Origin of the sequence: Streptomyces sp. NPDC007084, from assembly GCF_040703595.1 — a bacterium.
GTDB lineage: Bacteria > Actinomycetota > Actinomycetes > Streptomycetales > Streptomycetaceae > Streptomyces.
The window spans coordinates 56,998-162,033 of record NZ_JBEYFY010000012.1; the positions used below are offsets into that span (position 1 = coordinate 56,998).

At 72.3% G+C, this 105,036-nt stretch carries 80 protein-coding genes, 2 tRNA genes and 2 pseudogenes; 38 read left to right on the top strand and 46 right to left on the bottom strand.

Going from position 1 to position 105,036, the window contains the following annotated elements:
• The first annotated feature begins 523 nt into the window (after nt 1–523).
• Entirely contained in the window at nt 524–3,745 is a 3,222-nt protein-coding gene (locus AB0912_RS13380; protein ID WP_366699087.1) for a S41 family peptidase, read from the top strand.
• 153 nt (nt 3,746–3,898) lie between these two features.
• Here the strand turns inward: AB0912_RS13380 and AB0912_RS13385 are convergent, their stop codons facing one another.
• The 4 genes from AB0912_RS13385 to AB0912_RS13400 form a co-directional block, all read right to left on the bottom strand.
• Nucleotides 3,899–4,093 carry a hypothetical protein gene (locus AB0912_RS13385; protein ID WP_366698933.1) on the bottom strand — a complete coding sequence of 65 codons (195 nt, stop codon included), beginning with the start codon at nt 4,091–4,093 and terminating at the stop codon, nt 3,899–3,901.
• Between the two features lie 139 nt (nt 4,094–4,232).
• On the bottom strand, nt 4,233–5,117 hold the full coding sequence (locus AB0912_RS13390; protein WP_366698935.1) for an SDR family oxidoreductase: 885 nt from the start codon (nt 5,115–5,117) through the stop codon (nt 4,233–4,235).
• Nucleotides 5,114–6,040, bottom strand: a complete 927-nt coding sequence (locus AB0912_RS13395) for an alpha/beta hydrolase (RefSeq protein ID WP_366698937.1) — start codon at nt 6,038–6,040, stop codon at nt 5,114–5,116. The genes AB0912_RS13390 and AB0912_RS13395 overlap by 4 nt, the downstream gene beginning before the upstream one ends.
• A gap of 89 nt (nt 6,041–6,129) precedes the next feature.
• Nucleotides 6,130–7,665 (bottom strand): NAD(P)/FAD-dependent oxidoreductase, encoded by a 1,536-nt coding sequence (locus AB0912_RS13400; protein WP_366698939.1) that lies wholly within the window; start codon nt 7,663–7,665, stop codon nt 6,130–6,132.
• A 334-nt stretch (nt 7,666–7,999) separates the two neighbouring features.
• On the opposite strand from AB0912_RS13400, the gene AB0912_RS13405 reads away from it, so the two are divergent.
• On the top strand, nt 8,000–8,623 hold the full coding sequence (locus tag AB0912_RS13405; protein WP_366698941.1) for a MerR family transcriptional regulator: 624 nt from the start codon (nt 8,000–8,002) through the stop codon (nt 8,621–8,623).
• Between the two features lie 84 nt (nt 8,624–8,707).
• Here AB0912_RS13405 and AB0912_RS13410 read toward each other — a convergent pair whose 3' ends face one another.
• On the bottom strand, nt 8,708–9,511 hold the full coding sequence (locus AB0912_RS13410) for an exodeoxyribonuclease III (RefSeq protein WP_366698944.1): 804 nt from the start codon (nt 9,509–9,511) through the stop codon (nt 8,708–8,710).
• Between the two features lie 164 nt (nt 9,512–9,675).
• Here AB0912_RS13410 and AB0912_RS13415 point away from each other — a divergent pair, with 164 nt between their 5' ends.
• A complete protein-coding gene (locus AB0912_RS13415; RefSeq protein WP_366698946.1) occupies nt 9,676–10,152 on the top strand; it encodes a GNAT family N-acetyltransferase in 477 nt (158 codons plus the stop codon).
• A 124-nt stretch (nt 10,153–10,276) separates the two neighbouring features.
• On the opposite strand, the gene AB0912_RS13420 is transcribed toward AB0912_RS13415, so the two are convergent.
• From AB0912_RS13420 to galU, 7 genes are all read right to left on the bottom strand, one after another.
• A tRNA-Ala gene (locus AB0912_RS13420) sits at nt 10,277–10,350 on the bottom strand.
• Nucleotides 10,351–10,447: 97 nt separating this feature from the next.
• Entirely contained in the window at nt 10,448–11,725 is a 1,278-nt protein-coding gene (gene glpR, locus AB0912_RS13425) for a gephyrin-like molybdotransferase receptor GlpR (protein ID WP_366698948.1), read from the bottom strand.
• Nucleotides 11,726–11,898: 173 nt separating this feature from the next.
• Complete coding sequence (locus AB0912_RS13430; RefSeq protein ID WP_366699089.1) at nt 11,899–12,588, bottom strand: GNAT family protein; 690 nt, start codon at nt 12,586–12,588, stop codon at nt 11,899–11,901.
• Nucleotides 12,585–13,118 carry a MogA/MoaB family molybdenum cofactor biosynthesis protein gene (locus AB0912_RS13435; RefSeq protein ID WP_366698950.1) on the bottom strand — a complete coding sequence of 178 codons (534 nt, stop codon included), beginning with the start codon at nt 13,116–13,118 and terminating at the stop codon, nt 12,585–12,587. The genes AB0912_RS13430 and AB0912_RS13435 overlap by 4 nt, the downstream gene beginning before the upstream one ends.
• A complete protein-coding gene (moaC, locus tag AB0912_RS13440) occupies nt 13,115–13,627 on the bottom strand; it encodes a cyclic pyranopterin monophosphate synthase MoaC (protein ID WP_366698953.1) in 513 nt (170 codons plus the stop codon). Before moaC ends, AB0912_RS13435 begins: the two co-directional genes overlap by 4 nt.
• 295 nt (nt 13,628–13,922) lie before the next feature.
• Complete coding sequence (glp, locus tag AB0912_RS13445) at nt 13,923–15,245, bottom strand: gephyrin-like molybdotransferase Glp (RefSeq protein ID WP_366698955.1); 1,323 nt, start codon at nt 15,243–15,245, stop codon at nt 13,923–13,925.
• A gap of 5 nt (nt 15,246–15,250) precedes the next feature.
• Nucleotides 15,251–16,153, bottom strand: a complete 903-nt coding sequence (gene galU, locus AB0912_RS13450; protein WP_366698957.1) for a UTP--glucose-1-phosphate uridylyltransferase GalU — start codon at nt 16,151–16,153, stop codon at nt 15,251–15,253.
• Nucleotides 16,154–16,247: 94 nt separating this feature from the next.
• Between galU and AB0912_RS13455 the strand changes: the two genes are divergently transcribed.
• The gene (locus tag AB0912_RS13455; protein ID WP_366698959.1) at nt 16,248–16,862 is read left to right on the top strand and encodes a 5-formyltetrahydrofolate cyclo-ligase; all 615 of its coding nucleotides are present in this window, start codon (nt 16,248–16,250) and stop codon (nt 16,860–16,862) included.
• Nucleotides 16,863–16,961: 99 nt separating this feature from the next.
• Here AB0912_RS13455 and AB0912_RS13460 read toward each other — a convergent pair whose 3' ends face one another.
• A complete protein-coding gene (locus AB0912_RS13460) occupies nt 16,962–19,727 on the bottom strand; it encodes a penicillin acylase family protein (protein WP_366698961.1) in 2,766 nt (921 codons plus the stop codon).
• A 258-nt stretch (nt 19,728–19,985) separates the two neighbouring features.
• Here AB0912_RS13460 and AB0912_RS13465 point away from each other — a divergent pair, with 258 nt between their 5' ends.
• The 6 genes from AB0912_RS13465 to mscL all read left to right on the top strand — a co-directional run bounded on the left by AB0912_RS13465 (nt 19,986) and on the right by mscL (nt 26,078).
• Entirely contained in the window at nt 19,986–21,524 is a 1,539-nt protein-coding gene (locus AB0912_RS13465) for a potassium/proton antiporter (RefSeq protein ID WP_366699091.1), read from the top strand.
• A gap of 260 nt (nt 21,525–21,784) precedes the next feature.
• The gene (locus AB0912_RS13470; protein ID WP_366698963.1) at nt 21,785–23,047 is read left to right on the top strand and encodes an MFS transporter; all 1,263 of its coding nucleotides are present in this window, start codon (nt 21,785–21,787) and stop codon (nt 23,045–23,047) included.
• Nucleotides 23,048–23,115: 68 nt separating this feature from the next.
• On the top strand, nt 23,116–23,442 hold the full coding sequence (locus tag AB0912_RS13475) for an FmdB family zinc ribbon protein (protein ID WP_366698965.1): 327 nt from the start codon (nt 23,116–23,118) through the stop codon (nt 23,440–23,442).
• 120 nt (nt 23,443–23,562) lie between these two features.
• Entirely contained in the window at nt 23,563–24,441 is an 879-nt protein-coding gene (locus AB0912_RS13480) for an S-methyl-5'-thioadenosine phosphorylase (protein WP_366698967.1), read from the top strand.
• A 503-nt stretch (nt 24,442–24,944) separates the two neighbouring features.
• The gene (locus AB0912_RS13485) at nt 24,945–25,493 is read left to right on the top strand and encodes a hypothetical protein (RefSeq protein ID WP_366699093.1); all 549 of its coding nucleotides are present in this window, start codon (nt 24,945–24,947) and stop codon (nt 25,491–25,493) included.
• Nucleotides 25,494–25,607: 114 nt separating this feature from the next.
• The gene (gene mscL, locus AB0912_RS13490) at nt 25,608–26,078 is read left to right on the top strand and encodes a large conductance mechanosensitive channel protein MscL (protein WP_366698969.1); all 471 of its coding nucleotides are present in this window, start codon (nt 25,608–25,610) and stop codon (nt 26,076–26,078) included.
• Nucleotides 26,079–26,217: 139 nt separating this feature from the next.
• On the opposite strand, the gene AB0912_RS13495 is transcribed toward mscL, so the two are convergent.
• Nucleotides 26,218–26,400: a hypothetical protein gene (locus AB0912_RS13495; protein WP_366698971.1), complete on the bottom strand. Its 183-nt coding sequence runs from the start codon at nt 26,398–26,400 to the stop codon at nt 26,218–26,220.
• Nucleotides 26,401–26,656: 256 nt separating this feature from the next.
• Between AB0912_RS13495 and AB0912_RS13500 the strand changes: the two genes are divergently transcribed.
• The 4 genes and pseudogenes from AB0912_RS13500 (at nt 26,657) to AB0912_RS13515 (ending at nt 30,310) form a co-directional block, all read left to right on the top strand.
• Nucleotides 26,657–27,880: a low temperature requirement protein A gene (locus tag AB0912_RS13500; RefSeq protein ID WP_366698973.1), complete on the top strand. Its 1,224-nt coding sequence runs from the start codon at nt 26,657–26,659 to the stop codon at nt 27,878–27,880.
• Between the two features lie 65 nt (nt 27,881–27,945).
• Nucleotides 27,946–28,974, top strand: a complete 1,029-nt coding sequence (locus AB0912_RS13505; RefSeq protein ID WP_366698975.1) for a P1 family peptidase — start codon at nt 27,946–27,948, stop codon at nt 28,972–28,974.
• Nucleotides 28,975–29,114: 140 nt separating this feature from the next.
• Nucleotides 29,115–29,403 (top strand): annotated as a pseudogene (locus tag AB0912_RS13510) (L,D-transpeptidase); the annotation flags it as partial.
• A 157-nt stretch (nt 29,404–29,560) separates the two neighbouring features.
• Nucleotides 29,561–30,310, top strand: a complete 750-nt coding sequence (locus AB0912_RS13515) for a DUF6227 family protein (protein ID WP_366698977.1) — start codon at nt 29,561–29,563, stop codon at nt 30,308–30,310.
• A 246-nt stretch (nt 30,311–30,556) separates the two neighbouring features.
• On the opposite strand, the gene AB0912_RS13520 is transcribed toward AB0912_RS13515, so the two are convergent.
• The 5 genes from AB0912_RS13520 to AB0912_RS13540 all read right to left on the bottom strand — a co-directional run bounded on the left by AB0912_RS13520 (nt 30,557) and on the right by AB0912_RS13540 (nt 37,085).
• Nucleotides 30,557–30,814 (bottom strand): hypothetical protein, encoded by a 258-nt coding sequence (locus AB0912_RS13520; RefSeq protein ID WP_366698979.1) that lies wholly within the window; start codon nt 30,812–30,814, stop codon nt 30,557–30,559.
• A gap of 109 nt (nt 30,815–30,923) precedes the next feature.
• Nucleotides 30,924–33,194: a fructose-specific PTS transporter subunit EIIC gene (locus AB0912_RS13525; protein WP_366698981.1), complete on the bottom strand. Its 2,271-nt coding sequence runs from the start codon at nt 33,192–33,194 to the stop codon at nt 30,924–30,926.
• A gap of 142 nt (nt 33,195–33,336) precedes the next feature.
• Nucleotides 33,337–34,290, bottom strand: a complete 954-nt coding sequence (gene pfkB, locus AB0912_RS13530) for a 1-phosphofructokinase (protein WP_366698983.1) — start codon at nt 34,288–34,290, stop codon at nt 33,337–33,339.
• 193 nt (nt 34,291–34,483) lie between these two features.
• Nucleotides 34,484–35,245, bottom strand: coding sequence for a DeoR/GlpR family DNA-binding transcription regulator (locus tag AB0912_RS13535; protein ID WP_366698985.1), 762 nt, complete (start codon nt 35,243–35,245; stop codon nt 34,484–34,486).
• 385 nt (nt 35,246–35,630) lie between these two features.
• A complete protein-coding gene (locus AB0912_RS13540) occupies nt 35,631–37,085 on the bottom strand; it encodes an MFS transporter (RefSeq protein WP_366699095.1) in 1,455 nt (484 codons plus the stop codon).
• A gap of 185 nt (nt 37,086–37,270) precedes the next feature.
• Here AB0912_RS13540 and AB0912_RS13545 point away from each other — a divergent pair, with 185 nt between their 5' ends.
• Nucleotides 37,271–38,245 (top strand): YafY family protein, encoded by a 975-nt coding sequence (locus AB0912_RS13545; protein ID WP_366699097.1) that lies wholly within the window; start codon nt 37,271–37,273, stop codon nt 38,243–38,245.
• Between the two features lie 247 nt (nt 38,246–38,492).
• Here the strand turns inward: AB0912_RS13545 and AB0912_RS13550 are convergent, their stop codons facing one another.
• Entirely contained in the window at nt 38,493–39,305 is an 813-nt protein-coding gene (locus AB0912_RS13550) for a TetR family transcriptional regulator (RefSeq protein ID WP_366699099.1), read from the bottom strand.
• Nucleotides 39,306–39,817: 512 nt separating this feature from the next.
• Here AB0912_RS13550 and AB0912_RS13555 point away from each other — a divergent pair.
• Nucleotides 39,818–39,973: a hypothetical protein gene (locus AB0912_RS13555; protein WP_366698987.1), complete on the top strand. Its 156-nt coding sequence runs from the start codon at nt 39,818–39,820 to the stop codon at nt 39,971–39,973.
• 163 nt (nt 39,974–40,136) lie between these two features.
• Here AB0912_RS13555 and AB0912_RS13560 read toward each other — a convergent pair whose 3' ends face one another.
• Nucleotides 40,137–41,135: a sigma-70 family RNA polymerase sigma factor gene (locus AB0912_RS13560; protein WP_366698989.1), complete on the bottom strand. Its 999-nt coding sequence runs from the start codon at nt 41,133–41,135 to the stop codon at nt 40,137–40,139.
• A 167-nt stretch (nt 41,136–41,302) separates the two neighbouring features.
• Between AB0912_RS13560 and AB0912_RS13565 the strand changes: the two genes are divergently transcribed.
• Nucleotides 41,303–41,821 carry an N-acetyltransferase family protein gene (locus AB0912_RS13565; protein WP_366698991.1) on the top strand — a complete coding sequence of 173 codons (519 nt, stop codon included), beginning with the start codon at nt 41,303–41,305 and terminating at the stop codon, nt 41,819–41,821.
• An 84-nt stretch (nt 41,822–41,905) separates the two neighbouring features.
• Here the strand turns inward: AB0912_RS13565 and AB0912_RS13570 are convergent, their stop codons facing one another.
• The gene (locus AB0912_RS13570) at nt 41,906–42,712 is read right to left on the bottom strand and encodes a class III extradiol ring-cleavage dioxygenase (RefSeq protein ID WP_366698993.1); all 807 of its coding nucleotides are present in this window, start codon (nt 42,710–42,712) and stop codon (nt 41,906–41,908) included.
• A 142-nt stretch (nt 42,713–42,854) separates the two neighbouring features.
• Here AB0912_RS13570 and AB0912_RS13575 point away from each other — a divergent pair, with 142 nt between their 5' ends.
• Nucleotides 42,855–43,364: a MarR family transcriptional regulator gene (locus tag AB0912_RS13575; RefSeq protein ID WP_366698995.1), complete on the top strand. Its 510-nt coding sequence runs from the start codon at nt 42,855–42,857 to the stop codon at nt 43,362–43,364.
• A 312-nt stretch (nt 43,365–43,676) separates the two neighbouring features.
• On the opposite strand, the gene AB0912_RS13580 is transcribed toward AB0912_RS13575, so the two are convergent.
• Together AB0912_RS13580 and AB0912_RS13585 are read right to left on the bottom strand one after the other, a co-directional pair.
• Nucleotides 43,677–45,221 (bottom strand): MFS transporter, encoded by a 1,545-nt coding sequence (locus AB0912_RS13580; RefSeq protein WP_366698997.1) that lies wholly within the window; start codon nt 45,219–45,221, stop codon nt 43,677–43,679.
• 442 nt (nt 45,222–45,663) lie between these two features.
• Nucleotides 45,664–46,311 carry a TetR/AcrR family transcriptional regulator gene (locus AB0912_RS13585; RefSeq protein WP_366698999.1) on the bottom strand — a complete coding sequence of 216 codons (648 nt, stop codon included), beginning with the start codon at nt 46,309–46,311 and terminating at the stop codon, nt 45,664–45,666.
• Nucleotides 46,312–46,687: 376 nt separating this feature from the next.
• Between AB0912_RS13585 and AB0912_RS13590 the strand changes: the two genes are divergently transcribed.
• The 5 genes from AB0912_RS13590 (at nt 46,688) to AB0912_RS13610 (ending at nt 56,764) form a co-directional block, all read left to right on the top strand.
• Nucleotides 46,688–47,962, top strand: coding sequence for a M6 family metalloprotease domain-containing protein (locus tag AB0912_RS13590; RefSeq protein WP_366699001.1), 1,275 nt, complete (start codon nt 46,688–46,690; stop codon nt 47,960–47,962).
• Nucleotides 47,963–48,294: 332 nt separating this feature from the next.
• Nucleotides 48,295–48,367 (top strand) — tRNA-Arg (locus AB0912_RS13595).
• A gap of 831 nt (nt 48,368–49,198) precedes the next feature.
• Entirely contained in the window at nt 49,199–52,504 is a 3,306-nt protein-coding gene (locus AB0912_RS13600) for a type ISP restriction/modification enzyme (RefSeq protein ID WP_366699003.1), read from the top strand.
• 342 nt (nt 52,505–52,846) lie between these two features.
• Nucleotides 52,847–53,824 carry a type ISP restriction/modification enzyme gene (locus AB0912_RS13605; RefSeq protein ID WP_366699005.1) on the top strand — a complete coding sequence of 326 codons (978 nt, stop codon included), beginning with the start codon at nt 52,847–52,849 and terminating at the stop codon, nt 53,822–53,824.
• An 873-nt stretch (nt 53,825–54,697) separates the two neighbouring features.
• Nucleotides 54,698–56,764 (top strand): cell wall-binding repeat-containing protein, encoded by a 2,067-nt coding sequence (locus AB0912_RS13610; protein WP_366699007.1) that lies wholly within the window; start codon nt 54,698–54,700, stop codon nt 56,762–56,764.
• Between the two features lie 618 nt (nt 56,765–57,382).
• Here the strand turns inward: AB0912_RS13610 and AB0912_RS13615 are convergent.
• From AB0912_RS13615 to AB0912_RS13625, 3 genes are all read right to left on the bottom strand, one after another.
• On the bottom strand, nt 57,383–57,685 hold the full coding sequence (locus AB0912_RS13615) for a hypothetical protein (protein WP_366699009.1): 303 nt from the start codon (nt 57,683–57,685) through the stop codon (nt 57,383–57,385).
• Between the two features lie 132 nt (nt 57,686–57,817).
• The gene (locus AB0912_RS13620; RefSeq protein ID WP_366699011.1) at nt 57,818–58,711 is read right to left on the bottom strand and encodes a calcium-binding protein; all 894 of its coding nucleotides are present in this window, start codon (nt 58,709–58,711) and stop codon (nt 57,818–57,820) included.
• 116 nt (nt 58,712–58,827) lie between these two features.
• Entirely contained in the window at nt 58,828–60,168 is a 1,341-nt protein-coding gene (locus tag AB0912_RS13625) for an MFS transporter (RefSeq protein WP_366699013.1), read from the bottom strand.
• 164 nt (nt 60,169–60,332) lie between these two features.
• Between AB0912_RS13625 and AB0912_RS13630 the strand changes: the two genes are divergently transcribed.
• The 4 genes from AB0912_RS13630 (at nt 60,333) to AB0912_RS13645 (ending at nt 64,013) form a co-directional block, all read left to right on the top strand.
• Nucleotides 60,333–61,352: a winged helix-turn-helix domain-containing protein gene (locus AB0912_RS13630; RefSeq protein WP_366699015.1), complete on the top strand. Its 1,020-nt coding sequence runs from the start codon at nt 60,333–60,335 to the stop codon at nt 61,350–61,352.
• On the top strand, nt 61,349–61,852 hold the full coding sequence (locus tag AB0912_RS13635) for a glutathione peroxidase (protein WP_366699017.1): 504 nt from the start codon (nt 61,349–61,351) through the stop codon (nt 61,850–61,852). Before AB0912_RS13630 ends, AB0912_RS13635 begins: the two co-directional genes overlap by 4 nt.
• Nucleotides 61,853–61,970: 118 nt before the next feature.
• Nucleotides 61,971–62,837, top strand: coding sequence for a MerR family transcriptional regulator (locus tag AB0912_RS13640; protein WP_366699019.1), 867 nt, complete (start codon nt 61,971–61,973; stop codon nt 62,835–62,837).
• 240 nt (nt 62,838–63,077) lie between these two features.
• A complete protein-coding gene (locus AB0912_RS13645; protein WP_366699021.1) occupies nt 63,078–64,013 on the top strand; it encodes an alpha/beta fold hydrolase in 936 nt (311 codons plus the stop codon).
• Nucleotides 64,014–64,087: 74 nt separating this feature from the next.
• Here the strand turns inward: AB0912_RS13645 and AB0912_RS13650 are convergent, their stop codons facing one another.
• Both AB0912_RS13650 and AB0912_RS13655 read right to left on the bottom strand, forming a co-directional pair.
• Nucleotides 64,088–66,136, bottom strand: coding sequence for an MFS transporter (locus AB0912_RS13650; RefSeq protein ID WP_366699023.1), 2,049 nt, complete (start codon nt 66,134–66,136; stop codon nt 64,088–64,090).
• 203 nt (nt 66,137–66,339) lie between these two features.
• Entirely contained in the window at nt 66,340–69,018 is a 2,679-nt protein-coding gene (locus AB0912_RS13655) for a D-alanyl-D-alanine carboxypeptidase (RefSeq protein WP_366699025.1), read from the bottom strand.
• Between the two features lie 407 nt (nt 69,019–69,425).
• Here AB0912_RS13655 and AB0912_RS13660 point away from each other — a divergent pair, with 407 nt between their 5' ends.
• The 3 genes from AB0912_RS13660 to AB0912_RS13670 all read left to right on the top strand — a co-directional run bounded on the left by AB0912_RS13660 (nt 69,426) and on the right by AB0912_RS13670 (nt 71,983).
• Entirely contained in the window at nt 69,426–70,181 is a 756-nt protein-coding gene (locus AB0912_RS13660) for a GPP34 family phosphoprotein (protein WP_366699027.1), read from the top strand.
• Between the two features lie 483 nt (nt 70,182–70,664).
• Nucleotides 70,665–71,522: a helix-turn-helix transcriptional regulator gene (locus AB0912_RS13665; protein WP_366699029.1), complete on the top strand. Its 858-nt coding sequence runs from the start codon at nt 70,665–70,667 to the stop codon at nt 71,520–71,522.
• 251 nt (nt 71,523–71,773) lie between these two features.
• The gene (locus AB0912_RS13670; RefSeq protein WP_366699031.1) at nt 71,774–71,983 is read left to right on the top strand and encodes a DUF397 domain-containing protein; all 210 of its coding nucleotides are present in this window, start codon (nt 71,774–71,776) and stop codon (nt 71,981–71,983) included.
• A 172-nt stretch (nt 71,984–72,155) separates the two neighbouring features.
• Here AB0912_RS13670 and AB0912_RS13675 read toward each other — a convergent pair whose 3' ends face one another.
• Nucleotides 72,156–73,007: a hypothetical protein gene (locus AB0912_RS13675; RefSeq protein WP_366699033.1), complete on the bottom strand. Its 852-nt coding sequence runs from the start codon at nt 73,005–73,007 to the stop codon at nt 72,156–72,158.
• A 130-nt stretch (nt 73,008–73,137) separates the two neighbouring features.
• Here AB0912_RS13675 and AB0912_RS13680 point away from each other — a divergent pair.
• A pseudogene (locus tag AB0912_RS13680) lies at nt 73,138–73,924 on the top strand (SDR family oxidoreductase).
• Between the two features lie 184 nt (nt 73,925–74,108).
• Here AB0912_RS13680 and AB0912_RS13685 read toward each other — a convergent pair.
• The 3 genes from AB0912_RS13685 to AB0912_RS13695 form a co-directional block, all read right to left on the bottom strand.
• Complete coding sequence (locus tag AB0912_RS13685; RefSeq protein ID WP_366699036.1) at nt 74,109–75,230, bottom strand: ADP-ribosylglycohydrolase family protein; 1,122 nt, start codon at nt 75,228–75,230, stop codon at nt 74,109–74,111.
• Between the two features lie 317 nt (nt 75,231–75,547).
• Complete coding sequence (locus AB0912_RS13690) at nt 75,548–77,935, bottom strand: tetratricopeptide repeat protein (protein ID WP_366699038.1); 2,388 nt, start codon at nt 77,933–77,935, stop codon at nt 75,548–75,550.
• 124 nt (nt 77,936–78,059) lie between these two features.
• Nucleotides 78,060–80,654, bottom strand: a complete 2,595-nt coding sequence (locus AB0912_RS13695) for a bifunctional FO biosynthesis protein CofGH (protein WP_366699040.1) — start codon at nt 80,652–80,654, stop codon at nt 78,060–78,062.
• A 222-nt stretch (nt 80,655–80,876) separates the two neighbouring features.
• Here AB0912_RS13695 and AB0912_RS13700 point away from each other — a divergent pair, with 222 nt between their 5' ends.
• A complete protein-coding gene (locus tag AB0912_RS13700; RefSeq protein ID WP_366699042.1) occupies nt 80,877–82,430 on the top strand; it encodes a CehA/McbA family metallohydrolase in 1,554 nt (517 codons plus the stop codon).
• 10 nt (nt 82,431–82,440) lie between these two features.
• Here AB0912_RS13700 and AB0912_RS13705 read toward each other — a convergent pair whose 3' ends face one another.
• The 9 genes from AB0912_RS13705 to AB0912_RS13745 all read right to left on the bottom strand — a co-directional run bounded on the left by AB0912_RS13705 (nt 82,441) and on the right by AB0912_RS13745 (nt 92,986).
• The gene (locus AB0912_RS13705) at nt 82,441–83,169 is read right to left on the bottom strand and encodes a TetR/AcrR family transcriptional regulator (protein ID WP_366699044.1); all 729 of its coding nucleotides are present in this window, start codon (nt 83,167–83,169) and stop codon (nt 82,441–82,443) included.
• Between the two features lie 92 nt (nt 83,170–83,261).
• The gene (locus tag AB0912_RS13710) at nt 83,262–84,380 is read right to left on the bottom strand and encodes an SDR family NAD(P)-dependent oxidoreductase (RefSeq protein ID WP_366699046.1); all 1,119 of its coding nucleotides are present in this window, start codon (nt 84,378–84,380) and stop codon (nt 83,262–83,264) included.
• Between the two features lie 108 nt (nt 84,381–84,488).
• Nucleotides 84,489–85,238 carry an SDR family oxidoreductase gene (locus tag AB0912_RS13715; protein ID WP_366699048.1) on the bottom strand — a complete coding sequence of 250 codons (750 nt, stop codon included), beginning with the start codon at nt 85,236–85,238 and terminating at the stop codon, nt 84,489–84,491.
• Between the two features lie 171 nt (nt 85,239–85,409).
• Nucleotides 85,410–86,879 (bottom strand): aldehyde dehydrogenase family protein, encoded by a 1,470-nt coding sequence (locus AB0912_RS13720; RefSeq protein ID WP_366699050.1) that lies wholly within the window; start codon nt 86,877–86,879, stop codon nt 85,410–85,412.
• The gene (locus AB0912_RS13725; protein WP_366699052.1) at nt 86,876–88,606 is read right to left on the bottom strand and encodes a D-aminoacylase; all 1,731 of its coding nucleotides are present in this window, start codon (nt 88,604–88,606) and stop codon (nt 86,876–86,878) included. Before AB0912_RS13725 ends, AB0912_RS13720 begins: the two co-directional genes overlap by 4 nt.
• Nucleotides 88,607–88,620: 14 nt before the next feature.
• Nucleotides 88,621–89,739: an LLM class flavin-dependent oxidoreductase gene (locus AB0912_RS13730; RefSeq protein WP_366699054.1), complete on the bottom strand. Its 1,119-nt coding sequence runs from the start codon at nt 89,737–89,739 to the stop codon at nt 88,621–88,623.
• 143 nt (nt 89,740–89,882) lie between these two features.
• Nucleotides 89,883–90,659, bottom strand: coding sequence for a glucose 1-dehydrogenase (locus AB0912_RS13735; protein ID WP_366699056.1), 777 nt, complete (start codon nt 90,657–90,659; stop codon nt 89,883–89,885).
• A gap of 10 nt (nt 90,660–90,669) precedes the next feature.
• A complete protein-coding gene (locus AB0912_RS13740) occupies nt 90,670–91,611 on the bottom strand; it encodes an LLM class F420-dependent oxidoreductase (RefSeq protein WP_366699058.1) in 942 nt (313 codons plus the stop codon).
• Between the two features lie 115 nt (nt 91,612–91,726).
• Nucleotides 91,727–92,986 (bottom strand): amidohydrolase family protein, encoded by a 1,260-nt coding sequence (locus tag AB0912_RS13745; protein WP_366699060.1) that lies wholly within the window; start codon nt 92,984–92,986, stop codon nt 91,727–91,729.
• A gap of 279 nt (nt 92,987–93,265) precedes the next feature.
• Between AB0912_RS13745 and AB0912_RS13750 the strand changes: the two genes are divergently transcribed.
• Nucleotides 93,266–96,223 (top strand): BTAD domain-containing putative transcriptional regulator, encoded by a 2,958-nt coding sequence (locus AB0912_RS13750; protein WP_366699062.1) that lies wholly within the window; start codon nt 93,266–93,268, stop codon nt 96,221–96,223.
• A gap of 242 nt (nt 96,224–96,465) precedes the next feature.
• Complete coding sequence (locus tag AB0912_RS13755) at nt 96,466–96,645, top strand: hypothetical protein (protein ID WP_366699064.1); 180 nt, start codon at nt 96,466–96,468, stop codon at nt 96,643–96,645.
• A gap of 143 nt (nt 96,646–96,788) precedes the next feature.
• On the opposite strand, the gene AB0912_RS13760 is transcribed toward AB0912_RS13755, so the two are convergent.
• Nucleotides 96,789–97,745, bottom strand: coding sequence for an NADP-dependent oxidoreductase (locus AB0912_RS13760; protein ID WP_366699066.1), 957 nt, complete (start codon nt 97,743–97,745; stop codon nt 96,789–96,791).
• 145 nt (nt 97,746–97,890) lie between these two features.
• On the opposite strand from AB0912_RS13760, the gene AB0912_RS13765 reads away from it, so the two are divergent.
• Nucleotides 97,891–98,490 (top strand): helix-turn-helix domain-containing protein, encoded by a 600-nt coding sequence (locus AB0912_RS13765; protein WP_366699068.1) that lies wholly within the window; start codon nt 97,891–97,893, stop codon nt 98,488–98,490.
• Nucleotides 98,491–98,583: 93 nt separating this feature from the next.
• Here AB0912_RS13765 and AB0912_RS13770 read toward each other — a convergent pair whose 3' ends face one another.
• The gene (locus AB0912_RS13770) at nt 98,584–100,425 is read right to left on the bottom strand and encodes a fatty acid--CoA ligase family protein (RefSeq protein ID WP_366699070.1); all 1,842 of its coding nucleotides are present in this window, start codon (nt 100,423–100,425) and stop codon (nt 98,584–98,586) included.
• A 99-nt stretch (nt 100,426–100,524) separates the two neighbouring features.
• Here AB0912_RS13770 and AB0912_RS13775 point away from each other — a divergent pair, with 99 nt between their 5' ends.
• From AB0912_RS13775 to AB0912_RS13785, 3 genes are all read left to right on the top strand, one after another.
• Nucleotides 100,525–101,673, top strand: a complete 1,149-nt coding sequence (locus tag AB0912_RS13775) for a lipid-transfer protein (protein ID WP_366699072.1) — start codon at nt 100,525–100,527, stop codon at nt 101,671–101,673.
• Between the two features lie 97 nt (nt 101,674–101,770).
• On the top strand, nt 101,771–102,196 hold the full coding sequence (locus AB0912_RS13780; RefSeq protein ID WP_366699101.1) for an OB-fold domain-containing protein: 426 nt from the start codon (nt 101,771–101,773) through the stop codon (nt 102,194–102,196).
• Nucleotides 102,193–103,011, top strand: a complete 819-nt coding sequence (locus tag AB0912_RS13785; RefSeq protein ID WP_366699074.1) for an enoyl-CoA hydratase/isomerase family protein — start codon at nt 102,193–102,195, stop codon at nt 103,009–103,011. The genes AB0912_RS13780 and AB0912_RS13785 overlap by 4 nt, the downstream gene beginning before the upstream one ends.
• A 12-nt stretch (nt 103,012–103,023) precedes the next feature.
• On the opposite strand, the gene AB0912_RS13790 is transcribed toward AB0912_RS13785, so the two are convergent.
• Together AB0912_RS13790 and AB0912_RS13795 are read right to left on the bottom strand one after the other, a co-directional pair.
• Nucleotides 103,024–103,674: a hypothetical protein gene (locus AB0912_RS13790; protein ID WP_366699076.1), complete on the bottom strand. Its 651-nt coding sequence runs from the start codon at nt 103,672–103,674 to the stop codon at nt 103,024–103,026.
• A gap of 107 nt (nt 103,675–103,781) precedes the next feature.
• A partial coding sequence (locus tag AB0912_RS13795) for a PQQ-binding-like beta-propeller repeat protein (RefSeq protein WP_366699078.1) occupies nt 103,782–105,036 on the bottom strand: 1,255 nt, incomplete at its 5' end.

Here is a 105,036-nt window from a genome sequence, read left to right on the forward strand (position 1 = left end):
CGGGCGGCCGGGGTACGAAGCCCGGCCGGGCGGCGTACGGAGCCCGGCCGGGCGGCGTACGGAGCCCGGCCGGGCGGGGTGCCGGCGCAGGGGGCCCGGGGTGGGCCGAGCCGGCCGAGCGCGGTACCCGCCCAGGCAACCCGGGGAGGGCGGAGCCGGCCGGGAGGGGCGGCGCCCACGCGGCCCGGGGTGCGCCGAGCCGGATGGCGCGGGGTGCCGCGCCGGACGGAGGGCGGGGTGCCGAGCCGGACGGGACGGGGTGCCGCGCGGACGGAGGCCGGGTACCGCGCGGACGGAGCCGGGGTGCCGCGCCGGACGGAGGCGGGGTGCCGCGCCGGACGGACGGGGCGGCGGGCCCGTGCCGGATTGCCCCGGTCCACGAGTTGCCGGGGCCCCTCCGGCGGAAAAGCATGGGGAGGTGAGCGACGAGCACGAGAACGCGGCCACCGGCGACGAGCGGGAGAACGCGCCCCCGGGCGGCAGGCACGAGAACGCGACCACGGACGAGCACTCCCCCGGCTATCTGCGCTTCCCGCACCTCAGCGGCGACCGCCTGTGCTTCGTCACCGAGGACGACCTGTGGGTCGCCCCGCTCGACGGCCGCGGCCGGGCCTGGCGGCTCACCGTCGACCGCACCAAGGTCGGCCACCCGCGCTTCTCGCCGGACGGCCGGACCATCGCGTACACGAGCTGGCGCAGCCTGGTCCCGGAGATCCATCTCGCGCCGGTCGACGGCGGCCCCGGCCGGCGGCTCACCTACTGGGGCAGCGCGGACACCCAGGTGTGCGGCTGGACCCCCGACGGCGACATCCTCGCCGTCGCCTCGCACGGCCAGCCCTTCTCCTACTTCACCTGGGCGCACAGCGTGCCCACCGACGGCGACCCCGGCGGCAGGCTGCCCTGGGGGCCCGTCTCGGACATCGCCGTCGCCGACCTCGACGGCGAGCGCAGGACGCTGCTGCTCACCGGCACGCCCCCGCACGAGCCGGCCGCCTGGAAGCGCTACCGGGGCGGCGCCACGGGCCGTATCTGGCTGCACGGGCAACAGCTCGTCGCCGACATCGAGGGCCACCTCGCCTGCCCCATGTTCGTCGGCGACCGGATCGCCTTCCTCTCCGACCACGAGGGCGTCGGCAACCTCTACTCCTGCGCCCACGACGGCTCCGGCCTGCGCCGGCACACCGACCACGACGCCTTCTACGCCCGGCACGCCTCCTCCGACGGCACCCGGGTCGTCTACCAGTGCGCGGGCGACCTGTGGATCGTCGACGACCTCTCCCCCACGTCGGTCCCGCGCCGCCTCGACGTCCGGCTCGGCGGCCCGCGCGCCGGGCGGCGCCCCTACCAGGTGCCGGCCTCCCAGCACGTGGACGGCATCTCCGTGGACGAGACGGGCCGGGCGAGCGCCGTCGTCGTCCGCGGCAGCCTGTACTGGCTGACCCACCGCGACGGCCCCGCCCGCACCATCGCGGACACCCCCGGCGTCCGGGTCCGGCTCCCGGAGATGCTCGGCTCGGGCGGCCAGGTCGCCTACGTCACCGACGCGGAGGGCGAGGACGCCGTCGAGATCGCCTATCTGCCGCGCGCCAGCGGCGACCGCGCCCCGCGCCGCCTGGCCTCCGGCGACCTCGGCCGCGTCCTGGAACTGGTGTCGGACCCGCGCGGCGAGCGCCTCGCCGTCGCCTCGAACGACGGGCGGCTGCTCCTGCTCGACGCGACGGAGGAGTCCGCCGGCGAGGCGACCGAGCTGATCCGGTCCATCAACGGGCCGGTCACCGACCTCGCGTTCTCCCCGGACGGCGCCTGGCTGACCTGGTCGCACCCCGGCATCGGCCGCTCGCTGCGCCAGATCAAGATGGCCCGCATCAAGGACCGGCTGGTCGTGGACGTCACCAACGGCCGCTTCGAGGACGAGAACCCGGTGTTCACCCGGGACGGCCGCTACCTCGCCTTCCTGTCCTGGCGCGGCTTCGACCCCGTCTACGACGTGCACACCGGGGACCTGTCGTTCCCGCTCGGCTGCCGCCCCTATCTCGTCCCGCTGTCCTCCGCCACGCCCTCCCCGTTCGCCCTGAACCCGGACGGTCGGCCGGTCGCCGGGGGCCTCGACCCGGTCGAGGAGGAGTCGGAGGACGGCACGGCGGCCACCGTCGAACTCGAAGGCTTGGAGAGCCGGGTGACGCCCTTCCCGGTCACCGCCTCCAAGTACTCGGCGCTGTACCCGGTCGCGGGCGGCGGGCTGGTCTGGCTGCGCTGGCCGATCTCCGGAGCGCTCGGCGAGACCTTCGCCAACCCGGACGACACCACCGGCCGCCCCACCCTGGAGTTCTTCAACATCACCAAGGCGAAGAAGTCCGAACTCGTGGACCACCTCGACTGGTTCGCGGTCAGCGGAGACGGGTCACGGCTGGTCGTCGTGGACGAGGACGACCTGCGCGCGGTCCCCTCCACCGAGTCCGGCGACAGCGACTCCACCGTCTGGATCGACCTGCGCCGCGTCCTGCACGAGGTCGACCCGCCCGCCGAGTGGCGCCAGGCCTACGAGGAGGCGGGCCGGATCATCCGCGCCTACTTCTGGGACCCGGACATGTGCGGCATCGACTGGGACGCGGTCCTCGCCCAGTACCGTCCGCTGGTCGAACGGGTCTCCTCCCCCGACGAGTTCGCCGACCTGCTGCGCGAGGTGCTCGGCGAACTGGGCACCTCGCACGCCTACGTCAGCGCCGCCCGCCGCAACGAGGGCCCCGCCCACTACCAGCGCCGGCAAGGCCTGCTCGGCGCCAACTTCGTACGCCGCGAAGGGGGTTGGATGCTCAAGCGGATCCTGCCCGGCGACTCCTCCGACTCCAAGGCGCGCTCTCCGCTGGCGGGCACCGGCATCCGCGAGGGCGCCGTCCTCACCCATGTCGACGGGCGCCCGGTGGACCCGGTCACCGGCCCCTACCCGCTGCTCGCGGGCGCGGGCGGCACCACGGTGGAGCTGACCTTCCGCCCGGCCGGCGGCGAGGGCCCCTCCCGCCGGGTCGCGGTGGTCCCGCTGATCGACGAGCGCCCGCTGCGCTACCAGGACTGGGTGGCCAAACGCCGCCAGGTGGTACGGGAGTTGAGCGGCGGCCACTGCGGCTATCTGCACATCCCGGACCTGGGCGGCTCGGGCTGGGCGCAGTTCAACCGAGACCTGCGCATGGAGGTCTCCCGCCCGGCCCTGATCATCGACGTACGGGGCAACGCGGGCGGCCACATCAGCGAACTGGTCGTGGAGAAACTGACCCGCACCATCCTGGGCTGGGACCTCACCCGCAACGCCCAGCCCGTCTCGTACGCATCCAACGCCCCGCGCGGCCCGATCGTGGCCCTCGCCGACGAGGCGACCTCCTCGGACGGGGACATGATCACGGCCGCGTTCAAGCTGCTCAAGCTGGGCCCCGTGGTCGGGCAGCGCACCTGGGGCGGGGTCGTCGGGATGACCGGCCGGCACCGGCTCGGCGACGGCACGGTCATCACCGTGCCGATGAACGCCGCCTGGTTCGACGCGTACGGCTGGTCCGTCGAGAACCACGGTGTCGCCCCCGACCTGGAGATCCTGCGCACCCCGCTCGACTGGGCGGAGGGCCGGCACGCCCAGTTGGACGACGCCATCCAGCTCTCCCTGGACCTGCTGCGCACCCAGCCCGCGGCGTCCCCGCCGGACTACTCCGACGTCCCGGACCGCACCCGCCCGAAGCTTCCCCCGCGCCCGGAGTGACGGCCGGGAGCGGCGCACCCCTTACCGCTGTGGGCAATCGTCCCCGAGGGGCGGGAGGGGCAGCGCGGCGCCGGCTCACCATGCGCGCGGCAACGCGGAGTTGGGGTGCCCTGGTAGGAACGGGCACCCCAACTCCGCGGAACGCAAGGACGATCAGGCGTCGTAGTCCTGGTCGAAGCGGTCCTGCGCCTCCTGCCGGGCGCGGTCCGCGGCCGGCATGGCGTCGTCCCGCTCCTGGCGCTCCCGCGAGGTCCGCTCGTCGGCCTCGTCGCGCGCGTTGCCCATCGAGCCCTTGGCCTTCTGCTGAAGCCGCTCGGCCTTGTCCTTGAACTGGTCCTGAATGCCCATCGAATTCACTCCCGTGGTGGGTGAGGGGGGTCGGCCCGATCCCGTTGTGAGGGACGGGTGTTCGGGCCTCGATCAGACTGACACGCGGGGACGAACCCCGCATGTCGATCGGTCACGCTCCGTGAGACCCCCCGGTGAATCAGGGCGCCGACGCCTCCCGCTCCTGCTCGTCGGCCGCCCCGCCGGCCCCGACGAGCCCGGTCCGCACGGTGCCGAGCCGCGGTTCGAACCGCCGCATCTCCCGCTGCCCGACCGCCCCGATGACGCCGGGCAGATAACCGCGGACGCCCTGCATCCCGCGCAGCCACCACTGCGCGTACACATGGCTGGAGCGGCGCTCGATGCCCGCCACGATCCGGTCGACGGCCGGGCCCAGCGGGTACGTCTTGTTCGACGGCCACGGCAGCCGCCGGCGCAGGTCCCGCATCACCTCGTCCTGGTCGGCCCCGCGCACCATGTCCGTGTCGGTCCACGACAGGTAGCCGACGCCGACCCGGACGCCCTTGTAGCCGACCTCGGCGCGCAGGCTGTGCGCGTACGCCTCCACGCCCGACTTGGACGCGCAGTACGCCGTCATCATCGGAGCCGGCGTGATGGCCGCCAGCGAGGCGATCTGGAGCAGATAGCCGCGGCTCTCCATCAGCACCGGCAGGAACGCCCGCGCCGTCACCGCCGACCCGATCAGGTTCACCTCGATGACCCGCCGCCAGGCGACCGGGTCGGAGTCCAGGAACGGACCCCCGCTCGCCACACCGGCGTTGGCGACGACGATGTCGACCTTGCCGAACCGCTCCTTGACCTCCCGGGCGACCCGCGCCATCGCCTCGTGGTCGGTGACGTCGGCGTACCAGTGGTCGCTCTCGCTGTGCAGCCGCTCCGAGACCTGTTTCAGCGCGTCCGCCTCCAGGCCGACCAGGGCGATCTTGGCCCCGCGCGCGGACAGCTTGCGCGCGAGCAGCTCACCGACCCCGCGCGCCGCCCCCGTGACGACCGCGACCTGTCCTTCGAGACTCACCCTGCTCATGCGCCCTCCTTGATCTCTTCGGCCTCTTCGGTCTCTTCGGTCGTACCGGCGGCCGGCGTGTACGCGGTGACGAGTTCCCGTATCCGGGCGGTCACCAGCTCCGGTGCCTCGATCGGGGTCATGTGGCCGACGCCGGCGAGTTCGGTGCTGCCGACGCAGTTCGGCAGGGCCGCGACCAGGGCCCGCGCGTGCACGACCGGTGTCATCCGGTCCGCCGTCCCCGCGATCACGGCCGTCGGCACCCGCAACTCCCGTACGCCGTGGTCGAGATCGAGCGACTCCAGGACGGCCGACCAGGCGTGCCGCACGGTGCGCGGACAGGCGTGCACGATCCGCGCGCAGGCCTCCACCATCGCCGGCGACGAACCGGCGCCCATCGTCGCGTACTTGAGGATCCCGCGGGCGACCGGCGTGACGGGCCCGAGCGGGGCGCGCGAGCCGAGGACCGCGCCGGTGACCCGTGTGCGCAGCCGGCCGGCCCGCAGCGGGAGGACCCGCGACTCGGCGACCAGCCGGGTGCTGCCGGTGCTGCACAGCAGGGCCGCCGCCGCGTGCTCGGTGAAGCGGGGCCGGGTGGACGCGGCCATCAGCGTCATCCCGCCCATCGAATGGCCCACCAGCACGGCCTTCTCGCCCGGCGCCAGCGTGGCCGCGAGCACCGCCTCCAGGTCGTCGGCGAGCGCGTCCGTGCTGCACAACTCACTCGCCGGGCTGCGCCCGTGGCCGCGCTGGTCGTAGGCGATGACCCGGTGGTCGGCGGCCAGGTCCCGGATCTGCGCCGCCCAGAAGGCGGTCGAGCAGGTCCAGCCGTGGGCGAGGACCACCGAGGGCGCGCCCTCGGGGCCGTGCACCTCGACGTGCAGCCGGGCGCCGTCCGCCGACGTCACGGCCAGTTCCCGTACCGGCGCGGGCGGCGCGTACACCTCGTGCCCGCCACGCCCGCCACGCCCGCCCCGCGCGCCACGTCCGTCCCGTCCGCCCCGCGCGCCACGTCCGTCATGCGTCGGCCGGCTCACGCCTCCGCCACCGCCTTCTTCCCGCCGACGCCGCGCACGGCCGCCGGTACGGGCGCGGGCTCCGCCGCCCGGACCACCTCGTACTCCGCGAGGTCGACCCGGCGGGTGGCGCCCCGGAACTCGGTGGTCGTGCCGGGCCAGACGGTGGTGTTGACGCCGTTGGCGTCCAGGTACCAGCTCGTGCAGCCGCCGGTGTTCCACACCGTGCGCTTCATGCGCTCCTGCACCCGGTCGTTCCAGGCGTCCACGGCGGCGGCCCGCGCGTCCAGCGCCACCCGCCCGCCGAGCACGTCCAACTGCCGTACGAAGTCGGCCAGATAGTTGAGCTGGGACTCGATCATCAGGATCATCGAGGAGTTCCCGAGCCCGGTGTTGGGCCCGATGATCGTCATCCAGTTGGGGAAGCCGGCCGCGGTCGCGCCGCGCAGCGACTTCATGCCGTCCTTCCACGCCTCGGCCAGCGTCCGCCCGTGCGCGCCGACGACCCGCTCGGCGATCGGCATGTCGGTGACGTGGAAGCCGGTGCCGAAGACGATGGCGTCGGCCTCGGACCTGCTGCCGTCGGCGGCGACCAGCGTGGAGCCCTCGATCCGGGCGAGCCCGGAGGCGACGACGTCCACGTTCGGCTGGGTGAGCGCCGGATAGTAGGTGTTCGACAGCAGGATGCGCTTGCAGCCGATCCGGTAGTCGGGCGTCAGCTTGGCGCGCAGCGCCGGGTCCTTCACGGCACGGGAGATGTTCCGCTTGGCCAGCCGCTCCACCAGGCCGAGTTCGTCGGGCCGCTTGGTGAACGCCTGCACCTGGAGTTCGCGGATGCCCCACAGCAGTCCGCGCCGGGCCTGTGTGGTGAACGGCAGCTGCCGGTGCAGCCAGCGCTCGGCGCCGGTGATCGCCCGGTCGACGCGCGGCATCACCCACGGCGGGGTGCGCTGGAAGAGGGTCAGGCGGGAGACCTCGGGCTGGATGGCCGGCACGATCTGGATGGCGGAGGCGCCGGTGCCCACCATGGCGACGCGCTTGCCGCGCAGCTCGTAGTCGTGGTCCCAGCGGGCGGAGTGGAAGACCTTGCCGGGGAAGGTGTCGATGCCGGGGATCGCCGGGATCTTCGGGTCGGACAGCGGCCCGGTCGCGGAGACCACGAGGTCGGCGGTCAGATAGCCGCTGCTCGTCTCGATGCCCCAGCGCAGCTTCTGCGCGTCCCAGGTCATCATCCGAACCTCGGAGTTGAAGCGCAGGTGCGGGCGCAGCCGGAAGGTGTCCGCCACGTGCTCCAGGTAGGCGCGGATGTGCTCCTGGCCCGAGAAGGTGCGCGGCCACTCGGGGTTGGGCGCGAACGAGAACGAGTACAGGTGCGACGGCACGTCACAGGCGCACCCGGGGTAGCTGTTGTCCCGCCAGGTGCCGCCCACGCTGTCGGCCCGCTCCAGGACGACGAAGTCGGTGACGCCCTCGCGGCGCAGCCGCACCGCGGCGCCCAGCCCGCCGAACCCGGACCCGATCACCGCCACCCGTACATGCTCGTGCTCGGTCATCCCGACGCCTCCCTGGTCCGCACGACTCTGCCAGTGAACACTGGCGCAATCGGAGCGTAGAACAGCTTCGTACTGATGGGTAGGGGTCGCGAGCGGGAAAGTTACCCGGGGTACGACGTAGGGTGCGCAGGTGGCCGAGGGATCAGGGAAGCGGGGCGCCGGGGCGCGGGCGCGGAGTGGGCGGACGCCGGGAAGCGGTGCGCACGGGCCGCGGGCGCGGGCGCGCGGAGCCGTCGAACCCCCGCCCGGCCGGCCCGCCGAGACCGGCCCCCCGAACCCCTCCGGGGGCTCCTCCGGCAACCCTTCCGGCAGCTCTTCCGGCCGCGAGTACCGCATGGAGGAACTGGCCGAGAAGGCCGGCATCACCGTGCGCACCCTGCGCTTCTACCGGGAACGCAAGCTCATACCGCCGCCCCGCCGCGAGGGCCGCATCGCCTGGTACGACGACACCCACCTGGCCCGCCTGCGCACCATCTCGGCGCTCCTGGAACGCGGCCACACCCTCAACGGCATCGCGGAACTGGCCGAGGCCTTCGACCACGGGCGGGACGTGGGCGAGCTGCTGGGCCTCGGCGAGCCGACCGAGGAGACCCCGGTCCGCCTCTCCCCCGAGGAACTGGCCGACGTCTTCGCCGGCCAGGCCACCCCGGAGAACCTCGCCGCCGCGCTCGACCTCGGCTATCTGGGCACGGACGGCGGCGAGATCGTGCACATCAGCCGCCGTCTGCTGGACGTCTCGGCCGCGCTGGTCCGCGAGGGCATCCCGCTGGCCGACGTCCTGCGGGCCGCCCGCCGCGTACGCGACCACACCGAGGCCCTGGCCGAACTCTTCACCACCCTGGTCCTCACCGAGAACCGCACCCCGTCGGACCTGCAACGCCTGCGCCCGCTGGCGAAGAGCGTGGTGGAGGCGGAACTGTCGATGGCCTTGGACCGCAGGCTGCGGGAGAAGGAGTAACCCCTCCTGCGAGGGAAGGGAGCAGCCCTTCCCCTGCGGGGAAGGCGAGCAGGAGCCCCCGGGGCCGGCAGCCCCGGCTCGGGCTCAGAGGTCGTAGACGACCGTCACGGGCGCGTGGTCGGACCAGCGCTCCTCATGGGTCGCGGCCCGCTCGACGAAGCCCTTGACCGCCTTGCCGGCCAGGCCGGGCGTGCAGACGTGGAGGTCGATCCGCCACCCCGAATCGTTGTCGAAGGCCTGCCCCCGGTACGACCACCACGAGTACGGGCCCTCGGTGTCCGGGTGCAGGGCGCGGACGATGTCCACGTAGCCGCCGTCGGCCGGGTCGAGGACCTGGCCCAGCCAGGCGCGCTCCTCGGGGAGGAAGCCGGAGTTCTTGCGGTTGGCGCGCCAGTTCTTGAGGTCGGCCTCCTGGTGGGCGATGTTCCAGTCGCCGCAGACGACGACCTCGCGCCCGTCGGCGGCGGCCCGCTCCCGGAGCCCCTTGAGGTATCCGAGGAACTCCGCCATGAACCGGATCTTCTCGTCCTGCCGCGCGGTGCCGACCTCGCCCGAGGGCAGATAGAGGCTGGCCACGGTCACGCCGGGCAGGTCCACCTCGACGTAGCGGCCGGAGGCGTCGAACTCCGCGGAGCCGAAGCCGACGCGGACGGCGTCCGGCTCACGGCGTGTGTAAAGGGACACACCGGCGCGGCCCTTGGCGGCGGCCGGGGCGTGCACGACGTGCCAGCCCTCGGGGGCGCGTACCTCCTCGGGGAGCTGCCCGGGCTCGGCCCGCACCTCCTGGAGGCACAGCACGTCCGCGGAGGTCTCGGCGAGCCACTCCACGAAGCCCTTCTTCGCGGCGGCCCGGAGCCCGTTCACATTCACAGAGGTCACAGTCAGCACCCGGGCACGATACTGAACCGGTGCACCCGATCCGAACTCGATCACCGGCCTGGCAGGGCGCGCCGCACCGCGCCGCCCCGCGGGCCGGCGACCCCGCCCGGACCGGCCCGCACACCCCGTCACGACCCCATCACCCGCCACCGCATAGATGTACGGTATTCCGCATGAACATCCGCCAGGTCCCCTTCGACCACCCCGACGCCGTCAAGCTCAACGACCAGGTGCAGGCCGAGTACGCCGAGCGCTACGGAGACGACGGCGACGCCACCCACCTGGACCCGGCGATGTTCGCCCCGCCGGCGGGGCGCTATCTGATCGCGTACGACGAGCGGGACCGCCCGGTGGCGACGGGCGGCTGGCGCACCCAGGACGCGAACGACGAGGGCTACTCGGACGGCGACGCCGAACTCAAGCGCATGTACGTGGTCCCGGAGGCCCGGGGCCTCGGCCTGGCCCGGCGCATCCTGGCCGCCCTGGAGGAGGACGCCCGCGCGGCGGGCCGCACCCGCATGGTCCTGGAGACCGGCACCAAGCAGCCCGAGGCGGTGGCCCTCTACACGTCGAGCGGCTACACCCCCTGCGCCAAGTTCGGCTACTACCGCTTCCACGAACTGAGCCTCTGCTACGCGAAGGCCCTGTAGTCCCCGCCGGCACACCCCCGGAGCGGGCCCCATGGGCCCGCTCCCCGGCGGGAGTTGGCACCTCACCGCCCGGACATGGCAAGAGCCCCAGCCGGATCTCTCCGACTGGGGCTCTGAGCTGCGGTGGACCTGTGGGGATTTGAACCCCAGACCCCCTCGATGCGAACGAGGTGCGCTACCAGACTGCGCCACAGGCCCTTGCAACGAGTGAAACTCTAGCATCCCGATCGTGGTGCTTGGAAATCCGTTCCGGGCTGGTCAGCCAGGTCCTTCCGAGCACCGGCCGGCGGGCCCGTCACTCGTTGGCCGCGCGCGGCCGTTCGCCGTCCTCGTACTGGTCGAAGAGCGGGGTGCGGCCGCGCTCGCGGGCGCGGCGCGCGGACGCCGCCCGGCGGGCGTCGCTGCGGCCGTCGTCCGCGCTCTCCGCCGTGTGGGCGTCCTCCCCGGCGTTCTCCTCGGCCGGGTCGGCGGCGGGCGTGCTCGGCTCGACCGCGCTGGAGCGGGCGGAACTCCACGCGTCCGGCGCGCCCAGGTCGACATCGGAGGTGGCGCGCGGCGCGACGGGGGCGGTGACGTAGGTCGGCAGGGGCACCGGCACCGGGTCCCAGCTCTCGCCCTGGCGGGGGCCGTGCCGGCGCTCGCGCTGCTGGTCGACCCACTCGGCGTGGTCCGTCTGCTCGACCAGGGCGCGGCGGTCGGCGGCGAGCGCGGAGAGCCCGGTGTCGGTGTCGGTCGCCGGGCCTTCCTCCGGTTCGTCCACCGTGGGGTCGGCGGCGGGCCGGCGGCGCGGCTGGCGCTCCCGGAGCCGCTGCGCCGCGACCTCGGCGCGCCGGCGGTCCATGGTGTAGGTGAAGCGCCGCCGCTCCTGCGCCCGCAGGTACACGATGTACGCGCTGAGGGTCACGGCCGGCACGCCCGGCGCCCACAGGAACGCGAGGCCTCCGACGGCCGCGACGATCGCGCCGAGGGTGAAGGCGAGGAAGAGCATGACCGTCGTACGCCGGCGGCGCGCGAGGACCTTGACGCGCCTGGCCCGCGCTTCGGCTTCCGCCGAGGGCCCCCGGCGCGCGCCGGGCGCGCGGCCCGTCGTGGACGAGGTGGCCTGGTGGGGCGCGGACTTGGCGGGGTGTCTGGGCGCGGACGACTGCTGCGGTACGGTCCGGGCCGCGCCCGGGGTCTCGTACGCGCCGCTGTCCCTGCCGCTCGCCCGGTCGCCCGGGGTCTGTTCCGCCGGGGCCGGTTCCTGGGCGCGCACGTGCTCCTGGACCTGGGGCCGGTGCTGGACTGCCGTCTGGGGCCGGGTCGGGGGCATGGCGAAGGCCCGGACGTCCACCGAGTCGGTGACGTCGCCCGGGTCGGCGTCGGGCTCCCCCTCGTCGGCGGAGCGCGCCCGCAGGTCCTTGGCGTACCGACGCTCCATGCCCGCCCGTCCGGACAGCAGCCGGATGGCGGTGCTGAAGCGTTCCGTCGGACGGGCTTCGTTCAGCTCGTCCTGCCTACGGAGCCACATCGGCACCAAGTAGGCGGCCCAGGCCCCGACGATGACTGCGTAGATGAGGCCGCTGCTGCTCACGCCTCACACGGTAGAGGGGTTTGTGTGAGGCCATCTGCCAATTGCGCCGGTGTGTCGCACGATCTGGCTGATATTTCGAGCTTTTTTTGTGACCGATGCGATCAGCAGGCCGCCGGGAGCGCGAAATTAATGCCCTGAGCCGATCGCCCGGCGATCAATTTCGAACATCTATTTCATTTTCCGGCGTTGCCGGGCGTGCTCGGGTTCTGCGATCCCGGCTGATCCGGTCCCACCTGTTCCGGCCTGGTCTGGACCGACCGGCTGCGGCGCCAGCGGGCGAGCAGCCCCTCGGGCACTTCCTCCGCGGTGAGCGCGAAGACGAGATGGTCCCGCCACGCGCCGTCGATGTGGAGATAGCGCGGGCGAAGCCCTTCCTCGCGGAATCCGAGTTTCTCCACGACCCGGCGGCTGGGCCGGTTCTCGGGGCGAATACAGACTTCGACGCGGTGCAGTCCGACCGTGCGGAAGCAGTGGTCGGTGACCAGCGCGACGGCCGTCGGCATCACTCCGCGGCCGGCGACCGACTGGTCCACCCAGTAGCCGACGTGGCCCGAGCACATCGAGCCCCAGGTGATCCCGGCGACGGTCAACTGGCCCACCAGCCGTCCCTGGTACTCGATCACGAAGGGCAGCATCCGGCCCGCGTTGGCCTCGGCCCGCAGGTGCCGGACCATCTGACGGTAGGTCGGCCGGTGCGCGATCGGGCCGCTCGGCGTGGGCGGCGGGATGGTCGCCTCCCAGGGGCGCAGCCAGTCGCGGTTGCGCCGGTTGACCTCACGCCAGGTCCGCTGGTCGCGCAGCCTTATCGGCCGGAGGACGACATCGCCGTCCGCCAGCTCGACGGGCCAGGACGGGCTGTTCAGCTCGCACCCCCACTGCCGCTGGGTCTGAGGTGGTCGCCGCCGCGGAGCTGGTCGACGGCGTGCACCAGAAGAGGCTCCAGGACGGCCAGGCCGTCCTTCACCCCGCCGGTGGAACCCGGCAGGTTCACGATCAGTGTCCCCCGGGCGACTCCGGCGAGCCCGCGGGAGAGCGCCGCCGTGGGCACCTTCTCCCTGCCGAACGCTCTGATGGCCTCGGCGATGCCCGGGATCTGGTGGTCCAGCACCCGGAGGGTGGCCTCGGGGGTGCGGTCGGTGGGTGAGACCCCGGTGCCTCCGGTGGTGACGATGACGTCGTAGCCCGCGTCGACACCGGCCCGCAGGGCCGCCTCGACGGGGTCCCCGTCCGGGACGACCTGGGGTCCCTCGACCGCGAACCCGAATCGCGCGAGTCCGTCGGCGATCAGGGGGCCGCCCTTGTCCTCGTAGATCCCGGCGGAGGCTCGGTTGGAGGCCGTGACCACCAGGGCCCGGTAGGACCGCCCGTCCGCCGGCCCGGCCGCGCCGGTCATGACCGGCTCCAGCCGCCGGACTTTCCGCCCGTCTTCTCTTCCACCCGTACGTCCGTGATGACGGCGCCCTTGTCGACGGCCTTGACCATGTCGATCACGGTGAGCGCGGCGACGCTGACCGCGGTGAGTGCCTCCATCTCGACGCCCGTTCGGTCGGTGGTCTTCACGGTGGCGAGGATCTCGACGGCGTCATCCGCCACGGACAGGTCGACCTTGACGCCGGACACCGAGAGCGGGTGGCACAGCGGGATCAGGTCCGGGGTGCGCTTGGCTCCCATGATCCCCGCGATCCGGGCGGTGGCCAGGGCGTCTCCCTTGGGGACTCCCTCGCCGCGCAGCAGCTCGACGACGGCCGGGGAGACCAGGACGCGGCCGCTGGCCCGCGCGGTGCGCGCGGTCACGTCCTTCCCGGACACGTCGACCATGCGGGCGGCGCCCGCCTCGTCGATGTGCGTCAGTCGGTCCTGCACGGGGGGTCCGGAGGTCTCCCCCCGGGACGGAACAGTCATGTGCGCGGCGCTCCCGGTCAGGGCCCCTCGCGGTGCGGCGCGTGGGCCTGGTGTGCGCGACACGTTACCGCCCGGCCGTCCGCCACCACGCCCCCTGTGGACGAGCGCGCACGGCCCCTGTGGATAAGTGGCCCCGGCTCCCCCGCGACCCGGCACTCCCGCGACCCGGCTCCCCCGCGACCCGGCAGTCGCGCCCGGCTTCCCCGCCACTCGCCACTCGGCACCAGCCACTCGCCACTCGCCACTCGCGGTCCAACGCCCCGGCGGTCCCGGGGCAGGCCCCGCGCCCCGCCGCTCAGCCGAGCAGGACGACGTCGACCTCGGTGCCGGGCTCGACGGAGGTGTCGTCCTCGGGGACGACGATCAGCGCGTCGGCGTGCGCGAGGGCCGCGACCAGATGGGACCCGGCGCCGCCGACGGGGGTCACCGTGCCGTCCGCGTAGCTGCCGCGCAGGAACTGGCGGCGGCCTGCGGGCGAGGTGAGCGCCTTGTCGGCGGCGAGGGTGGCTCTGGTGGTGGGCCGGTGGACGTCCTTCAGACCGGCCAGGGTGCGGATCGCGGGGCGCACGAAGAGTTCGAAGGAGACGTACGACGACACCGGGTTGCCCGGGAGGGCGAGCAGCGGGGTGTGGTCGGGGCCGATGGAGCCGAAGCCCTGGGGTTTGCCGGGCTGCATGGCGAGCGTGCGGAAGTCGATGCCGCCGCCGGCCTCGTCCTCGTCGCCCACCGAGGACAGCGCCTCCTTGACGACGTCGTAGGCGCCGACGCTGACGCCGCCGGTGGTGACCACGAGGTCGGCGCGGATGAGCTGGTCCTCGATGGTGGCGCGCAGGGTGTCGGCGTCGTCGGCGACCGCGCCCACCCGGTAGGCGATGGCCCCGGCGTCGCGGGCGGCCGCGTACAGGGCGAAGCTGTTGGAGTCGTAGATCCGGCCGGTGCCCAGTTCCTCGCCGGGCTGGGCGAGTTCACTGCCGGTGGAGACGACGACCACGCGCGGGCGGGGGCGGACGCGCACGGTGGCGCGGCCGATCGCGGCGAGCAGGCCGATCTGCGGCGGGCCGAGGATGGTGCCCGCTTCGAGGGCGCGGTCGCCGGCCTTCACGTCGCTGCCGGCGGCGCGCACGTGCGCGCGGGCCTCGGCGGCGCGGTGGACCTGCACCTGTCCGAAGGAGCCCTCGGGGGAGGCGCTGTGCGCGCGCATCCCGGTGACCGGGCCCTCGCCCAGGCCGCCGTCGGTCCACTCGACGGGGACGACGGCCTCGGCTCCGGGCGGCAGCGGGGCTCCGGTCATGATGCGGGCGGCCTGGCCGGGGCCCACATAGGGCGACTCGGCCTGGCCGGCGGCGACATCGCCGACGACCGTGAGGACCGCCGGGTACTCCTCGCTCGCGCCCGCGACGTCCGCGACCCGGACCGCGTACCCGTCCATCGAGCTGTTGTCGAACGGCGGCAGGGAGACCGGCACCGTCACGTCCTCGACCAGGACGCAGCCCTGGGCGTCGAGGAGTTGCAGCTCGATGGGTTCGAGGGGGCGGACGGTGCCGAGGATGTCCTCCAGGTGGTCCTCCACCGACCAGAGGTGGTCCTGGCCGGTGGTACGGGTCGCGGCGCTGCTCAAAGTCCCTACATCTCCTCGGCTACGTAACGTCGAAGCCAGGTCCGGAAGTCCGGGCCCAGGTCTTCACGTTCGCACGCGAGTCTGACAATGGCACGCAGGTAGTCGCCACGGTCACCGGTGTCATAGCGGCGGCCCTTGAAGACGACGCCGTGCACGGGGCCGCCGACCTTCTCGTCGGTGGCGAGCTGCTGGAGGGCGTCGGTGAGCTGGATCTCGCCGCCGCGGCCGGGCTCGGTCTTGCGGAGTATGTCGAAGATGTGCGGGTCGAGGACATAGCGGCCGATGATCGCGTAGTTGCTGGGGGCGTCGGCGGCGTCGGGCTTCTCGACCAGGCCGGTCACCTTCACGAGGTCGCCCTCGGCGGTGGGTTCGACGGCGGCGCAGCCGTAGAGGTGGATCTGCTCGGGCGCGACCTCCATGAGGGCGATGACGCTGCCGCCGTGCCGCTCCTGGACCTCGACCATGCGGGCCAGCAGGGGGTCGCGGGGGTCGATCAGGTCGTCGCCGAGGAGGACGGCGAAGGGTTCGTGGCCGACGTGCGGGGCCGCGCACAGGACGGCGTGACCGAGTCCCTTGGGGTCGCCCTGGCGCACGTAGTGCATGGTCGCGAGGTCGCTGGACTCCTGGACCTTGGCGAGCCGGCCGGCGTCGCCCTTCTTCTGGAGGGCGGACTCCAGCTCGTAGTTGCGGTCGAAGTGGTCTTCCAGGGGGCGCTTGTTGCGGCCCGTGATCATCAGGACGTCGTCCAGACCCGCCGACACGGCCTCTTCGACCACGTACTGGATCGCGGGCTTGTCGACGACCGGCAGCATCTCCTTGGGAGTGGCCTTGGTGGCCGGCAGGAACCGGGTGCCGAGGCCTGCCGCGGGAATGACAGCCTTGCTGATCCTGGGGTGCGACTCAGTCATGCCGGCAACCATATCCGGTGGCTATGTGCTGAATCTGTGGCTCCGGTTAATTCGCTCTCATATGAGCACATTGAGAAGACGAGGGGAGCGCTCTGTGAGCCACCTGGGACCCGAACCGGACCCTACGAAGCGAATGTTGCGCCGAGGGTTCCTCGCGGTGAGAAGCGGGTTGACGGACGATGACGTGCGCGAGTTCGCCGCGGCGCTCGCCGTCCGCGCCCTGGAGCTGCCCGAACTGGCGCACGCGCGCACGGTGGCGGCGTACGTCTCGGTGGGGAGTGAACCGGGCACGCTCGCACTCCTGGACGCGCTCCGCGCGCGCGGGGTGCGGGTGCTGCTGCCGGTCCTGCTGCCGGACAACGACCTCGACTGGGGTGTGTACGACGGCGCCGGCTCCCTCGCCCCGGTCCGGCACGGCGCGCGGATGGCCCTTCTGGAGCCCGTGGGCGAGCGGTTGGGCCCCGAGGCCGTCGCGGGCGCTGACGTGGTCCTGCTGCCCGGTCTCGCGGTCGACGGGCGCGGGATGCGGCTGGGCCGCGGCGGCGGCTCCTACGACCGCGTCCTGGCCCGGCTGGAGCGGACGGGCGCCGGTCCCGCGCTGGTGGTGCTCCTGTACGAGGGCGAAGTCGTCGAGCGGGTGCCGGCGGAGGCCCACGACCGGCCCGTCCACGCCGTGGTGACGCCCTCGGGGACGCGGCGCTTTCGCTGACCTGTGCCCGGAACGCGAAGTGGCCCTCCACGCGCGCGTGGAGGGCCACTTCGGCCGGACGGTGCCCAGGGCGTCACGCCCTGGCCGCCGCCGGGACGGTCACGGCTTGAGGACCAGGCTGTCGCTCGTCTTCTTGTCGACGGCCTTGTCCGAGAAGGCCCACGGCAGGAGTTCTCCCTTGGCCCACAGATCCGTCTGGTCCGTGTAGTGCGCGCTGTAGGCGTGCCCGCTGGCACCCGACAGGTTGATCCACTTCGACTTGTCGAGGTCGCCGAGGTTCACGACCATCCGCATCGAGGGGACCCACACCACTCCGTAGCCGCCCGCGGCGTTCCAGCCGGTCGCGTTGACCGTCGCCTCGCCGCCGCCGAGCTTCCAGGGGCCGCGGTTGAGCATGTACTGGAGGAAACGGGGGCCTTCGGTACCGAGGGTCTGGTTCTTCAGGAACAGGCGGTGCAGCCGGCCCCAGCTCCAGGTGTCGATGTCCTTGCCGAGCTTGGCGGTCAGCTCCCAGCGGGCGTCCCGCAGGGCGCGCGCGAACAGCTCGTCCCGGGTCCCGGTGGCCTTCTGGGTGCGCGTCTTGGGCGCCTTCCACCAGTCGTTGTCCTCATCGTTGACGATCTTGCGGACGACCTCGAACCAGCGGTCGCCGCCGTCCGGCTGCGCCTGGTCCGCGTCACGCTCGCCGCACTCGCGCACCTTCTGGTCCTCGTCCGCGGGACCGGTGGTGTCGACCCGGTCGACGTACAGGCACTGCCCCTTGACCCGCAGCTCCTTGGGCAGTTTGTTGCCGAAGGCGAGCTTGAGGATGTTGCGCCAGGTGGCGTTGAAGTAGGCGGCCGCCGCGGAGTCGGAGTCCTGGGTGTAGTCCCAGCCTTCCAGGAGCTTCTGCGCCTCGCGGACGTCCTTGTCGGCCACGTCGATCTTCAGCAGCTTCGGCACGAGCAGCTTGGCGATCTCACTGCTGGTGTCGAGCTGCATCTGCCGCATGTCGTCGGTCGAGATCTTGCCGCCGCCGTTGATCTTCGACTGGATGAGGTCGTTGATCCGCTGGCTGCGGGTGCCGTAGCCCCAGTCCGTGGTGAGCGTGTAGGGGTACTTGTCCTTGTCGACGACCGCCTGGTTCGCGGTCACGATGTAGCCGCGCTCGGGGTTGTACTCGTAGGGCAGCGCGGACTGCTTGATGTAGCCGGTCCAGCGGTACTTGGAGTCCCAGCCGGGCGACGGGAGCGAGCCGTCGTCACCCTGCGCGCGGGTGGGGATCTTGCCCGGGAGCTGGTAGCCGATGTTGCCCTTGGTGTCGGCGTAGACGAGGTTCTGGGAGGGCACGTCGAAGGACGCGGACGCCTTGCGGAACCCGGTCCAGTCGGAGGCCTTGTCCATCTGGAAAACGGCGTCCATGGAGGTGCCGGCGTCCAGCGCGGTCCAGCGCAGGGCGATGGCGTAGCCGTCCCCGCGGTCGGGCGCCTCGGAGTCGACGGTGGCCTTCTTGCCGACCTTGACCAGTTCGTCGTCACGGTCGGAGAGCAGCGGCATGCCGTCCTGGGTCGAGCGGACCACGATCGTCTTGCTCGAACCGCCGGCGACCTTGATGGTCTCCTTGCGGGTGGTGAAGGGCAGCACCTTGCCGTCGTACTCGTAGCCCGCGCCGGTGATCTTCTCCAGGTAGAGGTCGGTGACGTCGACCCCCGAGTTGGTCATGCCCCAGGCGATGTCCTGGTTGTGGCCGATGACCACGCCGGGCATGCCCGCGAAGGTGTAGCCGGCGACGTCGTACTGGCAGGTGGCGGAGAGCGAGCGGCAGTGCAGGCCCATCTGGTACCAGACCGAGGGCAGCGAGGCCGACAGGTGCGGGTCGTTGGCGAGCAGCGGCTTGCCGGTGATGGTGTGGCTGCCGGAGACGACCCAGGAGTTGGAGCCGATGCCGTTGCCGTTGACGCCGACAGCGGTGGGCACGTTGTCGAGCACCTTGTAGAGGCCCGAGAGCTGGCTCTGGAAGCCCGTGGGGGCCTCGGTGTCGCCCGCCAGCCCGGTACCCGCCGCGCCCGTCGTGGCGCCCGGGTTGGCGGCGCCGCCGGTCCGCGAGTACGCGCCGGTGACGCTGTCGTAGGCGCCCTCCTGGACGATCGCCTTGTTCCGGCTGTACGGGTACTCCGGGTACAGGTCGGCGATCTGCTTGGGGCCGAGCCGGCTCGTCATCAGGGAGCGGTCGATCTCGTCCTGCATGTTGCCGCGCAGGTCCCAGGCCATCGCCTTGAGCCAGGCCACGGAGTCGACCGGGGTCCACTGCTGGGGCGTGTAGTCGTTGCTGAACCCGAGGGCGGCGTACTCCAGGGAGATGTCCTTGCCGTCCTTGCCCTTCAGGTAGGCGTTGACGCCCTTGGAGTAGGCCTGGAGGTACTTCTTCGTGGAGGCCGACAGCTTGGTGTCGTACTCCTTCTGTGCCACCCGGTTCCAGCCCAGGGTGCGCAGGAACTCGTCGTTCTTGACCTGGCCCTTGCCGAACATCTCGGACAGCCGGCCCGAGGTCATGTGGCGGCGCACGTCCATCTCGTAGAACCGGTCCTGCGCCTGGACGAAGCCCTGGGCCATGAACAGGTCTTGGTCGGAGGAGGCGTAGATCTGCGGGATGCCGTTGGCGTCGCGCTTGACGTCCACCGGGCCCGACAGGCCCTCCAGCTCTATGGAGCCCTTGGTCTGCGGGAAGGAGGCGCGCACGGTGCTGACGCTCCAGTACGCGCCGAAGGCGAGGCCTCCGATGAGGGCGAGAACCAGGACAATCAAGAACAGTCGGGCTTTGCGCCCCTTCTTCCTGCCGGACTTGCCGGGCTGTTGGCCGGAAGAGGCGGTGGTGTTGGGGGGCATCGCTGTCCTTGCTGTCCTAACGCGAGCGGCAGGCGGTCCTGGAGTGCTGGAGCAACCATAGGCGCAGGGCCGACCGCGCCTGGACGCGGAGTGGGGAACCGGAAGGCGCGGGCACCCGATCCCGCCTCCCGGACCGTCAAGGAAGCGTCAAGAGTTAGGTAAGGTAACGAAGTACTTGCACTGAAAGTAGCCGGCTTCCGGTGCTCGGATCCGCGTCCTCGTCCCGGCGGGAGCGGATCGGCGAGAAAGGAACAGCCCCTGACTGTCCACCACCTCAACCAGCTCCTGCTCGTGTGCGCGCTCGTCCTGCTCATCGCCGTGGCGGCGGTCCGGATCTCCTCACGCAGCGGGCTCCCCACCCTGCTCGTGTACCTGGGACTCGGCGTCGCCATCGGACAGGACGGCGTCGGCGACGTCCCCTTCAACAACGCCGAACTGACCCAGGTCATCGGATACGCGGCCCTGGTCGTGATCCTTGCCGAGGGCGGACTCGGCACGAAGTGGAAGGAGATCAAGCCGGCCCTCCCGGCGGCCTCCTCGCTGGCCCTGGTGGGTGTCGCGGTGAGCGTCGGCGTCACGGCGACGGCGGCGCACTACTTCATCGACCTGGAGTGGCGGCAGGCCTTCATCATCGGGGCGGTGGTGTCCTCGACCGACGCCGCGGCGGTGTTCTCCGTGCTGCGGAAAATCCCCCTTCCCGCGCGCGTGACGGGCATCCTGGAGGCCGAGTCCGGCTTCAACGACGCCCCGGTGGTCATCCTCGTCGTCGCGTTCTCCACCGCCGGGCCGGTGGAGCACTGGTACGCGCTGATCGGTGAGATAGCCCTCGAACTGGCGATCGGCGCCGCCATCGGGATCGCGGTCGGCTGGCTCGGCTCCTTCGGGCTGCGGCACGTGGCACTGCCCGCCTCCGGCCTCTACCCCATCGCCGTCATGGCCATCGCCGTCGTCGCGTACGCCACCGGAGCGCTCGCGCACGGCAGTGGATTCCTCGCCGTCTACCTCGCCTCCATGCTGCTCGGCAACGCGAAACTGCCGCACTGGCCCGCCACCCGCGGCTTCGCCGAGGGGCTCGGCTGGATCGCCCAGATCGGCATGTTCGTGCTGCTCGGCCTGCTCGTCACCCCACACGAGGTGGGCAACGACGTCGTGCCCGCGCTGCTGGTCGGCCTGATACTGACGATGGTCGCGCGCCCCCTGAGCGTCATCGTCAGCCTGCTGCCCTTCCGCATCCCCTGGCAGGAACAGACCCTGCTCTCCTGGGCGGGCCTGCGCGGCGCGGTGCCCATCATCCTGGCGACCATCCCCATGGTGAACGGCGTCCCGGAGAGCCGGCGGATCTTCAACATCGTCTTCGTACTGGTCGTCGTCTACACCCTCATCCAGGGCCCGACCCTGCCCTGGCTGGCCCGCAAGCTCCGGCTCGGGGCATCCCCCGGCGCCGCCGACCTGGGCATCGAGTCGGCACCCCTGGAGCGGCTGCGCGGCCACCTGCTGTCGGTCACCATCCCCGAGGGCTCGCGGATGCACGGCGTCGAGGTGGGCGAGCTGCGGATGCCCCCCGGGGCCGCGGTCACCCTCGTCGTCCGCGACGGGAAGTCCTTCGTGCCGGCGCCGACGACCGTGCTGCGGCTCGGCGACGAACTGCTCGTGGTGGCCACCGACCCGGTCCGCGACGCCGCCGAGAAGCGGCTGCGCGCGGTGGGCCAGGGCGGCAAGCTGGCCGGCTGGCTGGGCACCGGCGAGGTCGCCACCGAGGACCAGCGGGGCCACACGGCCCACCGGAAGAGCCTCTGAGAGGACCGACAGGGCTACGGGCATTCCCAGGCGGGCACCGCGACGGTGCTCGTTTTCACAGGCGAGGGGGTGCCCGCCCCTGTACGATGAAGGCACACCTTGATCGGACCAACTCTGCCTGACGCAGAGCTGGCGCGACCGTATGGCGGCCGTGACGCCCTCCCGCAGAGGACGCCGGTATCTACCGCAGATCCGCGCAAGAGGACAGCTCTCGGCGCCCCCGCACGGGCGCGCTACCAGGCGGCAGAAAGGCACGGGCCGTGGCATCCACGGTCACCTCCCGTCCTGGATACGGCCAGTTGCTGCGCACCCGCGGCGCCTGGACGTTCCTGCTCCCCGGCTTCGCCGCACGGCAGCCCTTCGCCATGCTGACGATCTCCATCGTGCTGCTGGTGCAGCACACCACCGGCTCCTACGGAGCCGCCGGAGCCGTCGCCGCCGTCACCGGCGTCTCCATGGCCCTGTTCGCGCCCTTCACCGGTCGGCTGGCCGACCGCCACGGACAGCGGGCCGTCCTGCTCCCCGGCGTCCTCGTACACGCCCTGGCGGGCCTCTCGCTGACCGCGCTCGCGCTCGCGGACGCCCCCCTGTGGGCGCTGTTCGCCGCCGCCGTGCCCACCGGCGCCTCGGTGCCGCAGGTCGGCCCCATGGTGCGGGCCCGCTGGGGCGTGAAACTCCAGGGCTCGCCCTTGATGACGACCGCGGCGGCCTTCGAGTCCGTCACCGACGAACTGACCTTCGTCTTCGGCCCGCTGCTCGCCACCGCGCTGTGCACGGCCGTCAACCCGGCCGCCGGCCTGCTCACGGAGGCCGCGCTGACCCTCGTCGGCGGCCTGCTGTTCGCCGCCCAGAAGAGCACCCAGCCCACCGTCCTCGCCGACCGGCACGCGCGCGTGGAGCACGGTTCCGCGCTGCGCGTCCCCGGGGTGCGCGTCCTCATCGTCACGTTCCTGGGCATCGGCTCCGTCTTCGGCGGCATGCAGGTCTCCCTGGCCGCGTTCACCGAGTCGATCGGCGAGCCCGGACTGAACGGCGTCCTCTACGGCGTCTTCGCCGCGGGAAACATGATCTCCGGCATCGTCTGCGGCGCCATCGCCTGGAAGGTGGCCCCACAGCGACGGCTCGTCCTCGGCTACGCCGCCCTCGCGCTGGCCGCCTCCGGGCTGTGGGCCGCGCACTCGGTGATCGTGCTCGCGGGAATCGGCCTCCTGGTCGGCATGTGCATCGCCCCGGCCCTGATCACCGGCTACACCCTGGTCGAGGGCCTGGTCCCGCAGGGCGCCCGCACGGAGGCCTTCACCTGGCTCACCGGCGCGGTCGCGCTCGGCCAGGCGGCGGCCGTCACCGTCGCCGGCCAGTTGGAGGACCGGATGGGGGACGGTGCCGGATTCCTGGTGCCGATGGCCGGTACGGTCCTTGCGCTGGCGACGCTCCTGACCCTGCGGTCACGCCTCGCCACGAGCCCGCCGAGCCGGACGGTCGCACGTGGCGTCGGTCACCGAGTGCCGGTGACAGTGGACTGATCCCGCGGAATACGTCACTATGGACCGTCGTTAGCACTCATTGAGTGAGAGTGCCAGGAGGAAGACAAGTGCCGACCTATCAGTACCAGTGCACCGAGTGCGGCGAGGGCCTCGAGGCGGTGCAGAAGTTCACCGACGATGCCCTGACCGAGTGCCCCCATTGCGGTGGCCGCCTGAAGAAGGTGTTCTCGGCCGTCGGCATTGTCTTCAAGGGCTCCGGCTTCTACCGCAATGACAGCCGCGGCTCCTCGTCGAGCAGCTCCCCCGCGTCCAAGCCGTCGACGTCCACCACGGCGTCCTCGTCCGACGCGAAGTCGACGTCCGGCTCGTCCACCTCGTCGTCCTCGGACGCGAAGTCGTCGGGTTCCGGCTCGGCCGGCAGCTCCGCCGCCTAGGACCTCCCCGGCGGTCCAGGGCCTTCGCCCCGGCCCCACCAGGCTCGTACCACGCCCGACCCCGTCGCCTTACGACGACGGGGTCATCGGCGTTTCCCGGGCCCGGTTAGGGTGCCGTTCATGGCGAACACGGACACCCCACAGGCCCCGGCCGGCGAGCGGACGACGGCCCTTGCCGAGATCGGGGTCATCGGCGGCTCGGGCTTCTACTCCTTCCTCGACGACGTGACCGAACTCCAGGTCGACACCCCCTACGGGCCGCCCAGCGACTCCCTGTTCCTCGGCGAGATCGCCGGCCGGCGAGTCGCCTTCCTCCCCCGCCACGGCCGCGGCCACCATCTGCCGCCGCACCGCATCAACTACCGGGCCAACCTGTGGGCACTGCGCTCCGTGGGCGCGCGCCAGGTCCTCGGGCCCTGCGCCGTGGGCGGTCTGCGCCCGGAGTACGGGCCCGGCACGCTGCTCGTGCCGGACCAGTTCGTGGACCGGACGAAGACGCGGGCCCAGTCCTACTTCGACGGACTGCCGCTGCCGGACGGCTCGGTACCGAACGTGGTGCACGTGTCCCTCGCCGACCCGTACTGCCCCGTCGGGCGCGCGGTCGCCCTGAAGGCGGCGCGCGGCCGGGACTGGGAGCCGGTGGACGGCGGCACCCTCGTCGTCGTGGAGGGCCCCCGGTTCTCCACCCGCGCCGAATCCCTCTGGCACCAGGCGCAGGGCTGGTCGGTGGTCGGCATGACCGGGCACCCGGAGGCGGCGCTCGCCCGCGAACTGGAGCTGTGCTACACGTCGTTGACGCTGGTCACCGATCTGGACGCGGGCGCCGAGAGCGGCGAGGGCGTCTCCCACGACGACGTGCTGAAGGTGTTCGCGGCGAACGTGGACCGGCTGCGGGGCGTGCTCTTCGACGCGGTCGCCGCGCTTCCGGAGAACGCCGGCCGCGACTGCCTGTGCACGAGGGCGCTGGGCGGGATGGACCCGGGGTTCGAGCTGCCGTAGGCGGCGGGGTGGAGGCGGGGCCGGGGTGGAGAGGGGGGCGGAAAGTGGGGCCCGGGGGCGGAGACTGGGGGCCGCTCCGTCGGGCAGGTCCGGACGCGGGCGGGGCTGGGCGGGGCTGGGCGGGAGCGGGAGCGGGCGGAACCTCCCGTTCGGGTGAGGGAGTTGTCCACAATTCGGCGGCCGTCCACCGGCGCCGGCGGGCTTCGCCGCGAGGCCTCATCGTGGGAGCGCAAGCCGGTCCCTCGTCACAGGTGGTGGTCTCCATGGCTCAGTACGGCACGCCCGTTCAGCCCGCCCGTCCCGTTCAGCCCGCCCGTCCCGTTCAGCCCGCCCGTCCCGTTCTCTACGCCCGTCCCGCCCAGCAGACCCGGCCCGCCCAGCGGGCCTCAGGGGCCGTGAGGCCCCAACTCCCGTCGTGGGCCCGGCAGTCGGCACACCCCCCGCTCCCGTCGCGGGCCCAGCTCGCGGAACCGGGCAGGCCACCCGCTGAACCGGGCCGGCCGCTGCCTGACCGGGGCCTGCCACTCGGCGGGGACGCACCTCCGACGTCTGCCGTGCCCCACTTCGCGCCTGTTCACGTACGGGGCGGGCGGTACGGGCTGCGGCGGCTCGTGCGGCACCGGAGGCAGGTGATCGCGGCCGGCCTGGCGATGACGGCCGCCGCGCTCGTGGCGGGCGGCCCGCAGGACGCCGAGGGGGCACGCGGCCATCCGGCGACCGCCCCGCCCGGTGGGTCCGTGACGGCCTCCGCCGGCACCCCCGGTCCGGGCGGCGCACGCGAGCGGCACCCCGTCGAGACGGTGACGGCCCCTGTCCGGATCGCCGACGGAGCGACGGTGGGGCTGCTGCGCCCTGGTGACCGGGTGGACGTGGTGGCGGCGGACAGCGGCGGTGCGGTGCGGGTGGTGGCGAGCGGCGCGCGAGTCACCGATGTGCCGGACATCGGCGCCGGCGAGACCGGGGCGCTTGTGGTCCTGGCGGTTCCGCGCGCGACGGCCGTACGGCTGGCCGGCGCGGGCGCGACCTCCCGGCTGGCGGTGACGCTGCGATGACTGGAGAAACCGTGTCAAGTCCCTCGTTGGAGCGACCCAATTGGACACGCCCGGCGGGCCCTGCCGTAGGTTTCGGAGCTGTTTGTTCAACGACTTGTGCAGAGGGGCCTCCTGGTGAGCGAGAAGCAGCAGCCCGGCGTCTGGGAGGGCTTCAAGGCCTTCCTGATGCGCGGCAACGTCATCGACCTGGCCGTCGCGGTGGTCATCGGCGCGGCCTTCACCAACATCGTCAACTCGGTGGTGAAGGGGATCATCAACCCGGTGGTCGGTGCGATCGGGACGCAGAACCTCGACAACTACAGCTCGTGCCTGAAGAAGCCGTGCACCGGCACCGGCGACCACGCCAAGGGCATCCGCATCATGTGGGGTTCGGTGCTGGGCTCGACGCTCAGCTTCCTGATCACCGCTGCCGTCGTGTACTTCCTGATGGTGCTGCCGATGTCCAAGTTCCTGGCCCGGCAGGCCGCCCGCCAGAAGGCGAAGGAGAACACCCAGGAGGTCATGGACGTGACCGAGCTGGAGGTGCTGAAGGAGATCCGCGACGCGCTGATCGCCCAGCGGGGGAACGACCGGCGCGAAGGCTGACGGCGGGGGCCGGCGCTGGGGCTTGGGCCCGGGCGGGGACGGGACGGCTCCGGGCTCGGCGGCGGCCGGCCCGGGCTGGGACCCGGCGGGCCCGGGCTCAGATCCGGCGGGCCCGGGTTCAGATGTGGTGGGCCCGGGTTCAGATGTGGTGGGGCGGCTTCTCGTCGAGGAAGCGCTTCAGGTCGGCGGCACTGTCACCGGTGCTGTCGGCCTGCTCGCCCCATCCACGGTCCGTGTCGTCCGAGGACTGCTGGCTCAGCGGGTCGTCGAAGACCAGCGCCGGCTTCGGAGCGCGCGGTTCGGGGGCAGGGGTGTCACTCATGCCTCCAGGGTACGTCGCGGACGGCGAGGGCCCGCGCGGACGCCGGGCAGCGGACCGGTTGGCCGGCCGGGTGGCGGACTTCGGCGGGGGTGAGGGCGGCCGGTCCTACGGCGGCCGGTTCTGCCGTCGGGCGACGACCTGCGGCAGGGGTGGCGGTGCCTCGACCCGGCACCGGGTGGTGGCGGGTCGAGGCGCCACGGTCGCCGGTGACCGACTTCACCCGCGTTCACGGCGTCCATCTGCTCTGCTTGGCCGTATGACCTCGCCTTCCACTCCCGAGCCCGACGCCGCGGCACGACCCGCGGCGCGTCGGCCCCTGCGCAGAATGACCGCCCGCGGACGCGACGAGGCGCACCGGGCGGCATCCCCGCTGGAGCTGTTCTTCGACCTGTGTTTCGTGGTGGCCGTCGCCCAGGCCGGCGCCGAGCTGGTACACGCGGTGGCGGAGGGGCACGCGGGTGAGGGCATCCTCAACTACGCGATGATCTTCTTCGCCATCTGGTGGGCGTGGATGAACTTCACGTGGTTCGCGTCGGCGTACGACAACGACGACGTGCTCTACCGGGTCGTCACGCTGGTGCAGATCGCGGGTGTGCTGGTGCTCGCGGCCGGGGTGTCGAAGGCGTTCGAGAGCCATGACTTCCTGGTCGTCTGGCTCGGCTACGCGATCATGCGGTTCGCGTTGATCGCGCAGTGGCTGCGGGTGGCGCGGTCCACGCGGGGCGCCGAGAGAGCGACGGCGCTGCGGTACGCGGGCGGTGTGCTGCTCTGCCAGGTCGGCTGGCTCGGCCTGCTGTTCGCGCCCGAGGCGGCCCGGCCGTGGGTGTTCCTGGTCGTGGCGGTCGCCGAGCTGTGCGTGCCGGTGTTCGCGGAGAAGGCCGCCACGACGTCCTGGCATCCGCGTCACATCTCCGAGCGGTACGGGCTGTTCACGATCATCGTGCTGGGCGAGACGATCGCCGCGGCCACGGTCGCGGTGAAGTCGGCGGTGGACGAGCACGACGCCCTGGGCGAGTTGCTGCCGATCGCCGCGGGCGGGCTGCTGATCGTGTTCTCGGCGTGGTGGATCTACTTCGTGGTGCCGATCCACGGGCACCTGCGGAGCAACAGCCAGGCGTTCCTGTGGGGATACGGGCACTATCTGATCTTCGCGTCGGCCGCCGCGATCGGGGCCGGGCTGGAGGTCGCCGTGGAGCAGGCGGCCGGGGCGGCGCACATCTCGACGCTGGCCGCGTCCGCCGCGGTGACGCTGCCGACCGCCCTGTACTTCCTCGCCGTGTGGGCGCTGCACTCGCGCTACTTCAAGGTGGGCATCGGTCAGCAGCTCGTCCTGCCGAGCACCGCCCTGCTGGTCATCCTGTGCACGTTCCTCGGGGACCGGGCGGTGCCGGCGGCGGGCATCGTGGCGGCGCTGTCGGTGGCGATCGGAGTGGTGCTGTCGGCGCGCGGGGTGGAGAGGGAGGGGCCGGTGGGACGGTAGGCGCGCGGTGGCCGTGCCCGGTCGGTTACGGCTGGCGGAGGGCGGGGCGGGGAAACACTGGGGGTATGACAGTTGACGCTCTGACGGATGTGGCCGGGCTGCGGGTGGGGCACGCGACGCGTATCGGCGACGGGTGGCTCACGGGGACGACGGTCGTGCTCACCCCCGAGGGCGGTGCGGTCGCCGCCGTGGACGTGCGCGGTGGCGGGCCCGGCACCAAGGAGACCGACGCGCTCGATCCGCGGAACCTGGTGCAGAAGGTCGAGGCGGTGGTGCTGACCGGCGGCAGCGCCTACGGGCTGGACGCGGCGTCCGGCGTGATGGCCTGGCTGGAGGAGCGCGGGCGCGGGGTGCGGGTGGGGCCCGGCCCCCTGCACGTGGTGCCGGTGGTGCCGGCGGCCTGTGTGTTCGACCTGGGCCGGGGCGGGGGTTTCCGGTGCCGTCCGGACGCCGCGACCGGGCGGGCCGCGGTCGAGGCGGCCGACGCGAGCGAGCCGGGCGCCGAGGTGCCCGAGGGAGGGGTGGGAGCGGGGACGGGGGCGGTGGTCGGGGAGATCAAGGGCGGGGTCGGGACGGCGAGCGCCGTGCTGGAGTCCGGCATCACGGTCGGCGCGCTGGTGGTGGCCAACGCGGCGGGCTCGGCGGTGGAACCGGAGACGGGCGCGTTGTACGGGGAGTTGACGCGGGGGCGTGTGGTGTATCCGCCGGGAGCGGTGCACGAGGCGGCTCGGCGGCGGCTCGCGGAGAGCGCCGCGAGGAACGCGCCGCCGCCGCTGAACACCACGCTGGCCGTGGTCGCGACGGACGCCGAACTGACGCGGGCGCAGGCGCAGAAGCTCGCGGGCACGGCGCACGACGGGATCGCGCGCGCGGTGCGGCCGGTGCATCTGCTGAACGACGGGGACACGGTGTTCGCGCTGGCCACGGGCGGCCGGCCGCTCGACGCCGGGAACCCGCTCGCGTTGAACGAGATCCTCGCGGCGGGCGCGGACCTGGTCACGCGCGCGATCGTCCGAGCGGTGCGGGCCGCCGGCCCGGTGGACGGACCGGGCGGGGCGTGGCCGTCGTACGAGGAGTTGTACGGGAGGAGTTGAGGTCTGGGCCGGCAGGGACGGCGAGGGCAAGGGCGGCGGGAACTCGGCCACGTTCGTCCGAGGCGCGGATCGTCATCTCGGCGAAGGACGGCTCGACGAGCGCGTCCATCAACGCGACCGGCGTGAAGGTGAGCCACGGCAGGATGACGGTCGCCGGGCACGTTCGTCCACGGCAACTACTGGACAAGCGCGGGAACGCGCCCTTCGGCCGGGAGGGGACCAGCCACGGCTGTGTCGGTCTCGCCGACGAGCAGGGCAGGCACGCAGAGCGCCACGCCCGCCACGTGGTTCTTCGACAACTCGCTCGTCGGGGACGTCGTGACCGTCAGGAACTCCCCCGACAAGACCGTCTCCCCGGACAACGGGCGCAACGGGCCCAACGGCTGGAACATGTCGTGGAGTTCCTGGGCCGCCGGAAGTGCCGTCTGACGAGGGCCTTTTGAGGGCCGGGCGGCCCGCGTGGGAACTCCCCGCGCGGGCCGCCCGTTTTCCGTCCGTACGTTTTCTCGGTTCGCGGACATGATGTCCGACCGAGGGGCTACGGTATGCACCCACAAGGTGACATGCAGCAACGCCGGGAGAAACCTTGAGCGTTCCGTACGAGACAGCAGCGTACGAACCACCCGAGTCGCCCGAGTCTCCGGAGGAGCATCTCGAACGGCTTCTGGGCCGCGCCCTGAACTCGTTCGAACTGCCCGACGAGACGATACGGCTGCTCGACTGCGCGCTGGCGCACGACAGCTCGCTGCACTCCGCGCACCACAGTGCCGGACTGCACCGGGAGACCTACCGGCACACATGGCTGCTGGCCGACGGCTCCGCCGTCACGCTGTGGGAGCTGGTGCACAACACCGCCGTCGGCCGCGACGCCCAGCACGAGGTGTACGTGGACGAGGAAGAGGTCCGCGCGGCCACGGCCCGGCTCGCCCTCCCGCCGGAGGCACCGGACTTCGAGCTGCCCGCGTTCGTCCAGTTGTCCTCGATCCCGGAGCCCCGGCACACCTATGTGCGCGACGCCTCCGCCGATCACGCGCGCCGGCTCCTGCGCCGCGCGGAGAACACGGACGGGCCGGACGCCGACCTCGCGGCGCTGCTGCTGCGGGAGGCGTTCGCGCACCAGATCACCCAGGCCTTCGGCCGGCCGGGACGCACGGGCCAGGCGGGGTTGTCGTTCTCGCTGTACGAGCACGCGTTCCTGCTGCGGGACGGGCGGGAGATCTCCCTGTGGGAGGTCGAGCACACGGCCACCCCGGACCGCCGGCACATGTGCGAGGTGTACGTGACGGAGGACGCGGCCCGCGACGCCATGGAACGCCGCGCGGCCCGACTCGGTTAAGCAGCCCGACTCCGGTGAGCGACCCGGCTCCGGTAAGCGGCAGGCCCGGTAACTCGGATGCCAGGCCGCCCGGTGACCTCGCGACGGTCAAACGGTCACGCCAACACGGCGTCGCACCCTCGCGGGGGCACGGCGTCACACCATCAGGCGGTCACCGCGTCACGCGGTCAGGCAGTCATGGCGTCACGCGGTCACGCGGCCACGGCCTCACGCGGTCACGACCTCAGGCGGTCACGGCCTCACCCCCTACGGGCGGCTGTCGCTGAACTGCCGTACCAGGCGGGCGAAGGCGTCGTGTTCCTCGGGGGTCAGTTCCACGGATTCCGTGTCGGGGCCGTGGCGGCGCTGACCGGGCAGGGCCCGCAGCGCCTCGCCGGGGTGCGGGGCCAAGGCGACGGAGGGGCCGCCGCGCAGCAGTCGCCGCAGGCCCACGACCCAGACGACGGTCGCCAGCGCGAGGAAGGCGACGCCGGTGAGCTGGAGGATCGACACGTGCTCGGGCATGCGCCCCAGTAGACACCACGGTCCGGGACTTTGACCCCGGACCGTGACGCATCTCGCAGAAGCGGTGAACCCCTCACAGCGGCCCCAAAAGGGCACCGCGGCGGGCGGTTCAGGCCGTGACGGGCTCCTTCGGACCGGCTGAACCATCCGAACCGGCCGAACCGTCCGAGCCGGCTGAACCGTCCGAGCCGGCCGGATCGGCGGAATCGGCCACGGGGCCGGTGCCCTCGGCCCCCGCGCCCCCAGCCCCCGAACCCGTGCCTGTGTCAGTGCCCGTACCCGTGCCCGTGCCCGTGCCCGCCGGACCCTGCTTGCGCAGGCCCTTCAGGATGACGACGAGAGCGGTGCTCACGCCGACGCCGGCGGCGATGGCGACCAGGTAGAGGAACGGGTTGCCGATCAGCGGGACCACGAAGATGCCGCCGTGCGGGGCGCGCAGGGTGGCGCCGAAGGTCATCGACAGGGCGCCGGTGACGGCGCCGCCCGCCATGGCGGAGGGGATGACCCGCAGCGGGTCGGCGGCGGCGAAGGGGATCGCGCCCTCGGTGATGAAGGAGGCGCCCAGCACCCAGGCGGCCTTGCCGTTCTCCCGCTCGGTCGGGGTGAAGAGGCGGCCCCGCACGGTCGTCGCCAGGGCCATCGCCAGCGGCGGGACCATGCCCGCCGCCATCACGGCCGCCATGATCTTCATCGCCGAGTCGCCGGGGCTCGCGACGGCGATCCCGGCGGTGGCGAAGGTGTAGGCCACCTTGTTGACCGGGCCGCCGAGGTCGAAGCACATCATCAGACCGAGCAGGGCGCCGAGCAGGACGGCGTTGGTGCCGGTGAGGCCGTTCAGCCAGTCGGTCATGCCCTTCTGGGCGGACGCGATGGGCTTGCCGATCACCACGAACATCAGGAACCCGACGACCGCCGAGGAGATCAACGGGATCACCACCACCGGCATGATGCCGCGCACCGCCGCCGGGATACGGACCCTCTGGATCGCCATCACCACGGCACCGGCGATCAGACCGGCCGCGAGACCGCCGAGAAAGCCCGCGTTGATGGTGAGGGCGATCGAGCCGCCGACGAAGCCGGGGACGAGACCGGGGCGGTCCGCCATGCCGTAGGCGATGTAGCCGGCCAGCACCGGGATGAGGAAGTTGAAGGCGACGCCACCGATCTGGAACAGCAGCGCGCCCCAGCTGTCCGACTGGGTCCACATGAAGTGGTCCATCACGGAGGGCGCCTTGTTGACCTGCCAGCCGCCGATCGCGAACCCGAGGGCGATGAGCAGTCCGCCCGCGGCGACGAACGGGACCATGTAGCTCACGCCGGACATCAGCCAGGTGCGCAGCCGGGTGCCGTAGCCGTCCCCGGAACCGCCGGTGCGCTCGACCGGCGTCCCTGACCCGCCTGATCCGCCTGATCCGCCGGGTCCGCCCGACCCATCGGGTGCGCCGGACGCCGAACCGGCGGTGACCTCGCCGCGTGCCGCCTTCTCCCTTACCTCGGCGACGAGTTCGCCGGGCCGGTTGATGCCCGCCTTCACACCGACGTCGACGGTCGGCTTACCGGCGAAGCGTTCCTTCTCCCGTACGGGCACGTCGTGCGCGAGGATCACCGCGTCCGCCGCCGCGATCACCGCCGGGTCGAGCCGGGTGAAACCGGCCGATCCCTGCGTCTCCACGACGAGTTCGACCCCGGCCTCGCGGCCCGCGTTCTCCAGCGACTCGGCGGCCATGTAGGTGTGCGCGATGCCGGTGGGGCAGGAGGTGACGGCGACGATACGGAACGGTCGGCCGCCGGGACCGGCGGCACCGCCCGACGCCTGAGCGGCGTCAGGGTCAGGGCCAGACTCGACGGCCGCACCCGACGCCTCGGCGGACCCCGCTTCGGCATCCGCGCCCGGCACCCCGGCGGACCCCGACCCGGGCGCGTGGACCGTGTCCGGGGACCGGTCGCCGGCGATGAGCGCCGCCGCGGCCTCCGGGTCGTCCACGGCGCGCAGCGCGGCGGTGAACTCGGCGTTCGTCAACTGCCGGGCCAGCGCCGACAGGATCGTGAGGTGGGCGTCGTCCGCGCCCGCCGGAGCGGCGATCAGGAAGATCAGGTCGGCGGGTCCGTCCGGGGCGCCGAAGTCGATGCCCGCGGCCTTGCGTCCGAAGGCGAGCGTCGGTTCCGTGACGTGCTCGCTGCGGCAGTGCGGGATGCCGATGCCGCCGTCCAGGCCGGTCGGCATCTGGGCCTCGCGGGCGGCCACGTCGGCGAGGAAGCCGTCGAGGTCGGTGACCCGGCCGAGGGCGGCCATGCGCTCGGCGAGGGCGCGTGCCGCCGCCTCCTTGGTGTCGGCGGACAGGTCGAGGTCGACCAGGTCCGCGGTGATCATCTCGCTCATCGCGGGCTCCTTCGCACGCGTATCGCCCGGGGGGAGTGACGGGCGGGGGCGGAAGTGGGGACGGGGACAACAACGGGGACAGAGGGGACAGAGGGGACAGAGGGGGCGACAGGGTCGTAGCGGGTGGCGGGGGTGGGGGCGGTCATGACACCGGCTCCGTCAGGGGGCGGGACTCCGGGATCTCCGTGGTGACGGTCACGGCGTCCGGGTCGAGGTCGGCCGGGCCCGGCATCACGCTGCCGGGGAGCTGTACGGCGGCGGCCCCGTGCGCGACCGCCGAGGCGAGGGCGTCCGGGCCGCCGCCCCCGGCGATCAGGAACCCGGCGAGCGAGGAGTCACCGGCGCCGACGTTGCTGCGTACGGTGTCGACGCGGGCGCCGGCGAACCAGGTGCCCGCGTCGTCGACGAGCACCTGCCCGTCGGCGCCGAGGCTCGCGAGCACGGCGCGCGCGCCCATCTCGCGCAGTTCGCCGGCCGCCTTCACCGCGTCGCCCACGGTGGCGAGGGGACGGCCGACCGCGCCGGCCAGCTCCTCGGCGTTGGGCTTGACCACGTCGGGCCGTTCCCGCAGGGCCGCGAGCAGGGCGGGTCCCGAGGTGTCGAGGGCGATCCGGGCGCCCGCCGCGTGGGCCCGGGCGACGAGTTCGGCGTACCAGGCGGGGGCGAGTCCGCGCGGCAGGCTGCCGCAGCAGGTGATCCAGCCGGAGTCGCCGGGGCGGTAGGCACGGCGGACGGTCTCCAGCAGGAGTTCGGCCTCGGCGGCGGACAGCTCGGGGCCGGGCGCGTTGATCTTCGTCAGGGTGCCGTCGGGTTCGGCGACCGAGATGTTCGAGCGGGTGGCTCCGGCGATGGGGACGGGGGCGACCTCGATGCCCTGCGCGGCGAGGAGTTCGGCGACGAGGGCGCCGGGGGCTCCGCCGAGGGGCAGTACGGCGACCGTGTGCCGGCCGGCCGCGGCGACCGCGCGCGAGACGTTGACGCCCTTGCCGCCGGGGTCCATGCGTTCGCCGGTGGCCCGGATGACCTCGCCGCGGTCGAGCGCCGGGACCTCGTACGTACGGTCCAGGGACGGGTTGGGGGTGACGGTGAGGATCATGCGCACTCGTTTCTCGGAACCCGGAGCGGTGGACCGCGCTCCGGGGGTGGATCGGGCCGCCCCGGACGACAGACGGGACACGCCATTCGCCCCGTCTAGGCGTGGAGGGCCGGTCTGACGGCGGGCCGGTCACCGGCGGGCCGGCCTGGCGGTGATTCGGCCCGGCGGTGGGTCGGCCCGGCGGTGGGTCGGTCTATACGCGGAGCACTTCGGTGCCGCCCTTCTCGACGGCGGCGGCGTCCTCGGCGGCCAGTCCGCGGTCGGTGATCAGCAGGTCCACGTCACCGAGGTCACCGAACCGGGCGAAGTGTTCCTGGCCGCTCTTGGAGGAGTCGGCGAGCAGCACGACCCGGCGGGCGGCGTGCAGGGCGGCGCGCTTGACGGCGGCCTCGGCGAGGTCGGGGGTGGTCAGGCCGCTCGCGGGTGAGAAGCCGTTGGCGGCGACGAAGACGACGTCGGCGCGGATCTCGGCGTAGGCCCGCAGCGCCCAGGCGTCCACCGCGGCGCGGGTACGGGTACGGACGCGTCCGCCGACGAGGTGGAGCTGGACGCCGGGGTGGTCGGCGAGGCGGGCGGCGATGGGCAGGCTGTGGGTGACCACGGTGAGCGTCGCCTCCAGCGGGAGGGACGCGGCGAGCCGGGCGACCGTGGAACCGGCGTCGAGGATCACCGTGCCGTCGTGCGGGAGTTCGGCGACGGCGGCCTCGGCGATACGGTCCTTCTCGTCGGCGGCGGTCGACTCGCGCTCGGCGAGGTCCGGCTCGAAGTCCAGCCGCCCGGCGGGGATCGCGCCCCCGTGCACGCGGCGGACGAGTCCGGCCCGGTCCAGCGCCTTCAGGTCGCGCCGGATGGTCTCGGCGGTGACCTGGAAGGTGTCGGCCAGCGACAGGACGTCCACCCGCCCGCCGTCACGGGCGAGCCGCAGGATCTCCTGCTGCCGCTCCGGTGCGTACATGTCCGTTCGCCTCCGCCTGATGTCCGAACCTGTGGTTTACGACGGAGAATACGCCCGGATTTCCGGGAAGTAAACAGGTTCGGGCCGTATCCGGGCATGAACAGACATCGAGCGCATCCCCGTAAACCGAGGGCACCGGCTCTCCCCCGGACCCGGCTCCCCGGGCTGCGGCTCCGGCGGGCTCTCGCTCACGCGGGCTCCGGCTCCGGCGGGCTCTCGCTCCCGCGAGCTCCCGCTCACGTGGGCTCCGGCGCCTGCCGCCCGCAGTCCTCCCCGCCCCGCACCGCCCCGCACGGCACGACCCCGCACGGCCCGGCACGAAGGGCCCGGCACAAGAAGTGCCGGGCCCTTTGGATGGCCGAGAGAAGGTGAGTGTGTCGGCGGCTCAGCCGACGAGTTCCGCCTCCTTCGGCGCGCCAGGCTCCTGGTCGGCCGGCCCGGTCTCGCCCCCGGCGCCCTCCACATGCTGGGCGGGCCGCTTGGGCAGCGCGAACATCAGCAGGAAGATGACGGCCAGCACCGCGGCGACCCAGCCCAGCGCGTGCTGGAAGGCGTTCACGAAGGCCGGGCCCACCTGGGCGCGGGTGAGCCGGTCGCCGATCTCGCCGAAGAAGACGACGGACACGAGGCCGAGGCCGAGCGCGTTGCCCATCTGCTGCACGGTGTTGATCAGCCCCGACGCCGAGCCCGCGTGCTCACGCGGGACGTCCGAGAGCACGGCGTCGGTCAGCGGGGCGACGATGAAGCCCATGCCCGCGCCTATGACCACCAGCGGAAGGGCCATCTGCCAGGAGGCCAGCTCCATGCCGTAGCGGTCGGACTCCCAGATGTAGAGCAGGACGCCGAGCACCATGAGCAGGGCGCCCGCCTGGAGCACCTTGCGCCCGAAGCGCGGGACGAGGAGCTGCACGGACATGCCGGCCGCGGCCGAGACCGCGATCGAGAACGGCACCCCGGTGAGCCCGGCCCGCAGCGCGCTCCAGCCCAGCCCGATCTGCATGTACAGCGTCCAGACCAGGAAGAAGACGCCGAGCGCGATACCGAAGACGGTCTGCACGGCGATGCCCGCCGCGAAGCTCTTCACCTTGAACAGCGACAGCTCGACGAGCGGGGAGCCGTCCCGGGCCGCCTTCCGCTTCTCGTACGCCACCAGCGAGGCGAACACCACGAGCGAGCCGGCCATCGACAGGTATCCCCACAGCGGCCAGCCCAGCTCACGGCCCCGGGTCAGCGGGTAGAGCAGCATCAGCAGGCCGAGGGTGACCAGGGCGACGCCGACCAGGTCGAGCTTGAGGGCCCTCGGGGCCTTGGACTCGCTGATGAAGCGGCGGCCCAGAAGCAGCGCGACGATGCCGACGGGCAGGTTGATGAGGAAGATCGGCCGCCATTCCAGGCCGAACAGGTTCCACTCGGTGAGCAGTGCGCCGAGCAGCGGGCCCGAGACGGCGCCGAGGCCGACGATCGCGCCGAACAGGCCGAAAACCTTGCCGCGTTCGTGGGCCGGGAAGGTGGCGTGCACGATCGACAGGACCTGCGGCACCATCATCGCGGCCATGGCGCCCTGGAGGATGCGCGAGGCGACGAGCATCTCGGGGTTCACCGCGAAGCCGCACAGCGCCGAGGCGACGGTGAAGCCCGTGATGCCGAGCAGGAAGAGCCGCTTGCGGCCGTGGATGTCGCCGAGCCGGCCACCGGTGATGAGTCCCGCGGCGAAGGCCAGCGCGTATCCGGCGGTGATCCACTGGATCTGGCTGAACGAGGCGCCCGCGTCCCGCTGGATCGACGGGATCGCGATGTTGACGATCGTGACGTCGACCAGGTCCATGAAGGCCGCGGTCATCACGATGGCGAGGGCGAACCAGCGCCGCCGGTCGGCCGCCGCGCCGGCGGGCGGGCCGCCGGGGAGGTCGGAGGACTCTGTCGCAGAGGTCTGAGAGATCTCAGAGGTCTCGGTGGAGGTCATGCGATCACGCTAGATCCGCATTAGGTCAGATCATGTCCTACTTCTGCGGCACTCTGGACTTCATGACGACGGACACCCCGGCGCGACTCCTCCAGCTCCTCTCCCTCCTCCAGACGCCCCGCGAATGGCCCGGCGGCGAACTGTCCGAACGGCTGGGGGTGTCCCGGCGCACGGTCCGCCGGGACATCGACCGGCTGCGCGAGCTGGGCTATCCGGTGCAGGCGACCAAGGGCGCCGACGGCGGATACCGGCTGGTCGCGGGCAAGGCGATGCCGCCGCTCGTCCTCGACGACGAGGAGGCGGTGGCGATCGCGGTGGGCCTGCGGGCCGGCGCCGGTCACGCGGTCGAGGGCGTGGACGAGGCGTCGGTGCGGGCGCTCGCCAAGCTGGAGCAGGTGCTGCCGTCCCGGCTGCGCCACCGCGTCTCCACACTCCAGGCCGCCACGACCCCGCTGACCAGCGGCGACGGCGCGAGCATCGCGCCCGAGACGCTGACCGTGATCGCGTCGAGCGTGGCGGGGCGGGAGCGGCTGCGGTTCGCCTACCGCTCGGGGGACGGTACGGCGTCGCGGCGGCTGACCGAGCCCTACCGGCTGGTGTCCACCGGCCGCCGCTGGTACCTCGTCGCCTACGACCTCGACCGCGAGGACTGGCGGACGTTCCGCGTCGACCGGGTCGCCGAACCCGTCGCGACCGGCGCCCGGTTCACCCCGCGAGAGCTGCCGACCGGGAGCGCCGCCGAGTATCTGCGCCGGTCGGTGTACCGGCGCCAGGAGACGTACGCCTTCGACGTCACCTTCGCCGCCCCGGCCGACTTCGTCACCGCCCGCCTGCCCGGCTGGCTCGGCGCCCCCGAAGCCGTCGACGCCGACCACTGCCGGCTCCGCGGCGCCTCCGGCGACTCGGTGGAGTGGCTGGCGGTCCGGATCGCGATGGTCGACTGCGAGTTCACGGTCCACGAGCCGCGCGAACTGGCCGACTACGTACGGGACTTGGGCGCCCGGCTGAGCCGCGCGGCGGGCGGCGCCGGGGGCTGAGTACGGGGGGCGGGGGCCCGCGAGAACCGGGAGGGCCTGGAGGCGCGGGGGGCGAGCGGGAGGAGCTGGAGGAACGGGAGAGCCTGGAGGGTTTGGAGGGACTGGAGGAACTGGAGAACGGCCGGCCCGGCAGGACCCGGGGACGGACAAGACCCGGGAGCCGACAGGACCCGGAGCCGACAAGACCCGGGGACGGACAAGACCCGGAGCCGACAAGACCCGGGGGACCCGACAGGACCCGGGGACCTCATTCCGTACCGGTGCCCCACGGGAAGTCGTCCAGTGCCCCCAGGTTGCGCAGGGCGAGCGCGACGGGGCCGCCCGGGCCGTCGGGGGTGGCGTCGCCGGCCGCCCAGGACTCGACGGCCACGCGGACGGCGGCGCTGGCGACCGCGGCGGTGAACCGCAGCCCGGGATCGAGCCCGGCCACCTCCGAAACAACCGGCCCCCGAGAGCCCTCACCCCCACCCCGGGCCACCTTCGAGCCCGAGCCCGAGCGGGTGGCAGGACCCGCCGCCGGGGACGCCTTGTCCGGGGTCACCCGGCCCAGAGCCGCCGCACCCGGGCCTGAGCCCGAGCCCGCACCCGGGCTCACCGGGCCCGGCATCACCGCATCCGCCCCTGCCCCCACCCCCGCTTCCGCCCCCGGTGCCGCTCCCGCGCCCGCCCTGACCGCCAGCACCGCCGCGAGAGTCCGCTCCGCCGTCTGGCATGCCTCGCCCCAGACCCGCAGCAGGGCCGGGTTCGCCTCGGCCAGCCTGAGCAGGGAGCGGACGCTGTCGAGGGACGCGTAGCGGACGCCGGCGCCCGGGGTCAGGGTGGAGACGACCGCGCGCCGCAGAGCCTCGGGTACGGGCAGGTCGGCCGGAGCGTCGCGGACCGCGTCGGCCCAGCGCTGGGCGCCGGCCGCGAAGAGCGGGCCGAGGGACTCTTCCTTGGTCGCGAAGTAGCGGTAGAAGGTGCGGGGTGCGATTCCGGCCGCGCGGGCGATGTCCTCGGCGCGGGTGGCCCGCAGCCCGTTGCGCATGAAAAGGCCCGCGGCGGCCCGGGCGATCTCCATCCGGGTGGCCGCCTTGCGCCGCTCGACGAGCGAGGGGCCCTCCCCGGCCGCGGGCACGGGGCGATCGGGTGCGGTCTCCGCGTCCGCTCGGCCGGTCGAGGCGGCTGCCTCACGTTTACTACCGCTCACGGACGGCAGGCTATGCCGCTGTGGCACAATCTGCCATTCGGGTCACCCCGGGGTTCAGGTCCGGGGTGGCCCGACCTCATCCTGCCCCGGAACCCTCGCGCCCGCCCCGGAACCCTCGTGCCCGCCCCGGGACATCCGCTCCCGCCCGGAACCCGACCGGGCCACGGCGGCAGACCACGGCGGCAGAAAAGGGTGAGCCGGGCCCCGGCGCCAGGGGGGGGAAGGCGCCGGAGCCCGGCTCTGGGAGAGTCCCGGCGCGGGGGGGGTGTGCGTCGGGACTCGGTTTTCGGGGGCGTCCCACGTCCATGCGGACGGAGCCCTGAACCCCGGGCCCTGAGATGTTGTTCCCTGAGCCCAGCGGGTTGAAGCGGCCTTACATGGCCATGTCTGGTCGACTTGTGGCCAACGTGGCGCGGGTGCCGCCGGGCGAACCGGGAGAGCGGGGTCTCGTCGGCAGCGTACGCCGCCCGCGACCGCACCCGTACGGGCCCACGACGTACGACCTCGCCGCGTACGACCTCACCGCGTCCCGTCCATGACGGAACCCGTGAGGCCGGCACGACCCCGCCGCGTCGCACGCCACGCCCGCGTCGCACGCCACGCCCGCGTCACTCACCACGCCCGCGTCGCACACCATGCCCGCGTCGCACGCCACGCCGGCCGCGCCCGGTGCAGGCACGTCCCGCACAACGCTCGGCCGGGTCACGCCGCCGCGTCGAATCCGGTGTCGCGGGCCAGCTTCTTCAGTTCGAGCAGGGCGTGCTTCTCGATCTGGCGGATGCGCTCACGGGTCAGACCGTGTTCCTTGCCGACCTCGGTCAGCGTGCGCTCCCGGCCGTCCTCGATGCCGTATCGCATCTTGATGATGGAGGCCGTGCGCTGGTCGAGGCGGCCGATCAGGTCGTCCAGCTCCTCGCTGCGCAGCAGGGTGAGCACCGACTGCTCGGGGGAGACGGCGGAGGTGTCCTCCAGCAGGTCGCCGAACTGGGTCTCGCCCTCGTCGTCCACCGCCATGTTCAGCGAGACCGGGTCGCGGGCCCAGTCCAGGACGTCGCCGACGCGCTCCGGCGTCGAGCCCAGCTCCTTGGCGATCTCCGCGTGCTCGGGCTCCCGCCCGTTCTCCCGGTTGAACTCGCGCTGGACGCGGCGGATCCGGCCCAGCTCCTCCACCAGGTGGACGGGGAGGCGGATGGTGCGCGACTGGTCGGCTATGGAACGGGTGATGGCCTGCCGGATCCACCAGGTGGCGTACGTGGAGAACTTGAAGCCCTTGCGGTAGTCGAACTTCTCGACCGCGCGCACCAGGCCGGCGTTCCCCTCCTGGATCAGGTCGAGCAGGGGCAGGCCGCTGCGCGGGTAACGGCGGGCGACGGCCACGACCAGGCGGAGGTTCGAGCGGATGAAGACGTCCTTCGCGCGCTCGCTGTCGGCGACCAGCGCCTCCAGCTCCTCGCGCGAGGCGTCCGCCTTGGCCTCGGTCTCGCCGTCGAGGATCTGCTGCGCGAACACACCCGCTTCGATGACCTGGGACAGCTCGACTTCCTTGGCGGCGTCGAGCAGCGGTGTACGCGCGATCTCGTCGAGGTACATGCCGACCAGGTCGCGGTCGGCGATCTCGCCGCCTACGGCGCGAACACTGCGTGCCGCGTCGGTGGTCTCGCCGGTGGCGGACTGACGACGGGCGACGGCACGGGTTGCCATGCGTGCTCCCTTGCGATGGTGGCTAGCGGGTGGTCCTGGACTTCCGTTCACCCTCCCGGGTGCCCGGCATCCGATGGAAACAACGACTGGAATCAGGACAGAATTCCCACGGGGCCCCTCGATTTTTCTGATCATGCAGTACCCTGTCGGACCACACGGGAGGGCTGATGCCGTCGGAACACGCAGAGGTGCAGGTCAGGACCGGAGTCGCCGCCGACCTCGACGCCCTCACGGACCTCTACAACCACTACGTTCGCGAGACCCCCGTCACCTTCGACACGGTCGCCTTCACGCCGCGGGAGCGCCGGCCGTGGCTGCTCTCCCACCCTGAAGACGGACGGCACCGCCTGATGGTTGCCACGGACCCCGGTTCACAGGAGATTCTGGGGTACGCCACGTCCAGCGCGTTCCGCGTGAAGCCCGCGTACGAGACCTCCGTCGAGGTCACCGTCTACGTCGCCCCGGGCGCCGGAGGCCGCGGCGTCGGCACGCTCCTCTACACGGCCCTGTTCGCGGCGCTCGCGACGGAGGACGTGCACCGGGCGTACGCCGGCATCGTGCCGCCCAACGAGGCGTCCGTGCGGCTGCACGAACGCTTCGGCTTCCGTCACGTGGGGACGTACCGCGAGGTCGGCCGCAAGTTCGGCCGCTACTGGGACGTCGCCTGGTACGAGAAGGACCTCTGAGCCACCCCGGGGACTTACCGGGAAGCTACCGGGAAGTCCCCGGAACCCCCCGGGGACTCGCCCCCGCCGGGAAACGCCCCACGCTCAGCCGAACTGCACCGACCGCTTCGCCATGCCCATCCAGAACCCGTCGATCACGGACCGCCGGCTGTCCAGCTCGCCGGCCGCGTCCGCCGCGCCCATGGTCACGAAGAGCGGGGCGAAGTGCTCGGTGCGCGGGTGGGCGAGCCGGCCCGCCGGGGACTTGCGCTCGAAGTCGAGCAGCGCGTCCACGTCACCGGCCTCCAGCGCCCGGTGCCCCCAGTCGTCGAACTCGCTCGACCAGGCCGGCACTCCCCCGCCGGTGTGCCGCAGGGCGGCGAGGTTGTGGGTGAAGAAGCCGGAGCCGACGATCAGCACGCCCTCGTCGCGCAGCGGCGCCAGCTTGCGGCCGATCTCGAAGAGCCGGACCGGGTCGAGCGTCGGCAGGGAGACCTGGAGCACCGGGATGTCGGCCTCGGGGAACATCTCGACCAGGGGCACGTACGCCCCGTGGTCGAGCCCGCGGTCCGGGATGTCCTGCACGGGCGTGCCGGGCGCGCGCAGCAGTTTCCGTACGGACTCGGCGAGCCGTGGGGCGCCGGGGGCCGCGTAGGTCACCTGGTAGTAGTGCTCGGGGAAGCCCCAGAAGTCGTAGACGAGCGGGACCGTCTCGGTCGCGCCGAGGGCGAGCGGGGCCTCCTCCCAGTGCGCGGAGACCATGAGGATCGCCGTGGGGCGGGGCAGGTCCGCGGACCAGGCGGCGAGCTGGCCGGGCCAGACCGGGTCGTCGGCGAGCGGCGGGGCGCCGTGGCTCAGGTAGAGGGCGGGCATGCGCTCCGGCGCGGTGCGCTCCTCGGTGGCGGCGGACATGGCGGCTCCCTCCAGGGTTCGCGTCGATCGTACGGCGCGATGCTTGATATTTGAAGCAGTTGCTTAAAGTCTCAAGTTGTTAGGCGGACGACGCTACGCCGGGTTTGTTTAATTTTCAAGAAGGGGCTCGTACAGTGGGTGCATGAACACGGCATCCGCTCCCGCTGAAGAGCCGCGCTGGCTCACCGACGAGGAACAGCGCATCTGGCGCGCGTACATGCACGCCACGACCCTCCTCGAGGACCATCTCGACCGCCAGCTCCAGCGTGACGCGGGCATGCCGCACATCTACTACGGCCTGCTCGTCCAGCTCGGCGAGGCCCCGCGCCGGCGGCTGCGGATGACCGAGCTGGCGATGAACGCGAAGATCACCCGCTCCCGGCTCTCGCACGCGGTCGCCCGGCTGGAGAAGAACGGCTGGGTCCGGCGCGAGGACTGCCCCTCCGACAAGCGCGGGCAGTTCGCGGTGCTGACCGACGAGGGCTACGAGGTGCTGCGGCGGACCGCGCCGGGCCATGTGGCCGCCGTACGCCAGGCCCTGTTCGACCGGCTCGGCCCGGACCAGCGGAAGGCCCTCGGCGAGGCCATGCGGATCATCGCCGAGGGGCTCCAGCCGAAGGACGCGGGCGCGGACCTGCCCTGGCTGCGCTGACACCCGCGGGGGGGGGTGGGGATGGCCAGGGGACAGGGGCCGGGGCGGGGGGCGGGATCGGGAGTCGGGGCCGGGGTCGGGACAGGGTCGGGGCCTGGACAGGGGTTGGGGCCGAGGGGGGGGCGCCAGTACATGGGCCGCGGTCCGCGCCAGGACATGGGCCGGGGTCCGGACATGGGCCGGGGTCCGGACATGGGAGTGCCCCGGCTCCCTGTGCTGGGAGCCGGGGCACCCCCCGGAGTCGTACGGACGAGGCGTCCCCACCCCGCGTCCGTACGGGCAGTCCCTGAAGACCGGAGCGGGCGGGTGCCGTCAGTGGGCGATGACGGGCACCTTCAGCTCGTCCTCCGCGCCCTCGCCCGCACCGGCGACCAGGTTGGCGTCCGGGCGGCCGGTGTTGATGAGGGTGAAGGCGATGCCCGCGGCGAGCACGAGGATGCCGACCGCCAGCCAGATCGCGACGCTGTAGCCGTGCACCATGCCCTGCGCCTGCACGAGCTTCTGCTGTGCGACGGAGTGGGCGCCGGCGATGTGGTCCGTGATGTACGCGGTCGTCGCGGAGGCGGCGAACGTGTTCAGCAGGGCCGTACCGATCGCGCCGCCGACCTGCTGCGAGGTGTTGACCATCGCGGAGGCGACACCGGCGTCACGCGGCTCGATGCCGTACGTGGCCAGGGACATGGCCGGCATGAACGCCGTACCCATGCCGAGGCCCAGCAGCAGCAGACCCGGCAGCACCACGGTGCTGTACGAGGAGCCGATCTCGAGCTGGGTGAGGAGCAGCATGCCGACCGCGGCGACCAGGAAGCCGGGGCCCATCAGCAGGCGCGGCGCGACCCGGGTCATCAGGCGGGCGCCGATCTGCGTGGAGCCCGTGATCATGCCCGCGACCATCGGCAGGAAGGCGAAGCCGGTGGAGATCGGCGAGAAGCCCTTCACGATCTGGAGGTAGTAGGTCAGGAAGAGGAACGTGCCGAACATCGCGATGATCGCGAGACCGAGGGAGAGGTAGACGCCACCGCGGTTGCGCTCGGTGAGGACGCGCAGGGGCAGCAGCGGGGCCTTGACCTTGGACTCGGTGTAGACGAACGCGGCCAGCAGCAGCGCGGAGGCCACGAACAGGCCGAGCGTCACGGTGTCGCTCCAGCCGTCGGACTCGGCGCGGGTGAAGCCGTAGACCAGGGAGACCAGTCCGAGGGTGGACAGGACCACGCCCGGGATGTCGAGCGGCGAACGGTTGCGGCCGCCCTTCGGCTCACGGATGACGAAGTACGCGCCCGCGGCCGCGATGATCGCGAAGGGGATGTTGACGAAGAAGGTCCAGCGCCAGTTCATGTACTCGGTCAGGACGCCGCCGAGGATGAAGCCGACGGCGCCGCCGCCACCGGCGATCGCACCGTAGATGCCGAACGCCTTGGCGCGCTCCTTGGCGTCGGTGAACATGACCGCGAGCAGCGAGAGCGCGGCGGGCGCGAGCAGCGCGCCGAACACGCCCTGGAGGGCACGGGCGCCGAACATCATCGCGCCGCTCTGGGAGGCGCCGCCTAGGGCGGAGGCCAGGGCGAAGCCGACGAGACCGACGACGAAGGCGCGCTTGCGGCCCCACAGGTCGGCGATACGGCCGCCGAAGAGCAGCAGACCGCCGAAGGCGAGGGCGTAGGCCGTGACGACCCACTGCCGGTTGCCGTCGGTGATGCCGAGGTCGTGCTGCGCGGAGGGCAGCGCGATGTTCACGATGGTGGCGTCGAGCACCACCATGAGCTGGGCGAGCGCGATGAAGACGAGCGCTTTCCAGCGATTGCTGTGGGCCTCGGACTCAAGGTCCGGGACCGCTTTGGTCGTTGCCGTTTCAGACATGGGGATACCCACTCCGGGACTTCGTAGCGAAAAAGCCGGTGGAACCGGGGGAAACCGGTGACCGGTTGCCGATGGTTGGCCGAACGCCGGTGGCTGCTTGCCGGTCGACGATGACCGGTTGGTGACGGCCGGTTGGTGATGACCAGTTGGTGACGACCGGTTGGATGACCGGTCGGCGATGGCCGGTTGCCGTGCGGGACACGCGGGTGGCGGCGCGGTGCGGGCGCGCCGGGCGCGGGTCGCGCGTGGCCGGTTGGCCGTGCGGGCGAGTCGAGAGATCGAATTGCGCGGTCGAATTGCGCGGTCGAATTGCGCGGTCGAATTGCGAGGTCGAGTCGTAACGGTGTTTTCGTGAGGGCGAGTTCGGGTTCAGGTTCGAGTTCGGGTCACGAGGGCCGAGGTCGAGTACGGTCGCGGGTCGCGCGCCGGGACTCGGTGGTGGTCAGCAGCCTCGTCGCAGCTCCTCCACGGTGGCGGCCACTCCGGGCAGTACGGAGCGGGCGGGGGCCCGCATACCGTCCACCAGCAGTTGCAGGTGACGGTGCACGAACCGGTCGATGCCCTGGCACGCAGTGCCCGGCAGCGGCCTGGTGAGCTGACTGACGGCGATCATGAGATCGCCCAGCTCGACATCGGGCCGCAGCTGTCCGGCCTCGCGGGCGCGGGCCATCAGCCGCTCGATCAGGTCGGTGATCCGGTCGCGCGCGGCGACCAGGTCGGGGTGGTGCTGGTCGAAGCCCTCGGAGAGCATCGGGCACAGGGCGCCGATGCGCTCGTCGGCGGCGAAGTGCACGAAGCCGCTCAGCGACTCGAAGGCGTCGCCGCCCCGGGCCAGGGCTTCCTCCACCCACTCCGAGGTGCGGTCCATCACCGAGCAGACCACCTCGCGGGCGAGGGCGTCGCGGTCGGGGAAGTTCCGGTACACCGTGGCGTTGCCGACACCGGCCCGGCGGGCGATCTCGTCGAACGGCACCTCGGGCCCGAACTCGACGAACATCTCACGGGCGGCGGCGACGATCCGCTCCCGGTTGCGCAGAGCGTCGGCACGGGGCCGGGCCACTTTGCGCTGCACGGGGGTTGCGGTCTGCACGGTGGGCTCCTCGAAGCGTCGTGGTGTGACGCGGCTTGGTCTACGACTACGACTACGGCTGCGGCTGCGATCCGGGGATTCGGTCCCCGTTTCGCTCGGACGTATGGCTAAACGGGGAAACGATCCCCGGTTATTTCCCGCGAGGCGAAGAAGATTATGTGACCTGAGTCACACCATCGTCCCCACCTCTCCCACGCACCCCTCCCACCCCAGGTGGGTGGACCCCTCTCACCCCAGGGGGGTGGACCCCTCTCACCCCAGGGGGGGGTGGACCCGATCGGGCTCATCCAGCGCGCGCCGGGCGCGCCGGCGACTGAGGGTGATCGCAAGGGTGCAGTCGGAGACCGGCGGCTGCCGTGGAGCGAAGGGCCCCCGTATGCAGCCGTCCAGCCGCCGGATACGCCCGCGCCGTGTGGCCGCGTTCGCCACGGTGACCGTACTGACGCTGGCCGTCAGCACGGCGGCCGGCAGCGGGCATCTGACGGCGGGGTCGGCGACGGCCGGCTCCGTGCCGCTGGCCCGCGGCGCGGCACTGCGCCCCTGCATGATCCACGGCCCGGCGGGCGTGCAGATGGGCGAGGGCATCCCGACGGCACCCGGCTACGCCCGCTCGACCGGCACGCTGCGGGCGCTGACGCTGATGGTCGACTTCTCCGACGCGCCCGGCAAGGGCAGCGCGCTCGACCGGTACGACGAGTTCTTCCCCAAGACCCAGGAATGGTTCCGCACGGGCTCCTACGGCCGCCTCGACTACCGCCCGGACGCCCCGATCCGGCGCTGGCTGCGGATGCCCAAGCCGTTCAAGCAGTACGGGATAGAACGCGGGGCGCCCTTCGACCCCGGGTACCGCGAGCTGGTGCAGGACATCGTGGCCGCGGCCGATCCCGAGGTCGACTTCCGCTCGTACGACATCCTGAACGTGCTGGTCACCCCGAATGCCGGGCCCTCGGCGCTGGACACGGTGCTGTCGGTGACGTTCGCCGGCAACACGGAGGCGCCGGTCGCGGACGGCGTCCCGGTCTCCAACGCGTCCTTCGTCTACAGCCGCCAGGACGACGGCTCCGGCTCGTACGCCGACACCGGCTACCGCGTCCTGCCGCACGAGAACGGCCACACCTTCGGCCTGCCCGACCTCTATACACAGGAGGGCGGCGGGGCGGTCGGGCACTGGGACATCATGAGCGAGGACTGGGGGGCGGACAACGACCTGCTGGGCTGGCACAAGTGGAAGCTGGGCTGGCTCGACGACTCGCAGATCCGCTGCGCGGCGGCGCCCGGTACGACCGAGTACACGGTGACCCCGCTGGAGCGGCGCGGCGGCGACAAGCTCGTCGTCGTCCCCCTCGGCACCAAGAGCACGTACGTCCTCGAACTGCGCACCCGGGCCGGCAACGACTCCGCCGTCTGCCGGCCCGGCATCCTCGTCTACAAGGTGAGCACGGACGTGGACACCGGCAACGGCCCGGTCACGGTCTCCGACGCCCACCGCGACAGCGGCGGCTGCACCCGCTCCCCCAACGTCCACGCGGAACTCTCCGACGCCCCCTACTCCCCCGGCGAAACCTTCACGGACCAGAAGGCGGGCCTCACGGTACGAGTACTGGACGCGGGGGCGGACGGGAACTATCGGGTTGCTGTTACGCGTCGGTGAGGGGGTTGGGGGGTGCGGGTCGGACGTGAAGGAGGGGCCAGGGATCAGCCCCCGGCACCCACCGCCCGAGCCAACCACCCACGGAGGGGCAGGACTTGAACGAGCGGCAAGCGAACACGTGCGGACGCCCAGACGCCCGTACACCCAAAGGAAGGCAGCCGCCGCCGAGAAAGCCCCATCGGACACATCGGACGTATCAGAGGGGAGAGCGCCCGGTGAGGACAGGAGACCGGCGCGGCCGACCGGGAAGCCCGATCACCCGACCCGGGAACCTTTCCCGGCTCTTATCCCACATCAGCTAGGCTAGCCACCGGATCCCACACGATCCGCCCGCCTTCGTAGCTCAGGGGATAGAGCACCGCTCTCCTAAAGCGGGTGTCGCAGGTTCGAATCCTGCCGGGGGCACAGAGAGAAGGGCCAGCTCAGGAGGGGGTTCCTCCCGGACTGGCCCTTTGCGGTTTCCGATGTCGGGCATTCACGCACCACTGCGCCCCTGGCCTATGGCACTTCCCCCGCCGCGTCTAGCATGCGGAGGCGGACGACATACAGGTTCCCGACTCGCTTGTGGCCCTGCAATCAGCTGCCTACGCGGCTCGCGTGTCCATGGCTGACTATGTCCGGGTGAACGGGCCCGTCCACGACTGCACCGACGGCACACAAGCCGAGGCGGCCCGCCTTCAGCAGGCACTCGGATCGGCAGAGACAGCCCTTCGGAAAGCCTTCGGAACGAGCGACTTGCCGCGCGTACACAGCAGACACGCGTTGCGCCGATCCCTCAGAGAGCAGCAGCCCTTCCTGCTCCCCTTCCTTGCAGGCGCGTTTCCCTTCCGTCTCCCGGATCATCGAGCCGAGCCGAGCCGAGCCGATCCGCGATATCGCGGTCGCGACCGCTCACCACGTGCTGATAGATCAGCGCCGCGCGCGGAGCGGCTCGCGCTTCTGATCGGCTGCGTCCAGTACGACATGGGCGACCGAGCCGCAGCCGAGAGCACTCGGAAGGCTGCTCTCTCTTTAGCCCGTGAGGCCGGGACGCGGAGATCACTGGATGGGCCCAAGAGGTGCGCCTCGTTCGCGCTGACCACAGGTGACTACGGGGGGATCCAGGCACACTCGCGCGCGTCACACTCCGTCACGCTGCAGGTGGAGCGGGTAGCGGGATCTCTTGCAGGCGATCACTATCGGCCCTATCGTGACGGAGCATCAACACCTGCTATATGTAAGGGACTTGGGGGTCCTGTGTCCAAAACGGGCAGGTTCGAGGAAACGGTCCGTGAAGCAACTGCCGTCTTCGGCGAGGAGTTAAAGCCTAAGCTCAAAGGCTCAACAGGTACCGAAGATCAGCTTCGTGGTCCATTTGAGCGCCTGATTACACGCACAGCCGCAGCACTCGGACTGAAGTCAGTACTGGTCGGCGAGGTCCCTCTCGTAGACATTGGCGCCCGTCCGGACTACGCCGTATATGTTGCCGATGCGTTAGTCGGTCATGTGGAACTGAAGCGACCAGACATCGGCGCCGACCCGGAGACATTTAAGGGACGCAATGCCGCCCAATGGCAAAAACTAAAACTCCTACCAAACGTACTGTACTCCGACGGTAACGAGTGGGCCCTATACCGCAGCGGTCAGCGTGTAGGCGAAGTCGCCCGCATGAACACCTCCGTCAAGACCGCAGGAAGTCGGCTAGCGCCACTCGACAGCGGCGTTTCCCGTTTGCTATTTGACTTCCTGACCTGGAAGCCCCAGCCCCCCCGTAATATTACGCAGTTGGTACGAGCCGTTGCTGGCCTTTGTCGGCTCCTGTGCTCCGAGGTCAAGGAAGCACTACGTCTGGAGAAGTCCGGAAAGCGCCTGGAGACACTAACCGTCCTCAAAGAGGACTGGGGGAAACTCCTTTTCCCTGAGCAGAGCGTAGAGGATTTTGCGGACCAGTACGCTCAAACCGTAGTCTTCGCCCTGCTTCTTGCCCGCGTGGAAGGGATCATCTTCGAGCACGACACTATGCATGGCATTGCCACAAAGCTTGGGAAGAAACACTCGCTTATGGGCAAGGCTCTGGACGTGCTTACAGACGATTCGCTCACCGGACTTTCAACGACCCTCGACACTCTAATACGTGTCATCGGCCCGGTGGACTGGGAGCGTCTCGATGACGGATCCGGGGATGCATACCTGCGTCTATACGAGGACTTCCTGCAGGTCTACGACCCGAAACTGCGCGAACGCACTGGCTCCTACTACACCCCGAATGGGGTCGTCGCGGCCATGGTCAGGTTTACGGAGGACGTAATCCGACTACGCCTCGGAATTGCTAATGGATTTGCCTCACCGCAAGTCGTGGTCGTCGATCCGGCAATGGGCACCGGCACCTTCCTGCTCAACATCCTGGACCGAGTCGCCAATACGATTCACGAAGACGAAGGCCCAGGGGCCGTGGGACCTCGTCTGCGCGAGATGACGGGGCAGAGGTTAATTGGCTTCGAAATGCAGACCGGACCCTACGCGGTTGCCGAGTTGCGCATGCATGCCAGGTTAAAGGATCTCAAATCTTCCGCCCCGGCTCGCGGCCTTCGCCTATACGTGACAAACACCCTGGACAACCCGAAAGACGAGTTCAACTGGCTTCCAGGGACCTTCAAAGCAATCGCAGAGTCGCGAAAGCAAGCCAACAAGGTGAAACGCGATGAGCGAGTAATGGTTGTTCTGGGTAACCCACCATATGACGCTGTAAGGCATGGAGTGGGAAAGTGGGTGGAACTCGGCGATCCCAAGGCAGGAGTTCATCCTCCTCTGGCCAAGTTCCGGCTCCCCGGCAACGGCAAGCACGAGTCTAAGATGTCCAATCTATACATCTACTTCTGGAACTGGGCCGCCTGGAAGGTATTCGAGTCTCACGATGATTCACCTTTCGGCGTGATCACTTTTATCACGCCGCGCGCATGGATCAAGGGTGCTGGCTTCGCAGGAATGCGCAAATATCTTAGATCAGTGGCAGACGAAGGCTGGATTATCGACCTGTCCCCCGAAGGGCAGCGCCCAGATGCGTCAACCCGGATCTTTCCTGAAGTCGCCCAGGAACTATGCATCGCTGTCTTCGTACGATGGCGGCAACCTGAAGAGAAATCAGAATCACCGAAGCCACCCGCAGTCGTGCGGCATATTTCTCTGGCAGGCCATCGCCAGCAGAAAATCCAGGAGCTCACAGGCCTACAACTAAGTGATACCCGGTGGCGTACCTGCGCTTCCGGCGAAATCGCTCCATTCCTACCCCCAGGAAGTGACCTATGGGAGTCGAGCCCACGGCTTAGCGATCTCATGCCGTGGTCATCTCGGGGCGTGACACCAGGTCGCGTGTGGGCTTACGCACCCGACCAGGAGACTCTTGGTCGGCGTTGGCAACTCTTTATCGCGGCTGACGAGGACGAGAAGAGAGAGATGTTCGGAGAGGCTCGCGACCGCGATCTGAACACCGTAGTAGGCCCTCTGCCCGGCATCCAAGACCGAGGTTTTTCAACGCTTGCCCAGGAAGACCGAGCTATGCTAACACCAGTGCGGGTTGGATACCGAGCTTTCGACCGTCAATGGGTAATTCCAGACAATCGCCTAATGGTGGTGCCGCGGCCTGACCTGTGGCGAGTGCGAGGCTCGTCACAGCTTTTCGTCGTAGAACAAAATGCCCATGCAATTACGAACGGACCTGGCCTGGTTTTCAGCGCCTTAATCCCTGATATGCACTACTTTAATGGTCGCAGCGGGGCGGTCCGACCCCTTTATAGAGACGCGGATGGGGAGACGCCAAACGTCACTCCCAAGCTCCTGTATGTCATCTCTCAGCGCCTCGGAGTTCCGGTATCCGCGGAAGATCTCGTCGCCTACATAGCTGCAGTATCCTCTCATCCCTCGTACACCGAAAAGTTCGCCGAGGACTTGGAGATTCCTGGCGCACGTATACCGTTTACAGCATCTGCCAGCCTCTGGAACCGTGTACTTGAAGTAGGGCGGAGAGTCCTGTGGCTGCACACGTATGGCGAGCGCTTCGCTGACGCCGACGCCGGGATGCCGTCAGCACCTCAACACCCCCGTCTGCCGGCTGAGCGGCGCCCCATCAGCCTAGTCGCAATCCCCGACACTGTTGATGGCATGCCAACGGCTATGCGCTACAACGAGGACGCCAAGCAGCTATGGATAGGCGAGGGGTGCGTTGGACCAGTCGAACCGGAGGTACGCCGTTACTCCGTTTCCGGCATGAACGTGCTGGACAAATGGTTCGGATACCGTCGGAAAGAGCCCGCGGGCAAGCGCCTCCGCTCTCTAGATCACGAGTACTCGCCGACCTGGCTCCCTGACTGGACTTCCGAGCTGCTCGAATTGCTCAACGTCCTGGGTCTACTGGTTGACCTGGAGCCGGTACAAGGTCAGCTTCTGGCTGAGATTTGCCAAGGACCTCTCATCACGGCGAACGATCTAACGGCGGCAGGCGTTCTGCCCGTTCCCGAGTACGCGACCCGCTTGCCGCGGGCAGGCGAGAGCGAGGCCATGTTCTAGGCGAGAACGGAGGGGACTGGAGCCTGCCTAGCCCGTCCCCACATCGTCATCCATCCGGATCAGCCAGAAGGCCGCAGCCCGTCTCATGGACTATCTCTGGACGAGACTCCAACAATTCTCAGCGTCCAAGCTTGTGGCCAGCGACTCCCTCAAGACGGCAAGTGGCCTCCGGAACCCACGGCGCAGCCGAAGGAAACGCATAGGAGCCAGACCCAGTTGGGTCTCTGCTAGTCGAAGCGAAGGCCCCGGCCCGCAGTGGGCCGGGGTGTCCCTTACATGGCTCCGCTAATGACATCCCACAGGACACTTACAGCCTTGTGCAGGATGCCCCCGAGAACGGCCATGACGGCCGTCTGGCGCATCGCCTGGCGCCAGTTCGTGGAGCAATTTTTGCAGGTCTCCATCCCAGAGAAGGCTCTGTTCAAAGAGACCGGCGACCGCACCCTGGACAAGGAAGCTCTTCAGATTCCAGGCCATCCCCACCCGCCGGTCCTCCTGCGCGACGAAGAGAACCCCTGTCCTACGCCGATACGCATCGCCCGCAGAGCTTTTGACCGTCAGTGGATCATTGCCGACGGGCGCGTCATCGACCGCTCCCGTCCGGAGTTGTGGCAAGCCTCCGTCGACGGCCAGATCTTCGTCGTTGAACAACACTCACAACGTCTGAAGACCGGCCCAGCACTGCTCTTCACGGCCCTCATCCCCGACATGCACTACTTCAATGGAAACGGCGGTCGCGTGCTGCCGTTCCTGCGTGCCGACCGGGCCCCCAACATCACCCCAGGGTTGTTGCATCACCTCGCCAACTCCTTCGGTCTCCAAGAGGTCGTCCCGGAGGACCTGCTGGCCTACATCGCCGCCATCACCGCCCATCCCGCCTTCACCGAGAACTTTGCGGAGGATCTCAACTCACTCGGGGTACGCGTCCCCTTGACCGCCGCCGGTGACCTCTGGCACGAGGCTGTCCACCTGGGACACCGCATTCTGTGGGCTTCCACCTTCGGCACACACAGCATCAGCCCAGGTGAAGGCCGCGCGGTAGGCACGCCGGCCTGGTGGCGAAGCTTGCACCCTGAGATCAAGTACGCCCGAGAAGTCGCACCTGACGGACTCCCTTCCCACATCAGCTACAACTCAGAGAACGAGCATCTGATCATCGAGGGGGGCCTCTTCACAGGAGTCACGCCGCGCATGCGCAACTACACCACGGGCGGGCGAAACGTACTCGACAGTTGGCTCGCGTACCGCAGCAGCCGCATGGCCGGCAAAGTGACCAGCGAACTCGACCGCGAGCGCCCCGAGCGCTGGGAACACGAATAAAGCCGGGAACTCGTCGAGATTCTTGCCGTACTCAGTGAGCTCACCGCCCTGGAGCCACAGCAGGCAGACCTGCTCGACCGGGTCGTGGCAGCCCCCCTGATCGATGTCGCCGAGCTGAACCGACGCCGCGTGCTCCCCGCACCCGAGCACGCCAAGCAAGCCCACACTCTCCCGGACAGCCCCTTCCTGCCAGGCACGGAGGACACGAACGGTCAACCGCCCGCACCGGTCGGCCCCTTGGTGCTCCCCGGCGACTCCCCCGGTCCCGCCTTGCCCGGTACCCCCTCGTCCGTGCGACCCCGCCCGCGTGCCCGTCGACGGCACGGCTCGGCTTGACCAGCAAATACGTCAACTCGCCGGGCCCTGTCCCGCTCGTCACGGCCGCACTCGCCGCATCAGCGGCTCTGTTGCTCACCGCCTGCGTCGGCGGCAGCGAAGCTGGGTCCGACGACAACGCCAGCATCCCGGGGACCAGCATGGGAGCCACGCCGTCGGCAAGTGCTTCAAGGTGCCGCGGCCGCCCAGCAGTGGGTTCAGGGCGTCACAAAGGCGAGGTGGACGGTGACAGGCGTCACGCGGTACTTCGACCGGACCGTGAAGGTGAAGTCCGACCGCTGACGTATACGGCGAGGGCCAGGTCGGACGGAGAAGGGGCCGGGCCTCCGTTCCGACCGATCGGTTCCACAGAGCCGAGGAGCGGTCCGGCGCAGACAGAGAGGTATCCGAATGTATCCGCCACGTTCGCCCCAGGAATCCTGTTCCCCTAAGGGCCCCGCACCGTTACGGTGATCCAGCTGCCGTCAAGGAACGTGACCTTTCCGTTTCGCGTCGGGGAGACGAACGGCAGAACTTTGATCACTCTTGTGGGGGCTCATGAAGATTCACAGACGTCGCGTGCTCGCGGCGCTGGGTACCGCGGTGGCCGTGGCGGCCGGGATGGCCGGCGCTCCGGACGCCGTGGCGACCGGGCCGGTGAAGTGGGACGCCAAGGACGGTGTGCTGGCGTTCCGTGACGGCGCCGATCACAGCCTGCGGTTCGTGAAGCCGGGCAGCGGTACCTACACCACCATCGCCACGCAGGCCTCGCAGCCCGCGTGGTCGCCCGACGGCAGCCGGGTCGCGTACGTGCGCGGCGGGCGGGTCGAGACGCGCCGGTACACCGGTTCGACGCTGGTGAAGATCCCGGAGAAGAGCAGTTCCGTGGGCAGCGCGAGCGATCCCACGTTCGTCGCCGGCGGCAGCATCGTCGTCTACTCGGCGAGCGGCCGGCTCCGCTGGGCCGAGACCGACGGCTCGCGCTACGCCCAGCCGCTGTTCTCCACGGCCGAGGACGGCTGCGACCGGCAGCCGAGCGGCGCCGCCAACTCGCTCATCGCCTTCGTCCGTACGGGCGACACCTGTGGGAGCCCGACCGGCTCGGCGGTGTGGCTGTACGACGCCGGCACCCAGGGCTTCACCAAGCTCGCGGACAGCGGCTCGCACCCGGCGATGTCGCCCGACGGCACCCGTGTCGCCTTCGTGCGCACGGTGGACTCGGTCGGCGAGCTGTTCGTGATCAACGTCGACGGCACGGGAGAGCGGCGGCTCACCACCGGGGCGCACGCCACCGCTCCGGAGTGGGCGCCGTCCGGCTCGAAGATCGTGTTCAACACCGGTACCGACAACTCCGCGTCGACCCGCGTCCTGGACCTGGCCGACGACTCGGTCTCCACGCTGCCCATGCCGGGCCACTCCGCGGCCACCCTCGACCTCGCCTGGCAGCCGCTGCGCGGCCAGAGCGTCGGCCGGGTCTGGGGCGCCGACTCCGCGGGCACCAACCTCGCGGCCTCCCGCTGGAGTTGGAACACCCTCGGCCAGAGCAGCAAGGGTCTGCTGAACGCCAAGGCCGCCGTCCTGATCAACCAGGACAGCCCGTCGTACGCGCTCACCGCGCAGTCGCTCGGCGGCCAGAAGCAGGGCCCGGTGCTGGTCACCGCGAAGTCCTCGCTGTCGTCCGCCGCGCAGGCGGAGTTGAAGCGGACGCTCAAGCCCGGCGCCACGGTCTACCTGATCGGCGGCACGAGCGTGCTCTCCAGCGCGGTGTCCGCCAAGGTCGGTTCGCTCGGCTTCACCCCCAAGCGGCTTTCGGGCACCTCGCGTTACTCGACGTCCGTGGCCGTCGCCAAGGCCGTCACCAGCAAGCCCGAATACGTCTTCCTCGCCACCGGCACGGACTACCACTCCGCGATCGCGGCCTCCGCCGCCGCCGGGGCGCTCGGCTACGGCGGCAAGGGGACGGTCGTCCTCAACGACGGCAACTCGCTGTCCTCGTCGGTGAAGTCGTACCTGAACTCGCTCAACCCCGACAAGACGATGGTCGTCCCCGTCGGCGCCTCGGCCCGGTACGCGCTCACGCACACCTCCTTCTCCAAGTGGCCCGGCACGTACACGTACTACCCCGTCAGCGGCAGCGGGCACGACGGCACCTCGGTCGAACTCGCCCGGTTCTGGTGGGCGGCGCCGTCCCAGGTGGGCCTGGCCTCGACGGACAGCTGGCGCGGCGGGGTCACCGCGAGTTCGGGCATGCTCCAGTACGGGCCCATCCTGTGGTCCGACGCCACGAAGCTGACGGACACCGACGCCAACTATCTGCGCCAGCAGGCGGCGGGGGTGGGCGTGGTCTTCGCGTTCGGCGGGACGTCGTCGATCTCGTCGGCCGAGCTGACGGCGGCGGGCTCGGCCATCAGCGCGGGCAGCTCGCTCGTGACGTACTACCCGTACTACAAGGGGCTCGACCCCGCGCCCCAGAAGTCGGCGCTCTCCGCGCCGGCCGGCGGCAGCACGGGCCGCGTGACCGGCCCGGCCGCTCCGTCCGCCGAGACCGGCCCGGCCGCTCCGGGAAGGTCCGCCGCGGTGGCACCCCGGCCGGACCTCGCGTCGGTGGCGACCACCAACAAGTAGGGCTGTAGATGCGGTAGTTGGCTCACCTCCACGTCGGCCCCGGGTGCGCTGTGCGCCCGGGGCCTGCCGTTTGCGGGGCCTGCCGAAGGCCACCAGATGCTTGCCGCCGTTCCCGTATCCGCGCAGGACGAAGTAACTCGTCCTGCCCACCAGGTCGGACGCCCCGCCCGTCGTCACCGGGGAGACCCCCCAGCTCCGCATGGCCTTCAACTGCCTTGGGGCTTCCGCCTGGTTGAGGGGGGCGGGCCACACCTGCACGTTCACGCCCCACTGGGCGCCGTCGTACCTGCCGAAGCCCACGTGCGAGATCTGCGGCTCGTCCACCTGGCGGCCGGGCGCCGGACCCGGTGTGGCGGGCCGGGCGTCGTCGCCGGCGCCGGGCAGGACGGTCAGCGCCGGCGCCCCCGTCGAACCCGCGAGCACCAGCGCGGCGACCGCCGTCACGGTACGGCGCCGGGCGCGGCGCCTGCCGCCGGCCCGCATGACCGCCTGAACCAGGGCCGCCCCGACCTCGAACTCCTCCGCGATGCCGGTGAGAAGAGGGCTGACGTCCCTCGGTGCCATGGTGTCGTTCTCTCCGTGCGTGCTCATCACATCCGCCCCGTCTGCGTCACGACGTCACGACGTCACGACGTCATTGAGCCGCGGCAGGGCGCGCAGCTTGGCTATCCCCTTGGCCGCGCTGCTCTTGACCGTGCCGACCGAGCAGCCCATCGCGTGCGCCGTCCGGGTCTCGGCCTCCCGTTGCCGGGGCGGCAGTTCGGCCAGCGCGGCGAGCAGGGCGCCGCGGTCGTCGGCCCGGGCCATCAGGTCCCCGGCGTCGGTCTGGTCGCCGGCCAGGTCCGTGTCGTCCCGCGGGGGCCAGTGCCCCGTCATGAACCTCTGGAACTCCGCGTCCCGGGCCTGCCTGCCGTCCCTCATGAGCACCTCCTTCACAGACAAGGAGTCCATGGCCGGCCCGGACCGTTGCCCCCGCGCGTGAACCCCGCCGCCGGGGAGTCTTCCAGGGGGCCTCGGTCCTCATGGTCAGCCTTGGTGGTGAGCCCCTGGTGGTCAGTCCTGGTAGACCCGGTTCACCCCCGGTCCGCCCGACAGGCGGTCCTTGCCCGGGCCGCCGTGCAGGAGGTCGTTGCCGGAGTTGCCGTAGAGGGTGTCGGCGCCGGGGCCGCCGAAGAGGCGGTCGTCGCCCCGGCCGCCCTCGATGAGGTCGTCGCCCTCGTTGCCGTAGATGATGTCGTCGCCGTCGTCGCCGTAGAGGGCGTTGCCGTAGTCGGTGTAGTCCTGGTCGGCCTCGCTGAGGCCGCCGATGAGGAAGTCGTCGCCCGGGCCGCCGTGGCAGGTGTAGCCGCAGGCGGAGAGGGTGTCGGCGCCGGGGCCGCCGAACGCGCCCTCGCTGTAGACACCGCCGCCCCCGGACAGGTGGTCGTCGCCGTCGTCCCCGTAGAGGACGTCGCTGCCGTGGCCGGTGAGGGTGTCGTTGCCGGGGCCGCCGTGGATACGGGAGTAGCCGCTGTTGTCGGGGTCGACGGTGGCGGTGTCGTCGCGGTCGCCGAGGTCGACGATCAGGGTGTCGAGGTCGGACGCCGAGGTGTTGGGTTCGGTGACCGTGCAGACGGCCTTGGTGGTGTCCTTCGCGTCCGGGCGGACGCAGCCGGCGCCGGGGGTGATCGTCACGGTGTCATCGAACGTGTAGATGTAGTCGGCCAGTTGGGAGTCCGGGTCGGTCGGGCCGAGCTTCCAGTCGATCTTGAGGTGGTTCGTCTGCCCGGCGGCGGCCGTGTAGTAGAGCTTCTGGCCGGTGGAGACGGCGGTCGCGCCCTTCGCCGTCGCGGCGGCGGCGGTGGGGACGGCGACCGCCGCGGGGACAGCGACCGCCGCGGACACGGCGACGGTCGCGGCGGCGAGCGCGAGCGCCCTGGGCGGGGGTGCGGTGGGACGACGGAACATGCTTCTCCCTCGTGAGGTCCCGGATCGCTCGCGTTCGGATACGCGTGTCCGGGCACCCCGTTCGACCGCGGGAGGGGGTGGGCGGTTGTGACCCCGGTCCGCCGAATACGTTGGATTCAGGGGGAGTTCACCTGCGAGCGGCTCGGGGTTGGGGTGGAGGGCTCCCCGTGTTGGCGGTCCGGCGTGACCGGCCTGTTCCGGAGCCGGCCCACACCCCGGCTCCGGCCCACGCTCCGGCTCCGGCCCACACCCCGACTCCGGCCCACACTCCGGCGCGGGCCCCTCTCCCCGCCCCTGTCCCGGTTCCGGCGGAGTGACGGTGCCAGGGTCAGAGTCACCGTGATCGAGGCCGCCGCCATGACGGTCATCGCCGTTGCGGGCGAGGTGAGTTGGGCGACGCCTCCGGCGAGGGCCGCGCTCACGCCCTGCATGGTGAGCATGCCCGCCGAGTGCAGTCCGAGGGCGTGGCCGCTGAGGTCGTCGGGGATCAGGGCGACCAGTCGTTCCTGCTGGATCAGGCTCGACCCGAAGCCGGCCGAGGCGAGGGTGACGCAGGCGACGGCCACCCCGACTCCCGGGTGGAGCGCGAACAGCAGGTACGGGCTCGCGAGGAGCAGCAGGAACGGGATGCCCAGCCGGGCCCGGACCCGGGGTGGCAGCAGGCGGCCGGTCGTCACGTCCCCGAGGAACATCCCGAACGCGGCGAACGCGAACAGCACACCGGCCCGGCTGGGCGCGTACGACACGTACAGCGACTCGCAGCCGACGACCAGGCCGTTCGGCACCCAGAGGAGGAGATAGAGGGTGCGGCGTTCCGGTGAGGAGAAGAGGCGGGCGTTCGTGTGCCAGGTGCGGGCGATCGAGGGGCGGCCGGTGGCGCGGGGCGCCCGGCGGGTCAGGCCGAGGCGGGCGGCCAGGGCGGAGGCCAGATAGAGTCCGGCCGCCAGCAGGAGCGTGAGGCGCGGGGAGAGCAGGGCCACCAGGACGCCGCCGGCCGCGTATCCGGTGATCTGCGCGAGGCCGTTCATCATGTTGAAGACCGAACGCCCCAGCAGGTAGCCCTCCTTGGCGAGGATCTCGTTCAGCAGGCCCCACTGGACTCCGCCGCCGCAGGACTGGATCAGGCCGAGGGTCAGGAGCAGGGCGAAGACGGTCCAGACCGGGAGGCCGGGGATGGCCATGGCCGCCGTGCCGAGCGCGAAGAGGAGGGCGATGCCGGTGACGGTGGCCCGGGGCGGCAGCCGGTCGGCGGCCGACAGCATGGTGGTCGCGCCGACCACCTGGGCCAGCGACGGCCCGAACATGCTGAGCGCGGTGAGCAACGGGGACTGGGTCGCCCGGTACACCAGGGTGCCGAGGGCGAGGCCGCTCACCGTCGAGGCGGCGGTCCTCAGGCAGGCGGACAGGAACAGCGGGGTGAACTCCCGCGTGCGGAAGAGCTGGGAGTAGCTGCGCATGCGGGGAGTCTCCGGCGCGGGCGAAAGGCCCGGTACTGTTTCGCGCACCCGCGAAACGTCACCGGCATCCGGCGGGCGCCGACGGAGGGCCCTCCGAAGCCTTCCGGGAGAGTTCACTGCAAGCACCCCCTCGGGCGAAGCCCGGAAAGGAGGCCGGAGGCCGTATGGGCTGGTGGCAGGTCAACGCCGACACCCTCGCCGGCAGCCGCTTCGTGCTCTCGCCGCTCGCCGAGACGTTCGCCTGTCTGAAGCTGCTGCACGCGGGCGTCGCCGCGCACCCCGGTGAACAGGCCTGGCTGGACGCCCACTTGCCCGCGTACCGCGCCCGGCTGGCCGCCGATCCCGTGACCGCGCTGCTGGTGCGCTCGGGGCTCGGGCGGGGGTGGACCGCCGACTTCCTCACCCCGGCGCCGTACGGGGACGAGAGCTTCGAGACCGAGGTCGCCCGCGTGCGGGAGGCGTCGCTCACGGACGCGCGCGCCCACCTCGTACGCTCCACGGCCGGCCGGCTGCCCGCCGCCCTCGCGGACCGCGACGATCTCCCGGAGCGGGCCGCCACGCTGCTCACCGCCCTCTGGGAGGAGGCGGTACGGCCCGACTGGGAGCGGCGGCGGCGCGTCCTGGAGGCCGATGTGGTCGCGCGGACCGCGCAGTTGACCCAGGGCGGCTGGGCGGCGGCGCTGGACGGGCTGCGGCCGGGGACCCGCTGGCTCGGCGGCAACCGCCTCCAGGTGAACCTGCACGCGTACCCGCCGCGCGAGATCTCCGGGGCCCAGCTCGTCTTCGTACCGGTCACGCCGCGGGCCTGGTGGGTGTCCTGGGAGGACGGGCGCCGCTACGCCATGGTCTACCCGTGCGCGGGCGCGCTGGCCGACGTACGGGCCACGGCCGTCCCGGAGAGCCTCGGCGCCCTGCTCGGCGGCGCCCGCGCCCAGGTCCTCGTCCTCCTCGACTCCCCCCTCTCGACCAGCCAGCTCGTCGCCGTGACCGGACAGGCGCTCGGGTCGGTGGGACGGCATCTGCGGGTACTGCTGGACGCACGGCTCGTACGGCGCGGGCGGGCGGGCCGGTCGGTGCTGTACTCGCGGACGGCGGCCGGCGAGGTGCTCGTCACGGCCCAGCGCGCGGGCCGGGAGGGCGGGGCCGACGGAGTGTCACCCGGCGGAGTTAGCATCCGCTCATGACTACTGACCACTCCGCCTCCGTGCTCGACACCGAGATCGGTGCCCTCCAGGGGGGTTCCGCCGATCTGTCCCAGTACGCGGGCAAGGCCGTCCTCATCGTGAACGTCGCCTCCAAGTGCGGGCTGACCCCGCAGTACGCCGGTCTGGAGCAGCTCCACGAGCGGTACGCCGCCCAGGGCTTCACCGTCCTCGGCGTGCCCTGCAACCAGTTCATGGGCCAGGAGCCCGGCAGCTCCGAGGAGATCGCCGAGTTCTGCTCCGCCACCTACGGCGTGACCTTCCCCCTGACCGAGAAGGTCGAGGTGAACGGCGAGGGCCGGCACGACCTGTACGAGCGTCTGGTGGGCGCCGCCGACGCCGAGGGGCACACCGGCGACATCCGCTGGAACTTCGAGAAGTTCCTCATCGGCCGGGACGGCTCGGTCGTCGGCCGCTTCTCCCCGCAGACCGAGCCCGAGTCCGCGGAGCTGGTCTCCGCGATCGAGAAGGCGATCGGCTGACCCTCCCCCTACCGTTCCCTTCCCCACCCCCTCCCTCTTCCCCTCTTCCGTCTCCCTTCCGTTGACCTTGCCCCTGGGGCAAGGGGCAGCGTCCTCGTCACCGGGCGGCCCTCGCCCGGTGACGGAGGATGACCGGGTGGACAAGGACCTGCTCACCATCGGCGCGTTCGCCTCGCGGGCGCGGCTGTCGGCCAAGGCGCTGCGCCTCTACGACCGGCTGGGACTGTTGCGCCCCGCCCACGTCGACGAGGTCAGCGGCTACCGCTACTACCGCGCCGGGCAGACCGAACGCGCCCGGCTCGTCGCGCTGCTGCGCCAGCTCGACATGCCGCTGGCGCGCATCGCGGACGTGGTGGAAGCGCCCGCGCCCGAGGCGGCCGAGCTGCTCGCCGCCTACTGGGACGGCGCCGAGGCACGGTTCGCCTCGCAGCGGGTGCTCGCCGGCTACCTCCGTGGACGTCTTTCCGGGAGGAGTTCCGAGATGTACGAGAAGTTCACGGTCGAGACCGCCGAGCTGCCCGAGCAGGTCGTGCTGAGCGAGAGCCGGCACGTCCTCGCGGCCGAGCTGCCGGTGTGGATCCCCGCCTCGCTGGGCCGGCTCGAGGAGGGAGCCGGCACGGCCGGCGGGGTGGTGGGGGCGCCCTTCGTCGTCTACCACGCCGAGGTCGGCGAGGAGAGCGACGGGCCCGCCGAGGCCTGCGTCCCCGTGGCCGACGAGTCCGCCGCGCGGGCCTGGGCGGCGGAGCGCGGCCGGGGCACCGGGGTACGGGTCCGGGTGGAGCCCGCGCGACGCGTCGCCTACACGCGGATCACCAAGGCCCAGGTCGCGCACCCGCAGATCCTCGCCGCCTTCGAGGCCGTCGAGCACTGGGCCGCCGGGCAGGGCCTGACCATCGACGGCCCCTGCCGGGAGATCTACTTCACCGACTGGGACGCCGCCGCACCCGAGGACCCGGTGTGCGACGTGGCGTTCCCGGTGCGGTGACCTGGACAGGACAGAACAGGGCAGGGCAGCACAGGACACGACAGGGCAGCAATTGGCCAGGGCCATGCGGCAGGGCTCCGTAGCCGGGGCGTCGCGGCACGGCTCCGTAGCCGGGGCGGTGCGGCGCGCCCACCTTCGGGTGAAGGTGGGTCCCCACTTCGTGTGACGGAGGGGGCGCTCCGCACGGGGAGCGTGTACCAGTGGGAGTTTCGGTGATCTCGTCCCTCCCGGGAGTTCCTTGTGCCTTCTGTCGCCTCCACGGTCCACGTCCCCTCCCAGGCACCCGGAGGCGGGGCGTCCACGGAAGTCGAGGAGCGCCGGCTCTCCTGGGAGGGGTACGCGTACACCGCCCGGGTCGTCCGGCGGCGCGCCCCCGTCGCGGAGCCGCTGCTCGTGCTCGGCGGCTCGGACCAGACGCGGTACTCGTGGGTGCGTCACGAGCGGTGGCTCGGCGAGCTGGGCACCGTCGTCACCGTGGACCTGCCCGGCTTCGGGGACGCGGACTTCCTGCCCGCCGAGCACGGCATCGACTTCCTCGCCGAGTGCGCCCACCACATGCTGTGCGAGCTGGGGCTCGGCCCGGTGAACCTGTACGCGGGCTGCTACGGCGGCGCGGTCGGTCTCCGGCTCGCCCAGCGGCACCCGGAGCATCTGCGCCGGATGGCCGTGCAGGGCATGTCGGACCACGTGCCGGAGTGGTTCGCGAAGGCGCTCGTGGGGTGGGTGCGGATGCTGGAGGAGGGGCGCGTCGAGGAGACGGCGGAGGAGTTCGTCCGCTGCTTCGTACCGCCGCCGGGCGACCTCACCGTACGCAAGCACGCGGCGCTGGCCCGGCTGATGTACCAGCAGTTCGCGGCGCAGACCCCGCGGGACGTGGCGGTGACGGTGGAGCGCAACCGGCGTCTGCTGGCCCACGAGTGGTACCGGCGGGCGCCGCTGCCGGCGGTGCCGTATCTCGCGTTCACCGGCGAGCACGACACGCTCACCACGCCCGACATGGTCCGCGCGGTGGCGGCGGACCTGCCGGGCTCGCGCTTCACCACGCTCGCGGAGTGCGGGCACCTCGCCCACCTCCAGCGCCCGCAGGACTTCTGCGACCTGCTCGTCCGCTTCTTCCGCGACGAGCCGCTGGAGGAGGCGGGCCTGACGTACTGCGGCCCGTTCGAGCAGAACTAGGGCGTGTCGTTTGGATCATGTGGCGGGTCGCGGGGCAGGGCCAGGCGCGAGGCGGCGGCGCCCGGCAGGCCGGTCTAGCGCAGCTCCTCCGGGCACGGGGTGCCCCGGGGGAGCTGGTAGGGCGCCGCGAGCCGGTAGGTGCCGGGCTTCGGGGCCAGCAGCTCCGTCCACTTGTCGCCCGCCGCGGTCTCCTCCGTCGGCGTCAGGCAGCCGTTGAGGTTGTCGTACGTCTTCGCGGTGCCCTCCGCGCGCTCCTTGGAGGCCCGCGTCTCCTGCGGCGGCTTCAGGCTCTTGCCGTCGGCGTCGACGATGCTCAGCCACGGCGAGTACGGGATGCGGATGAGGACGCGGCCCGCCTTCTTCACCTCGATGGTCAGCTCGCCCTGCTCGGCCCGGTCGACCACGGCGTTCGGCTCGGCGAGCGGGGCCGGGTCGGTGACGGCGAAGAGCTGCCAGTTGGCGTCGCCCCACACCTGGCGCAGATAGGGCATGCCGCGCTGCACGAGCTGGCGTTCGCGCTCGCCGCCGTCGCCGTCCGGTTCGCCCTTGGGCAGCACGACGTAGTGGACGGCCCAGCGCTGGAGCCACTCGTGGTAGTTCGCCGAGTTGAGCGTGTCGTCGTAGAAGAGGGGGTTGCGCTCCATGTCGGCCTGGCGGTTCCAGCCGCGGGCCAGGTTCACGTAGGGGGCGAGGGCGGAGGCCTCGCGGTGCGAGCGGGCCGGGACCACCTCGACGCGGCCCTTCTCGGCGTTCACCACCTGGAGCTGGTTGACCAGCGGGGCCAGCTCGCGCGCCCAGGAGGCGGCCGGGGTGGTGTGCACCACGTCGTCCACCGACTTGACGCCGATCCACACGTTGAAGCCGACGAACGCGATGACGATGGCGTACCACTTGCGGGACTTCGGGACGGCGAACGGCAGCGCGGCGATCAGCGCGACCCCGCCGAAGAGCATCGACAGACGGGTGATGTTCGACCCGATCTGCGAGCTGATCACCCAGACGCCGAGCACCGCGAGACCGGAGACGGCCGCCGTGATCCGTACCGTCGTCCACTCCTTGGGGACCAGCAGGAAGACGAGGACCGCGTACAGGAACGGCAGGAGCACCGACCCGACGGCCATCGGCTGGGTGCCCGAGAAGGGGAACAGCCACGCCGACACGGCGACGACGACCGCCGGCGCGATACCGAGGGCGTAGGCGCCGGGGCGGCGCTTCTGGAGGAAGAGGGCGACGGCGATCAGGCCGACGAAGAGTCCGGCCACCGGTGAGGCGGCCGTCGCGAGGGCGGCGAGCGGCGCCGCGCACAGTGCCTTGGCCCAGCGCTTGTAGCGCCAGCGGTGGGGCCAGCAGAAGACGACGGCGACCGCGGCGAGCGCGAACACCGTGCCGAGGCCGTACGTCACCCGGCCCGAGGCGGCGTTGCAGAGCAGCGCGAAGACACCGGCGAGCGCCGGGGCCGTCGGGTTTTGGACGGCGCGGCTGCGGATGAGGATCATCGTCAGCAGCCCGGCCGAGAGCGTCCCGGCGATCATCATCGTCGTCCGGACGCCGAGCACGGACATCAGGTACGGCGACACCACGCTGTACGAGACCGGGTGCATCCCGCCGTACCAGGCGAGGTTGTACGCCGAGTCGGGGTGCCGGCCGACGAACTCCGCCCACGCGTCCTGCGCGGCCAGGTCGCCGCCGCTGTTCGCGAACGTGAAGAACCACACGACGTGCAGCACACCGGCGAGGACGGTGGTGAGGAGGACGGGGTGCTGGCGGAAGAGGTTCGGCCTGGCGGTGCCGGACGGTTCCGTCCCCCGGTCACCCGGGCCGGCCGCCCGCTCACTGGGACCGGCCGTCCGCTCACCGGGGCCGGCCGTCCGCTCACCCGGGCTGGCCGTCCGCTCACCCGGGCCGGTGTCCGTACGGCCGGAGGTGCCGGTGTCCGTGCGGCCGGCGGAACCGGTGACCCTGCGGTCGGCGGGGCCGGTCTCCGTACGGCCGCCCGGGCCGGTGTCCGCGTGGTCGGCGGGGGCGGCTAGCGGGTCGGGGGTGGGGTCGCGCAGCGGTATTCGCGGGTCCGTGCCAGGGCCCGGATCGGCGTCGTCGGCGTGGGTCGGCTCCGCTGTCGCCACTGCAAGGTTCTCCCCGTGTCCCGTTGTCCGTTCTGGGCCGGGACCCGCGGCTCGCGAGCAGCCCCGATTGTCGCGACGCTAGCACGCACTCCGCCGCACAGCGCCCGGGTGGGGCGCCGTCCGGCGGAGTGCGGTGCGGGTGCCGCTCCCCGGCGTACGTCACCGATGCGTGCCCGGCTACGACGTCGGATACCCGTCTCCGCTCAGCCGACGCGGGTCAGCTTCGCGCCGAGGCCGGGCTCGGCCAGGTCCGACTTGAGGGCGACCGGGATCCGCACCGCGCGGCTCGATCCGTCGCCGACCGTGAGCCGGCCGACGACCGTGCCGGCCTTGCCGGTGTGCGGGACGCCTGCGTCGTCCGCGCCGAGCGACAGGTGGGCCTTGAAACCGGGCCAGCCGACCGCCGTCATGTTCCGGGTGGCGACGACCGGGGTCCGGCCGCCGAGCTGGTCGTCCACGTAGCCGACGACCTGGCCCTTCTTCACGACGGTGGCGGTGGTCAGGCTCTTCTGGACCTTGTCGATCAGCTTCTGGCTGTTGGCCAGCGCCAGGTGGAGGCTGTCCCAGACCTTGCCGGTGCCGGCGTTCTGGTTCATCACGGCCCCGTAGATCGTCCGCGTCTTGCCGTCGACGTTCTTCGTGGCGGCCCACACCAGGTTGCCGCCGGCCGGCGTGGAGGAGCCGGTCTTCAGACCGATCACGCCGACCTGCTGCACCAGCAGGTCGTTGTTGTTGTAGATCGTGTGGTCCAGGCCGGGGATGTCCGCCTTGGCCATCCCGACGACGCTGCGGAACACGTCGTTCTGCATGACCTTGCGGGCCAGCTTGATCTGGTCGACGGCCGTGCTGACCGTGGTCTTCTGGAGCCCGCTCGGGTCCGTGTACGTCGAGTTCGTCATGCCGAGGTCCTTGGCCGCGGCGTTCATCTTGGCGACGAAGCTCTTGTTGTCGGAGTCCCAGCGGGCCAGCAGCCGCGCCACGTTGTTGCCGGAGGGGATCATCAGCATCTGGAGCATCTGGCGCTCGGTGAACTGCTGGCCCTTCGACATCGCCGCCGTCGACTCGTCGGGCAGCTTCGACTCGTCCTCGGCCTGCTGGTCGACGGTGATCTTCTCGCCGTCCTCGTTGCCCTTGAGCGGGTGCTCCTTGAGGATCACGTACGCCGTCATGATCTTGGCGACGGAGGCGACGGGAGCGGGGGTCTGCTTGCCGTCGGTGCCGAGGCTGCCGACTCCGTCGACCTCGATCGCGGACTGGCCCTGACCCGGCCAGGGCAGGTCGAGGGTGCCGCCCTGGAAGGTGTACGTCTCGTCGGCAGCGAGGTCCAGATCCGGCGTCGGCAGCGGACGGAAGGCCTGTGCGACCGCAAAGATCACGGCGAGCAGCAGGACCAGCGGGGTCCAGATCTTGACCCGCCGCACGATCGTGCGGACCGGCGTCTGCGGGGGCGGCGGGGTGTTGGTCAGCTCGGCGAGCAGGTCCAGCGGGGGCTTCGGCGGAAGCGGCTGCTGGGTGGTGCGCTCGGGACCGACCTGCGGGACGACGGCGGTGGCCGAGGCCGGCTTGTCGGCGCGGGCCGGGGCGGCGGGCGGAGTGGGGCGCGCCGGGGCGGCGGCCTCGTCGAGCGACTTGAGCGCGACGAACCGGCTGGTGCGCTCGGGGTCACCGGCGGGGGGCTTGGCGGCGGGGCCCTCCGGGGACTTGGCCGGGGTTCCGTCCGCGGGCCTGGCGGCACCGGGCTTCTCGCTGGTCTTCCCGGACGTCTCCTCGGGGGCGGTGCCGTCCGTGGCCTTCTTGCCGGCGGGGCGCCGGGCGGTGTCGCCCAGCTTGAGCATGGTGGTGGGCTGGTCCACGGCCGGCCGCGGCGCCTTGAAGACGGCGGTCGGCTGGTCGACGGGGGGCTCGTCCTTGGGGGCGGCGTCCACGGGGGGCTGGGGGGCGGTGTCCCCGTCGTGGGTGGCGCCGGGGGCGGTGCCGGGGGTGCCGGTGCCGGGGGCGTCCTCGGGGGCGGGCTTCTCGGACGCGGGCTTGGCGTCCTCCGGCTCGGCTTCGGCGTCGGCGGACGCGGGGGCGGCGTCGGAGGGCTCGCGGTCCGAGGGCTCGGCGGCGGAAGCGGGGACATCCGCGGCCTCCGCACCGGGCGTCTCGTCGTCGCCGGCGGCCTCCGGCGCCTCGGCGGTGTCGGGCTCGGCGTCGGCGGGCTGCCCGGCGTCGGGTACGGCGTCGGTCGGGCCGTCGGTCACCGCGTCCGACTCCGACACCGCACCGGACTCGCCGGACTCGGACGACCCGGCGGACTCGGTCGACCCGGCGGACAGGGACGAACCCGCGCCCTTCCGGGAACCGGCGTCCGAGGCGTCGTCGGCGCTCTCAGGGCTCTCCGCGTCCGCGAGGTCCCCGGCGCCGGTCTCCGGCTCGTCGGCCCGCGTAGCCGCCCCGGAGGCGCCCGCGGGACCCGCGCCGGCGGCCTCGTCGGCGTCACCGGAGCCGGACCCGGCGCCGGAGCCGGACCCGGCCCCCGCACCCGAGGAACCCGAGACGCCCGAGGAACCGGCGGAACCAGCGGAACCGGAGGAACCAGCGGAACCGGAGGAACCAGCGGAACCGGAGGAAGTCGCCGGATCGTCCGTCCCGGCGACCCACGCGGCGACGGCGGCCCGCAGCCGGGTGTCACCCTCGGGGCCCGCCTCCGCCGCCCCGCCCGCCTCGGCGGTACGCGAGGCCTCCGCCGTGACGGTGGACGCGGACGCGGATGCGGACTCGGACTCGGACTCGGCCGAAGCGTCCGCACGGGCCGCATCGGTCGCCAGCGCCTTCGTGGAGAAGACCGCCGTCGCCTGATCCACCCGTACGGTGGCCGCCCGCTCGCGGGCCATCGCCATCCGCGGATCGGCCGGAGCCGCCCCCCGCGCCGTCGCCGGCGCCGACGACGCACCGCCCGACCGCGCCGGACCCGGAACCGCCGCCGGGGTCACCGGCGTCGCTTCTCCCGACGGCGCCGACGCCGCCGGCGACTCGTTCTGCTTCGACCTGTCGGGGGACTCGCCCGCCACCGATGCCTCCTCCATGCGACGCACGCCCTCCGCGCGCCGAACCGAACCGTCAAACCCTTAACCCGCCGCCCGGACATCGCTGTCCGAACCATGTACCAGTGTCCTGTGTGAGGGATTGACCCCTGCGGTAGACGAGAACGACATACCTACCGGTTCCACTACATTCCGGTCACGCACCCTCGACAGACCAATGTGAGAGGGGTCACCCTGTCATTCATCCACGCGGGGAGGCATGGATGGGCAGGAGCCGCAGAACAATTCCGGAGGAGCTTTTGCTGCTGGCGCTGGACCCGGCCACGGGTACCACCGCACAGCCGCAGTCGCTCGACCTCGGTCTGGCCGGAGCACAGCTAGTGGAGCTGGCGCTGGCCGGACGGATAGCCCCAGACGGGGATCGTATCGCCGTGGTGGTGCCACGGCCGACTGGAGATCCAACACTGGACTGTGCGTTGGAACTGCTTCGCCGACGCGGAGCACCCGTACGCGCGGTCAACTGGATTGGCGGGCCCCGGCTGGGGCTGCGCCAGACCTATCTCTCGCATCTGGAGAGGTGCGGCATGGTGCATGCCGTGGCCGGCCAGATGTGCGGGGTGCTTCCGACGACTCGCTATCAGGCGACGGACACGGAAATCAGCCGGGAGATCAAGGCCCGGCTGGACAACGCGATCCGCACCGGCGTCCCGCCGGACCCGCGGACCGCGGCGCTCGCCGCGCTGGCCCACGCGGTCGGACTCGGCAAGCACCTGTATCCGGGTAACGAGGGACGTTCGTCCCGCTCCCGGCTGCGGGACCTGATCAGGCACGACCCCATGGGCGGACTCGTGGCGCACGCCGTGATGGACGTCCAGAACGGCGTGGCGGCACAGCCGCGCCGCAGCCCGGCACCGGCAGGCCGTCCGGCCACCGCCGGCGTCAGGTCGGCGCCGGAGCCCGCGCGCGGTGTTCCGATGCAGCCGCGTCACGGGTCGATGGCGCGCGCCGTGGTCCACTGAGCCGCAGTCCCACGGCGGACCGCACCACACGCACCACACGCACAACTCGCACCACCCGCACGACCCCGTGTCACCGACACGGCCGGCACCATCCGCAGTACCGGCGGTACCGGCAGTGCACGCACCACACGCAGTACCCGCACCACACGCAGCACCAGCACCGCCGCAGGACATCAGCGCCGCAACCGCAGTCCCCATGATCCGGTTCGGGAGCCGCTGGCTCGCGCGGGGCGACAGGACCGTACGTCCGGACGACGACATGGTCCCGCCGCCCCGCGCGGCCGCATTCCACGGCGGGCCCGGTGGCTGGCCGCCGGGGCCGGACGGGGACGCCGGACAGGGGCGCCGATACCGGCCGGAACCCCGAATGTGCGCGTACCCAGCGCATATCCGCTGTTTCCCAGCGGTAGAAAGCACCTTGGTGGCAATCTGCTCAACAGCAGATACGCAAAGTAGAGGCCCGCAGCCGGAGGTGCACGTCCCGTGGCGTCAAGTGTCAATCCCACCGTCCGGCGGCGCCGGCTGGGCCAGGAGCTGCGCCGGCTCCGCGAGCTGAAAGGCATGACGGCCGAAGAGGTCGCCGAGAGACTGCTGGTCTCCCAGTCGAAGATCAGCCGCCTGGAGAACGGCCGCCGCAGCATCAGCCAGCGCGACGTCCGCGACCTGTGCGGGGTCTACGAGGTCGAGGACCACCGGATCGTCGACTCGCTCATGCAGATGGCCAAGGACTCCCGCCAGCAGGGCTGGTGGCACTCCTTCGGCGACATCCCGTACAGCGTCTACATCGGTCTGGAGACCGACGCGGCGAGCCTGCGCGTGTACGACCCGCAGGTCGTCCCCGGTCTGCTCCAGACCCGGCCCTACGCCGAGGCGCTGATCGCCGGGGCGCTGCCCGAGACCGCGCCCGCCGACATCGACAAGCGTGTGCAGGTCCGGCTCAAGCGGCAGGAGCGCATCACCGCCCCGGACAACCCGCTGCGCCTGTGGACGGTCCTCGACGAGGCCGCCCTGCGCCGCGTGGTCGGCAACCGGACCCTGATGCGCGAGCAGTTGGAGTATCTGGTCGAGCAGTCGCAGCTCCCGCACGTCACCGTGCAGGTGATCCCCTTCGAGATGGGGGCGCACCCGGGCCTCAACGGCCAGTACGCGATCCTGGAGTTCCCCGACGCGGCGGACTCCAGCGTCGTCTACATCGAGGGCGTGACGAGCGACCTGTACCTGGAGAAGGCGAACGACGTCCAGAAGTACAGCGTGATGTACGAGCATCTGCGCGCCCAGGCCCTGAACGTGGAGCAGTCGCGCCAGTTCATCGCGGAGATCGCCAAGGGGTACACGCCCTGAGGGGGCGAAGGCGGCGGATCTTACACCTTCGGCACCTGAATATGGAAGACCCCAACGGAATATGCCATCCAGTCGAGTGAATAGTCTCTTCGCCGGCCGATGTTGGCGAGTAGCGTCGATCACGCCACCGAACAACAACGTTGGCGCAAACCGTGCGGCGGATTCCGTAGTGGTTCCGCAGCCCGGTGACAGCGCGCCGATGGTGTCGGCGGGGGCAACTCACCGACGAACGACTGCTTTCTGGAGCGATCATGGCTATTCAGCAGGGCGCCACCGACACGTGGACCAAGTCTTCCTACTCCACCGGCAACGGCGCCTGCGTCGAGGTCAAGTCCCCCGTTCTCGCGGCGATGTCCGTGCGGGACTCCAAGGTTCCCGCCGGCCCCACGCTGGCCTTTCCCGCGGACGCGTGGAACACCTTCGTGGCCGAGGTCGGCCGGGGAGCCTCCGACCTCGTCTGACGCCACGTGATCCGACACAACTTCATACGCTCCACCGACAGAGCCCTCTCGACCGGCCCGCCGTCCTGGCCGAGGGGGCTTTCTCCTTTTCCCTGGGCTCGGTTCGCCTCCGGGGCGCAAGAGCCCGTGCCGAGCGCGCCCCTTCGGCTCACTCGCCGTGCGGCGCCGCCGCTCAAGTGGACGTCTGACGCAGCTCGTTCACATAGCGGTCCGTTCCCGGGACCGTCGGGATGAACGGGGCCAGCAACTCCAGCCGGCCCAGGCCCGATTCACGCAGCGTCTCGTCCAGGCCGGTGAAGTGGTCCTGCCAGCGGTCCCGGGGGTCCGCCTCCAGGAACCAGAGCAGGGTGAGCCGGGTGTCCACTCCCTCGACCTGCTTCACGTACGTCATCCGGTCGCCGGGCAGCGGGGTCGGCCGGAAGACCGTCACCAGGGCGGCCGGTGAGCCCGCCAGCCGTTTCGGGAGGTGCCGGGAGCGCAGCCATTCCAGCAACTCCGCCCGCTGCTCGGCGGATTCGGCGTCGATCACTTCGAGGACGAGGCCCGCGTAGGGGTGGTCGAGGGCGTGGAAGTCGCGGGGGCCCGCGGCGCCGTCGCGGTAGACGGTGGCCTCGTGGTCCTGGAAGGCCGTGAAGACGTGGGTGCGGTCCTGGTAGACGCGGCCGTCGCGGTTCAGCCGCCGGTTGATGCCGACGGTCCACTTCATGTGGTCGTCGTAGCGGCCCTCGGTGACCCAGTACGTGGACAGATAGCAGCCGGCGGTGACCGGCTGCGCGACCGCCGACTTCTCCGGACGGCGCAGGAGCTGGAGATCGCGGGTGGCGACCCAGCGGCGGCCCGCGTACATCCAGGGCATGGCCATCGCGCCCGCGTAGTAGTGGTCGTCCTCGTACCAGCGGTTGTAGGCGTACTCGTGGCCCGGGTGCGGTTCCACCAGGGTGATCAGGGCGTGGCCCGGGCGGACGCCGTACGGGCCGAGGGCGGCCAGTTCCGCGTACGTGTCGCTGCGGGTCTCCTCCGGCATGACGGTCCCCTTCCTCGACAGGACCGGCGGGGCGGCCCCCGGTGAAGCGTGCGCGGGGCTTCCTTCCTCCGCCGGACGCCCATACTCTGACGCTCCGTCAGACAATTGGCCAGAGTCGGGGAGGTCCCGGATGTCACTGCTGACCGGCACGACCGTCGTGGTGTCGGGCGTCGGGGCGGGCCTCGGCCACCAGGTGGCCGCCGCCGTGGTGCGCGACGGGGGGGAACGCGGTCCTCGGCGCCCGTACGGAGGCGAACCTCGCGAAGTCCGCGGCCGAACTCGACCCGGCGGGCGCCCACACCGCGTACCGGGCGACGGACATCACCGACGAGGGGCAGTGCGAGGCGCTGGCCGCACTCGCCGTGGAACGGTTCGGGCGGATCGACGCGGTGGTCCATGTCGCCGCCTGGGACAGCTACTTCGGCGGCCTCCAGGACGCGGACTTCACCACCTGGCGGTCGGTCATCGACGTGAACCTGCTCGGCACGCTGCGGATGACCCGCGCCTGTCTGCCCGGGCTGAAGGAGCGCGGCGGTTCGGTCGTCTTCATCGGCACCCAGTCGTCGGTCGCCGCGCCGAGCCAGGTGTGGCAGGCGGCGTACGCGGCCTCCAAGGGCGCGCTGACGAGCGCGATGTACTCCCTGGCCCGGGAACTGGGCCCGTACCGCATCCGGGTCAACTCCGTGCTGCCCGGCTGGATGTGGGGCCCGCCCGTCGAGGCGTACGTACGGTTCACGGCGCACACCGAGAAGGTTCCCGAGGCGGAGGTGCTGGGGCGGCTCACCGAGCGGATGGCACTGCCCGAGCCGGCAACGGACGGGGATGTCGCGGACGCGGCGGTGTTCCTGGCGTCCGCCAGGGCCCGCTCGATCACGGGACAGTCCCTGCTGGTGAACGCCGGCGAACTGATGCGCTAGCCGCTCCGGGCAGGGCACTCGCGTCCCGGGGCAGGGCGCTCGCGTTTCGGGGCCGCGCGCTCTCGTCTCCGGCCGGCGCCCTCTCCTCCCCGGCCGGCGCACTCGCGTCTCCGGGCACACCAGCGCCGCCTGCCTGCCCCCGTCCCGGCACCGGCCGCCGCGCCCGCGAACGCGGCCCCCGTCCTCAGGCCCGGGGATAGCGGGCGAGCCAGCCCGGGGAGGCGCTGCCGGGGCCGTGCAGCGCGGGGCCCTGGGTCATCTCCATCGCGAAGTCGTCCGCGAGGACCAGCACCGAGGGGCGGCCCTCCAGTTCGGCCAGCCAGGCCGGCGGGAGGGCCGTCTCGCCGTGCAGGGCGCCCAGCAGCCCGCCGGTGAGGGCGCCGGCCACGGCGGACGGGCCGCCGTGGTTCACCGCGAGGCACAGGCCGTGCCGTACGTCGTCCCCGGCCAGCACGCAGTACACGGCGGCGGCGAGCAGCCCCTCGGCGGTGCCGTCCCCGGCGAGTTCCTCGACCAGCGCCGGGGCGGGCGCGCCCTGACGTACGGCGCCGGCGCGCAGGGCGTGCCGGAGGGCGTCGGTCACCGGCTGCTGCCCGGGCCGGCCGGCGAGCAGCGTGAGGGCCTGCCGTACCGCCGTGTCGGGGTTCTCGCCGCGGGCCAGCGCGTGCACCACGACGGCGTACGCGCCCGCCGACAGGTAGGCGGCGGGGTGCCCGTGGGTCTGCGCGGCGCACTCGACGGCGAGCTGCATCACGAGCTGCGGCTCCCAGCCGACGAGCAGGCCGAACGGCGCGGAGCGGGCGGTGGCCTCGGGGCCGGGCTCGCCGGGGTTCTTGGGCGCGTCCAGGGTGCCCATGATGTCGTCGCCGAGGCCCAGCAGACAGGCCCTGGCCGGGTCGCGGCGGGCGTACAGCCACTCCTCGCGGGCCAGCCAGCCGTCGTCCTTGCGGCGCTCGTCGGGCCCCCAGTCGCTCTGGGTGGCCGCCCAGCGGCGGTAGGCGCGGTGCACGTCGGTCGGCGGGTGCCAGGCCCCGGTGTCGCGGCGCACCTGGGCCCGGATCAGTCCGTCGACGCTGAACAGGGTGAGCTGGGTGAGATGGGTGACGGCGCCGCGCCGGCCGTACGCGGAGGCGAGGTCGAGCAGTCCCCCGGCGCCGTGTGCCGCCCGGATCTCGTCCAGGGTGAGCGCGTCGACCGGGGCGCCCAGGGCGTCCCCGACGGCCGCGCCGAGCAGTGTCCCGCGGACCCGGCTGCGGAAGTCCTGCTGCTCCGCACGCCCCCAGACGGCACCGGCTGTAGCACCCACCCAGACCTCCCCAGGCACCGCCCGCACGTACGTCCGACAGCTCAGCACTGTAATCGAACGGGAACGGTCGGTTGAGGCTCCGGTTCGATACGAAGGGGTCGCCGGCGTACACCCCGCGGACGACCGGGAGCACGCCCGCTCTCACCCCGACGCCCCGGCGCTCCGGCGCACCCCGGCGCGGGGGCGTCCTCCGGGTTCGCCACCGGGTTCGCCACCGCGTTCGCCTCCGGGTTCGCCTCCGGGGTCCGTATCCAGGGCCCGTGTCCAGGCGCCGCCCCCGGGGTCCGGCCCGCGGCCCCGCCGCCGTCACCCCGCCGTCACGCCCCCGTCGCCCGCGCCGCTATCTCGGCCCGGCGCGTGAGCGCCCAGGGGTAGTCCGGGCGGAGGGTCAGGGCGTGGTCCAGGTCGGTCAGGGCCTCGGTGTGGTGGCCGAGTTCGCTGTGGGAGACGGCCCGGCTCGCGTAGGCCGACGCGTAGTCGGGGTCGAGGTCCACGGCCCGGTCGTACTCGGCGAGCGCCTCCGTGTGCCGGCCGGCGACCCGCAGGGCGTCGCCCCGTTCGCAGGCGACCCACGCCCAGTCGGGCTGGAGGGCGACCGCCCGGTCGAGGTCGGCCATCTGGCGGGCCCGTTCGCCGAGCGCGCGCCACACCCGGGCCCGGCGGGCCAGCGCCCACCCGTAGCCGGGCTTGAGTTCGACGGCCCGGTTCAGGTCGGCGAGAGCCTCGGCGAGTTCGCCGCGGCTCAGCCGGGTGGCGCCCCGGGACGCCCAGGCCGTGTCGCGGGCGGGGTCGAGGGCGATGCTCCGGTCGAGGTCGGCGAGTGCCGCGTCGCCGTCGCCGAGGACGCGGTGGTAGTCGCCGCGGACGGCCAGCGCCCGGCTGTCGTCGGGGGCCAGGGCGAGCGCCCGGTCCAGGTCGGCGATCCCGCCCGCGTAGTCGCCGGACTCGGCGCGGGTCATGGCCCTGCTGCGGTAGGCGCGGGCCAGCGTGGGATCGAGCGCGATCGCCCGGTCGTACTCGGCCGCCGCCTCCTCGTACGCCCCGTCGTGCCGCAGGACGCTGCCCCGCACCGAGCGGGCCAGGGCCTCGGTGGCGGGCTCGAAACCGGCCCGGTTCAGCAGGAGTTGGAGGGCGGCGGCCGGCCCGCCGTCCTCCAGGGCCCGCCCCAGGTCGCTCCCCCAGCGGGCCGGCGCCTCGGCGTCGGTGTCCCGGCCGGCCTCCGCGAGGGCGCGCGCCCACTGCCGGGCCGCCACCTCGCCGGTGTCGCAGGCGCGTACGACATCGCGCAGCACCCGCGGCAGCGCGACCCGGGGTGCCGCGCACAGCAGGTGGTAGGACTCGGCGAGCCGCAGGGCGCGCCACCCGTCCCGGGTCCACGACTCCTCGGCGCTCTCGCCCGCTTCGGCCTCCCGCCGCCACCCGGCGAAGGTCTCGGCGAGCCGGGTGTGGCGGGCGGTCCAGCCGCGCGGTGAGCGCAGCCGCTGGGAGCGGAGCATCGGCGCGCGGACGACGTCGTGGTACTGGATGCCGCCGCCGCGCTCGGTGACGAAGGGCAGGCCGCGCAGCCAGTCGTAGAGGGCGTAGGCCGCCTCGTCCGGGCAGTCGGCCGCCGCGCGGAACACGTCGGCGTCCAGGCGCCGGGGGAAGGCGCAGTCGAGGGCGATGGCGCGGTGCACGGGGTCGTGCTCCCACTTCAGGAAGCTGTCGACGGCGGTAGCGCTCGGGTCGCCGACGTCGCCGGGGTCGGCCGGGCGGGTCTCGGCGAGGGTCGAGACGAGGACGGGCAGGCGTCCGGTGAGGCGCAGGATCTCCGCGACGACCGGTTCCGCGACCACGCCCTGCCCGGCCAGCACCTCGCGCGCCTCCCGCTCGGTGAACGGCGGCAGGGGCATTTCGGCCACCGAGTCGGAGCAGTGTCCCCAGCGGCCGAGGTCGAGCGGGTTGCGGCCGGCCGTCACGACCACCACGTTCCCGGGCATCACGCCGTACCGGTCCTGGGCCATGGTCGCGTGCAGCCAGGCGTCGGCGAACAGGCCGGTCCTCTCGTACGTGTCGAAGAACAGGACCTGGCGGGGGAAACGGGCGGCGGCGCGGGCCAGTTCCTCCAGCAGCACCGGGGTGAGCACGTCCTCGGGCGACAGGACGAGCCGTACGTCGTCCCGGCCGCGGAAGTGCGCGCTCAGCCCGGCCCGCATCCGGTCGGCGGCGGAGGCGAGCTGCCCGGGATCGACGGCTGCGGCCAGCGGCCCGGCGCCGGGCACCATGCCGATGCCCGCCAGGCCCGCCCGGGCCAGGGTCATCCCGGCGGCGGACGGCTCGCCCGGCGCCGTGCCGCGGGCCGGCGGGTCGGCCTCGTACCGGCGCTCGCGGTACCGGTCGAGGAGCCGCTCCAGCTCCTTCAGCCGGCGCCCCTGACGGGCGAACTGGGCGCAGACCGCCTCCATCGCCTCGGGCACGCTGCCGGTGCTCTCGTCCACGTAGGCGGTCAGCGCCCCGGCCTCGCGGGCGAGTTGTTCCAGCTCGCGCACCAGGAAGGTCTTCCCGACGCCCGCGTTGCCGTGCACGTGGAACAGGAAGCGGCGCCCCGGGTCCCGTACCGGCACGTCGAAGTTCCGCAGGAAGGCGGCCCGTTCGGCGGCCCGCCCCACGAACGAGAGGCGTCTGCGCCGCTCGATCAGCTCCTGCATCGACGGCTGCCCGCCCATCCCGCGCCCCTTCCCTCCCCCGCCCGCGCACCCGGACCGGTCCCCGCCATTGTGTTCCAGTCCGCCCCGGCTCGCGCCGCCGGACGCCACGCCGGGCCCCGGCGGCGCGCGTCGGGGCGGCCGGTCAGTCCAGGACCGGCAGCAGCTCCGGCAGGTGGCCGTCCGAGGATGCCGCCACGCGCCTGCGTTCCTCCGGGACCTCGCCGTAGAGCGTCGTGCGCGGCCTGGCCGGGCGGCCGGCCGCTTCGGCGATGGCGACGAGGTCCTTGACCGACTTGTAGGAGCCGTAACCGGAGCCCGCCATACGGGAGATGGTCTCCTCCATGAGCGTGCCGCCCAGGTCGTTGGCGCCGGAGCGGAGCATCTCGGCCGCGCCCTCGGTGCCGAGTTTGACCCAGCTCGTCTGGATGTTGGGGATGTGCGGGTGCAGCAGCAGCCGGGCCATCGCCATGACCGCCCGGTTGTCGCGGGTGGTCGGGCCGGGGCGGGCGATGCCGGCCAGGTAGACGGGGGCGTTGGTGTGGATGAAGGGGAGTGTCACGAACTCGGTGAAGCCGCCGGTCTGTTGCTGGATGCGGGAGAGTGTGCGGAAGTGGCCGAGCCAGTGCCGGGGCTGGTCGACATGGCCGTACATCATCGTGGAGGACGAGCGGATGCCGAGTTCGTGGGCCGTGGTGACGACCTCGATCCAGGTGGCCGTGGGCAGCTTGCCCTTGGTCAGCACCCAGCGCACCTCGTCGTCCAGGATCTCGGCGGCGGTGCCGGGGATGGTGTCGAGGCCGGCCTCCTTGGCGGCGGTCAGCCACTCGCGGATGGACAGGCCGGTGCGGGTCGCGCCGTTCACCACCTCCATCGGGGAGAAGGCGTGCACGTGCATGCCGGGGACCCGCTCCTTGACCGCCCTGGCGATGTCGAAGTAGGCGGTGCCGGGCAGGTCCGGGTGGATGCCGCCCTGCATGCACACCTCGACCGCGCCCACGTCCCAGGCCTGCGCGGCACGGTCGGCGACCTGCTCCAGCGAGAGCGTGTAGGCGTCGGCGTCGGTGCGGCGCTGGGCGAACGCGCAGAAACGGCAGCCGGTGTAGCAGACGTTGGTGAAGTTGATGTTGCGGGTCACGATGTAGGTGACCTCGTCGCCGACCGCAGCCCTGCGGACGTCGTCGGCGATCCGGCACAGCGCGTCCAGGGCCGGCCCGTCGGCGTGCAGCAGGGCCAGCGCCTCGTCGTCGGTGAGCTTCGTCGGGTCGTCGGCGGCGGTCGCCAGCGCCGAGCGGACGTCGGTGTCGATACGGGAGGGGACCATGCCGGGGGCGGCGGCCTCCCGCAGCGCCTCCCAGTCGCCGTACACCGCGTCGAAGTCGTCGCGGCGGTCGCCGGTGCGGCCCTCGGTGTCGATGGTGTGGTGCAGGTCGGTGCGGCCGGAGGCGGTGAAGGCCTCCTCCGGCTCCTGCCAGGGGTGGCCCTCGACCACCGCGTCCGGCAGGGCGAGGCCGGTCTCCGGGTCGGCGAGCGCCCGGACGTGCGGCAGCAGGCGGGGGTCGAGCCAGGGCTCCCCGCGCCGCACGAACTCGGGGTAGACGCACAGCCGTTCGCGCAGTGTGAAGCCCGCCTCGGCGGACTGCTCGCGCAGCAACTCGATCTGCGGCCAAGGGCGTTCGGGGTTGACGTGGTCGATGGTCAGCGGGGAGACGCCGCCCCAGTCGTCGATGCCGGCGCCGATCAGCCGCGCGTACTCGCTGTCGACGAGGTTGGGCGGCGCCTGGAGGCAGGCGGCCGGGCCCATGATGTGCCGGGCGACGGCGACGGTGGCGATGAGTTCGTCCAGCTCCGCGTCCGGCATCCCGCGCATCGCGGTGTCCGGCTTGGCGCGGAAGTTCTGGATGATCAGTTCCTGGATGCCGTGGTAGGCGCGGGAGATCCGGCGCAGCGCGAACAGGGAGTCCGCGCGCTCCTCGTACGTCTCGCCGATGCCGATGAGCAGGCCGCTGGTGAACGGGACGGAGGAGCGGCCCGCGTCCTCCAGGACCCGCAGCCGCACGGCGGGTTCCTTGTCCGGGGAGCCGTGATGGGGGCCGCCGGGCTCGGACCACAGCCGGGTCGCGGTGGTCTCCAGCATCATGCCCATGGACGGCGCGACGGGCTTGAGCCGCTGGAAGTCGGTCCACGACATGACACCCGGGTTGAGGTGCGGCAGCAGGCCGGTCTCCTCCAGGATGCGGACGGAGATGGCGCGTACGTAGGCGATCGTGTCGTCGTAGCCGTGCGCGTCGAGCCATTCGCGGGCCTCGGGCCAGCGGTCCTCGGGCTTGTCGCCGAGGGTGATCAGGGCTTCCTTGCAGCCGAGTTCGGCGCCCCGGCGGGCGATGTCGAGCACCTCGTCCGGGGACATGAACATCCCGTGGCCGGCCCGGCGCAGCTTGCCGGGGACGGTGACGAAGGTGCAGTAGTGGCACTTGTCGCGGCACAGCCGGGTGAGCGGGATGAACACGCTCTTGGAGTACGTGATGACACCGGGCCGGCCGGCCGCCGCCAGGCCCGCGTCACGGACCCGGGCGGCGGAGGCCGTCAGGTCGTCGAGGTCTGCGCCGCGGGCCTGGAGCAGCACCGCGGCCTCGGTCACGTCCAGCGCGACGCCGTCCCGCGCGCGTTTGAGCGCGCGCCGCATGGAGTTCGCCGTCGGCCCGGATCCGGGAGTCGCGCCCGTCGCGGAGGTCGTCATCCTTCGAGCATACGATCGCGTTGAGCAGGCGTTACCGGGCCTGGCCGATTCCGAGCGCGGCGCGGCTCGTTACGGAGGGGCACCGGCGCCGCTCACCTTCCCGTGCACCGGCGTTCACGGCAGGCCGGCAGTCTTGCCGGTGCCGGCCCCGTGTCCGACCCTGTCCCGCCTGGGCCACTTCAACATGTCATGCCACTGTCACATTGACCCCGGGAGCAGCTCATGTGCGACGACGACCACGGAAACGGTATGGCACGGCGTGCCCTGTTCGTGACGGGAGCGGCCGCCGCCCTTACGTTGGGAAGCGTGAGCTTCGCGAGCGGTGCCGGTGCTGCGGGCGGGCCGGACCCGGCCGGGGTGCCGGACGGCGGGACCACGACACGGACGGTGCGCGGAACGCTGCCCGCCGGGTCGCCCGACTTCGTGTATCTGCCGGTCGAAGTCCCGCGCGGCGTACGGGAGTTCAGAGTCGCCTACACCTACGACCGGCCCCCCGTCCCGGCCGGCACGCAGGGCAACGCGCTGGACATCGGCGTCTTCGACGAGCGCGGCACCGAGCTGGGCGGCCGGGGCTTCAGGGGCTGGTCGGGCGGGGCGCGCACCGAGTTCTTCCTGCGCGGCGACGACGCGACACCCGGCTACCTGCCGGGCCCGGTCCGGCCCGGCACCTGGCACATCGCGCTCGGCCCGTACACGGTGGCGCCGCGGGGTCTCGCCTACGAGATCACGGTCACCCTGACCTACGGGGAGCAGGCCGCGACACCGAGGCCGGTCTACCCGCCCGAGCGGGCCAAGGGGCGCGGCCGGGCCTGGTACCGGGGCGACTGCCATCTGCACTCCTGGTACTCCGACGGCCGCCGCACCCCGGCCGAGATCGCCGCGCTGGCACGCGAGGCGGGCCTGGACTTCATCAACTCCTCGGACCACAACACGCACGCGGCGCACCCGCACTGGGCGGACCAGGCCGGGGACGACCTGCTGATCCTGCTCGGCGAGGAGATCACCACCCGCAACGGCCACGTGCTGGCCCTCGGCACGGACGCGGGCACCTTCGTGGACTGGCGCTACCGGGCCCGCGACAACCGCTTCGGGCGGTTCGCCCGCCGTATCCGGGAGGCGGGCGGGCTCGTGGTGCCCGCCCATCCGCACGCCACCTGCATCGGCTGCGGCTGGAAGTTCGGCTTCGGCGAGGCGGACGCGGTCGAGGTGTGGAACGGGCCCTACACCCCCGACGACGAGATCGCGCTGGCCGACTGGGACAACACGCTGGTCTCCGCCGTCCGGGGCGGCGGCCACCGCTGGCTTCCGGCGATGGGCAACAGCGACGCCCACCGCGACCCCGATCGGATCGGCACCCCGCAGACGGTGGTCCTCGCCGACGACCTGACCCGCGAGGCCGTCCAGGCGGGCCTGCGCGCGGGGCGCTCCTACGTCGCCGAGTCCCACCTCGTGTCCCTCACGTTCACCGCGTCCGGCGCGCGGGGCGAACACGCCGGGATCGGGGAGCGGCTGAGGGTCGCGCCGGACACCCCGGTCACCGTCCGCGTGGAGGCCGCCGGCGCCCCGCGCTGCACGGTCCGCCTGGTCACCGACGAGGGCCTGCTGTTCACCTCCGACCCGCTGCCGGTGTCCGGCTCCGGCACGGTGGAGTGGCGTACGACGGCGGCCTACGCGGCGTACGTACGCGCCGAACTGCGCCACGAGACGGCGGCGGGCCCGCTGCCGGGCGCCCTGGCCGCGTTCACCAACCCGATCTTCCTGGGGGAGGCCCGGTGAACGACACGCCCTAGCCGTTGGAGAGGCGGTCCAGCCATTCGGCGAGGAGCGCGGACTCCCCCGGGGTGAAGTCCTCGGGCGGGCTCTGGCGGAGCAGGGCGCCGAGGCGGGTGGCGGTGGCCGGCACGGCGGGGGCGGTGTCCTGTCCGCCGTCCGGGGCCGGGGCGTGGTCCGCCGGGGTGCCGGGCGCGGTCACGTCGGGGGTGAAGACGACGGCGTGCACGGCGTCCCGGACCCGCCGCGAGACCGTCCGGTCGGTGAAGGTCCCCGGGCGGGACACCGCCATCAGGCAGACCCCCACGTTGGCGGACATGATCATCTGGGCGGCGAGTTCGGGCGCGAGCCGGAGCTTGCCCTGCGCGGCGGCGCGGCGCAGGTCGTCGGTGAGGATGCGGTGCGACTCCAGGGCGGCGGCGGGCGGGGTGCGCATCGCCGGGGAGTTCATCAGCCGGTAGAGGTTCGGGTTGGCGAGGGCGAACTCGGTGTGGCTGTCCCAGCCGTCGCGCAGGTCCTGCACCGGGTCGGTGCCCGGGAGCCGCTCCCGCTTCCGCGCGAGGTACCGCTCCCAGCCCCGGTCCACGACCGCCGACAGCAGGCCCTCCTTGTCGCCGAAGTGGCGGTAGAGGGCCGGGGCGCCGACCCCGGCGGCCTCGCACACCGCCCGGGTCGACACGTCGCCGTCCGGGGACCGCGCCACCAGGTCGGCCGCCACGTCGAGGATGCGCGCTTTGGTACTCACGGGGGCGACGCTAGCCGAGCCGGGCCCGGCGCCGGGCACCGCGTCGCCGCGCGGTGCCCGGGCCGGGCGTCCGGTGTCCGCCGCCGCCCGCGTCACGCCGCCGCCCGGTGCGGGGTGAGGACGTCGGCCAGGCCGATCCGGGCGAGGAAGCGGGCGCGCACCCGGTCGGCGACCTCGCTGACCTCGGCCGAGCCGTCGTCGGCCGGGTCGACGTGCACCCGGAACGGCCGCCGCCCCCACGGGGTGCCGACGATGTCCACGATCGCGTCGGCGACCAGCGAGGCGTCGGCACCGGCCGGGGCGAGCGCGGCCAGCCGGGCGCCGACCTGCTCCATCAGGGCGCCGTAGCGCTCCTCGTAGGCGGGCAGGACGGCCGTCTCGGCGGGGTGGCCGCCGGAGGCGAAGTGGTTGGTGCCGGAGGTGAAGGCGCCGGGCACGACGATGCTGGTCTCGACGCCGAACCGGGCCAGCTCGGCGGCGTAGGACACGGCGAGGGCGTCCATGGCGGCCTTGGCGGCGAAGTACGGGGCGAGGTAGGGCGGGGTGCCGCCCCGGCTGGAGCTGGAGCCGACCCAGAGCAGCAGGCCCTCGCCCCGGGCGCGCAGATGGGGCAGCGCGGCCCGGTTCACCCGCTGGGTGCCGAGCACGTTCGTGTCGTAGACGGCGGCGATCTCCTCGGGGGTGAAGGCCTCGGTCGGGCCGGTCACCATGTGGCCCGCGTTGTGCGCGACCACGTCGAGCCGGCCGGCCTGGTCGAGGACGGTGGCGACGGCGGCGTCCGCCGACTCCTGGGAGAGCACGTCGAGTTCGACCGTCCGCAGGTCGACGCCGTGCTCGGCGGCGTACGCGCGGGCCTCGTCGACGCGGGACGCGTTGCGCCCGCCGGTGTCCCGCATCGCGGCGTAGACGGTGTGCCCGGCCCGGGCGAGCGCCCGCGCGGAGAGCGCCCCGAATCCGGACCCGGCACCGGTGATGAGAACGGTGAGCCGGGGGGAGGCGCCGTCGCCACGGGGGGCCGCGGTGCCGGCGGCTGCGGTGCCGGGCGCTGCGCTGCCTGCGGCTGCGGTGCTTGAGGGCTCGGGGGCTGTGCTGTCGTCGGCGGCTGTGCCGACGTTGGTGCCGGTGTTGGTGCCGGTGTTGACAGCGCTGTCAGGGTTTCCGGTGTTGACAGCGCTGTCAGGGTTTCCGGTGCTGTGGGTGCTGTCGTTCATGGCGAGGCTCCTGGGGTGGCCGGCCGTACGGGCCGGGAGGGGGAGGTCTGGGAAGGGTGCGGCGGCTCCGGCCGGCGTCGCGGTGAGGGCGGCCGGGGTCCTGCCGTGTCAGGCGATGCCGCCGTTGGCGCGCAGGGTCTGGCCGTTGACCCAGCGGCCCGCCGGGCCCGCGAGGAAGGCGACGACGGAGGCGATGTCGTCCGGGGTGCCGAGGCGCTCCAGGGGCGGCTGGGCGGCCATCCGCGCGATGGTCTCCTCGTCCTTGCCGTCCAGGAAGAGTGCGGTGGCGGTGGGGCCGGGGGCCACGGCGTTCACGGTGATGTCCCGGCCGCGCAGTTCCCGGGCGAGGATCAGCGTGATCGCCTCGACGGCGCCCTTGGTGGCGGCGTACGCGGTGTAGCCGGGGAGGGCGAGGGCCAGTACGGAGCTGGAGAAGTTGATGATCGCGCCGCCCTCGCGCAGCCGGCGCGCGGCCTGCTGGTCCACGACGAAGGTGCCGCGGATGTTGGTGCGGTGCATGCGGTCCAGGGCGTCGAGGTCGAGGTCGACGAGCGGGGCCAGGGTCATCACCCCGGCCGCGTGGACCACGACGTCGACACCGCCGAAGGCCCGCTCGGCCGCGTCGAAGAGGGCGGCGACCTCGGACTCCTCGGCGACGTCGGCGCGGAAGGCGATGGCCTGTCCGCCCGCCTCGCCGATCGCCGTGACCGCCTTGTCGGCCTCCGTCGCGTTGCCCGCGTAGTTGACGACGACGGCGTACCCCTCGCGGGCCAGTCGTTCGGCGGTCTCGCGGCCGATGCCGCGGGAGCCTCCGGTGACGATCGCGACGCGCGGGGAGGTGCCGGTGTGCTCGCTCATGGCGTTGCTCCTTGTCCCGTCGGGGCGACGGCTCTCGCCACCCCGTCGAGAGCAACGCTACTCTTGAATGAGTAGCAGCGCTACCAATGCGCTACGGAAACGCCGTTAACAGCGCTACGCGCGTCCGTAAAACCGCAGCTCAGAGCCGACGGAACCTCTCTCGGACTTTCCTCAGCCCGGCCAGACGATCGCCTGCGTCTCGCTGTAGGCGTGCAGGGCGTACGAGCCGACGTCGCGGCCCACCCCGCTCTTCTTGAAGCCGCCGAAGGGGGCCTCCATGTTGCGGCCCACGGTGTTGACGCCGACGCCGCCCGCGCGCAGCCGGCGGGCCACGCGGAAGGCGCGGGCGATGTCGCCGGACCAGACGTAGTCGATCAGGCCGTAGTCGGAGTCGTTGGCGAGCGCGACCGCCTCGTCCTCGTCGTCGAAGGGGAGGACGACGACGACCGGGCCGAAGATCTCCTCACGGACCACCCGCATGTCGGGGGTGCAGCCGGCGAGCAGGGTGGGGGCGACGTAGAACCCGGTGTCCAGGGGCGGCCGTTCACCGCCGGTGACCACGTGGGCGCCTTCCTCGCGGCCGAGTTCGACATAGGACTCGACGCGGTCGCGGTGGGCCGCCGAGATGACCGGGCCGACCACGGTACCCCGATCACGCGGGTCCCCCACCGTCAACCGGCCCGCGTACTCGGCGAGTTGGCGGACCAGCGCGTCGTGCACCCGGCGCTGGACCAGGACCCGGGTGGGCGCGGTGCAGATCTGCCCGCTGTAGAAGGAGAAGGTCGTGCCGATGCCCGCGACCGCCGAGGCCAGGTCGGCGTCCTCGAAGACGACCGCCGCGCCCTTGCCGCCCAGCTCCATCAACTGGCGTTTCATACCGCGCCCGCACACCTCGGCGATCCGCTGCCCGACCGCGGTGGAGCCGGTGAAGCTGACCATGTCGACGTCCGCCGAGTCGACCGCCGCCTCGCCGGAGGCGGGCGTGGAGCCGCTCACCACGTTCACCACGCCCGGCGGCACCCCCGCCGCCTCCAGCGCCTCCGCCATCCGGAACACGGACAGCGGGTCCTGCGGGGCCGGCCTCACCACCACCGTGTTGCCCATCGCGAGCGCGGGGGCGATCTTGCCGGCCGGGTTGGCCCAGGGGTTGTTGTACGAGGTGACGCAGGTGACCACGCCGACCGGCTGGCGTACCGCGAGCGCGCCCATGACGGCGGCCGGGCCGAACGGGCCGGCCTCGTTGATCTGCGGCGGCAGCGGGCGCTCGACGGGTTCGGGGCGCGCGTAGCGCCGGAACCGGGCCGCCGCGACCCCCACCTGCATCCCGCGCGCCGTCCCCGTGGTGGCGCCGCTCTCGGCCCGCGCGAGGTCCGCGTAGGGGGCGAGGTGGCGTCCGATGTGGTCGGCCGCGCGGGCGAGGACGGCGCAGCGCTCGTCCGCGGGCGTGCGCGACCAGGCCGCGAACGCCTCGCGGGCCGCCGCCGCTGCCGCGTGCACCTGGGCCCGGGAGGCCTCCGGGGCGAGGCCGACGAGTTGTTCGGTGGCCGGGTCGGTCACCTCGTAGAAGCCGTCCTCGGGGGGCACCCAGGAGCCGCCGATGAACAGCGGCTGCTCGGCGGGCCACGGTCCGGCGCCCGTCACCGGGTGCTCACCGTGCGGGTGTCGCGGCCCGAGCGCAGCACGGTGCCCGGTACGGCGCCCGTCACGACGTCGTCCCGGATCGACTCGACGCCGTTGACCCACACGGCCCGTACGCCGATCGCGCGGGAGTCGAGGCGGGGGCTGCCGCCGGGCAGGTCGTGCACGAGGGTGGCCTTGCCCGCGTCGATCCGCTCCGGGTCGAACAGGACGAGGTCCGCGTGGAACCCGGTCTCGACGCGTCCGCGCTCGCGCAGCCCGAACAGCCGGGCCGGCTCGTCGGTCAGCATCCGCACCGCCCGCTCCAGCGGGACGAGCTTGCGTCCGCGCAGGCAGTCGCCGAGAAAGCGGGTGGTGTACGGGGCCCCGCACATGCGGTCCAGGTGGGCGCCCGCGTCGGAGCCGCCGAGCAGCACGTCGGGGTGGCGCCAGGTCTCGGCGCGCAGCGCCCAGGAGCCGGGGTCGTTGTCGGTCGGCATCGGCCACAGCACGGTGCGCAGGTCGTCGGCCGCGCAGATCTCCACCAGGCAGCCGAAGGGTTCCTGGCCGCGTTCGGCGGCGATGTCGCGGACGACGCGGCCGGTCAGACCCTCGTTGGCGGCGCTGTAGGTGTCGCCGATGACATAGCGGCCGAAGTCGGCGAGCCGCCGGAAGACGCCCGCCTCCTTGCTGCCCGCGCGGCGCAGCATCTCGGCGCGGACCCCGGGGTCGCGGAGTTTCGCGATGCGCTCGGGGACGGGCAGGGCGAGGACCGGGCCCCAGCCGGGGATGAGGTTGAGGGCGCAGAAGGTGCCGAGCGACATGTTCATCGGGGTGAGGATCGGCATGGTGAGCGCGACGACCCGGCCGCCGGCCTCGCGGGCGCGCTCGCTCGCCTCCAGTTGGCGCGGCACGCGTTCGGGGACGGCGGCGTCGATGGTCAGCACGTTCCAGTTGAGGGGCCGGCCCGCCGCCGCGCTCATCTCGGCGAAGAGGTCGATCTCGGCGTCGCTGAACTGGTCGAGGCAGCCGGCGACGATCGCCTCGATCTGGGTGCCCTCGTGCTCCCCCACCGCCCGGGCGAGCGCGAGGAGTTCGGCGGGGCGGGCGTGCCGGGAGGCGACCGGGTTGCCTTCGCCGTCGGAGTGGGTGGCGGACTGGGTGGTGGACAGGCCCCAGGCTCCGGCGTCCATCGCCTCGTGGAACAGCCGCAGCATCGCGTCGAGTTGCTCCGCCGTGGGCTGTCCGCCGACCGCGTCGGGGCCCATCACGTACCGGCGCAGCGCGCAGTGCCCCACCATGAAACCGGCGTTGACGGCGATCCGGCCCTCCAGGGCGTCGAGGTACTCGCCGAAGCCGTGCCAGGTCCAGGGCGCGCCCTTCTCCAGGGCGACCAGGGACATGCCCTCCACCTTGGACATCATGCGGCGGGTGTAGTCGGCGTCCTCGGGGCGGTCGGGGTGCAGCGGGGCGAGGGTGAAGCCGCAGTTGCCGCCCGCGACGGTGGTGACCCCGTGGTTGAGGGACGGGGTGGCGTAGGGGTCCCAGAAGAGCTGGGCGTCGTAGTGGGTGTGCGGGTCCACGAAGCCGGGGGCGAGGACGAGTCCGTGCGCGTCCTCGGCGGTCCGGGCCGGCTCGGTGACCGAGCCGATCGCGGCGATCCGGCCGTCCCGGACGCCGACGTCGGCGGTGCGGGCGGGCGCGCCCGTACCGTCCACGAGGGTCGCGCCCCTGATCAGGTGGTCGAGCATCGCGGAAGTACCCCCTAGACGGCCTGGCGGAACCGGGTCGTGCGGTGCACCGGGTCCGTGTCGATCTTCGGAATGACGTGCTCCCCGATCAGCCGGATCGTCTGGAGGGTCTCCTCCTTGGGGACGCCGACGGGGAGCCCGAAGCTGAGCTGGTCGGCGCCGGCCTGCTCCCAGCGCTTGCACTGGGTCAGCACCTCGTCCGGGTCGCCGCAGATCAACAGCTCCTCCTCGATGAGGAGTTCGATGAACTCGGCGTTGTACTCGGGAAGGGTCTCGGGCCAGACGGGGAAGCCCTCGGGGCGCGGGAAGGTGTCGTGGTAGCGGAAGACGAGAGAGGGCAGGTAGTGCAGCCCGCCGGCCACCGCGACGCGGATCGCCTCGTCGTGGGTGGGGGCGCAGATGGCGGTGGTGGTCACCATCACGTTGTCGTTGACGAAGTCGCCGATGGGTTCGGCGTTCACGACGGCGGTCTTGTACTGCTCCAGCACCCACTCCATGTCGGAGACCTTCTGCACGCTGAAGCCGAGCACGCCGAGCCCCTTGCGGGCGGCCATGGAGTACGAGGGCGGCGACCCGGCGGCGTACCACATCGCGGGGTGCGACTTCCCGTACGGCTTGGGCAGGACCTTGCGGGGCGGGAGCTGCCAGTGCTTGCCCTGGAAGCCGGCGTACTCGTCCTGGAGCCACATCTTCGGGAACTCGGCGATGGTCTCCTCCCAGATCTCCTTCGTGTGGTTCATGTCGGTGATGCCGGGGAGGAACCCGAGGATCTCGTGCGAGCCGGCGCCCCGGCCGGACCCGAACTCGAAGCGGTTGCCGGTGAGATGGTCGAGCATGGCGACCTTCTCGGCGACCTTCACCGGGTGGTTGACCTGGGCGAGCGGGTTGAAGATGCCGGAGCCCAGGTGGATGCGGTCCGTGGCGTGGGCCAGATAGCCGAGGTAGACGTCGTTGGCCGAGAGGTGCGAGTACTCCTCCAGAAAGTGGTGCTCGGACGCCCAGGCGTACTTGAAGCCGGACCGGTCCGCCTGGATGACGTACTCGGTCTCCTCCATCAGCGCCTTGTGCTCCGCGAGCGGATCGGTCTCGGCCCGCTTGCCCACGTATCCCTGTACAAAGAGCCCGAATTCCAAGGAGGTTCACCGTCCCCATCCGGTTATCTGACGTACCGTCAGATTGTGTGAGCCGACTGTTCCACCGCGCGCCCGCACCGTCAATAGCTGACGCCCCGTCAGGCGGAGCCGGGCCGCGCCCCGCCCGGCCAGGCCGCGCGGGGTCACAGAACGCTGACGCCCGCGAGCCAGCCCCCGTCGACCACGAACGGCTGGCCGGTGATGTACGAGGAGTCGTCGCCGGTCAGGAACAGGGCGAGCCGTGCCACGTCCTCGGGCCGGCCGATCCGGCCGAGCGGCACGAGCTTGCCGTAGAACGCGTCCAGCGCCTCCGACGCCTCCGCGCCGTCCCCGCCAGGCGCGAGCATCGCCGGGTTGCTCATCGCCGTGTCGACCGCGCCGGGGCAGACCGCGTTGACACGGATGCCCTTCTCGGCGAGTTCGAGGGCCGCCACCCGGGTCAGTCCGACGATGGCGTGCTTGGTCGCCGCGTACGCGCCCACGTACGCCATGCCGGTGAGCCCGGTGAAGGAGGCGGTGTTCACGATCGTGCCGCCGCCCGCCTCGGCGATCTCCGGCGCGAGGGTCTTGATGCCGAGGAACACCCCGATCTGGTTGACCTGCACGATCCGCACGAACTCGGCCAGCGGGGTGTCGACCAGCGTGTTGAAGCGCAAGATGCCGGCGTTGTTGACCAGCCCGTCGATCCGTCCGTACGCGTCCTTCACCGAGGCCACCGCCGCCGCCCAGTCGGCCTCCTCGCTCACGTCCAGGTGGACGTAGTGCGCGCCGATCTCCTCGGCCAGCGCCCGGCCCCGCTCGTCCAGCACGTCCGCGACGGCCACCCGCGCGCCCTCCGCCGCGAAGAGCCGCGCCTCCTGCTCGCCCTGCCCGCGCGCCGCGCCGGTGATCACCACGACACGTCCGTCCAGCTTGCCCATGACCGACTCCCTAGCTGAGGTGGGGTGCGACGTCCGAGCCGAACGCCGCCATCTGGTCGAGGAGTTCGGCGCGGCCCCGGCTGCGGAACCGCACCTGGATCTGGTGCACGCCCATCGCGCCGTACGCCCGCAGCGACTCGGCGACCGCCTCGGGCGGCCCGTGCAGCGTGCGGCGGCCGACCTCCCAGCCGGGCGTGCCGACGTACAGCGGTTCGGTGATGGCGCCGATGGTCAGGGGCTCCGCGATGCCCGCGCCCTCGCGCAGCTCCCCGAGCCGGGCGATCTGGGCGGGCAGCCGGTCGCGCGGGTCGCCCTGCGGCAGCCAGCCGTCGCCGCGCAGCGCGGCCCGGCGGACGGCGGCGGGCGAGGAGCCGCCCACCCAGACGGGCACCCGCTCCTGCGCGGGCCGGGGCCGCTGGCCCAGCCCCTCGAAGTCGTACGTCTTGCCGTGGTGGACGGGGAACTCGTCCGGGCCGAGCGCGGCGCGCAGCGCGTCGATCGTCTCGTCCAGGACCGCTCCCCGGTGCGCGAAGTCGGCCCCGACGGCGGTGAACTCCTCCTCCACGTGTCCGGCGCCGACGCCGAGGACGAGACGTCCGCCGGAGAGGTGGTCGAGGGTGGCGTACTGCTTGGCGGTCACCAGCGGGTGCCGGAGCCCGACGATCGCGACATGGCTGAGCAGCCGGACCCGTTCGGTGACCGCCGCGAGGTGGGCGAGGGTGGCGACCGGGTCGTACCAGACGGTGCTCATCGCGTCGGCGAGCCGGCGCGGGATGGCGACGTGGTCGCAGGCCGCGATGTAGGCGAAGCCGGCGCGGTCGGCGGCCCGGGCGACCTCCACCAGGTCGGCGGGTCCGGCGTCCGCCTCCCAGCCTTGCGCGTACATGGTGCTCTGCGACTGGACCGGGAGCTGCATCCCGTAGGCCGGCCGCCCTTCGGGCAGTGTCTGCATGGGCCCGCACCCCTTATCCGACGTTCCGTCACTCGGACGGCTGCTGGCCGCCATCGTCGTATCTGACGGTCCGTCAGACAAGGGCCAGGCGGCAGCGGCCCGGCGGCGAGGTGCCTCAGCCCGCCCAGAGTCCCTCGGGGGTGAGCCCGAGGAGGTCGATCGCGTTGCGCCGGACGATCCGGTCGACCACGTCGGCGTCCAGGTGGCCCATCTGGGACTCCCCGACCTCCCGGGACTTGGGCCAGGTGGAGTCGGAGTGCGGGTAGTCGGTCTCGTAGAGGACGTTGCCGACGCCGATCGCGTCGAGGTTCCTCAGACCGAAGGCGTCGTCGAAGAAACAGCCGTAGACGTGCTCGGCGAAGAGTTCGGACGGCGGGCGGCGCACCTTGTCCGCGACGCCGCCCCAGCCGCGGTTCTCCTCCCAGACGACGTCGGCCCGTTCGAGGATGTAGGGAATCCAGCCGATCTGCCCCTCCGCGTACATCACCTTGAGGTCGGGGAAGCGCTCGAACTTGCCGCTCATCAGCCAGTCGACCATCGAGAAGCAGCAGTTGGCGAAGGTGATGGTGGAGCCGACGGCGGGCGGCGCGTCGGCGGAGGTGGAGGGCATCCTGCTGCTGGACCCGATGTGCATGGCGATGACGGTGCCCGTCTCGTCGCAGGCGGCGAGGAAGGGGTCCCAGTCGTCGGTGTGCACCGACGGCAGCCCGAGGTGGGGCGGGATCTCGGAGAAGGCGACCGCCCGGACGCCGCGCGCCGCGTTGCGCCGCACCTCCTCGGCGGCGAGCCGGGCGTCCCAGAGCGGGACGAGGGTGAGCGGTATCAGGCGCCCCTGGGCCTTGGGCCCGCACCACTCCTCCACCATCCAGTCGTTGTAGGCCCTCACCCCGAGCAGGCCCAGCTCGCGGTCGGCGGCCTCGGTGAACGTCTGGCCGCAGAAGCGGGGGAAGGTGGGGAAACACAGGGCGGACTGGACGTGGTTGACGTCCATGTCCGCGAGCCGCTCGGGCACGTCGTAGGAGCCGGGGCGCATCTGCTCGTAGGTGATGACCTCCAGCCTGATCTCGTCGCGGTCGTAGCCGACGGCCGTGTCGAGGCGGGTGAGGGGGCGGTGCAGGTCCTCGTAGACCCACCAGTCGCCGAGCGGCCCCTCGTCACCGGGGGCGCCCATGACGGGGGCGAACCTGCCGCCCAGGAAGGTCATTTCCTTCAGGGGCGCCCGGACGATACGGGGGCCGGTGTCCTGGTACTTCGCGGGCAGCCGGTCGCGCCACACGCCGGGCGGCTCGACCGTGTGGTCGTCCACCGAGATGATCCTCGGAAAGGCGGTCCCGTCGTCCGCCGAGGGGCTCTGCGGGGTTTCCGTGGTCTCCATACCGGCCACGGTAGCGCCGATCTGACGGAGCGTCAGCTATCTGTTCCGGGGGGATGCCGGCGGGCGCCCGCGTCGCGAGGGACCCCCGGGAAGGCGGTGCCCGGCGGCGCGGAGGGACGGATGCGGGTGCGGAGGCGGTGTGAGGGCCGTGTGCGGCACCCGTGACCCCTCCCGTGATCGCCCACCCCGCCCTGTGATCGCTGTCTCGCACGGCTGACGCATCCCCCGAGAACAAGGCAAACTGGCCTCGTTGTACTGACGTTCGGCAGGGGGACAGCGATGGACGGTGTGCCGCGGGTGCCGGAGCAGCGACGCCCGGGCTCGGAGGAGCCCGCCGCGTTGCGCTTCAGCGTGCTCGGACCGGTGCGCGCCTGGCTCGGCGACGCGTTGCTGCCGGCCGGATCGCCGCAGCAACGCGCGCTGCTGGCCGCGCTGCTGCTCCGGGACGGCCGCACGGCCACGGCCGCCGAGCTGATCGACGCCCTCTGGGGCGACGAGCCGCCCTCCCAGGCGCTGGCCGCCGTCCGTACGTACGCCTCCCGGCTGCGCAAGGCGCTCGGCACCGAGGTGCTGGTCAGCGAGTCCGGCGGATACGCGATCCGCTCCCTCGGCGAGGGCGCGCTCGACCACACCCGCGCCCAGGAACTCGCCGGTCTCGCGGACAAGGCGCGCGCCGGGGGCGACCTGCCCCGCGCCCGCGGACTGCTGCGGGACGCCCTCGCGCTGTGGGACGGCGAACCCCTCGCGAGCGTCCCCGGCCCCTACGCGGAGACCCAGCGGGCCCGCCTCGAGGAGTGGCGGCTGCAACTCCTCGAATCGCGGCTGGACATGGACCTGGAGCAGGGCTGCCACGCGGAGGCCGTCTCCGAACTGACCGCGCTCACCGCCGCGCACCCGCTGCGCGAGCGGCTGCGGGAGCTGCTGATGCTGGCCCTGTACCGCTCCGGGCGGCAGGCCGAGGCGCTCGCGGTGTTCGCTGACACCCGGCGGCTGCTCGCCGACGAACTGGGGGTGGACCCGCGCGCGGGCCTGAAGGACCTCCAGCAGCGCATCCTCCAGGCCGACCCCGGCCTCGCGGAGCCCTCCGCCCCGGCGGCCGAGCCCGCGGCGGCGCCCGTCCGGCCCGCCCAACTCCCGGCCACGGTGACCGACTTCACCGGCCGCGCGTCCTTCGTACAGGAACTCGGTGACGTCCTCGCCGCCGCCTCCCTGGACGAGGGCCGGGTGATGGCCGTCTCCGCGCTGGCGGGCATCGGCGGCGTCGGCAAGACCACCCTCGCCGTGCACGTGGCGCACCAGGCGCGCGGCGCCTTCCCCGACGGCCAGCTCTACGTCGACCTCCAGGGCGCCGGATCGCGGGCCGCCGAACCCGAGGCGGTGCTCGGCGCCTTCCTGCGGGCCCTCGGCACGGCGGACACCGCCATCCCCGACTCGCTGGAGGAACGCTCCGCGCTCTACCGCTCCGTCCTCGACGGCCGCCGCGTCCTCGTGCTGCTCGACAACGCCCGCGACGCCGCCCAGGTGCGCCCGCTGCTGCCCGGCACCGAGGGGTGCGCGGCGCTGGTGACCTCCCGGACGCGGATGGTGGGCCTGGCGGGCGCCCATCTCGTGGACCTCGACGTGATGTCCCCCGAGGAGGCGCTCCAGCTCTTCACGAAGATCGTCGGCCGGGAGCGGGTCGCCTCCGAGCGGGAGGCGGCGCTCGACGTGGTCGCCGCGTGCGGGTTCCTGCCGCTGGCGATCCGCATCGCGGCGTCCCGGCTGGCCGCCCGGCGCACCTGGACGGTGTCGGTGCTGGCGGCCAAGCTCGCCGACGAGCGGCGCCGGCTGGACGAACTCCAGGCCGGCGACCTGGCCGTGAAGGCCACCTTCGAACTCGGCTACGGCCAGCTCGAACCGGCCCAGGCCCGCGCCTTCCGCCTGCTGGGCCTGGCCGACGGCCCGGACATCTCCCTCGCCGCCGCGGCGGCCCTCCTCGACCTGCCGGCCGAGGACACCGAGGACCTGCTGGAATCCCTGGTCGACACCTCCCTCCTGGAGTCCGCCGCCCCCGGCCGCTACCGCTACCACGACCTCGTCCGCCTCTACGCCCGCGCCTGCGCCGAACGCGACGAACAGCCGCCCACGGAACGCGCGGCGGCGATGTCCCGCCTCCTGGACTTCTACCTGGCCACGGCGGCGGGCGTATACGCCCTCGAACGGCCGGGCGACCGACTGGTGGACCATCTGGAGCCCACCCGGACCGAGGGCCTCGCCTTCGCCGACCGCAAGGCCTCCTGGGACTGGCTCTACTCCGAGGCCGTACCCCTGCTCGCCTGTGTCCGGCAGTCGGCCACCGGGCCGACGCTGCGCCGCGCCATCGACCTGCTGTGGGCGGCGGTCGACCTCGCGGAGTCGGGGGCCAACTCCAAGGAGTACGAGGCTGCCGCTGCCGCCCTGCGCGACGCCGCCCGCGCCGCCCGTGACGCCCGCGCGGAAGGACGCGCGGGCGTCGTCCTGAGCAACGCGCTGCTCTTCTCCGGGGTGTTCGACCAGGCGTACCGGGAGGCGCAGCAGGCGCTCCGGTTCGCCGAGGCCTCCGACGACCCGCTGCCCTGCTGCTGGGCGGCGAACATCCTCGGCAGCATCGCCTTCTACCAGAAGCGCTACACGGACGCCGAGGGCTACTTCAGCCGGGCCGTCGAGGAGTTCCGCGGCTGCGGCGACCTGGCCGGTTCGGCGAGCCCGCTGTGCAACCTGTCCCGGCTGCACCTGGCGACGGGCCGGGCGGACAGCGCCGTCGTCCTCGCCGGGCAGGGCACCGAGATCTACGAGACCCTCGGCCACTCCCTGCGGGTGGCGAACGGCCGGTACGCCCTCGGGATGGCCCTCGGCAAGAGCGGCCGCCACGCGGATGCCACGAGCCAGCTCGAAGAGGCGCTGCGCGTCTTCCGCGACAGCCGCCAGCGCCTGTGGGAGGGCATGGCCCTGTGCCGGCTCGCGGAGGTCGACCTCGACGCCCGCGACCCCGGCCGCGCGGCGGGCAACGCCGAGATGGCGCTGACCGTGCTGCGGGGCATCGGCGGGGAGTGGCGCCGGGGCAACGTCCTGACCGTCCTGGGCAAGTCGCTGAGCGGAATCGGCCAGTCGGGCCGGGCGCAGGTCTGCTGGCGCGAGGCCCTGGACATCTACGAGAAGCTGGACTCGCCGGAGGCGTCGGAGGTCCGCGCGCTGCTGACGCCGGTGGCCGCCGCGTAGCCCCGCCGGGACGCCCGCCCCAAAGGCCCGGTTCCCGGCGGGCGTTCATCATTCGTTTATCGCCAACCGGCACTCTCTGTCGTGTCGATCCGTCGCGTCGGGGGGCAGACGGACCGCCACAGTGGTCGCCGAGCCCACGGTCTAGGGTGGGCGACCCGAGTGGCCCGCCCGGCCGTCCTCGGGGGAATGGCCGGGCGGGCCCCGTAGTCCCAGAAAGAGTCACCACAAGGGGAGGCAGCACCATGAGCGAGACCGAGAAGCCGAAGACCGAGCCGGACAACACCCACGTCACCGGTGGCGAGGACGGCGAGGAGATCACGCCGCTCAACACCCACGTCACGAGCAGCCCGATCAAGCCGGTCGGCACGACGGGCGACGAGACCAAGCCGGACAACACCCACGTGACGGGCAACCCGGCCTAGAGCCGCACCACACGGGGAACGTCGGCCGCGGCGGCGCGGAGGGGGAGCCGCCGCGGCCGGCGTGTGTGCGGGGGACGCTTTGAGCCACCGGGGGGGGCGTCAGACCGGTAGGTCACGCCATGGGACGCCGGTCCGGGAAGACCTCAGAGGTCGATGACTACCTTGCCGCGCACATGCCGTCCGGCCTGGAGTTCGACCGCCTGGCGGACGCGCTCGACCGGGAAGCTTTCCGCGACGGGCACCCGGAGCCGCCCCGCCGCGACCAGGCGGGCGATCTCCTCCAGGGCGCCGGGAGCCGCGTCCGCGCCGTTGGCCGCCGTCACGCCGTCGACCCGCGCGGCGATCGTGCAGACGCGGCCGTCCGGGACGCCCAGCTTCCGCGCGGCGTGCACGGTCTCCTCCCCGTACAGGTCGATGGCGGCGGTGACACCGCCGGGGGCGAGGGCTCGGACCCGGTCGGCCAGGCCGTCACCGTAGGCGACCGGCTCGGCTCCGAGACCGCGCAGGAAATCGGCCGACGACGCCGACCCCGTCCCGATCACCCGAGCCCCGGCGATCCGGGCCAACTGGACGGCGAACACCCCGACCCCGCCCCCCGCGCCACCGATCAGCACCGTGTCGTCCGGGCCGAGGCCGACCACGGCGAGGGCGGCGGATGCCGTGCGCCCGGCGATGGTGAGGGTGGCGGCGGTACGGTCGTCCACGCCGTCGGGCGTGTGGTGGGCCTCGTCCGCCGCCGTCCCCTCGGCCTGGTTGATCACCACGAAGTCCGCGACGGCCCGGGACAGGGCGCCGCCGAACACCCGGTCCCCTGGCGCGAAGCCGGTCACCCCGTCACCGACCTGGTCCACCACTCCCGCGTAGTCGGTTCCGAACCCGGCCGGGAGGCTCAGGCCGAACCGGGCGGCGGTCTCGGCGTCGGCGGTCATGATCCAGTCCATCGGGTTCAGGCCGGCCGCGGTGACCCGCACCCGGAGCTGTCCCGGGCCGGCCTGCGGAGCGGGAACCTCGCGGAGGTCCAGGACTTCGGGGCCGCCGAATGAATCGAGCCGGACAGCCCTGCTGCTGCCGGCCGGCGGTGGATCGTTCTGTTGCCGCATGGATGCCCGTCTCCTTCGGATCGAGGGAACACATCGAAACGGACTATGATCCGTTTACATGAACGACGGTAACACAAACGGATCGCGTTCCGTTTCCCCCGGGCCGGAGGCACGCACCCCACGGGCGGACGGGCGCACACCGCGGGTGGAGGCAGGCACGCCGCAGGGGGAGGCACGCACGCCGCGGGCGGACGCGCTCCGTAACCGCGACCAGTTGCTCGCGGTGGCGACCCGCGCGTTCGCCTCGGCCGACACCGAGCCGTCGATGCGCGCGATCGCCCGCCAGGCCGGGGTCGGCATCGCCACGCTCTACCGGCACTTCCCGACCCGCGAGTCGCTGGTCGACGCGGTCTACCGGGACCAGGTCGTACGGCTGACGGCCGGCGCCCGCGACCTGCTCGGCGAGATGCCCCCGGCCGCGGCGATGCGCTGCTGGATGAACCTGTTCGGGGACTGGATCGCGACGAAGAACGGCATGCTCGACACGCTGGTCACGATGATCGAGTCGGGCGAGATCACGCACGCGCAAACCCGGACCGAGCTGCTGACGGCCATCACCACGATCCTCGACGCCGGCCGCGCGGCGGACGATCTCCGCTCCGATGTCACCGCCGACGACGTCGCGGCCGCCCTCATCGGCATCTTCACGGTGGCCCCCCGGCCCCAGCGCGAGGCCCAGGCGGCCCGCCTCCTGGACCTCCTCATGGACGGCCTCCGCCCGGCCGCCCGCCCGCCCGCACCCTGACCCCCCGGAGGGGATCTGAGGCACCGGGGACCTCTTCCAACTCGGGCACACCGTCTGCGACGTGGGACACTTGGGAGGAGTGCGCGGGTGACCTCACCCGCCGCCCCGCAACTCCCCCTTGACCACCTTCCCGCTCGCGTTGCGCGGGAGTTCGTGGACGAACTCGATGGTTCGGGGGACCTTGTAGTTGGCCATTTCGCGGCGGGACCAGGCGATCAGGTCGTCCGCGGTGAGGGTGGAGCGGGGGCGGCGGACGACGTAGGCGCGGCCCACCTCGCCCAGGCGGGGGTCGGGGGTGCCGACGACCGCGACGTCCGCGACATCCGGGTGCAGGCCGAGGAGTTGCTCTATCTCGGCCGGATACGCGTTGAAGCCGCCGACGATGAACATGTCCTTGATCCGGTCGGTGATACGGAGGTTCCCGGCGCCGTCCAGGACGCCGACGTCACCGGTGCGCAGCCAGCCGTCCGGGGAGAGCACCTCCGCCGTCGCCGCCGGGTCCTCGAAGTAGCCGCTCATGACGTTGAATCCGCGCACCAGCACCTCCCCGGGCGATCCGGGCGGGACCTCGGCGCCCGAGGCGTCCACCACCCGCACCTCGGTGCCGGGGACGGCCCGGCCCGAGGTGGTGGCGATCACCTCCGGCGGGTCTCCCCTGCGGCACATGGTGACGATCCCGCTCGCCTCGGAGAGGCCGTACGCCGTCAGGACGGTGGCCACGCCGAGTTCCGCGCGCAGGCGTTCCACCAGCCGCAGCGGCACCACCGCCGCGCCGGTGACGACCAGCCGCAGGGCTGACAGGTCGTGCGCGTCCCGGGCGGGATGGTCCAGGAGCGACTGGTGGAGGGTCGGCGGTCCGGGCAGCACCGAGACGCGTTCCGCCGCCACGTTCGCGAGGACCGTGTCCACGTTGAACACCGGCTGCGGGATCATCGTCGCCCCGCGCATCAGGCAGGCGATGATCCCGGCCTTGTAGCCGAAGGTGTGGAAGAACGGGTTCACGATCAGATAGCGGTCGCCCTCGCGCAGGCCCGCGAGGGCGCTCCAGATCTCGTAGCCGCGCAGCGTCTGCGCGTGGGTGATCAGGGCGCCCTTCGGCCGGCCGGTGGTACCGGAGGTGAAGACGATGTCCGAGGGGTCGGCGCCGGAGACGGCGGCGGCCCTGCGGCGCACCGCGTCGGCGCCCACCCCCTCGCCCTTGGCGAGGAAGTCCTTCCAGGTCCAGAAGTCGGCGGGCGCGTCGTCCCCGAGGACCACGACCTGCCGCAGATACGGAAGCCCGGGCAGCGGCCCCGACCCCGGGCGCCCATCCCGCCCCGACCCCGGGTCCCCATCCCACCCCCGCCCCGGGCCCCCATCCCACCCCCGACCCGAATCCACCCCCCACCCCGGGTCCACTCCGCGCCCCTCCGCCGGGCCCGCGCCCCCTCCGTCCGCCGGGCCCGCGCCCCCTCTCTCCCCCGGGCCCGCCGCCCGGCCCTCACCGGCCCCCGGTCGGCTCCCCTCCCCCGACCCCGGGTCCGCGCTCTGCCCCGCCCCGGGCCCCACCCCCGCCGCCCTCCGCAACGACGCCACATACGACGTCCCGAGAAACGTCCCGGTCACGAACAGCAGCCTCGCCCTGCTGCTGTTCAGGACGTACGCCGCCTCGGCGCCCTTGAAGCGGGTGTTGAGGGGGACCAGGACCGCGCCCGCCGACACCGCGCCGAGGGCGGAGACGATCCAGTCGAGGGTGTTCGGGGCCCAGATGGCCACCCGGTCACCGGGGCGCACCCCGCTCGCCAGACAGGCCGCCGCCGCCCGCTCGACCCGGGCGCCCAGCTCCTCGTACGTGACGCGGGTGCGGCCCTCGACGACCGCCCCGCGGCCGGCGAAGCGGGTGGCCGCCGACCGCACCAGCCCCGGGACGCTTCCCCACTCCAGGTCACCGCGCATCGCGCACCTCCCGCCGCAGCACCACTAGCTGACTGACCGTCAGATTAGCTGTAGCCTGACGGACTGTCAGCAGCCGGGACCGTCCTCGGAGGTGCACCCATGCCAGGGATCAAGGACGCCACAGCCGTCGTCGGCATCGGCCAGACCGCGTTCGCCAGGCAACTCCCGGACTCGGAGAAGACGTTGGCCTGCCGGGCGATCCTCGCCGCGCTGGACGACGCGGGCATCGCACCCGCCGAGGTCGACGGACTCGCCTCCTACACCATGGAGGAGACCGACGAGGTGGAGGTCGCCAAGTCCGTCGGGCTCGGCGACCTCACCTTCTTCGGCAAGGTGGGCTACGGCGGCGGCGGTTCCTGCGCCACGGTCGCGCACCTCGCCGCCGCGATAGCCACCGGCCAGGCGACGGTGGGCGTGGCCTGGCGGTCGCGGAAACGGGGTTCGGGCCCCCGCCCGTGGAAAAACACCACCGTCCAGCTCCCCACCCCGGCCCAGTGGACCCGCCCCTTCGGCCTGCTGCGGCCCGCCGACGAGATCGGGATGCTGGCCCGCCGCTATATGCACGAGTACGGGGCGACCCGCGACCACCTGTTCAACGTCGCGCTGGCCTGCCGCAACCGCGCCAACCAGAACCCGGCCGCGATGATGTACGAACGCCCGCTGACCCGCGAGATGTACATGACCTCCCGGTGGATCAGCGAACCCCTCTGTCTCTTCGACAACTGCCTGGAGACGGACGGCGCGCTGGCCTGTGTCCTCGTTTCCGCCGAACGCGCCCGCGACTGCCGCCGGCGGCCTGTCTACGTCCACTCCGCGGCCCAGGGCCTGCCCGCCCAGCACCACGGGATGGTCAACTACTGGAACGACGACCCGCTCACCGGCCCCGCCTGGACCGCCGCCCGACACCTGTGGAAACACGCCGACTTCACGCCCGAGGACGTCGACGTGGCGCAGATCTACGACGCGTTCACCCCGCTCGTCCCGCTCTCCCTGGAGGGCTACGGCTTCTGCGGACGCGGCGAGGGCGCGGCTTTCACCGAGGGCGGCGCCCTGGAGATCGGCGGCCGGCTGCCGCTGAACACCGGCGGCGGCGGGCTCAGCGAGGCCTATGTGCACGGCTTCAACCTCATCAACGAGGGTGTGAAGCAGTTGCGCGGCACGAGCACGGCGCAGGTGCCGGGTGCGGCGACCTGCCTGGTCACGGCGGGGGAAGGGGTCCCCACCTCCGCACTGCTGCTGAGGAGTTGAGATGCACCGGCCGTCCCCCTCCGCCCAAGGTTCCTCCCCCTCCCCCAACGGGTCCGCGCCCTCTCGCGAGGAGCCCCCGCCCTCCCCCGAGGAGCCCCTGCTCTCCCCCGTTCCGGACGACGACGGCGCGCCCTTCTGGGAGTACGCCGCCCGGGGCGAACTGCGCGTCCAGGACTGCGCCGACTGCGGCGAACTCCGCTTCCCGCCCCGCCCCTGCTGCCCGCACTGCCACTCCTTCGCGAGCACCTGGCGGGCGATGAGCGGCCGGGGCAGGATCTGGTCGTACGTCGTGCCGCATCCGCCGCTCCTGCCCGCCTACGCGGCGCTGGCCGGGTACAACGCGATCGTCGTGGAACTGGCCGACGCGCCCCGCGTCCGGCTGGTCGGCAACCTGGTGAGCGGCCCCGGTGCGCCCCTCAACTCCGTCGCCCCGGACCGCATCCGGATCGGCGCCCGGGTGCAGGCGGTGTTCGCCGAGGTGAACGGCGTGACCGTACCGCGCTGGGTCCTGGAGCGGGCGTGAGCGGGAACGGCGACCGCGGGGCGCCCGGCGGGCACCGGGAGCACGGTCTGCGCATCGCCGTCGACGCGGACACCGGCGTCGCCGTCCTCACCCTCGACCGGCCCCGCCGGCTGAACGCCGTCGACCTGGAAACAGCCGCCGAACTCGCCGCCACCTGGCGGGCGTTGCGCTACGACGACACCGTACGGGCGGTCGTCGTGACCGGCGCCGGGACGCGGGCCTTCTGCACCGGCGTCGACCGGGACGCGACCGTGCCGCAGCCCTCCTCGCCGTACATGGTGGACGACCCGCTCGCCACGATCGGGCCGAAGGCGAACGACCTGTGGAAGCCGGTGATCGCCGCCGTGAACGGGATGGCGTGCGGCGGCGCCTTCTATCTGCTCGGGGAGGCCGAGTTCGTGGTCGCCGACGAGGAGGCCGCCTTCTTCGACCCGCACACCACGTACGGCATGGTCAGCGCGTACGAGTCGGTGTACCTCGCGCAGCGCATGCCGTTCGGGGAGGTGGCCCGGATGGCGCTGATGGGCACCGCCGAACGGATCTCCGCCCGGCGCGCCTACGAGGTCGGCCTGGTCTCCGAACTCACCGCTCCCGGCGGGGCGTTGGCGGCGGCCGTGGCCTGCGCGACCGTCATCGCGTCCTATCCGGCGGACGCCGTCCAGGGCACCGTACGGGCGCTCTGGCAGGCGCAGGAGGCCACCCGCGCGGCGGCTCTCGCGCATGCCCCGCAGCTCGTCTCGCTCGGCAATCTGCCGGGCGAGCGGCAGGCGGAGCTGTTCGCGGGACGGCGCCCGGGCGGGTTCCGCACGCGGTGAGGGCCGCTCAGCTCACCGGTCGGCGGTGGCCCGGGGGTCGACCGCGCAGTGGTCGATCCGGTCCACGACGCCCGTACCGGCGGCGGCGATCCGCAGGCTCGCCCTGCCCTTCGCGGGTACCGACACCTGGCTGGTGGCGTCGGCCAGGGTACGGCCGGTGGCGTCCTTGTAGCCGACCTTCACGGTGAAGAGGGCCTCGCGCCCGTTGGGGTTGCGGACCTCGACGGTCGTGTACGGGTCCGCCGTGCTCGCGCAGCGCTTGAGCACCGCCGTGCCGTCCTTCAGGGCCCGGGCGGTGCCGGAGGAGGAGGTGGAGGTGGAGGTGGAACGGTGGGTCGGCCGGGAACGGTACGTGCCGCCCGTGCCGCTCGCCCCGCCGTCGCCGCTCGTGCCGGAGCCGTACGTGTCGCCGGTCGGGCTGTCGTACGGGTCGCTGGTGGACGAACTCCCGCCGTACGAGCCATGTCCGTAGGAGCCGCCGCCCGACGAGGACGACGAGGACGACGAACTGTCGTGGTCCTGGCGGGAGCTGCTGCACCCGCCGCCACCACCGCCGCTGTGATGGCTGCGGCTGCCGTGCCGCCCCGTCGAGAAACCGGTCAGTGCCAGCACCACCAGCACCGAGACCGCCGTGAACCTGAGCGTGCACCCCCGCGTGTACATGCCATCAGGTTACCGTGGCGGGCGCGTCAGCCCCGGTGAGGGGTTGCCACAGCCACCGGCGGCACACGGGTCCCCGGCGACACGGGACGGGTGGGACCGGCGAGGCCTCACGTCGTACGGGCCGTCCCGGTGCCCTTCTCCGCGTCCAGCGCGTACACACAGCGGTCCTTGCTGCACGCGTACACGACACCGTCCTTGACGACGGGGGCGCCGGTGATCTCGCCGCCGGTCGCCAGCTTCCAGCGCAGCCGTCCGTCGTCGGCCTTCAGCGTGTACAGCAGGTGGTCCGTCGAGCCGAAGTGGATCCGGCCCTCGGCGACCGCGGGGGCGCCGACCAGGTCGCCGCCCGCCTGGAAGCGCCACTTGGGGGTGCCGGTCACCGCGTCCAGCGTGTACAGGCCCTTGCCGCTGCCCACGTGGACGTGGCCCGCGGCGACCAGGACGGGGTCGACGGAGGCGCGGGACTCGGTGGCGATGCGCCAGCGGTCGCGGCCGTCGGTGGCGTCGAGGGCGTACACCGTGCCCAGGTAGTCGGCGAGGTAGACGCCGCCGCCCGTCACGGCGGGGCCCGGCGCGAAGGTGGGCGGGCTGAGGAAGACGGCCGGCGCCTCGAAGTGCCAGCGGACCCGGCCGCTCGCCACGTCGACGGCGAGCACCCGGGTGCCGGCCGAGATGTACGCGTAGCCGTCGGGGGCGTGGGTGATCCGCACCGGCACGCCGCCGCAGGAGGCCGCGTCGCCGATGGGGTAGGTCCAGCGCTCCTCGCCGGTACGGGCGTCCAGCGCGCGCAGCCGGGCGTCCTTCCAGACGTAGACCGTGCCCTCGTGGACGGACGGGCCGGCCTCCGGGGACTCGAAGTCCGTCTGGGCGCCGGTGATCTCCCAGAGTTTCCGCCCGTTGGAGGCCTCCCACGCCTGGACGCCGCCGCCGCGGGTGCCGGTGACGACCGTGCCCCGGTCGGCCTTGAGGGAGTAGACCCAGGCGTCCGTGGACAGCCGCCACAGGTCGGTGCCCTCGCGGGCGTCGAGCGCGAACAGCGTCGGCCCGTCCGAGGCGTGGATCCGGCCGTCCGCGACGGCCATCGACCAGGCCACGTCACGCGTCTTGAAGCGGCGGCGGCCGGTCGCCACGTCGAGGGCGTGCACCTCGAAGGAGGTGACGTAGACGAGGTCATCGGCGACCGAGGGGGTGCCCCAGACGTCGTTCGACATGCGGAAACGCCAGGGACGCCAGCCCGCGGGCGCGTCCGGGGCGGCGGGTGGCGCGACGGGCGGGGCGACCGTGGGCGCGAGGTCCGCGCCGTTCACCCCGGCGCGCGGCCGGGACCAGGAGGCGGCGAGACCGGCCTCCGGCGGGGGCGCC

Coding starts and splice junctions, on each gene's coding strand:
- AB0912_RS13385 (WP_366698933.1), bottom strand. CDS start 4,093: ATGGGCATTCAGGACCAGTTCAAGGACAAGGCCGAGCGGCTTCAGCAG.
- AB0912_RS13390 (WP_366698935.1), bottom strand. CDS start 5,117: ATGAGCAGGGTGAGTCTCGAAGGACAGGTCGCGGTCGTCACGGGGGCG.
- AB0912_RS13400 (WP_366698939.1), bottom strand. CDS start 7,665: ATGACCGAGCACGAGCATGTACGGGTGGCGGTGATCGGGTCCGGGTTC.
- AB0912_RS13405 (WP_366698941.1), top strand. CDS start 8,000: ATGGAGGAACTGGCCGAGAAGGCCGGCATCACCGTGCGCACCCTGCGC.
- AB0912_RS13415 (WP_366698946.1), top strand. CDS start 9,676: ATGAACATCCGCCAGGTCCCCTTCGACCACCCCGACGCCGTCAAGCTC.
- AB0912_RS13435 (WP_366698950.1), bottom strand. CDS start 13,118: ATGACCGGCGCGGCCGGGCCGGCGGACGGGCGGTCCTACCGGGCCCTG.
- moaC (WP_366698953.1), bottom strand. CDS start 13,627: ATGACTGTTCCGTCCCGGGGGGAGACCTCCGGACCCCCCGTGCAGGAC.
- galU (WP_366698957.1), bottom strand. CDS start 16,153: ATGACTGAGTCGCACCCCAGGATCAGCAAGGCTGTCATTCCCGCGGCA.
- AB0912_RS13460 (WP_366698961.1), bottom strand. CDS start 19,727: ATGCCCCCCAACACCACCGCCTCTTCCGGCCAACAGCCCGGCAAGTCC.
- AB0912_RS13480 (WP_366698967.1), top strand. CDS start 23,563: ATGGCGAACACGGACACCCCACAGGCCCCGGCCGGCGAGCGGACGACG.
- AB0912_RS13495 (WP_366698971.1), bottom strand. CDS start 26,400: ATGAGTGACACCCCTGCCCCCGAACCGCGCGCTCCGAAGCCGGCGCTG.
- AB0912_RS13500 (WP_366698973.1), top strand. CDS start 26,657: ATGACCTCGCCTTCCACTCCCGAGCCCGACGCCGCGGCACGACCCGCG.
- AB0912_RS13505 (WP_366698975.1), top strand. CDS start 27,946: ATGACAGTTGACGCTCTGACGGATGTGGCCGGGCTGCGGGTGGGGCAC.
- AB0912_RS13520 (WP_366698979.1), bottom strand. CDS start 30,814: ATGCCCGAGCACGTGTCGATCCTCCAGCTCACCGGCGTCGCCTTCCTC.
- AB0912_RS13525 (WP_366698981.1), bottom strand. CDS start 33,194: ATGAGCGAGATGATCACCGCGGACCTGGTCGACCTCGACCTGTCCGCC.
- pfkB (WP_366698983.1), bottom strand. CDS start 34,290: ATGATCCTCACCGTCACCCCCAACCCGTCCCTGGACCGTACGTACGAG.
- AB0912_RS13535 (WP_366698985.1), bottom strand. CDS start 35,245: ATGTACGCACCGGAGCGGCAGCAGGAGATCCTGCGGCTCGCCCGTGAC.
- AB0912_RS13540 (WP_366699095.1), bottom strand. CDS start 37,085: ATGACCGCGGCCTTCATGGACCTGGTCGACGTCACGATCGTCAACATC.
- AB0912_RS13545 (WP_366699097.1), top strand. CDS start 37,271: ATGACGACGGACACCCCGGCGCGACTCCTCCAGCTCCTCTCCCTCCTC.
- AB0912_RS13550 (WP_366699099.1), bottom strand. CDS start 39,305: ATGGAGATCGCCCGGGCCGCCGCGGGCCTTTTCATGCGCAACGGGCTG.
- AB0912_RS13555 (WP_366698987.1), top strand. CDS start 39,818: ATGTCTGGTCGACTTGTGGCCAACGTGGCGCGGGTGCCGCCGGGCGAA.
- AB0912_RS13560 (WP_366698989.1), bottom strand. CDS start 41,135: ATGGCAACCCGTGCCGTCGCCCGTCGTCAGTCCGCCACCGGCGAGACC.
- AB0912_RS13565 (WP_366698991.1), top strand. CDS start 41,303: ATGCCGTCGGAACACGCAGAGGTGCAGGTCAGGACCGGAGTCGCCGCC.
- AB0912_RS13570 (WP_366698993.1), bottom strand. CDS start 42,712: ATGTCCGCCGCCACCGAGGAGCGCACCGCGCCGGAGCGCATGCCCGCC.
- AB0912_RS13575 (WP_366698995.1), top strand. CDS start 42,855: ATGAACACGGCATCCGCTCCCGCTGAAGAGCCGCGCTGGCTCACCGAC.
- AB0912_RS13580 (WP_366698997.1), bottom strand. CDS start 45,221: ATGTCTGAAACGGCAACGACCAAAGCGGTCCCGGACCTTGAGTCCGAG.
- AB0912_RS13590 (WP_366699001.1), top strand. CDS start 46,688: ATGCAGCCGTCCAGCCGCCGGATACGCCCGCGCCGTGTGGCCGCGTTC.
- AB0912_RS13605 (WP_366699005.1), top strand. CDS start 52,847: ATGACGGCCGTCTGGCGCATCGCCTGGCGCCAGTTCGTGGAGCAATTT.
- AB0912_RS13610 (WP_366699007.1), top strand. CDS start 54,698: ATGAAGATTCACAGACGTCGCGTGCTCGCGGCGCTGGGTACCGCGGTG.
- AB0912_RS13615 (WP_366699009.1), bottom strand. CDS start 57,685: ATGAGGGACGGCAGGCAGGCCCGGGACGCGGAGTTCCAGAGGTTCATG.
- AB0912_RS13620 (WP_366699011.1), bottom strand. CDS start 58,711: ATGTTCCGTCGTCCCACCGCACCCCCGCCCAGGGCGCTCGCGCTCGCC.
- AB0912_RS13625 (WP_366699013.1), bottom strand. CDS start 60,168: ATGCGCAGCTACTCCCAGCTCTTCCGCACGCGGGAGTTCACCCCGCTG.
- AB0912_RS13630 (WP_366699015.1), top strand. CDS start 60,333: ATGGGCTGGTGGCAGGTCAACGCCGACACCCTCGCCGGCAGCCGCTTC.
- AB0912_RS13635 (WP_366699017.1), top strand. CDS start 61,349: ATGACTACTGACCACTCCGCCTCCGTGCTCGACACCGAGATCGGTGCC.
- AB0912_RS13655 (WP_366699025.1), bottom strand. CDS start 69,018: ATGGCGATGGCCCGCGAGCGGGCGGCCACCGTACGGGTGGATCAGGCG.
- AB0912_RS13660 (WP_366699027.1), top strand. CDS start 69,426: ATGGGCAGGAGCCGCAGAACAATTCCGGAGGAGCTTTTGCTGCTGGCG.
- AB0912_RS13670 (WP_366699031.1), top strand. CDS start 71,774: ATGGCTATTCAGCAGGGCGCCACCGACACGTGGACCAAGTCTTCCTAC.
- AB0912_RS13675 (WP_366699033.1), bottom strand. CDS start 73,007: ATGCCGGAGGAGACCCGCAGCGACACGTACGCGGAACTGGCCGCCCTC.
- AB0912_RS13690 (WP_366699038.1), bottom strand. CDS start 77,935: ATGGGCGGGCAGCCGTCGATGCAGGAGCTGATCGAGCGGCGCAGACGC.
- AB0912_RS13695 (WP_366699040.1), bottom strand. CDS start 80,654: ATGACGACCTCCGCGACGGGCGCGACTCCCGGATCCGGGCCGACGGCG.
- AB0912_RS13700 (WP_366699042.1), top strand. CDS start 80,877: ATGTGCGACGACGACCACGGAAACGGTATGGCACGGCGTGCCCTGTTC.
- AB0912_RS13710 (WP_366699046.1), bottom strand. CDS start 84,380: ATGAACGACAGCACCCACAGCACCGGAAACCCTGACAGCGCTGTCAAC.
- AB0912_RS13715 (WP_366699048.1), bottom strand. CDS start 85,238: ATGAGCGAGCACACCGGCACCTCCCCGCGCGTCGCGATCGTCACCGGA.
- AB0912_RS13725 (WP_366699052.1), bottom strand. CDS start 88,606: ATGCTCGACCACCTGATCAGGGGCGCGACCCTCGTGGACGGTACGGGC.
- AB0912_RS13735 (WP_366699056.1), bottom strand. CDS start 90,659: ATGGGCAAGCTGGACGGACGTGTCGTGGTGATCACCGGCGCGGCGCGC.
- AB0912_RS13740 (WP_366699058.1), bottom strand. CDS start 91,611: ATGCAGACACTGCCCGAAGGGCGGCCGGCCTACGGGATGCAGCTCCCG.
- AB0912_RS13745 (WP_366699060.1), bottom strand. CDS start 92,986: ATGGAGACCACGGAAACCCCGCAGAGCCCCTCGGCGGACGACGGGACC.
- AB0912_RS13750 (WP_366699062.1), top strand. CDS start 93,266: ATGGACGGTGTGCCGCGGGTGCCGGAGCAGCGACGCCCGGGCTCGGAG.
- AB0912_RS13755 (WP_366699064.1), top strand. CDS start 96,466: ATGAGCGAGACCGAGAAGCCGAAGACCGAGCCGGACAACACCCACGTC.
- AB0912_RS13760 (WP_366699066.1), bottom strand. CDS start 97,745: ATGCGGCAACAGAACGATCCACCGCCGGCCGGCAGCAGCAGGGCTGTC.
- AB0912_RS13770 (WP_366699070.1), bottom strand. CDS start 100,425: ATGCGCGGTGACCTGGAGTGGGGAAGCGTCCCGGGGCTGGTGCGGTCG.
- AB0912_RS13775 (WP_366699072.1), top strand. CDS start 100,525: ATGCCAGGGATCAAGGACGCCACAGCCGTCGTCGGCATCGGCCAGACC.
- AB0912_RS13790 (WP_366699076.1), bottom strand. CDS start 103,674: ATGTACACGCGGGGGTGCACGCTCAGGTTCACGGCGGTCTCGGTGCTG.